This is a genomic window from Pseudomonas sp. NIBRBAC000502773, from assembly GCF_006517195.1.
Classification (GTDB): Bacteria; Pseudomonadota; Gammaproteobacteria; order Pseudomonadales; family Pseudomonadaceae; genus Aquipseudomonas; species Aquipseudomonas marginalis.
Genome location: NZ_CP041189.1, coordinates 6,344,311 through 6,459,653, shown reverse-complemented (window position 1 = coordinate 6,459,653; position 115,343 = coordinate 6,344,311). Strand labels below are relative to the sequence as shown.

The following is a 115,343-nucleotide window of genomic DNA, read 5'->3' as shown; positions in this document are numbered from 1 at the left end:
GGCGCCGGCTGCCAGGGCGTGGTGACCGAGCGTGATTTTGGCGGGAACACCTGCACCCTGACCGTGGCGCTGCAGCCTGACGATGGCGCACCGGGGCGCGCGATCCTGGTACGCAGTTCGGGCCTGCAGGCGCCCTTGACCGGCAGCACGGTGCAGCTGACGACAATCGGCGTGGCGCATGTATTTTCCGCATAGGTCGCCGGCCCTCAGTCCCGGCTAAGTTTCGTGCCGTACCTTCTCCCCTGCGCCACCACCGCGCACAGGAGAGGTAAACCCGATGAATGCCACAGCAGCCCGCTGGCTGAACAAAGTACCCGAGGTGACCCTGTCATTCTGGGTGATCAAGATCCTGTCCACCACCGTGGGCGAAACCGGCGCGGACTATCTCGCCGTCGATGCGGGCCTGGGTGCCGGCTGGACCAGCATCGGCATGGCCGCCCTGTTGGCCATCGCGCTGTTTTTCCAGCTGCGCACCAAAGCCTACACCCCCTGGATCTACTGGCTGACCGTGGTGCTGGTGAGCATTGTCGGGACGCAGATCACCGACATCCTCACCGATAAACTCGACGTCAGCCTGTATACCAGCACGGTGATCTTCTCGGTCCTGCTCGCCCTCAACTTCCTGGTCTGGTACCGCACCGAACGCAGCCTGTCGATCCGGGCCATCGTGACCCCACGGCGCGAGGTGTTCTACTGGGCCACCGTGTTGTGCACCTTCGCGCTCGGCACCGCCGCCGGCGACCTGGCCACCGAAGCGCTGGGCCTGGGCTTCACCCTGGGCGCGGTGATTTTTGCGCTGATGATCGGCGCAACCCTGCTCGCCTGGCGCCTGGGTGCCAATGTGGTCCTGACCTTCTGGATCACTTACATCCTGACTCGCCCCTTCGGTGCCTCCCTCGGCGACTTGCTGACCCAGGCCAAGACCTACGGCGGCCTGGGCATGGGCGCCAGCTGGACCAGCGCGATCTTCCTCTGCGTGATTGTCCTGTTGGTGGCCGTCGCACAAATCGGCGTCGGCAACCGCAGAACCCTGCGCCCATAACTCAATTACCCTCAAGGACCTCATCATGCGCCCTGTTCAAAACCTTATTCGCCGCGCCGCAATCGCCGCTTCGATCCTGTTGTTGGGTATCGCTGCCGGCTGCTCGAAACCTGCCGATAAACCCCAGGCCCCCGTCACGCCAGGTTCGACCAACAGCCAGGGCAAGGCCGCCTCGAAACTGGGCGACCTGTCCGAGTTCCGCAGCATCGCCGTCGAAGTGGCCGGCCTGGTCGACAAAAACGACCTGCCTGGCGCGAAAGCCCGGATCAAAGACCTGGAGTCCACCTGGGACTCGGCCGAAGCCGGCATCAAGCCGCGCGCGGCCAGTGACTGGCATGTACTGGACAAAGCCATCGACCGTGCCCTGTCGGCACTGCGTGACAGCAGCCCGAAACAGGCTGATTGCAAGGCTGCTATGGACGACCTGCTCAAGGCATTCGACGCGATGAAAGGCTGATACCGTCCGGTGCGGACAAATACCCGCGCAGGTGCTTCAATACAGGCGCGACAGTCAGCCCTGCCGCGCCTGTTTTTTTGCGGAGAGGGACATGCGGATACTGTTGGTCGAAGACGATTCGATGATTGGCGATGCTATCCAGCGCGCACTCAGCGACGCCAGCTATGCCGCGGACTGGGTCAAGAACGGCCTCAGCGGCCTGGCCGCACTCGACACCCATCACTATGACCTGGTGCTGCTGGACCTTGGCCTGCCCGGCAAGGACGGCCTCGACGTGCTGGCGACCATCCGCGAGCGTAACAACCCGGTGCCCTTGCTGATCATTACCGCCCGAGACAGCCTGGATGATCGCCTGCGCGGCCTGGATGGCGGCGCCGACGACTTCCTGCTCAAGCCGTTCAACATGGCGGAATTGCTCGCGCGCATGCGTGCCGTGCTGCGCCGCAAGGGCGGCAATGCATTACCCGTGCTCAGTAATGGCGTGGTCTCGCTGGACTTGCTGTCCAAGCAAGCGACAACCGTCGAACTCAGCGATATAGCGCTATCCAGCCGCGAGTTCGCGCTGCTGCAAGCCCTGTTGATCCGTCCCGGTGCGATCCTCTCGCGCAGCGAACTGGAAGAGCGCCTGTATGGTTGGGGCAATGAAGTTGAAAGCAACGCCATCGAGTTCCTGATTCACGCCTTGCGGCGCAAGTTGGGCAGTCATGTGATCAAGAACGTCAGGGGCATGGGATGGATGGTGTCAAGAAACGCTTGAGTGAATCGGTACAACTGCGGCTTTCGGTGGCCCTGTCGCTGGCCATTTTGCTGGTCGCCTTGATTGCCAGCGGGTTTGCATTCGTCTCAGCCTTCGAAGAAGCCCACGAACAGCAGGACGACACCCTGCGCCAGGTGGCGATCCTGTTTGATCGCCAGCACATGACCCTGCAGTACCCGCAAGGCACCACCATCGACGGCGACGACGAAGAGTCCCGGTTGATCATTCAACACCTTGGCGACGGTATCGATCCCTCGGGTCTCACCGATGAGGTCATTCCACTGCCATTCCCGGCCAACTTGGCCGAAGGGTTGTCCACGGTCGAGGTGGCGGGCGAGGCTTTCCGTGTACTGGTCAGGACCACCGCCAACGGCGAGCGTATTGCGGTGGCCCAGGAGTCCGACGCCCGCGACAACGATGCACGAGAAAGCGCCTGGCGCAGCCTGCTGCCGTTCCTGATCCTGTTTCCCGTGCTGTTGCTGGTCGTCGGCGACCTGGTGCGCAAGCTGTTTCGCCCCATCGCCAGCCTGTCGGCGGAAATAGATCAGCGCGCCGAACAGGAACTGCACCCGATACATGAACAGCATCTGCCCACCGAAATCCGCCCGTTTGTGGTGGCCATCAATCGCTTGCTGGCACGGGTTGCCCGGTCCATGGACAACCAACGCCGTTTCGTTGCCGACGCGGCCCATGAATTGCGCTCGCCCATGACCGCCCTGTCCCTGCAGGCCGAACGACTGGCCGCCACGCACATGTCATCCCAGACCCGCGAGCGCTTGCTGCCTCTTTCACGGGGTATCGAGCGCGGACGCCAATTGATCGACCAACTGCTGAGCCTGGCCGCGGCGCAATCGGAGGCAGCCCGGGATCAAAGCGTGGTGTCAGTGCATGAAATCTACCGACAGGTCCTGGAAGACCTGTTGCCATTGGCTGAATGCAAACAGCTCGATATTGGCGTCGAAAGCACCCAGGATGTGCACCTCACCTTCAACCGGATGGACCTGTTTACCCTGGTCAAGAACCTGGTGGATAACGCGATCCGCTATACCCCAGCGGGCGGCCGCGTCGATCTGTCGGTGGCGTCGGCGCCCGGTGCGGTCAAGCTGCTGATCCAGGACTCAGGGCCTGGAATCCCCCTCGAGGAACAGGCACGGGTATTCGATCCGTTCTATCGCGGCCTGGGCACCGATGAGGCGGGCTCGGGGCTCGGTTTGTCCATCGTCAAGGCGATCACCGAGCGCACCGGGGCACGCGTCCAATTGTCGTTTACCGATACCGCGCAACAACGCGGACTGAGTGTCACGGTCTGGCTCGATTCAACCCGTACATGAACGGTTGGGGCGTCGACATCAGCGAGGCGATTACCCGGGAAGCCGGCGACATCCTCGTGGAGGGCAAGCGCGGGCTGGACGGTTTTGCTACCACAGGCCTGGACCTGGTGCTGCGCAACAACGGCATCCAGACCCTGGTGGTGGCGGGCTTCCTGACCAATTGCTGTGTCGAAGGCACGGTTCGATCGGGTTATGAGAAGGGCTATAACGTGGTGACCCTGATCGATTGCACCGCGACCTTCACCGACAAACAACAACAGGCCGCAGAACGCTTCACGCTGCCGATGTTTTCCAGGACGTTGCAACACACAAAGTTTCTCGACGGGCTGAACGCCCAGTAGCCATAAAGCAGGAGGCGGCTTTACCGTCGCCTTCAGATTCGCAGTCACCCGCGCGTTACCCGTCGCCCCTCAATAGTTTAGAAATCTCTGAACTATCTATTTGCACTTCCCTATTCTTTCCGCCAAGCGCCTCTCCCTACTATTGGCGGCAACAAAGGAGCCTTTCCACAGAGATGCGGCCCGAAGATTGCCTTTTCTGATTGTCACTGCCGTTTTTGTGCGTTTCGGTCCGCGCCGAAACGCCGCTGTGTCAATCATGCGAAGGCACCTTTGGAGCAGATCGATGAAGTTGGAAGTATTCCGAACGTTATGGGGCTACACCGCGAGCAAGGCACAAGCGCTCGAAGAGTTGCTTGACGCCGGGTTCGATGGCATGGAAGCCCGCCTGCCCATGACCGCCAGCGAACGCGCCGAGTTCGCAGCCTTTCTACGCGCCAACCATGTCAGCTATATCAGTACCGTCTTCAGCGCCTACGATGTTCTGCCGGAACAATCGGCGAACGTCGACGAACACCTGCTGGACCTCGATAAAAAACTCGCTTGGGCGGCTGAGTTGTCGCCGCGCTTCATCAACCTGCTGGCTGGCAACGACCGCTGGCCACTGGCACAGCAAGTCGACTTCTTTGGCCGCGCAATGGACGTCGCGCGCAAGCACGGCCAGGTGTGCGCCTTTGAAACCCATCGTGCGCGCTCGTTGTTCAACCCCTGGGTCACCCTCGAGCTGATTCGCCAACTGCCGGACCTGCGCTTCACCAGCGACATCAGTCATTGGGTCGTCACCTGCGAGCGCCTGCTCAACGATCCGGAAGATGACCTCAGCGCTTTCGTCGAGCGCGTTCACCACATTCAAGCCCGGGTCGGTTATGACCAGGGGCCCCAGGTTCCCCACCCCGCCGCTCCCGAGTACACCCAAGCGCTGGCCTTCCATCAGCAGCATTGGGAGGCCATCTGGCGATCCCAGGAAAGTCGCGGCTATCAGGTCAGCACGCTGACACCGGAGTTCGGTGCCGACGGCTACCTGCATCACCTGCCCTTCACCAATGTGCCGGTGGCCGACCTGTGGTCGCTGAACGTATGGATGGCAACTACCGAGCGCGAGCATTTCCGGCGTTTCAGCGGTGCCTCAACCCGATAAGGAGCGTTATTTCATGCCTGACCAAACGCCAAAGGCCGCCAACTTCAATCGCATTCCGCTGGTGGACATCGCCGGGCTGTACAGCGACGACATCGCACAGCGCCAGGCAGTGGCCGAAGAACTCGGTAACGCCGCCCGCGCAGTGGGTTTTCTGTACATCAAGAACCACGGCATCGAGTCGTCGCTGATCGACGGCTTGCGTCACGCGGCGAAGGACCTGTTTGCGCAATCTCTTGAGTACAAGATGCAGCATTACATCGGCACCTCCCGCAGCCACAAGGGGTTTGTGCCTGAAGGCGAAGAGGTCTATGCCAAAGGCAAACCGGACCACAAGGAGGCGTTCGATATCGGTTTTGAAGTGGGCGAAGACGACCCGCTGGTCAGGGCCGGAACCCCCTTGATCGGGGCCAATGAATGGCCGGACCTGCCGGGTTTCCGTCCCGCCGTCGAAGCGTACTACGCTGCGGTGTTTGCGCTGGGGCGTCGCCTGTTCAAGGGCTTCGCGCTCGCATTGGGCCTTGAAGAGGACTATTTCGAGGCACTGGTTACCCGCCCACCGTCGAAACTGCGCCTGATTCACTACCCCTTTGACCTGGCCGCCCAAGATTCACCCGGCATTGGTGCGCATACCGACTACGAGTGCTTCACCATTTTGCTTGCCGACAAGCCAGGCCTCGAGGTGATGAACGATCAAGGGCAATGGATTGATGCGCCGCCCGTGGACGGTGCCTTTGTGGTCAACATCGGCGACATGCTGGAGGTCATGACCGCGGGTGCGTTCGTCGCTACGGCTCACCGAGTGCGAACCGTCAGCGAAGAGCGCTACGCCTTCCCACTCTTCTACGCGTGCGACTTCCATACGCAGATCAAGCCACTGCCACAGTTTCTTGAAGGCGCTAAGGATTACGAGGAAATCACCATCGGTGAGCACATGTTCGGCCAAGCGTTGCAGACCTATCAGTACCTGCGCCGCAAAGTCGAACGGGGCGAACTCAAGCTGTACGAGAAAGCACGCAAGCCGTCGAGCTTCGGTCACTTGAAGAGCCAGGCGCAGGACGCGTCCTGATGCAACCCTCAGCCTGGTCACACCGCCCTGTTTAACCACCCGCCCAGCCCTACTTTACCGACGTGGAGTCATCGATGATGCGCAATCCAATCAATCATGCTGTCCGCTTGACCCTGCTGGCCGTCGCACTCCTTGGTGCGGCCGGCGCCCATGCAGCAACGACGGTGACACCCGGCGTACTCAAGGTCGGCATGGAAATCACCTATCCGCCCTTCGAGTCATACGACGAACATAAAAACGTCGTCGGTTCCGACCCCGAGCTGGCGCACCTGCTCGCCAAGCACCTGGACCTCAAGGCCGACTTCGTCGACACCAAGTTTTCCAACCTGATCCTCAGCCTGAACGCCGGCCACTACGACGCGATCATCTCCGGCATGTACATCACGCCCCAGCGGCAGACGCAAGCGCAAACCATCCCGTACGCCAAGACCGGCGCAGCGATCATGGTGCTGAAGGACAGCCCGCTGAAACCGAAGGTACCGGAAGACCTCTGCGGCCTGAAAGTCGGCCTGGAAAAAGGCACCACGTGGGTGACGCAGTTCAACACGCTCTCGACCGACTACTGCACCCCGAATAACAAGGGCGCGATTATGGTCAGCGAGTTCCCGTCCGCACCGGAGGTAACCCAGGCGCTGCTCTCCGGCAATGTGCAGGCTCAGGTGGAGATCGACGGCGCCGCCGGCATGATCGCAGAACGCACCAAGGGCCGCGTCGTGGTGAGCACCGAGCACTCGATCTACCAGCAAACGCTGGGTATTTACGTCAAGAAAGGCAACGACGCGCTCTATCAGGCACTGCTCAAGGCCTTTGAGGCGAGCAAGGCCTCCGGTGAATACACCGCCCTGTTGAAGAAATACAACCTCGAAGAACCGACTAACTGACCCGGTGCAGCCCTGTGGGAGCGCAGCCGCTCCCACAGTCGGCGGCTTTCGCTTGACTGCCCGGCCCAGGTAAAGCCTGTGTCGACGCCAGCAGTTGGAGAGACACATGCAATTTGAATGGCCTTACTTTTTTTCACTGTTTTCGCTCTCGGACTTCTGGAAAGCCTGCATTACGGTGGTGGAGCTCAGCACGCTGGCCTGGTTCATCGGCATGCTGCTGGGCTTCCTGCTGGCTTCGGCCAAGCTTTCGGCCGCGCGTTGGATCAGCGTGCCGGCGTCGATTTATATCTGGTTCTTTCGCAGCGTGCCGCTGCTGGTACTGGTGGTGTTCGTCTATAACCTGCCGCAGATGTTCCCGGTCACCCGTGGCGTCCTGTCCAACCCGTTCTATTCCGGCCTGTTGGCCCTGGTGGTCACCGAAGCGGCCTATATGGCGGAAATCCACCGTGGTGGCTTGATATCCGTGGCCAAAGGTCAAAAAGAGGCCGGCCGCGCGCTGGGCATCGGCCTGATCGGTTTGCAGCGCCTGATCGTGATCCCCCAGGCGTTCCGCATTTCCCTGCCGACGCTGATCAACGAATACATCACCGTGGTGAAACTGACCTCGCTGGTCTCGGTGATTTCCTTGACCGAACTGTTGACCGTGGGCCAGCGCCTTTACGCGAAAAACTTCCTGGTGATGGAAACCCTGTCGGCTGTGGCGGTGTATTACGTGCTGATCGTGACCGTGCTCGGCTGGCTGTTTCATTGGCTGGAGCACCACCTGGAACTCAACAACCGCACACCCCGGACGCTGGATGACACCAGCATGGGACGCCTACGCGCCTCACAACCCGCCCCTCCTTCGGCAAGCGCTCGGAAAGCCTCCGGGCCTGGCTCGGCACCCGCCCTGCAACTGGTCGACATTCACAAGCGCTACGGCCAGCACGCTGTGCTCAAAGGCATCAACCTTGATGTAAATGTGGGTCAGGTGGTTTCCATCATCGGCCCGTCCGGCTCGGGGAAAACCTCGCTGATTCGCACCGTCAACGCCCTGGAAAGCATCGACCAAGGCGAGATCATTCTGTTCGGCGAAAGCTATATCCACGCCGGTGACAACACCAACACGCTACAAGTACGCCGTGGGGTACAGCACATCGGCATGGTGTTCCAGGGCTTCAACCTGTTTCCCCATCGCACCATTCTCGACAACGTCACCCTCGCGCCGCGCTATCACGGCCGCGACAAGCTCATCAGCGAGCAGCGCGCCTACGCCCTGCTGGACAAGGTCGGACTGCTGGCTCACGCGCACAAGTATCCGCATCAGTTGTCTGGGGGGCAGCAACAACGCGTGGCAATCGCCCGCGCATTGGCCATGGATCCACATATCATGCTGTTTGATGAGCCGACGTCAGCCCTCGACCCGGAACTGGTAGGCGACGTGCTCAAGGTCATCGGCGACCTGGCCAAAGAAGGCATGACCATGCTGATCGTGACCCACGAGATGGACTTCGCCCTGTCCATTTCCGACCGGGTGATTTTCATGGAGGACGGCCTGGTTGCGCTGGATGCGGCGCCTGGGATGATTCGTGCCGATCAGTGCGGCGAGAGAATCAAGGCGTTCATGCGGGTTTGAAGCCAGCGTGAGTGGGGCCTGAAATTCGAAACGCAAGCATCGCTGATCAGCGCCACTCAACCTACTCTCAGCGCCTGGCCTTGAGCCGGACACTGGCAAAGGTCGACTCCCCTCGCGCCTGCTCCAGGGCACTCATTGGCATCGGCACAGGTACGGCGCGAATTTTCGGCCTCAACATGCCAACTCGCTCGCCCGCCGTCACCTGTCGCTCGTCACTGGGCGGCACGCCAAAGTACTCGCGGTAGCATTTGGAGAAGTGCGGCGTGGACACAAACCCGCAGAGCAAGGCCAGCTCCACGATCGAAATGGGGGTTTGCTTGAGCAACTGGCGTGCGCGGATCAGCCGCAACCGTAGGTAGTAGCGCGAGGGCGAACAGTGCAGGTACTTCTGGAACATGCGTTCAAGCTGCCGACGTGACAGGGCCACGTACTCGGCCAATTCATCCAGGTCGATCGGTTCTTCCAGGTTGGCCTCCATCAGCGCGACGATTTCCTGCAGCTTCGGTTGCTGGGTGCCGAGCATATGCTTGAGCGGCACGCGCTGATGATCCTGCTCGTTGCGCATGCGCTCGTACACGAACATGTCCGAAATCGCCGCCGACAACTCATGCCCATGCTCACGCCCGATCAGGTGCAGCATCATATCCATGGGCGCGGTGCCGCCCGAGCTGGTCAGGCGATCGCGGTCGAGGGTGAACACGCTGGCGCTGAGGCTCACCCGTGGAAAGGCTTCCTGCATGGCCGCCAGCCACTCCCAATGCACGCTGCATTCAAACCCGTCGAGCAGCCCCGCCCGGGCCAATACCCAACTGCCGGTACAAATACCGCCCAGGCGCTTGGAATAACGCGCCTGGGTCCGCAGCCACTTCATCAGTTCGTCGCTCAGGGTATGTTGAATACCCGTGCCGCCGCACACCACGACGATATCCGCAGAGGGCGCACCGACGATGGAACAGTCCGGCGTGATGGGCATGCCGTCGCTGGCCCACACGGGGTGGCCGTCAACACTGGCGGTGTGCCAACGATAAAGCTCCTGGCCGGACAGTTGGTTGGCCATGCGCAGCGGCTCTACCGCCGACGCCAACGAGATCAGGGTGAACTGATCCAGCAGCACGAATACCAAACAGGTGACCGACCGGGGGGTCATGGGCGCGAAGCCAGGGGGATCGGTTTTTGGGTGCCTTCAGGCTGTCGCGCCGTGATCACGCCGACCAGGGAAATCAGCAAGGCTAGGCCGATGGTCGACGACACCTCAAAGCGGTGCTCGGGCGTCAACAGCATCACCGCCAATGCGCAACAGATGAAGACGATGACCACCCAGGTCAGCCAGGGAAACAGCCACATCTTGAACGTCAGGGTGACATTACGGCGTTGCAGGACCTTGCGCATGCGCAGTTGCGACACGGCGATCACCAGGTACACCAGCAAGGCGATGGCGCCCGAGCTGGCCAGCAGAAACTGGAACAATCCGGCGGGCATGAAGTAACTGAGCAAGGTCACGCCAGCCCCGAGGATCGTGCTGGCGATCACGGCGGCCCTCGGCACACTCGCGGCGGAGGTCTTTTTCATCAGCGTGGGCGCATCCCCGCGCTTGCCCAAGGAATACAGCATGCGTGAAGCAATGTAGATGGACGAGTTCATGCAGCTCGCCACGGCAATCAACACCACCACGTCCACCAGTAACTTGGCGTGGGGAATGTTCATCAGCTCCAGGGCACGCTGATAAGAGCCTACCGACGCCAACAGCGGGTCATTCCACGGCACCACGGAAATCACCACGAAGATCGACAACACGTAGAACACGCCGATGCGCCACATCACCGAGCGGGTGGCCCGGGCGATATTCTGCGCCGGGTTATTGGACTCGGCAGCCGCGATGGTGACGGCTTCCGTGCCGATAAAGCTGAACATGATGGTGATGAATGCCCCGACCACCGCCGACAAACCGTTAGGCGCGAAACCGCCGTGCTCTTCCATCAGGCGACTCAAGCCGCTGGCCTCCCGCTCGGGAATCCAGCCCATCAGCACCGCGCCTCCCAGGCCGATAAAGCCGATGATCGCCACCACCTTGGCCATGGCAAACCAGAACTCGAATTCACCGTACTTGGAGACGCTGAACAAATTGGTGACCACCAACAAAAAGATCGACAACAAGGCGAACAGCCAAGCGTCGATCTGCGGGAACCACTGGTTGAGGATATGCCCGGCGGCCAGGGCTTCGATGGGAATCACCAGCACCCAGAACCACCAGTACAGCCAGCCGATCGTAAACCCGGCCCAGCGCCCGATGGCCTGGTCGGCGTAGGTCGAGAATGAGCCGGTGTCGGGGTTGGCCACCGCCATCTCCCCCAGCATGCGCATGACCAGCACCACTAACAGGCCGGAAAACAGATACGCCAGCATCACGGCCGGCCCCGCCGCCGCAATGGCGTGCCCGGAGCCGACAAACAGCCCCGCGCCGATAATGCCTGCAATGGAGAGCATGGTGACATGACGCGGCTTGAAGCCCTGCGCCAGCTGGCCGTTGGAATCCTTGGAAGTCAGGCTATTCATCGTTGTTTTTTATTCTCTGTGATCGACGTTAAGACGTACTGACTGGAAGGTCAGGCGATCATCGTTTCTTAATGACGGGTCACAGTACGCGGCATCCCTGCCGCGAAAATAGCCTGATAACGGCACTCAGTCGCCTGATATCGACATCGAGCCAGGGCTGGTTAGCCGCTTTTCAGAGCCTCGCCAGCTACGTATGTCCTCAGATCAGGGCACGGGTATCTACACACCGATGCATATCGAGGGGAGCACCAACGCATGGAAACCCAACGGTCCCGCACCGCACAGGCGCCCCACAAAGAGGGCATCGCCCTCGCCTACACCCGCGCCCCAATCAACACCAGCACGCCACCCCACTGCGTCACCCTGATCGGCAAGCTTTGCTCCAAGGCCTCCAGGGTCTGGCGCGCATCATCCAGCGGGAACCGGCCACTCACGCGCAGCTGCGCCACCGCGGCATCCAGGCGCACGATGCCCTTGCGGTAGGGCCGGATCGCTTCCACCACGCTGGCCAGTGTCTGGTTGCGCACCACCAGCCAGCCGTCGAGCCAGGCGGTTTCGGTGGTGGCCATGGGTACTTGGGTGAGGATGCGCTGGTGGTCGAACAGCGTGCTCTGGTGCATGGCCACCCGTTGCTGCGCGCCGCCGTCGAAGTGCAGCACCGCGTCGGCATCCAGGGTGACCAGGCGCATCGCGCCGTCCTGTTCACTCAGCATCAGGCGGCCCGTGGTGGCACTGATATGGGCGGCGCGGGTCTTGACCTGCAGCGGACGCAGCAGGTTCACCAGCATTTCGCCGGTGCGCAGTTCAAGGCTGTGCGCGTCCCCGGCCTGCGTCGAGACCACCTCGCTGCGGGCATTGAGCTTGAGGGTGCTGCCATCGGCCAGTTGCCAGGTGCGACGCTCGGCGGTGCCGGTGGCGTAGGTCTGCCCCGCGTCTTCAAAACGCCAGCCCCACCCCGCGCCCGCCGCCAATCCCAGCGCACACAGGCTGGTACGCAGGAATGCGCGACGGCTGTTGGGTTGCTCCAGGCTACGCAGCAACTGCGCGCTGGAGCGCCCACGCCAGGGTGAGGCCTTGAGCTGATCGAGGCCGGCGAGCAGTTGCGCGTATACCTGGCGATGATGGGCCGAGGTGCCCCGCCATTCATCCAGCGCCTGCTGCTGGGCGGGGCTGAAGTCGCCGGACTGGATCTGCACCAGCCAGCCGATGGCCTCCTCGGCCACCGGGTCGTTCAAAGGCTGTTTGCTCACTCGCTCAACCCCAGATAACAGGCGCGCAGGGCCTGGGTCATCAATTGGTGGATGCGCCCCAGGGACAGGCCCAGGCGTTCACTGATCTGCGTGTAGGTCATGCCGTCCAACTGGCTGTGCACGAACACCGCCTTGGCTTGTCCCGACAGGCCGTCCAGCAGCCGGTCGATGGCCAACAGGCTCTCGATCAGAATCAGCTGTTCCTGGGGCGATGGGTGCACGTGTTCGGGCACGTCGGCGAGGATCTGCAAGTAGGCTTTTTCCAGGTCGCGCCGGCGCCAGCTCTCGTACATCAGCCGCTGGGCGATGGTGGTCAGCAGCGCGCGCGGTTCGCGAATGGCCGTGGGGTCGGGCAGCATCCACACCTTGAGGAAGGTCTCGGCGGCGATGTCCTCGGCGCTGTGGCTGCAACCGGTGCGGTACGACAAACGCGCGCACAACCAGCTGTAGTGCTGCTGGAAAATCTGGCCGATAAGGCGGGTCTTGAGCAAAGCATTCGGGTCCATAGGTCCATAATCTTCATGGACTGCACACGCCAGCGGACAAGTGGTGGTGGGCCTGTCGGTTTGAGGTAGACCTGCGTCCGGGCAGGTGAGTCCAGTTTGCCCCAGGGGGCATCACCAGATAAAAGAATAAAAAAAGCCATCAAGCTGCATTTTTTGCATAACCTTCGGCGCTTTTACGGGCACGCCAAAGCACCGCCTGCAGCTGTCGCAGGCGGTATGGCGCGTGGCTCAGTGCGTGGCCAGTTGCGCCTCGCTGCGTTCCTGTTCGCGCAATGGGCGTACCAGCCAGGTGACCACCACGGTCAGCACCAGCAGGATCACCGCCAGCGCCCAGAGCACACCATGGAAGGCGCTGTCATAGCCGCCGATAAACAGGCTGTGCACCGTCGCCGCCTGCTCCGCGCCCAGGGTTTGCAGGGAAGCGGTGAGGTTGCCGGCCGCGACGTCGTCGATCCAGCGTTGCAGGGTCGCCGGGTCGGGCGCCAGGCGGCTCAACGTGCCGCGCAACTGGCTGTCGAGCAAGGTCGCCAGCAGCGAGCCATACAAGGCCACCGCAATCGCCTCACTGCCCAGGCGGAAGGTGTTGAGCAGGCCCGCCGCCATCCCGGCCTTCTGCTCCGGCACGGTCTTGAGCGCCAGGCCATCCACCAGCCCGGCCGACAGGCCCATGCCAATGCCGACCAGCAACAGCGGCACTGCCAGTTGCCACAGCGCCACACCGACCTGGCTGACCAGCGCCAACGCCACCACACCGACCAGCAACGCAATCAGGCTGGCCTTGAGAATGCCGATCGCCGACACCCCGCGTGCCGCCCACTTGCCCGCCAGGATCGGGCAAAACAGCATCGGCACCGTCAGCAGCAACATCGCCAGGCCCGCATGGGTCGCGCTCAATTGCAGCACGCCGAACAGGTAGCTCGGCAGGTACGTGAGCAAGGTCACAAAACCGAACGACGCCGCCACGGTGACCAGCGCCAGGCCGACGAAGGGCCCGCGCGCCAGCAGCGACAGGTCGAGCATCGGCTGCAGGTGGCGACGCTCCTGCCAGGTAAACACTGCCAACAGCACCACGGCGACCGCCACCAGGCCCAGTACACCGCGGCTGGTCCAGCCCCATTGCGAGCCCTGCACAATCGCCACCATCAGCGCCAGCAAGGCCAGCACAAACAGCGTCGCCCCCGGCACATCGAAGCGCGCGGTGCGCTCAGCCAACACGCCATCGCGGGTAATCAACGGGCTGCCCAGCAGCACGATCACCAGGGTCACCCCATGGGCCCAGAAAATCGCGCGCCAGCCGACGCTGTCCAGCAGCAGGCCGGACAAGGTCGGGCCCAGGCTCACGCCCAGGCCGGCAACGGTGCCGAACAGGGCAAACGCGCGCAGCCGCGCCGGGCCGCTGAAGTGGGTGGACAAAATCGCGATGCCGCAGGAAAAGATTGCCGCCGCCCCGATGCCCGCCAGCCCCCGCGCCGCGTCCAGCAGCCAGGCGCTCTCGGCCACGGCGGACAGCACCGAGGCCACCACGTACAGCGAAGCGCCGGCGACAAAACAGCGTTTGCGCCCGAGCCGATCCGCCAGCGCGCCCCACGCCAGGGTGAAGCAGGCAAACGCCAGGTTGAACGCATTGACCACCCATTGCAGGCTGGTCAGCGGCGCCTGGATGTCGGCGCCGATGGCCGGCAACGCGAGCGCCGTACCCGAGATGGAACTGGGCACGACGAAGATCGCCAGCAGGATGATGGTCAGTAAAGCCGTATCGGCAAAGGTCGTTTTCATGGGTCCTTCCAAGGTCAGGTTGAAGTGAAGCCGTGCACCGGCAAGCGGGCAGGACGGCGCAGGATGATGCCATCGACCCAGGGCACCTGGTCCGCCGGCACCGCCAGGCGCAGGTTCGGGAAGCGCTGCACGAGAATCTGCAGCACCGTGGTGATTTCCAGGCGCGCCAGGGCGGCGCCCATGCAGTTGTGCATGCCGTAGCCGAACTGCAAATGCCGCGCGCCCTTGCGGTCCAGGCGAATCGCCAGGGGCTCGGGGAACGCCGCCGGATCACGGTTGGCGGCAAACGCATCGGCGTAAATGATGCTGCCTGCGGGAATCAGCCCCCACGGCCCTTCCAGGTCGACGCTGGCCAGGCGCGGGAAGGTCGAGATGGTGCCCAGGGGAATCAGGCGCAGCAGCTCCTCGACCGCCTCCGGGATCAGCCCCGGATCGTCGACCAATTGCTGCCACAGCTCGGGGGCCGCCAACAGGGTGTACACCGATTTGGTCAGCACCGTGAGGATGTTCTGGTCGCCGCCGATCAATACCCCCAGGAGGATGCCCACCAGCTCCTTGTCGTTGAGCGGCGGCTCGCTGTCGGCGCGGGTCGCGACGAAGCGCTGGATCAGTCCATCGGGATCGGTGGGCCGCGCACCGGTGACCAGGTCCGTCAGGTAGTTGTACACGCCCCAGAACTGGTTCAGCAGTTCCGGCACATCCGCGTCCGACGCCACCTGCACGGTATGGCTGAGGGGCCGGTAATACTCACGGTCACTCAAGGGGATACCGAGCAACTGGCAATCCACCGTGGCGGGGATGTGGTCAAGCACCTGGGCAAACAGATCGGCACCGGGCGCCTGGCGCTGCAATACATCGAGGCGTTCATGGGTGGCGCGCTCCACCTTGTCGCGCAGCAACGCCACGCCACTGGGGCTGAAGTCCCGGGCCACCACCTTGCGCAGGCGACCGTGGTCGGGGATGTCGTTGTTGAGCAGCAGTTCAGGCGGCGTGATGGTCGGCAAAAAGCTCGCACCGTCTTCTTCGTTACACGGGGCGCGTATCGCGCGGTTATCCAGCAGCAACGCCTGCACGTGTTCGTAACGGGTCAGGTGAAAGGCCAGGTGGCCGCTGGGCAGCAGAATCCTCGGCAGGCCATTGGCGGGGCTGGCGGTTTGATAGGCCGGCGGTGCATCCAACTGCGGGATGCGCGCCACGGTGACCTCGGGTCTGGCGATCACGGCGATATTCATCAGGCAGGCTCCACGGCAGGTTGCAACAGGCTGACACCGGTGAGGCGCTGCAGCTGGGCGAGCGCCTGGTGGTTGTCGATAAAGTGCAGCACTTGCCAGCCAAGCGCGGCGGCGGCTTCGATGTTTTCCGCGACGTCGTCGATCAACAGGCTGTGCTGCGGTGCGACGCCCGAGCGCGCAGTCGCCACCTGGAAGAACGCCGGCTCCGGCTTGCGGCTGCGCTCCCGGCTGGAATCGACAATCAGGTCCACCACCTCATCCAGGCCTACCATCGCCCGCCAATGCCTTTCCCACTCCACCACGTTGTTGGTGAGGATGCCAACACGAAAACCGGCACGCTTGAGTGCGCGCACGGCGGCCACCAGCGGCGCATTGGCCGGCACCCCCGCGAACCATTGCGCGCCGAAGGTGTGCAGGTGAGCGCGGGATAAATCGACCTGCGGGTCACGGCGGCGCAGGGCCTGCGCCAGGCGCTCGCCCCACTCGCGCTCGGTGAGCAAGGCACTCTCCACCGGCGCGAGCATGGGCACGCCCAACTCATCGGCCACATCGCCCATGGCCTGTTGCAGCACGTGCGGGGCCAGGCCGGTCTTGACCTGGTATTGCTCGAACAGCGCCGGAATCGGCGGCGACAGCACCCCACCGAAATCGAACCAGATAAATTGCAGGTCGCTCATCGCACACCTCCCGCCACCAGGGCCAAGGGTTGGCTGGCGACCAGCGGCAGCAACTCGAGCTCAGCGGTGGCAATCACCGCACCGCCCTGCTCGACCTCCAGCGCCAAGGTGATGCGACCGTGTTCGTCACGGGCCAGGGAGGTCAGGTCCGCACGCACCTGGGTTGGCAAACCAAACTCACCGAAGCGGGTGAACACCACATGGCAGCGGGATAACAGCAACTGCTCGGGCCCGACCTGCAACTGCCGGTCAGCCGCCACCAGCGCCACTTGGCGGAAGCCTTCGAGCAACAGCATGCCGGGGATATGGTCGAGGGGGTGGTCGAAGATCGCCGGGTTGTTCAGGTCGACGATCAGCGGCGCCACCAGCGTCGCGGCGCCCTGCTCCAGTTCACGGCCGAGCACCACATTGTTCAGCCAGTGACGCCCTACGGCGGATGGACTCAAAGGTGGCGGCAACTGTGCCAATGGGTCGGCGTTGGCGGGAATCGCCGCCAGGCCACGGGCACGCATCTTGTTCCAGGCCGCGCCGCTCATCCAGCGAATGCTCATGCGTTCGTGGCGTGCAGCCACTTCGCCATTGATGCTCAGGGACATGTTCAGGGTCACGCCATTGCGCTCGCCGTGGCGCAGGTATTCATCCACCACGTAGACATCGATCTCGGCGGATGCCGGACGATCCCCCACCACCAATAAACTCCGGTCGGTCACGCGGGTCACACTGTCCAGGTAGATAAACTTGTCCTGGGCGCTGACGTCGAGGAACGCATGTGAGATATAAATTGACGCCTGGCGGAATACTTCCAGCAATAACAGCATGTCGTAGTGTGCGGCGCGGTGGGTATGTTCACTGAAGTAACTGTGGGTACGCGGTAGTTGAGCGCTGCAGCGAAAGTGTCCTTCCTTTACCAGTTCCGCGCCGGTCAGGAACACTTCGCTGACGGCGGCACGGTGCACCATGCTGCGCGGCACGGTGTTTTCGCAACGAATAGCCAGGGCTTCAGACATAGCAATCTCCTCCTTTGATTACCGCGAGAAGGCTAAGCTGAAACGTTTTTTCGCCACAACTGACCGAACGGCTAGGTCGTTGGACATGAACCTGTAGAACTTGCACTTCAGACATGGGCATCTGTCTCCTGATGAGCTTCTCCGTAAGCGTGCAGACCGCCGTACACGTTCATCGCGGTGAACGTTGTATGCTTTGCGCGGACAACCCGTTCTGGCTGTCAGTACCCTTGTGCAGATAGTCCCTTATATTTTCACTGCGCACTTAGACCCATTTGATCGAAGCTTATAAGCGCAACTAAATCATCTAGACACCCAACTAATCGTTCTAACTTAGTAGTGAAAATCCACACGCGAAGTTGCTCAAGGTCGTAAAGAACATCACGACCCGGAGCAGATTGGCATGTTGAAAACAGGATTCACCCTGGCGCCTTTGGCGTGTGCATTGGCCATGGGCGGGCTGACGCTGCCGAGCCTGGCGTTGGCGCAAAACGACGCGGCGACGGTACAACGGGTGATTGACTTCAATATCCCCGCAGGCCCCCTGGATGAGGTGCTGCTGAGCATCTCCCAGCAAAGCGGCCACCCTATCGCCTTCGACCCGCCGCTGGTGGAAGGCCGTGGGAGCCGCGCGATCCAGGGCCGACTGAGCCAGGAGCAGGCGCTGGGCATTGCCTTGGGCGGCTCCCCGTTGGGCTTCAGCCAGACGGCCAGCGGTGCAGTGTTGATCCATCGACTGGCCAGCCCGGCAGCGGCAGCCAACAGCGAACCGCTGGCGCCACGCCTGAAATCCGTGGAGGTGATCGGCACCCGGCGCAGCGACGTCACCGCGCTGCAAAGCGCGGCACCCGTGGATGTGATCAGCAGCGAGCAGTTGCAGCGCGCCGGCACCGATAACCTGGCCAAGGCCCTGGAAACCCTGGTGCCGTCGGTGAACTACCCGCAGGTCAACGGCACCGATGGCGTGTCGTCGCAGCGGCCGGTGTCGTTACGTGGGTTGGCGGCCGACCAGGTGCTGGTGCTGGTCAATGGCAAGCGTCGGCATGCCTCGGCCTTCGTCAACACCAAGGCCACTCTGGGGCGTGGCTCACAGGCGGTGGACTTGTCGACGATTCCCGTCAGCGCCGTCGACCATATCGAAGTGCTGCGCGATGGCGCCTCGGCCCAATACGGGTCGGATGCAATTGCCGGGGTGGTCAATATCGTGCTCAAGGAGCAGGACCACGGCGGCGCCGTGCAAAGCACCTTCGGCCAGTACACCAAGGGCGATGGATTTCGCCGGTCGGTGGGGGCTGGAGCGGTTTCACCTTGCCCGGCGATGGCTTTCTCACCCTCAGCGGCGAAGGCCTGCGCAGCGAACGCACCTCCACCGGCGGCACCGATGGCCGGCAGTTCTACCCCAGCGGCGACGCCCGTGAAGCGGATGCCGACCGCCATTGGCGCTACGGCTCGCCGGGCCTCGAGGACTGGAACCTGGCGCTGAACAGCGGCCTGTCCCTGAGCGACACGGTCGACCTGTACGGCTTCGCCACCTACCAGGACCGTACCGGCGAATCCCAGGCAACCTTTCGCCGGCCCATCGACCCCAACAACCTGGTGGCCGTGTACCCCAACGGTTTCCTGCCACTGCTCGACGTGCGCTCGCGGGATGCCTCGGTCACCAGCGGCGTGAAGATTCGCGATGAGCAACTTGGCAGCTTTGACCTCAGTGCCAACTACGGGCGCAACCGCATCGACTATCACCTCAGCGATTCGCTCAACGCCAGCCTCGGCGCCGCCAGCCCGACGAGCTTCAATGCCGGGGCGCTGGTCAATGAGCAAACCAACGTCGGCCTCGACCACATCAAGGAACTCAAGGTCGGCTGGGGCGCAGGCCCGCTGGTGTTCTCCAGCGGCCTGGCGTGGCGCAACGAAGCCTATGAAGTGATCGCCGGCGACCTCGCCTCCTGGACCCACGGCAGCGCCCTGCCCGCCCGTGCCGGCGGCGCCCAGGGCTTCCCCGGCACCCAGGACAGCGACGAAGGCCGTTATGCCCGCCACGTGTTCGGAGGCTACCTGGGCCTGGAGCAGCAAGTCACCGACAAACTGCAACTGGGCCTGGCCGGGCGCAGCGAGCACTACGACGATTTCGGCACCACCAGCACCGGCAAGTTCTCCGCGCGCTACGACTTCACCCCGCAGTGGGGCCTGCGCTCGACCCTCAGCAGCGGCTACCGCGCGCCTACCCTGGGGCAGATCGGCACCTCGGCGACCCAGACCGAGTTCAAGGCCGGCGACCCCACCGCCTATCAGGTCGGCACCGTCAGCGTGAACACCCCGGTCGCCCGCGCCTTGGGCGCCAGTGACCTGAAGCCGGAAAAATCCACCAGCCTGTCCCTCGGCGTGGTCTGGCAGCCACTCGAGCGTGCAAGTGTCAGCCTCGATGCGTACCACATCCGCATCAAGGACCGCATTGCCCTGTCGGAAACCCTCAGCGGCACCCAGGTCAGCCAGATCCTCGCCAACCAAGGCTACGGCAACTACTCCGGGGTGAGTTTTTTCACCAATGCACTCGACACCAAGACCAGCGGCGTGGACCTCGCCGCCCACTATCGCCTGGACCTGGCCGACGCCAGCCAGCTGACCCTCAACGGCGCCTTCAACTACAGCAAGACCCAGGTCACCGACATCAAGGACAACCCCGGCCCACTGGCCGGTACCGGCATCACCCTGATCAATCGCGAAGCCCTGAGCTATGTGGAAAGCGCCTCGCCCAACAGCAAGCTGATCCTCGGTGCCGACTGGCGCAAGGGCGCCTGGCAGGCGAGCGTCAACACGATTCGCTACGGCACCTACACCCTCGATTCCAACCTTGGCGAAGCCCGCGACCAGACCTTTTCGGCGCAATGGGTGAGCAACGCCAGCCTGTCCTACGACATCAACCAGGCGCTCACCCTGACCCTGGGCGGCAACAATATATTCGACAGTTACCCGGACAAGATCGACGTGGCCAACCGCTTTGTCGGCGGGCGCGTGGCCTACCAGAGCATCTCCCCGGCCGGTGCCGAAGGCGCCTTCTACTACGTGAAAGCCGACTACCGCTTCTGACTCAACCAAGGAGTTCCCATGAGCTTTGATCCTGTGCGTTTTACCCAAGTGTTCGAACACGACTTTGCCCTGGCCAAGCAACTGCTGATCAAGCACCAGGTGTTGTCGAGCAATGAGGCGGGCAATATCAGCCTGCGTATTCCCGGCGAAGCACGGCTGGTGATTGCCTCGCTCAGCGGCGCCGACAGTGGCGTGGCGGCGATTGTCGACTTCGACCTGCAACACAGCCAGGGCAGCCTCACCGACAACCTCAAGGAAGTGGCGGCGCTGCACGTGGCGATCTACCGCGAGCGGCCCTCGGTGAATGCGGTGATTCACACGCACTCGCCGTACCTCACCGCCTTCGCGATTGCCGGGCGAGCGTTGCGCCCCCATGCCACGCAGTTGCTGGGGATTCTGGATGAAGACCAGGAGGTGCCGCTGACGGCGTGGGGGCCGCGGTATGCGCCGGAGCCGGTGGTGGCGGCGTTACGCGAGCATCCGCGTGCGCCGGCGGCGTTGCTGGCCAATCACGGGCCGTTTGCGTGGTCGGAGCGGGACGTGCTGGCGGCGACGCGGTTGTTGGTGAACCTGGAAGAAGCGGCCTACCTGACCTTCCTGGCGCAGCAGCTCGGTACGCCGCAGCCCTTTCCCAGCGGCGCGGCGCAGCGGTCGCGCCTGGGCTGGAGTGCGACATGAGTGCGCTCGCTCATCGCCCTGATAAAAGTAGAAGGGGCGGTGCGACGATTCGACTTGCCTCCGGCCCTTACGACAGGTCACTTTGGCAGCGGGCGCTGTTGGTTATTTTTGCATTCGGCGCACTCCACGCCCACGCCGAACCCCTGCTGGAACGGGCCCAATCCCGTGGCACCCTCAACGTCTGCACCAGCGACGAATTCCCCCCCTTCAAGACCTTCGATGCCCAAGGCAAGCCCGGCGGGTTGATCCTGGACCTGATCGTCGACCTGCAACAGCAGCTGTCTGCCAAGGTCGGCCAGCCGCTCAAGCTGCAACTTGTGCCAGTCAATCCGCTCAACCGCTTGCTGTTTCTCGAACAGGGCCGTTGCGAGGTGCTGGTCACGTCCCTGCTCGACACCCCCGCACGGCGGCGCGAAGTGGATTTCGCCAGCCCCGGTTTCTACAGCTCGGCCGCCACCGTGTTTGCGCCGAAAAGCACCGCCGTGCCGGACTGGCAAAGCCTGCGCGGCAAGACCCTGTGTGCGCCCGCCACCAGTGTGTGGGTGCGCCCGTTTGAAACGCGCTACGGCGTGCAGTTCGCCTCGTTCAACGGCACGGCCGAAGTGCGCAAGGCGGTGGCCGACAGCCGTTGCCTGGGGGCGATGGGTGACGATGCGTTGTACAGCGCCCTGGCGCGCCAGCCGGAATGGGCCGACTACGAGGTCAAACTGCCGGCCCAGGACCCGGCGCCGTGGGGCATTGCCTTGCGCAAGGGCCAGCCGGCGTTGTTGGCGGCGGTGTCGAGTATTGTCGAAGGCTGGCATGCCCAGGGCGTGATCATCGGCCTGGAACAGCGCTACGGCCTGGCGCCGAATGCCTGGGTAGCGCAGCAGCATGCGCGAGCCAGCCATGAGTGAGATCAACCTGCGCCTGTGGCTGGAACAGCATGGCCTGTCGCTGAGCATCCTGTGGGACCCGATAGACCGCCAGCGCTTCCTGCTCGGCCTGGGCCTGACACTGTTGCTGTCGGTGGCAAGTATTGCGCTGTCCCTGGTGATCGGTGTGTGGGGCGCTGCCGGCCTGGGTTCGCGCCGCTCGCTGTGGCGCCGGTTGAGCGCGGGGTACGTCGCGTTGTTTCGCAACACGCCGCTGTTGGTGCAGCTGTTCTTTTTCTACTTCGGCGTCGGCGCCTGGCTGCCGCTGGCGGACGACACCAGCGTGCGGCTGCTCAACGGCACGCAATGGGCAATCATCGTGCTCGCCCTGCACAGCGGCGCGTTCCAGGCCGAAAACCTGCGCGCCGGGATCGATGCCGTGCCCCGCGCCACCCTCGACGCGGCTGCGGCCCTGGGCATGCAGGGGGTCACGGTACTGCGCCATATCGTGCTGCCGCTGGCGCTGCGCAACAGCCTGCCGGCCATGGGCAATACGGTGGTGCAAACCATCAAGTCGACCTCGATTGCCTACGCGATTGCGGTGCCGGAATTGCTCTATGCGAGCAATCGGATCTGGTCGGACAACTTTAACGTCGCCGAGATGATGCAGGTGCTGTTGCTGGTCTGGTTGCTGCTGATCGGCGCCAGCAGTTGGCTGCTGCGCCGCCTGGAAGACCACCTGCGCCTGCCAGGCCAGGAGTTGCCCGATGCTGCCTGAACCGTCCTGGCCTGCGCTGTTGTGGCAGTGGGCGCCGGCGCTGCTGCAAGGTTTCGGCCTGAATATCCTCATGGGCGTCACCGCGATGCTGGTGGCCACGCTGGCCGGTGTCGTGCTCGGCAGCCTGCAGGTCAGCGCCCGGCCGCGCCTGCGCCGTGGTGCCGGGCAGCTGAGCCGCCTGCTGCGCAACCTGCCGTGGCTGGTGGTGATGTTCTACGTGGCCTACCTGTTGCCCTATGAAGTGCACTGGGCCGGGCGCTGGTGGCAATTGCCGGATTGGCTCAAGGTCGCGCTGGGCCTGGCCTTGCCCGCTGTGGGCTATGTCTCGGAGATCGTGCGCGGCGCCGTACGCGCGGTGCCGATGGGGCAATGGGAAGCCGCCCAGGCCCTGGGCATGCATCACGGCCAGGCGCTGCGCCACGTGATCATCCCGCAGACCCTGCCGAGCCTGGTGGCGCCGTGGATGAACCTGTATTGCGCGGTGACCATGTCCACCTCCCTGGCCAACCTGCTGGGGGTGGAAGAGCTGATGACCACCGTGCAATCGCACCTGTCCACGCAACTGCGCAACGACCTGCTGCTGCCCGCCTACGGCTTGGTGTTCATCGCCTTCTTTGTCTACATCTACCCCCTCTCCCGCCTGGCCAAACGGCTGGAGCGCACATGAGCATTGACCCTATGCATGACGATACCCTGCTGACCCAGTTGGGACGCGACCCCGCCAGCCACGAAGGCAGCGTCAACACTCCGGTGTATCGCAGCTCGACCTTTATCTGGCCCGACACCGGCACCCTCGAAAACCACCTGCAACAGGCCGCCGACCCGCATTATCGCGGGCATATCTACGGCCGTAACGGCAACCCCACCACCGCCGCCTTCGAAGACGCCGTGGCGCAGCTGGAAGGCGGCTTTCGCGGGCTGATCATGCCCAGCGGCCTGGCGGCGATTGTCGGCGCGGTGCTGGCCGTGGCGCGGGCCGGCGACCATATCCTGGTGACCGACAATTGCTATTGGCATGCGCGCCAGGTGTTCGACCAGATCCTGCCGCGCTATGGCATTGAGGCCACGTACTTCGCGCCGATGCTCGGCGCCGACATCGCCGGTTTGCTGCGCCCGAATACGCGCCTGGTGTACGCCGAAGCACCCGGTTCCAGCACCTTCGAGGTCCAGGACATTCCCGCCCTGGCCGCTGCCGCCCATGCCCACGGCGCACTGCTGATGCTCGACAACACCTGGGCCACGCCGCTGTTCTTCAAGGCGTTCGCCCATGGTGTGGACATCTCGATTCATGCCGCCACCAAGTACCTGGTGGGCCATAGCGACGCCATGCTCGGCGTGATCGTCACCACTGAAACCCTGTATTCGACGGCGCGCGAGACCGTCCGCCAACTGGGCTATATCGCCAGCGCCGACGACGCCTACCTGGGCCTGCGTGGCCTGCGCACCCTGGGTGTACGCCTGCGCCAGCACCAGCGCTCGGCGCTCACCGTCGCGCAGTGGCTGCAACAGCGTCCCGAAGTGGCCCAGGTGCTGCACCCGGCGCTGCCGGGGGCCATCGGGCACGCGCTGTTCAAGCGTGACTTCCTCGGTTCCACCGGGCTGTTCGGCGTGGTCCTCAAGCCGCATTTCGAGCCCCAAACCAAGGCCTTCCTGGAAAGCCTGCAGTTGTTCGCCATGGGCGCCAGCTGGGGCGGTTTCGAGAGCCTGATTCGCCAACAGCAACGCCACCCTTCGGCACAGATTGAAGCGGGCGTGCTGCTGCGCCTGCACGTGGGCCTTGAAGCGGTCGAGGACCTGCTCGCCGACCTGCAACAAGGCCTCGAACGCCTGAGCGCCCCCCCCATTCCCCAAGGAGTCTGCCATGAGCCAAACACTGCCCACCCACTACAGCATTTGCCCGCTGCTGGTCGCGTCCAATATTGCCGTTGAACTCGGTTGGCTGGACGAGGAATACCAACGCGTCGGCGCCGACGCGATCTACCTGCGCTCACTGCCCGACAACCTCGGTTGGCTGCCGCACTTCACCCATGGCGAAGCCCGCTTGATTCGCGATGGCGGCGCGGTGCCGGCCTTGTGGGCGCGCGCCGACCAGGCCGATACGTTGCTGGTGGCCAGCACCGCCACCCAACGCGCCGGGCAGATCCTGGTGCGTGCCGAGGGGCGTATCCGCCAGGTCGCCGACCTGTTCGGCAAGCGCATCGGCGTGCCGGTGAGCCGCAACACGGCGCGGGTCGATGTGCTCAAGGCGCTGGCCGAGCATGGCCTGTTCAATGCCCTGCAACTGGCCGGGCTGGAGCCGTCGCAAGTGCGCCTGATCGAGCTGGAGGATGAAGGCGACCCGCAGACCTTGCTGCCGGCCGTGCGGCCTTCGGCGTTCTGGTCGCAACTGCATGGGCTGCATGGCAAACCGGGGCATGAGGTGCAGGCCCTGGCCGAAGGCCGTGTGGATGCGCTGCATGTCGCGGCCGGGCATGTGCCGGCGCTGCTCGCCAGCGGTGAATTCACGGTAATCGAAGACCTGGAACGCTACCCGGACTGGACCCTGAAAAACCACAACGGCCCCTACGCCACCACCGTCAACCGCGCCTTTGCCGAAGAACACCCCCAGGTGGTGGTGGCGTTCCTGCGCGCCGCGATCCGCGCCGGGCACTGGATCAACCAGCACCGCGACGCCGCCGCCGAGCTGTTCACCCGCGTGACCTTCCTGCCGGACGCCGGGTTTATCCGCCGCGCCATTGCCGAGCTGGATTTTGTGCCGAACCTGGCGCCGCAGAACCTGGCGGCCCTGGAGCTGAAGAAGGACTTCTTGGTGCAACGCGGCTTCCTGCAGAACGACTTCAGCGTGCACGAGTGGGCCCAGCCCGGGTTTCTCGCCCAAGCCCACGCCGGGCTTTAACGCCACACCTTTGCCAAGGACAGACAATGATTGCTCAGTACCGCAAGACCCTGCTGGCCAGCCTGCTGGTCGCCGATTCAAGCTGGGCGGCGCAGGCCGCCGATTCCACCGAACCGCAACTGAGCAAAGTCGAGGTGGTCGGTGCCCGCGTGACCGAAGCCAGCGCCGCCATCGGCGAAGACAGAATCAGCAATACCCTGAGCATCTCGCACCAGGCGTTGCTGTCGGCGCCGGCCGGCACTTCGGGGCTGAAAATGCTCGAGGCGCTGCCCGGCTTCAACGTGCAGGTCAACGATGCGCTGGGCCTGTATGAGTTCGGCAACTCGGTATTCGTGCGCGCCTTCAACCTGCAGCAGATCGGCTTTTCCATCGACGGTGTGCCACTGGGCCGTACCGATCAGTTCGGCGGCAGCCCGATCTATCGCTACGTCGACAATGAAAACACCGAGCGGGTCACCGCCTCCACCGGCGCGGGCGACGTGTCGCAATCGGGCTATGCGTCCCTGGGCCCGTATGTGGATTACCAGACCAGCAACCCCACCCTCGAACCGGGCGCCAGCCTGTCCTACACCCTCGGCAGCGACAGCCTGCGGCGCAGTTTCGTCAAGCTGCAAAGCGGCGAGTACCAGGGCCTGTCGGCGTATTTCAGCCGCTCGAAAATCGACGGCGACCTGTGGCGCGGCCCCGGCACCATCGACCGTGAACACCTGGAAGCCAAGGTGCGCTATCGCTTCGGTGAACGTGACGAGGTGTGGCTGCGCGCCGTGCACAACGCGTTCTACGACTACGACTCGCCCTACGTGAGCAGCGCCCAGTACGACGGCAGCGCCAATGACCCGTTCGGTCGCTCGGGCCGTTACTTCGCCTACCTCGGCAGCCTGCCCGACTTACCCGAGAGCGTGCCCGGCGTGCGCTACAGCAACACCAACTACAACCAGTTCTACAAACAGGCGGTGAACCAGCGCCGCGACACCTTGTACAGCCTGGGCGGCCAGTTCGAGATCCGCCCGGACCTGCTCAACTACACCACCCTCTACTACGAGGCCAAGAAAGGCTTTGGCGTGTCCCCCGAGGCCTACGCCACTTCCCTGGCGCTGCACAACGCCGAAAGCAACGTGGATGGCCTGTTTGCCCCACGGGGCGTGCAATACGGTTTGTCGTCCCTCAGCGGCCACCGCTTCGGCGGGCGCACCGGGCTGCAATGGGACATCGGCCAGCACCAGATCGACACCGGTGTGTGGGCCGAGACCGATGTGTTCAACCGCCAGCAGGCGCGCTACAACCTCACCGACGGCAGCCCGGCCGGCGAGCCGCTGTTCAATGAACCGGTGCACCTGCAAGGGGATTTCAGCTCTACGCGCAATTCGTTGCAGTACCACCTCAAGGACACTTGGACCCTGCTCGACGACCGCCTGCGCCTGCAGTTCGGTTTCAAGAGCCTGCACCTCAAGTACCGCATCGAGGGCTATCGCAACGCCGGCGACTACATCAACGACCGCCAGCCGCGCCTGGCCACCCAGTGGAACGACGCCTTCCTGCCCCAGGCCGGGCTGGTCTACAACCTCACCGATGACACCCAGGTATTTGCTTCCTATTCGGAAAACATGGCCCTGCCCCGTGGCGCCGACGACATCTTCCGCGCGGCCAGCCCCAGCGCGCCGCCACCGGAAGCGGAACGGGCGAAGAACTACGAGGTGGGCTATCGCATCAACCGCCCGACCTTCAACGCGGCCTGGGCGCTGTACCGCACCGACTTCGACAACCGCCTACAAGCCTTCGCCTCAGCCGTGCCCGGCAGCAGCCAAGTGGAAACCTACTACCAGAATGTCGGCAAGGTGCAGGCCTACGGCAGCGAGCTGAGCGGGCAATGGAAACCCCCGGTCCTGGCCGACAAGGTGGTGCTCAACGGCAACCTGACCTACAACACATCCACGTTCCGGAACGACGCCGGCGGCCTTTCGATCAAAGGCAACGAGGTGCCCGACAGCCCGCGCTGGCTGGCCCAGGCCGGGGTTACCTATGAACTGGCGCCATGGGCACTGCTGAACTTTTCGGCACGCTATATCGGCGAGCGCTACAGCAACTTCACCAACAGTGAATCGGTGCCCGGCTACACCCTTTACAACGCCTACCTGGATCTGGGGGCGAGCGCCTGCACTACGGCCCGCTGAAGAATGTGAAGGTGCGCTTCAATGTCGACAACCTGTTCGACAAGGATTACCTCGGCTACATCCTCACCAGCACCAGTGGCCCCGCCGTGTTCCGCCCGGGTTCGCCGCGCACCTTCCAAAGCACCTTGAGCATGGAGTTCTGAGCATGAACAAGCGCCTGCTGCTGCTCGCCCTGCTGCCACTGCTGGCCCACGCCGACACCGCCGTCAGCCCCGCCACCCTGGCCTTGCACCAGCGCTTGCTGGTGCTGGACAGCCACTTGGACACGCCGCTGACCCTGACCCGTCCCGGCTGGAACATCCTCGAGCGCCACGACTACCGCCAGGACGGCAGCCAGGTCGACCTGCCGCGCATGCGCGAAGGCGGCCTGGATGGGGGTTCTTTGCCGTCTACACCCCCCAGGGCCCACGCACCGAGGAGGGCCGCGCCTACGCCAGCGCCTATGGCCTGGCCACCCTCACCCGCATCCGCGATGTGATCGACCGCAACCCCGACAGCTTCGCCCTGGCCCTGACCGCCGCCGACGCCCGGCGTATTGCGGCCCAGGGCAAGCGCGTGGTGTTTATCAGCATGGAAAACGCCGACCCGCTCAGCTCCGATCCCGAGTTGCTCGACACTTACTACCGCCAAGGCCTGCGCATGCTCGGCCTGGTGCATTTCATGAACAACGACCTGGCCGACTCGGCCACCGCACTGCCGGAATGGAAAGGCCTGAGCCCCAAGGGCCGCGACCTGGTGCAACGGGCCAACCGCCTGGGCATCCTGCTCGACGTGTCCCACGCCAGCGACGCGGTGTTCGACCAGATGCTGGCGCTGTCCAGCGCCCCGCTCATCGCCTCCCATTCCAGCAGCCGCGCAGTCAACCCGCACCCGCGCAACCTCGACGACACCCGCGTGCGCCAACTGGCGGCCAAGGGCGGGGTGATCCAGGTCAACGCCTACAGCGACTACCTGATCCCCCTCACGCCCAACCCGGACCGCAACAAAGCCATGGCCGCGCTCGGCGCACGCTTCCACAACCTCGCCGCCCTCAGCCCGGAACAGGTCAAGGCGCTCTATCAGGAACGCGACAGCCTCAACCAACGCTTCGCCCAACCCAAGGCCAGCCTCGATGTGTTCATGAAGCACCTGCTGCACCTGCTGGAAGTGGCCGGCCCGGACCACGTCGGCATCGGTGCCGACTGGGACGGCGGCGGTGGCGTGAGCGGGCTGGAAGATGTGAGCCAATTGCCGGTGATTACCCAGCGGTTGCTGGATGCCGGGTATAGCGAGCAGCAGGTGGCCAATATCTGGAGCGGGAATTTGCTGCGGGTGTTGCAGACGGCGCAGGATCAGCGGCGGCCCTGAGGCGTTTAACAACGTTTCATTTGCTCCGTAAAGCTTAAGGCGCCTGGAGCGTAGCCCAATGGCAACGGCCATTGGACTCACCAACAGCCCCACTAGCGAACTCCACACAATCAGTGGCAATATGCCACCCAGTACTCCGAAGGGACTGACTCAACGCAACATCAAGGATAGATAATGAAGGTCGACGAATCTGTAATAAGAGACAAACTGGCTGAGAACCTCGACATTCTTGAAGAGGGCCTCACATTGGAAAAAACTGAAAAGTTTTTACCAAACCCAGAAGGCACACGAAGTTTTGTGGATATTTTGGCCCGCGATAAAAATGGAAAGTATGTACTGATTGAGTTAAAAAAAACCAATGCCGCAGCACGCCAAGCCATTCATGAAATATTAAAGTACATCGAAGGCATCAAACTAAATCTCGGACTAAAAGAAGACGAACTCAGAATCTTGATTGTCTCAACAGAATGGAAGGAGCTGCTGATACCCTTCTCCTCACTAGTAGCCCGAGTAAACTTCAGACTTTCCGGAATCCAGTTGACCGTTGATACATCTGGGAACCCAACGCATGCTAAACCTGTCACCCCAGCGCCGGTGCGGTCAGACAGATTATTCAGCTCGCAACACCATTTAATTCGCTATCAGTCTTTAGAGAACCTGAGGATTGGGACTGAGCAATACATCGCTTCCTGCGCAGCAAAAGGCATCAAAGACTATGTGCTTATTCAACTCAGCGCCGCCCAAGGTAGACCAGAATTAGACCGCCGCAAGAAATACGAAAAACTCACTAAACTGTTCGAGCAGCTAGGACCTGCTCGAACCTATGACGACTACATAAAACGCGTACCGTTGATGCCATACATGTTGTACTTTGCGATGGTGGAGCTTGATTTAGAGTACTGCCTGATGCAACTCGAAACGCTTCTTGAGGGTGACGCCCTGGAAGAATGGCGCGACACCTTGAAATACACCGAGAATAACGAACAGCTGCTGCATGACGCCCATGAGCAAATTATGGCAGCGCCTCCTGAAGTTCCCTACGATGACCACGAAATGGGTTATCCGGCGAAGTTCGCCGAGAAGCGCTTCCATGATGAATGGGAGATTATGGATGTTTTGAAATTCGGCGCCCTCGCGCACAACGATCTTCTGGTTAAAGAAACCCTCGTCAGCGAATTATGCGGCGACCAGGGGAACACGCGACAGCATTACAAGAAGACGTTGAGCGGAGAAGACACTCGCTATCTCGCCACTACCCGCGAAGAAATAAGGAAATGCTTGATCCACAACCCTCAATGGACCGAGCAGATCAACAGGACGTTTGCCGAGATAGAAAAACAAAATAATATAAATAAAATCAGCATTTACATATTCAACCCCAACCACATTCTATTATCTCTATATAAAACACTCACTCCAGAAGATGAAGCCAATTTTCTACCACACTTCTCCATACAGGTCGACACACAAACCACAACAACCGAATATATCGGAAGACTGACCGATACGCATAAAACCCCCTCAATGAAAAGCATCGTAAACAATCACTTTGAGGGAAAAATAGTAAATCTACTAGCGCCTTTGAACTGGGGTGGGCTCGACGAGAATGACGCCTTTATCGTCCGAAGCTCGGGTCTTTCATATGAAACCTACTCCCGCACTATTGAAGCCGGTACCGAGCGGTGCAAAAAGCTAACATCTCTCGGCTTTGAGGAATGTGATCCTGAGGAATATAAAGATACGCTAAGTGAATACTCCAGTAGAAATGCGGATTTCCTTAGAGACATTATCGGCATCTACTCAAAACATTGGGATGGCACTATCGTCACTTATGATCAAAACGACGAATACCATTTTCTTAGCTGACCCCTAGAACGGCTATTGAGTGAAGAACATTAACTATTTAACGTGGGTGTTAAGCGTTACTGCTGCTTAACACTCCATTGTCAGACCCAATCATCACGCTCAAAGCGACTGCCACCCTCCCCCATCACCTTATACAAACTCACCCGATTACTCTGCTCCGCCAGGCGCAGGGTGATCAGGTCCTGCTGGGCGCTGTACAGCGAGCGTTGGGAATCCAGGGCTTCGAGGTAGCTTTGCGAGCCGGCGCGGTAGAGCGCGTCGGACAGGTCGTAGCTCTTTTGGCTCGCCTCGGTCAGCGCTTGCTGGGCGGTGAGGCGCTGGTCCAGGGTGCTGCGCACGGCCAGGGCGTCGGCGACTTCCTTGAATGCGGTTTGCAGGGTTTGCTGGTAGGTCTGCACCTGGATCTCTTTCTCGACCTTGGCCGCATCCAGGGTCGCGCGGTTGCTGCCGGCATCGAAGATCGGCAGGCTGATGCTCGGGGCGAAGGTCCACGCGCCGCTGCCGGTCTTGAACAGGCTGGACAGTGATGCACTGGCGGAGCCCGCATTCGCGGTGAGGCTGATGCTGGGGAAAAACGCCGCGCGGGCCGCGCCAATGTCGATGTTCGCGGACTTGAGGCTGTGCTCCGCCGCCAGTACGTCGGGGCGCCGCTGCAACAGGCTCGACGGCAGCTCGGCCGGCACCTGCACCAACGCCGCTGATGATCGCAGGTGGGCGTCGGGCAGCAAGGCGTCGGGGATGTCGCTGCCGACCAGCAGGCGCAGGGCGTTACGGTCTTGGAGGATCTGGCTCTGATACTCGGCCACATCGACCCGTGCCGATTCGACGGTGGTTTGCGCCTGGGCCACGGCCAACGCCGTGGAGCCACCCAGGGTGTGGCTGCGCTGGGTCAGTTCGTAGGTGGATTGCTGGCTGGCCAGGGTCTCTTCGGCCAGTTGCAGGTGCTCGTTGTCGGCGGCCAGGGTCAGCCAGGCGGTGGCCACTTCGGCCACCAGGCTGATTTGCGTGCTGCGCCGGGTTTCGGTCAGCGCCAGGTAGTCTTCCAGCGCTTCGTCCTGCAGGTTCTGCACGCGGCCGAACACGTCGACCTCATAGCTGCTCAGGCCCAATTGCGCGCTGTAGTCGTGGCTGGTGACGGCCGTACCGCTGCTGGACAGCGAGCCCGGCGTGCGGCTGTGGGTACCGCTGACGCTGGCGTCGAGGGTCGGGAACGCCGCTGCGCGCTGGATGCGATATTGCGCCTGGGCCTTCTCGATATTCAGGCTGGCCAGGCGCAGGTCGCGGTTATTGGCCAGGGCCAGGGTTTGCAGGTGTGCCAGGCGGCGGTCGGTAAAGAACTGCTGCCACTGGATGTCGGCCGGCACCTCACCCTGCACACCCGCTTGCCATTCGCCAGGCACCGGTGCCTCGGGTTGCTGGTAGTGTGGCGCCAGGTTGATGCAGCCACTCAAGACCACTGCGGCCACTAACGGGAAGAGAAAGCGGGTCATGCGTCACCTTTTTCGACAATGGGCGTCGTGCTGACACGGCCAAAGCGGCGACGGATCAACACAAAAAACAGCGGTACAAAGAAGATCCCCAGCACTGTGGCGCTGAACATGCCGCCCAGCACACCGGTGCCGATGGCCCGGCGCCCGGCGGAACCTGCGCCACTGCTCACGGCCAGGGGCAGCACGCCGAACATGAAGGCCAGGGACGTCATCAGGATCGGCCGCAGGCGCTGGCGCACGGCGATCAGCGTCGCCTCGCGCAGGCTGTTGCCCTGCTCCTGCAGGTGCTTGGCAAACTCGACGATCAGGATCGCGTTCTTCGCTGCCAGCCCTACGGTGGTCAGCAGGCCGACCTGGAAGTACACGTCATTGCTCAACCCCGTAAAGCGTGTGGCCCACACCGCGCCGACGATACCCAGGGGCACTACCAGGATCACCGAGAACGGCACCGACCAGCTCTCGTACAACGCGGCCAGGCACAGGAACACAAACAGGATGGACACCGCATACAGCAACGGCGCCTGGGACCCGGAAAGACGCAACTGGTACGACTGGCCGGTCCACTCGTAGCCGATGCCATCGGGCAGTTGCCGGGCAATCGCCTCCACCGCGTCCATCGCCGCGCCGGAGCTCACACCGGGTGCCGGGTCGCCGACCACTTCCAGGGAGGATGTGCCGTTGTAGCGCTCCAGCAACGGCGAGCCATAGCTCCAGGCACTGCTGGCAAATGACGAAAACGGCACCATTTCATCGTTGCTGTTGCGCACGAACCAGTGGTCCAGATCGGCCGCTTGCATCCGCGTGCGGGCTTCGCCCTGCACGTAGACCTTCTTCACGCGGCCCTGGTTGAGGAAGTCGTTCACATAGGTACCGCCCAACGCCGTGGACAAGGTGCTGTTGATGTCGCTGGTGCTCAGGCTCAGGGCCCCCGCCTTGCGGTCATCGATGCTGATTTTGAGTTGCGGTGCATCGTCCAGGCCATTGCTTCGTACGCCCAGCAGGCGCGGGTCTTGCCTGGCCAGCGCGATGAACTGCTCGCGCGCCGCCACCAATGCGTCGTGGCCAAGGCCGGCGAGGTCCTTGAGCTGCAAATCAAACCCCGAACTCTGGCCGAGGCCGCGCACGGCGGGCGGTTGCATCACGAACACATCGGCGTCCCCAATACTCGCCAGGGCCAACGTGGCACGTTGGGCAATCGTGGCGGCATCGTTCGAGCGCTCACTCCAGTCCTTCAAGCGAATAAACGCCCGTGCGGTGTTCTGGCTGTTGCCGCCCATGCCCAGGCCGCTGATGCTGATCATCGCCTCGACTTCCGGCTGCTTGAGCATGTACGCCTCGAACTGCTGCAACACCGCCTGGGTGCGGCTGTCGGTAGCGCCCACCGGCAGCTGGATTTGCGCCATGAGAATGCCCTGGTCCTCATCCGGCAGAAACGAAGTAGGCAAGCTGGCATAACCCGCCGCCATGGCTGCGGCGATCAGCACATACACCACCAGGCTGCGCCATGAGCGTTGCAGGACAGCGCCGACCAACGCTTCATAGGCGCTGGAACAGCGTTCGAAGGAGCGGTTGAACCAACCGAAGAAGCCCCGTTGAACCGTATGCCCCGGCTTGAGCAGCGTGGCGCACAGTGCCGGCGTGAGGGTCATCGCCACCACCACCGACAGCACCATGGCCGAGACGATGGTCACCGAGAACTGCCGATAGATGATCCCGGTGGAACCGCCAAAAAACGCCATGGGAATAAACACCGCGCTCAGCACCAGGGCGATGCCGACCAGTGCACTGGTGATTTCATCCATCGATTGACGCGTGGCCGCCAGGGCCGACAAGCCCTGCTCGGCCATCACTCGTTCGACGTTTTCCACCACCACAATGGCATCGTCGACCAGCAAGCCAATGGCCAGGACTATGGCAAACATGGTCAGGGTATTGATCGAGTAACCGAACAATGCCAACACGCCAAACGTGCCCAGCAACACCACCGGCACGGTGATCGCCGGGATCAGCGTGGCCCGCAGGTTTTGCAGGAACAGGAACATGATCAGCACCACCAGCACGATGGCCTCGCCCAGGGACTTGACCACTTCCTCGATGGACAGGCTCACAAAGGGCGTGGTGTCGTAGGCGATCACGTTCTTCAATTGCATTTCGGTGGGGTAAAACGGCGCCAGTTCCTTGAGCTTGGCCTTGACCGCCTCGCCCACCTCCAGCGCATTGGCGCCCGCCGCCAGTTGCACCCCCATGGCGGCGGCCGGCTTGCCGTTGAGGGCCGAGTTGATGTCATAGCTCTCGCTGCCCAACTCCACGCTCGCCACATCACCGAGCAGCACGACCGCGCCGTCGCTGCCGGACTTGACCACCACATTGCGGAACTCCTCGGCCGTCTGCAGTTTGCTGCGCGCGCTGATGGTGGCATTGAGTTGCTGGCCCTTCACCGCCGGCAATGCGCCGAGTTGGCCGGCTGAGACCTCGGTGTTTTGCGCCTCCAGCGCAGTGCTCACATCCGACGGCATCAGCGCGTATTTTTCCAGCAGCGCCGGGTCCAGCCAGATGCGCATGGCGTAGCCCGAACCGAGGGTCTGCACGTCGCCCACGCCGTCGATACGGCTGATGGAGTCGAGCAAGGTGCTGGAGATATAGTCACCGATCTGGGTGCCGGTGACGCTGGGATTATCCGAGGCCAGGGCGGCAATCATCAGGAAGTCCGAGCCGCCCTTGGTCACGGTCAGGCCTTCGCTCTGCACCGACTGCGGCAAACGTGATTCGGCCTGTTGCAGCTTGTTCTGCACCTGCATCTGCGCCACATCGGGGTCGGTGCCGGCGCCAAAGGTCAGGCTGATACTGGCGCTGCCCGCCGAACTGCTGGAGGCCGACATATAGGTCAGGTTGTCCAGGCCTTTCATCTGTTGCTCGATGACCTGGGTCACCGAGTCTTCGACGGTCTTGGCCGAAGCGCCGGTGTAGGTGGCGGAAATACGCACGGTGGGCGGCGCGATGTCCGGGTACTGCTCCAGCGGCAACTGGCTGATGGATAACGCGCCGCCGAGCATGATCACGATGGCGATGACCCAGGCGAAAATCGGTCGATCGATAAAGAAACGCGCCATGTTCAACCCTCCTGCGCCAGGGCGCCGGCATCGGCGGCCTGGGTCTGGACCACGGCGCCGATGCGGACTTTCTGGCCACCTTCGACGATCACCTGGTCACCGGCCTGCAAACCCGCCGTCACCCACCACTGGTTGCCCACGGCGCGGTTAACGCTGAGTACGCGTTGCTCGACCTTGCCGTCAACCACCAGCAACACCGAGGTCACGCCGCTGGCGCTGCGGCTTACGGCTTTTTGCGGGATCAGGATCGCCTGGTCATCCCGGGCCTGCTCCAACACGCCACGCACGTACATGCCGGGCAGCAGCACATGCTCGGGGTTGTCGAACACCGCACGCAAGGTCACGGTGCCGGTGCCCTGGTTGACGCTGACCCCGCTGAACTTGAGGCGGCCGTCGTGGTTGTAGGTGCTGCCGTCGTCCAGTTTGAGGCTGATGCGCGCCTCGCCGTCGCCGTTGGCCTGCAACACGCCACGGGCCAGGTCGCGCTTGAGGGCGAGCAATTCAGTGGTGGACTGGGTCACATCCACATAGATCGGGTCGAGTTGCTGCACGGTAGTGAGAGCGGTGTCCTGGTTGGCCACCACCAGTGCGCCGGGAGTGACCGTGGACGTCTCGATACGCCCGGCCACCGGCGAGCTGATGCGGGTGTAGGCCAGGTTGATGCGGGCAGTGTCGAGGTCGGCCTGGGCCACCTGGACGTCAGCGGCGGCGGTCAGCAGGGTGGCCTGGGAATCTTCGTTGGTTTGCTGGCTGATGGCGTCGATCTTCACCAACCGGGCGTTACGCGCGGCGGTGGTCTGTGCCGACTTCAAGGTGGCGCGCGCCTTGGCCAGGCTCGCCTGGGCCTCAGCCAATGCCGCCTTGTAGGGTGCCGCATCCAGTTGGTACAGCGCCTGCCCGACCTTGACCTCGGCGCCTTCGACAAACAGGCGCTGCTGCACGATACCGCCGACCTGCGGGCGAATCTCGGCGACCATAAACGCCTGGGTGCGCCCGGCCAGTTCAGTGGTCATGACCTGGCGCTTGGGCTGCACAGTGATCACCGAGACCTTGGGGGTGGCGACTGCGGGCGCGGGGTCGCCGGCCGAGCAGCCGCCGAGCAGCACCAGAATGACGAACGACAGGAGAACCGCGGCGGTTACCAGGTATTTGGCGAAAAGTTTGGTCGACATAGTTGCCTCTGCAAGACGGGGTGGTGCAAGCCTTACCGTCATGCTGCTGGGCAAATGTGCAGGAAAATTGAAGATTGCCCGCCTGGGTTGAATCTTTCCTCCCTGGGGCCCTAAATGGGCGGGTCCACTCTTTTACGGCCCTTGTTCATGAAGTTGAGTATCTCCACCAAACTGTTTGTCGCCGTATCGGCTGGTGTGCTGCTGGTCATCCTCAGCATGGGCCTGGCCACCGGCTGGAGTTTTGGCCGCGGGTTTCTTGGCTATATCAATGAACAGGCGCTGGAGCGCATGGCCACGGTGGTGCCGCGCCTGGCCAGTGCTTATGCGCGTGAAGGCAATTGGGCGTTCATGCGCAACCGCCCGGATCGCTGGTTCGACATCATGCGCCCAGACCCCGACGAAGAACGGGTCACCCATGACCTGCGTACACCGCTGGCCTCGGACTTGACCGGTGCGCTGTTTCGCATCGCCCTGCTCGACAAGGACCGCAAGCGCGTCACCGGCTACACCGCGATTGGTGAGGATGCGCTGGTGAGCCCCATTGTGGTCGCGGGCGAAACCGTGGGCTGGCTGGCCGTGACCCCGTTCCAGAGCGTGACCGAGGCCGGTGGCGAACGCTTCCAGCAATACCAGCTGCGCACCAGCCTGGTGATGGGCGTGTTCTCGTTGCTGCTGGCGATGCTGATTGCCTGGTGGATCGCCCGCACGCTGCTGGAGCCGGTCAAGCGCGTGGCCGCCGCCACCCACCGCCTGGCCAGCGGCGACTACAGCAGCCGCGTGGCCGTGGCCTCCCACGACGAAGTCGGCCAACTGGCCCGCGACTTCAACCAGTTGGCCTATACCCTGGAGCGCAACGAAAAAATGCGCCGGGAGTTCATGGCTGATGTCTCCCACGAACTGCGCACGCCGCTGTCGGTGCTGCGCGGCGAGCTGGAGGCGATCGAGGACGGTGTGCGCAGCCTGGACCCGAATACGATGAAATCCCTGCTCGGCGAAGTCGGCATGCTCAGCAAGCTGGTGGATGACCTGTATGAGTTGTCCCTGGCGGACATCGGCGCACTGACCTACCGCAAGGCCCCATGCATGCTCAACGACGTGCTCGAAAACAGCCTGGCGATCTACCGGGAGCGTTTCACCGCCCGCCAGTTGCAGCTCGACCTGGAGCTGCCGCGCGAGCCCGTGGAGCTGCTGGCGGATGCCAGTCGGCTGCAGCAATTGTTTTCCAACCTGCTGGAAAATTCGCTGCGCTACACCGACGTCAATGGCTGGTTGCGCATCAGTGTGGGGGTCGACCGCGACACGGTGCGTATCGACTTTCTCGACTCCGGGCCGGGCGTGTCCGCAAGCCAGTTGCCACGCTTGTTCGAGCGGTTCTACCGCGGCGAGTCATCGCGCAACCGCGAGCATGGCGGCGCCGGCCTGGGCCTGGCAATCTGCCGCAGCATCGCCAACGCCCACGATGGCAGCCTGGTTGCCGACCACTCGCCCTACGGCGGCCTGTGGCTGACCCTGCGCCTGCCCCGGAGCCTGTGAACCATGCACGATGAATCGCCGATCCTGATCGTCGAAGACGAACCCAAGCTCGCCGCCCTGATGCGCGACTACCTGGAGGCCGCCGGCTATACCACCCGGTGCCTGGACAATGGCCTGCACGTGGTGCCCGCCGTGCGCGCCCACGAGCCCAGGTTGATCCTGCTCGACCTGATGCTGCCCGGCCGTGACGGCATGCAGTTGTGCCAGGACCTGCGGGGTTTCAGCGCGGTGCCGATCATCATGATCACCGCCCGCGTCGAAGAAGTGGACCGCCTGCTCGGCCTGGAACTGGGTGCCGACGACTACATCTGCAAACCCTTCAGCCCCCGTGAAGTGGTGGCCCGGGTCAAGGCCATTCTGCGCCGCAGCCCGCAGCTGCTGGGCAGCGGGGCGCCGCGCCTGCTGATCGACGAAGCCCGCTACCAGGCCTCGCTGGACGGCATCGCGCTGGACCTCACGCCCCTAGAACTGCGCCTGCTCAACACCTTCGCCCGCGCCGCCGGCCGCGTGTTTTCCCGCGACCAGTTGCTGGATCACCTCTACTCCGACCACCGGGTGGTCACCGACCGCACGGTGGACAGCCATATCCGCAACCTGCGGCGCAAGCTGGAACAGGTGTGTCCTGGGGAAACGCCGATTGAGTCGTTGTATGGGGTGGGGTATCGGTTTCAGTTGGCTGAAAAGCAGCCACAGGCCTGACAACACCCCTTCCCACATTGGGTTCTTCGGTGCTTGGAAGATTGAGGTTACATCGGCGTGCTGCTGATAACCCGCAGCGCCAACCCCTCGTACGCATCCAGGGTAATGGTGAACTCGCCCTCCGCCGTCAGGTCGCCCTCCACCCGTTCGTTGATGATGTCCACCACCATCCCCGCCGCGATATCCGGCAGGTTCAGGGTTTCGGTGATCGGCGTGGCGCCGAAGTTCAGCGCGGTGATTTGCGTGCCTCTGCCGGCCGGCAATTCGTGGACCATGATCAACAGGCCGGGGTTCTGCACGTCGGGCACCAGTATCTGGCGGCTGGCGGCGATGTCGTAGGCGCGGCGCACGGCGAGGATCTTTTGCAGTTGCGAGGCGAACGATTCCGGGTCCTGCAACTGGCTGTTGAGGCTGCCGTAGAGGCTTTTCGAGCGCGGCATCTGGCCGGCCGACAATTCTGCGTCCGGGTTCAGGTCCACCAGGTCGTAGGCGCCGCGATGAATCCAGCGGGTATCGCCATCCTGCATCAAGTGCGCGACTTCCTCGGCGGCCAACGGCAGCGCGCCTACCAGGTCCCAGCCGGATAAGGCGAACACCCCGGGCTGCATGGCGTTGTACATCACCAGCAGTAAATGGATCTGGCGAATCTGTTGGATGTCGGCGGCACTGATCGCCTCCAGGTCGCGAATGCCCAGCGCCGCCGTGATGATGCTGGCGGTGGTGCAGGACACGCCATTGGTCACGAACTTGAGGTTATACGGCGCGTGCTCGCCGGCCAGGCGTTCGTACATCTGCTCACGGATGTGCTCGCGCAGGATATTGCCGGGGAATGTCTGCCCCTGGTAAAGGAAGGTGTCGTGGGCATGCAGGGTCCAGAAGTGCACCAGCTCCAGGGTCAGCTCATCGTGGTTCTGCAACGCGTGGATCAGCGAGCCGGGGTCGATGCCCTGGCGGTGCATTTCGCGCAGCATCAGGCGCAGGAATTCGGCATCGCCCATCAACAGCGCGTGCTGGTACGCCGGACGGGTGATGAAGTCATAGGACAGGTCGGCGCCGCCATGGGACATTGACGCAATGTCATCCACCGTGAGGTTCAACTCCTGGAAGCTGAAACCACCGGCCTTGCGAATCGCCCCGCCGAGCAGCTGGTTGCCGGTGATCGACAGCGGATGGCTCTCGGACCAGGCCGTGCCATCGAGGGTGCGTTCCACGCCGAGGAAACCATTGGCGTCCAGGCGCAGGATTTTCGCGCCCATCACGTCGATGGCGTGCAAGGCGTCACCGATGATCATCTGCTGCGCGGCGAAGGTCGGGTCGAGCCAGTTCAGCGACGGCTGGCCTTCCTTGAAGTAATGCAGGTACACCCAGCGACGCGGCTTGCCATCCACGCCAATGACCACCGGCGTGGTGCTCCAGTCGGTTTCCTTGACGCCGGGCTCGAAGAAGATCACCCGCTGTAACTGGCCGACGATATAGTGCTTGTCGCGCAGGGCGTCCACCTGGGCCGGGCTGAGGTTCTGCGCGTCGCGGCCCTCGGCTACCTCGGGCAGCAGCGGCCAGTCTTCCTCGCGGATCTCCACCATATGGTAAAGGCCGGGGTAATCCTCGTAGGCCATCTCCGCCAGGCGAAAGTCCGCGCCCTTGCCGGTGTGGGACGGAATCACGTCGTCGATGATCACCGCATTGTGCGCCGCCGCCATGCGCGTCAACGCCTGCAACTGCGCCTCGGTGCCCAACTGCGGGTCGATCTCGAAGCTGATGCGGTCGAAATTGCCGTCGATGGTCGGCGTGTGCCGGGTGCCGGTCAGGCCACCGGATTTCTTCAGCGGGCCGTTATGGATGCCCTGGATACCGATTTTCGACAGTGCATGCCACAGCGTCTCATCCCCCAACGCCTCCAGCACCGTACCGCCCTCGCGCGTCACAATCGACGCCGGGTAGGCGGTAAACCACACCGACGACAAGGCCGAGGCATCACGGGGCCGGGTCTGCGCGTACGGCTGCTGCCACAACCGGCCCTGGCCCGAATAGAGCTTGGCGCGCTGGCGTGCCGCGTGCAGCATCGATTGTTCCACCAGCCAGTTCACATGGTTGTTTTCAGCCGCGGTCATAAGCTTGGTACCTGTCGTCGTGAATGGTTCCACCGCGGCGGTATCAAGGGTCGATAACACCGGGTGTAGTCATATGAGGCGTGGTGGGGCTATTCGTTGCATTGAATATGGGGTTGCGTTGCTCGAAACGATCAGCGTCATGTTGACTGGCGTTATCTTTAACAATGTTGTTGATCTCGTCCGTGTACGGCAGGAAGTCGGAAACTATGAGCAGCTCCCAGCGGTTTTCCGGAACGTTATCCAAGACATCAATCGATTTGAGGCGGGTCGTCGACAATAACCGTGCAAGCGTGTCATTCGAGATCGCCTTCTGGCGCAGCAAATACTGTTGCAGCTCACCATGCTCGTCGGGATGCAGCGTCCACAGCGTGTCAGCCAGGACGTCCACGTGACGCTCAAGAAACCCGTTCAATATCTCGTTTTTTGGCTTGCGGCCCAATGCGTTGCCCTTTCCGAAAGGAAGCGGGCGACCGTCCCTTCTAGGAATAGATCGAAAATACGTCCAGACCGCCTGAGCCGTCTCACTGACTCTATCAGCGTCCAGCAGGCGTCCCCAGGTTGCAACAGGAGCGCTCTCAAGTACGGCCAGGGAACAATCGGTTCGTTCGAGTAATGACGCCACCCATTCAGGTTCACCCTCAATTGCCGCCAGTAAAGCACTCAACGACTCTGCGGACTCATCCAGCATCCCCTGCTGCCCCAGCAATGCCTTAACCAGCGTCTTCGGGGAGTGAACCAGCAACTTGTCGATGCCATCCAGTTGCAACGCCAATAGCCGACGGTAGGTCACGAGCGCTTCATGGCCTGTTTTAACGTCAAACGTTGAACAAATCAGGCTGAGCATATTCAGTTGAGGCTCGACAAACCCCAAGCTCACCAGTTGCCTGAGGTCATCTGCACGCGTGGTATCGCTCAGGTTATGAAATTGCACGGGCTGTTCATGCAACCACGTCCACGCGCCCTTACCCTGCGCCAGCAGTGGGACCAGGTCTGAAACATCCGGCAGTCCCTGAACGCTGTACAGAACACCGCTGTCGCCCCCGTCCAGCACGGCGGCTTGCTCATGGGTCAGACTGCTGAAGATCGCGCAAAGCAACGCCTGCCTTGGATCGCTTGGCACATATAACACCAGCGTCTCCAAGAGCATGGGATCAACGTGATAGATGGCCTGAATCAAGGCGGCCGCATGTGGGCTCGGCAGAATGGAGCCGACCGTCTCGGCAAAGCGCTCCATGAATTGAGGGGCCGTGTTAAGGATCGTAGACAGTTTCCCTGCGCTGGGCCCATCATCGGCAGCGCTGTATTGACTGCACAGGTATTCGACCAACCCGCAGATCAAGCCGCGGCCCTCCTCCAGGGTTTCATGCTCAAGTTTGCCAAGCACCCTTGCTGGATCGTTGACGACGGTCATCACCGGCGGGGACTCACCTCGGCGCAACGCCAAGATAAGGTTCTTGTCATCCTGCGTCAGTGCCCCTTCGTAGAAGAAGCTCAGGTAATCGTTGTAATCGGTATCGATAAAGCCGGCACGCATCAGGTCGGCCACGGCGTCAAGGCCCGCGAGCTTGCCGGCCAGAACCTCGCCGTACGCTTGCTTTGCGCCGACTCTGAAGGTCATTCGCCTGGTATGCATGAGCTCGGTTTTGAGTCGTGCGATTTCTTGCTCAAAACGCGCAGACTCCGTCTTTTCCTCATGGTCCGGTAGAAGCCTGATCTGAAGTTCGACCTCTTTTTCCTGCAGACGCCGCCACGCACCGAACTCGTTGAAGATAGAATAGATCGTGCCGCGCCGCTTGGTCAGATCGGCAAACGCTTCCGGGTACAGGTTGCGCACCACCACCATCGCGAACAGCTTATTCGCGTCCAGCACCACACCGTGACTGCCCAGCAGGCTGGAGAACATGTCGAACTCATTGACGATATTCTTGATCAACCTCATCTCATCGATGTAGTAGCACACCGTCTCGATCATCCCCGGATCCAGGTGCCCTATCACCGCTTTAAAGCGCTCTGCCCTCAGCAGGCCCATCATTTTCCCCCCTGAGTTCTCCAAGTTCACGACGGGAATCACGGGAATGATCAGGTCGAAGAACTTGGTCTTTTCACCCACGGAAAACAGCTCATCACGGATGGCATAGATGAAATGAACGGGACGTTTGATTTGACGAGATTGCCTGATGGTGAAATTGATCTCGCGCAACCGGAAGAACACGTCCTGAATGCCGAACCTGTCGAGGTCCTCAATCACCACCACGTCGATATCACTGCGTTCGAAGCAGTAAATGATTTCGTCGAGGTACTTGTGCAGTACGGACCCATGATGGGTCGCTTCCAGCTTTCCGCCCTTCAGCGTCAGCCCATCGATGCTGAAGAGCGAGAGGTACTTCAACACGCAATGGAGTATGTACAGGATCGATGCACCGGCAAAAACCACAGCGCACCAATCCGGCAGGCGCATCAGCCCGGGAATCAGCCACGCGGGATCGATCTTCGGGAGCATATTGACGGAGGGGAGATATATGCGCAGAACGCTGACAATCAGCAGTGCGAAGAACACCGTGTGCAGCGCAATGCTGGAAGCGGGGGCTTGTACGATGCGCTTCAATCGCGTTTTCGGCAGTCGCTTGGCGGGCACTGCGTACAACAGTTGCTGGACGATGGTCTCCTCGATGCGCGACATCAGATCGGCTTCTGCCTCGGACCCTTTCGGCGTGTCCTTGCTGAAGGTCGCCAGTGAAACCAATACGTGCTCGTACTCCGGGTGACGCTCAAAAAAAGTTCTGATCACACTGCTCTTACCGGCACCGTAGCCGCCGGTTATCGCAATATTGCGAACCTGCTCGTTTTCGAGCGCGTGCAACAACTCACTTTCATAACGATCCGCTTGCTTGCCCTCGAGTAAAACAGGCGTCAGAGGTTCGAACGCCCCCTCACTCCTGGAGCCAGCCTTGGAAGCCCTCCATGCCTTTAGAAAAGCCTTAAGACTCCGTTTAAACCTGAGCACTATTCCTTGAGTCACTGAATCGTCCTGTCTTGCAATCTGGAAGGGCACGCGAAGGCGCAAGCCATGATAGCTCATTGCCATTTGCCCCGTACTGCCACCTGACTCAAGCCCTCACATTTCTGCCCCTCCCGTCGCCTGCCGATACTGCCTCGGCGTAAACCCCGTCGATGCCTTGAACTGCCGGGTGAACGCGCTGTGGTCGGTATAGCCGCACTGCAGCGCAACCTCGGTGATCGGCATGTCGCTGTGCAACAACCGATGGGCGTGTTCCAAGCGTACTTTCTGGATCATCTGCCGGGGTGTCAGGTGGAACACGCGCTTGCAGTAGCGCTCCAGTTGCGCCACGGAAATCCCGGCGATGCGCGTCAGTTCGCCGAGGGTGACGCGGCGGTTGAAGTGCGTGCGGATGTGCTCGTCCACAGCGGCCAGGCGTTGGTAGGCCGGGTGGGTCTGGCTGGCCGATTGCAGGTCGACCGAGATCCCGGCCAGGCCGATGATGCGGCCTTCGTGGTTGTACAGCGGCCATTTGTGGGTCAGGCACCAGCCGGGTTCGCGACTGCCGTAGAGGTGCAGTTCGAGTTGGTCTTCCAGCACAAAACCCTGCTGCAGCACGCGCCGGTCCTGCTCGGTGTAGCCCGGCCCCAATGGTGCGGGAAAAACGTCGGCGCTGGTCTTGCCCAGCAATGGTTGCAACTGCTTGAGGCCGCAGCGCTGCACCAGGGTGCGGTTGGCAAGCACGTAACGAGCGTCCAAGTCCTTGATGAAGATGGCGGCATTGGGGATCACATCCAGCATCGGCAGCAGCTGCCCCACACCGGCCAGTAGCTGCTCGATGCTGTGGGGAGGACTGGCCCCTTGGCAAAGGCTCGCAAACGCGCGTTGAAGCATGAGTGTCTCTCCCCGGCTTTCGCCCTGATGGCAAGCAGATTGCCCCATGCCCGGAGTGCTGTCGAGCAGGGCGAACTGTGCTGATTTCGTCATCGATGCCGGCAAAAAACATCAATCGCCGCCCAGCCTGCGCGTTCACGATAGGGCCACTGCATGCCTATCCCTACACTCACAAGAAGGCAGCCCACAGCTCTTATTGATGGAGCGCGTTATGAAGCGACTGCATGTGATCGACTCCCACACCGGCGGCGAACCCACGCGCCTGGTGATGACCGGCTTCCCCGCGCTCAAGGGCGCGAGCATCGCCGACCAGTTGGAAAACCTGCGCACGGAGCACGACCCGTGGCGCCGCGCGTGCCTGCTGGAACCCCGTGGCAATGACGTACTGGTGGGCGCGCTGTACTGCGCGCCCGTCACCCCGGGCGCCACCTGCGGGGTGATCTTCTTCAATAACGCCGGTTACCTGGGCATGTGCGGCCACGGCACCATCGGCCTGGTGGCGTCCCTGCGCCACTTGGGGCGCATCCAGCCGGGCGTGCACACCCTCGACACCCCGGTGGGGCCGGTGGCCGCGACCTTGCACGACGACGGCGCCGTGACCCTGCGCAACGTGCCTGCCTATCGCTATCGCCAGCAGGTGACGGTAGATGTACCGGGGCATGGCGCAGTCCAGGGCGATATTGCCTGGGGCGGCAACTGGTTCTTCCTGGTCTGCGAGCATGGCATGGCGTTGGAGATGAGCAACGTCGACGCCCTCACCGACTACACCTGGGCGATGCTCAAGGCCCTCGAGGCCCAGGGCATCCACGGTGCAGACGGCGCCCTGATCGACCATGTCGAACTGTTCGCCGACGATGCCCACGCCGACAGCCGCAACTTCGTCATGTGCCCCGGCAAAGCCTACGATCGCTCCCCCTGCGGCACCGGTACCAGCGCCAAGCTGGCGTGCCTGGCCGCCGATGGGAAACTCAACCCCGGTGAAACCTGGGTACAAGCCAGCATCACCGGCAGCCGCTTCGAAGGCCGATATGAATGGGACGGCACACGTGTCATCCCCTTCATCACCGGCCGCGCCTACATGACCGCCGACAGCACCTTGCTGATCGACGAGCAAGACCCGTTTGCCTGGGGCATCTGAGCCCAACCCCTTTGATTGAACGCTGCAAGGAGCCAGAACAATGAGCGACAACATCTTCACCGGTTGCATCCCTGCGCTGATGACCCCATGCACCGCCGTGCGCAAGCCGGACTTCGACGCGCTGGCCGCCAAGGGCCGCGAGTTGATCGATATCGGCATGAGCGCCGTGGTGTATTGCGGGTCCATGGGCGACTGGCCGTTGCTCACCGAAGCCGAGCGCCAGGAAGGCGTGGCGCGCCTGGTGGCGGCCGGGGTGCCGACCATTGTCGGTACCGGTGCGGTGAACAGCCGCGAGGCGGTGGCCCACGCCGCCCACGCGGCCAAGGTCGGCGCCCAGGGCTTGATGGTGATTCCGCGCGTGCTGTCCCGAGGTGCGTCCGCCACCGCGCAAAAGGCGCATTTCTCGGCAATCCTCGAGGCCGCGCCCAACCTGCCGGCGGTGATCTACAACAGCCCTTACTACGGCTTTGCCACCCGCGCGGAGTTGTTCTTCGAACTGCGCCGCGAACACCCAAACCTGATCGGCTTCAAGGAGTTCGGTGGCGCTGCCGACCTGCGCTACGCCGCCGAGCACATCACCTCCCAGGACGACAGCGTGACCCTGATGGTCGGCGTCGATACCCAGGTGGTGCACGGTTTCGTCAACTGCAACGCCACGGGCGCGATCACCGGCGTCGGCAATGCCTTGCCCCGCGAAGTGCTGCACCTGGTGGCCCTGAGCAAGCAAGCCGCCAAGGGCGATGCCAAGGCCCGGCGCCTGGCGCGGGAACTGGAAGCGGCATTGGCGGTGTTGTCGTCCTTCGATGAAGGCTGCGACCTGGTGCTGTATTACAAGCACCTGATGGTGCTTAACGGCGACACGGGCTACGCCCTGCACTTCAACGAGACCGATGTGCTCAGCGATGCCCAGCGGCGTTACGCCGAAACCCAGTACGCGCTGTTTCGCCAGTGGTATGCCAACTGGTCGAGAGAGGCGTAGCGGATGCACGACCCTGACCCTGCGGATATCGCCGTAATCGGAGCCGGCATCATTGGCGTTGCCTGCGCCCTGCAACTGGCGCGCCAGGGGCGGAAAGTGCGGGTGATCGACCAGCTGGCGCCCGGCATGGGCGCCTCCTACGGCAACGCCGGGCACCTGGCGACCGAGCAAGTGTTCCCGATCGCCGACCTGTCGATCCTCAAGCGCTTGCCCGCCATGCTCATGGACCCCATGGGCCCGCTGCGCCTGGACTGGAAATACCTGCCGCGCGCCCTGCCCTGGTTCATCCGCCTGCTGCTGAACCTGCGCCCGGCGAGTTACCAGGGCACGGTGACGGGTCTGCGCGCGCTCAATGAAGCGAGCCTTGGCGCCTGGCAGCGTTTGCTGGTCAGCCTCCAGCGCACGCAATTGTTGCGTGAAGACGGCTCGCTGCTGGTGTTCGAACGTATCGATTCCCGCGCGACCATCGATGGGTTGCAACGGCGCATGCACGCGCAAAACGTGCCGGTGGAGTTCTGGTCGGGGGATGCCATACGTGAAGCTATCCCGCAATTGAGCGCGCAGATCCAGGGTGGTCTGTTTTTCCCGGGGACAGGGCACTTCCTCGACCCTTACCGGTTGGTCTGCGAATTGGTGGAGGCGGCCAGGGCCAGTGGCGTGCAGTTCCTCCAACGCCAGGTGCTGGATGCGCGGGTTGAAGGCGATGGCGTCACCGTGAGCACCGATCAAGGCACCTTTGCCGCCCGCCAGATCCTGATCGCATGTGGCGCCCACTCGGCCAGACTCACCGCCGCCCTGACCGGCAAAAAAGTCCCGCTGGACACCGAACGGGGCTATCACCTGATGCTGCCCCATGAACAGCAGCGCCTGCCGTTTGCCGTCACGTCCCTGGAGCGCAAGTTCATCATGACACCCATGACAGGCGGCCTGCGCCTGGCCGGCACCGTGGAATTCGCCGGCCTCGACCGCCCGCCGAACATGGCCCGGGCGTGGCAGTTGCATCGGTTGAGCCAGGGGTTGTTTCGTGAGGATCTGAGTGCAGAGGACGCGACGCCGTGGATGGGCTTCAGACCATCGCTGCCGGATTCGCTGCCGATTATTGATCGGGTGTGTGACGGGAAGGTGCTGCTTGCGTTTGGGCATCAGCATTTGGGATTGACCCAGGCGGCGGTGACGGCGGAGATGGTGGGGCAAATGGCGTCGGGAGCGCCTGAGTTTTCGGGGTTGCCGGCGCTAGGGCCGTATCGACTGGGGCGGTTTTGAGAAGAACCGCCACGTCCAAGCACAGCAACTTGCATACGCTATTTCATGTGGTGAGCGGGCTTGCCCCGCGTGGGGGGCGAAGCGCCCCTGATCAAGACGAATGCGGAGTCTCAGGCACTCCTCTGCGCCTGGTTTTGGGGCTGCTGCGCAGCCCAACGCGGGACAAGCCCGCTCACCACAAGAATGCGCTCGCCTGAAATTATTTATGCAGGGCTCAAGACTTCAGTGTGAAAATTTAACCCTTTAAAATCAGTAATTTATTTTAATTTTTATAAGAGTTTGCTCCCGCTGGACTGCGCAGCAGTCCCCTTTTTTGGGCCGCTTCGCGGCCCAACGGGAGCAAGCTCCCTCGCCACGGGGGTTACCGTTTGCTGTGCGACAGCGCTAAGCCGAAGATTCAGCGGGACCTCCCGTATTTGTGCCGACTTCACTGAACGAGACTACCGGTCGAGGCCGCCTACAGGGCATCCGCCATGCCTTGGATTTCCTCGCACCTTACTTGACCAACCGCTTCTCCTTGGAGGGGCGATATCCGAAATACGAGCTGTAGCATTTGCTGAAATGGCTCGGCGAGACAAACCCGCACGCCACCAGCACCTCCACCTGTGACAGTTCGGTGTGCTGCAACAGCCGGCGTGCTTCGGTGACGCGCAGTTCCATGTAGTAGCGCTGCGGCGTGGTGCCCAGTTGCTCCTTGAACAGGCGCTCCAATTGGCGGCGCGAGCGGCCTGCGTAGACGGCGAGCTGGTCGAGTTCCAGCGGTTCTTCGAGGTTGGCGTCCATCAGCTTGACCACTTCGCGCAGGGGCGCGCTGACGCTGACGTTTTCGCTGGGTTTGATGCGCCGGTAACGCGACTCTTCAAAGGCCAGGATGTCTTCGACACCTTCGACCAGGGCTTTGTCGTGCAAGCTTTTGATCCAGTCCAGGGCCATGTGGAAAGCGCCGGAGGGGCTCGACGCGGTGAGGCGGTCGCGGTCGATCACGTAGGGCTCGCTGGTAACGTGGGTGGCCTTGGACACTTCCGCCAGGGCCGGGCGGTGTTCGGGGTGGATGGCGCAGCGGTAGCCCTGCAGCAGGCCGGCGCGGCCGAGGAACCATGCGCCGTTCCACAACCCCGCGAGGCTCACGCCCTGCTCGGCGGCACTACGCAGCAGTTGGATCAGTTGGTCGTCAGCCTTGAGTTCGGTGCGAAAGCCGCCGCAGATCACCAGCAGATCCAGTCCTTGCAGCGCGGACGCATCGAGACGCGCGTCGGGGCGGATCACCAGGCCCAGGTCGCTGATGACTTCCCCGTCGTCACAACCGAAGGTGCGCGTGGCGAACAGATCAGGTCGCAACAGGTTGGCGGTGACCACGGTGTCGAGGGTCTGGGTGAATGCCGGCAGGGAGAAGTGTTCGAGCAGCAGGAAGCCGACGCGGGTGACCGATGCCGGCTGGGAGGTTTCATTGAGGTAGCGCAGGTTCTTGCCTTTCATGCCACCGCTGAACTGGCGTCTTTCCATCGAGGGTTGGCCCACTTTTATTGTTGATGCAATGGGCGCCATCTTAGGGGGAAAAACGCTGCCTGTCTCAGGCACTGATCTTGAAAAAACCACAGGCACCAAAAGCCCGTGGCAGAACCCTCGCCGGCGCATCTGATACGGTTTTTTCTTTGCTATCTGCGCCTGTATTGAAACGCCGCCTGGGCGGACAATGGCCCCCATCCTCACCCCCTTCCCTTCGGAGGCCTTATGACCAAGATGGCGATTTTCCTGTTCGGTTTTTTAGTGCTGACCATCGGCATCGGGCTGCTGGCGACCATCTCGCCGGTTTAGCGCCTAGCCGGCAAACAGCATCGGGTACAGCGACAGCACCAGCAACCCGGCCATTGACCAGTTGAACAGCCTTACCCAGCGCGGTTCGCGCAGTACATTGCGCAAGCCGCTGCCACATCCGACCCACACGCACACGCTGGGCAGGTTGACCACGGCAAAGACCAGCGCGATCACCAGCACGTTGGTGACATAACCCTCGGCGGGCGTGTAAGTAGTGATGGCCCCCAGCGCCATGATCCACGCCTTGGGGTTGACCCATTGGAACGCCGCCGCGCCGAGGAAGGTCATGGGCTTGCCGTGTTCCTCATTGCTATCGGACATGCCGCCCGCCGTGGCGATCTTCCAGGCCAGGTACAGCAAGTACGCCGCGCCCACATAGCGCAACACCGTGTAGGCCCACGGGAATGCCTTGAACACTTCACCCAGGCCCAGGCCGACCGAAATCACCAGCAGCATGAAGCCGATACTGATCCCCAACGCATGGGGCATCGAGCGGCGAAACCCGAAGTTCACCCCCGAGGCAAGCAACATGGTGTTGTTCGGCCCTGGGGTGATCGAGGACACGAAGGCGAACAGCACAAAGGCTGACAGCAGGCTGGTAGACATGGACATGGTGCGGCATCCGAGCGGTGTGGTAGGCCTGCGACAGTAGTGGGTTATGCCGCCCGGCGCCCCGTACAGCCAGGCACGGATCGAGGCATACACTTCAGGTCCAAATGGGCCGGACGCTTTCACAAAGCTTTCACAGACGCCCCCTTATGGTGAACCCAGCTCCTAATGAACATCCCTTTTAGCCCGTGCTCCCCATCGCGGGCTTTTCTTTGCCTGGGATTTATCCGGGGTAAAAAAGAGGCAGGCCATTGTTCATGGCCTGCCTCCCGTTCACTGACTGTCAGCGCGGACCGCCACCAGGGCCGCCGCCTTGACCATGACCACCACCGCCATGGCCACCACCCCCGCCACCGCCCGGCGGCATGAATATCCAGCAGCCCGACAAGGTCGACAACAGCGCGACAACAACAGCCGCCTTGGTTAGGTAATTCAACTTCATGACAACGCTCTCTGCTTTACAAGGTTGGGTGTACGTCAAGTAAGACCGCGTTAAATGAAGTCCGTCATGGGTTTCGTGTAACGTCTTGGTAGGGTTTGTGTTTGGGTGGATACACGTCAATTCATTGGGTACGCGTTAACCGGGGGGAAGAACATGCTCAACATTCGCTCAGCGACCAAGGCCGATCTCGATAGCCTGCGTGCAGTCGGCTGCGAGACCTATCAAGTGCATTTCTCGACACTCTGGTCTCCCGCAGGTATGCAGGACTTTCTCGAACAGGATTTCTCACGGGATTCGCTCAGCCGCTCACTTGACCTGCCCGACCGTCATTCGTGGCTTATCGCCTCAGACGAACGTGGTAACCCCTTGGGTTTTTCCAAGGTCAACTGGTCAACCCCGGCGCCGATCACCGGCGAATTGGGTGCAGAGCTGCAGAAAATCTATTTCCTCAAGTCCGCCGCCGGGCTTGGCTATGGCAGGCAACTTTTGCAGGTTATCTGCGATCAGGCGGTGCAGCGCGGGGAACGCTTGCTGTGGCTGGACGTGCTCAAGAGCAATTCAAATGCCCAGCGGTTTTACGCGGGGTTTGGGTTTCGCCGAATCGGTGAAATCCCCTACAGCACCGACTTGGCAGAAATCGGCATGGTGGTCATGGGCCTTGAACTGAATCAGCACCAGGCGGAGAAGTAGATGAAAGAGTTGATACAGGGCCTCGATGGACCCAGGACCGCCCAGCAGGAATTGTTTTATGACCTGGAAGATGCAACTGCAGTCATTGGCTGGTCCGTGGTTGAACTGACAGCCCTGGCAAACAGCAGCAGGACGCCGTGTGAGGCGTTGGCGCTAATGAAGATCTGCACGTTGCTGGCCACTCAGCGGGATAAAATCGCCAGGTACGCGGGTGAAGTGAAGGCGCAGCGCATCAGCAGGTCAGAGACTGAGTGCTGAAGATTGAGGTCAGTACGCTCAAGAATGAGGGCCTCGACTCGGAAATCGTAGCCAGCCCTCGATCTTTACGTTAGTGAATAGTGCGAGCCAGCGGAAGCCAACTCGATCAGCTCATTCGACAGCAGCGTCAGGTTGAGCGTTTCTCGTCGAGATCATGTAGTTTTTTAACACCCTTCCCCGTCTTCCGCTCGTATTGATGATGAAAAAACCAAACGACCAAAAGTAGCATCGCCAGACCAAAAATGAATAGCAACAGCTCTATTGCGGGACCTTCGTGTGAAAACATTTTCGTTCCTCATCCTGAAGTAGCGTGACTTGAAAACAGCCACAACCGAAATTATTCGTAACAATACGAACATTTTCAGGGTAGTCGCCAACACGGGCCATGACAACCTTAAAAGCCTCCTGACCCTTGATCTAGACACGTCACTCGTCGAAAACACCTTCGAGCGCGGGAGGGACACGGCACAACGCCATACACAACGGGAAGGGAATGGCGCCTGCACAGGCGGATGCGGAGGGAGGTGGATCGGCCTGCTCGAGAGGTTGGTACCCGGGCCTTTTCTTTCGCCCAATAAAAAACCCCGTAGACGTTAATCTACGGGGTTTTCAAGAGTGGAGGCCGAGGTCGGAATCGAACCGGCGTAGGCGGATTTGCAATCCGCTGCATAACCATTTTGCTACTCGGCCTCAAACGATCAATGCCCTTGTCGCTGGCATTCACCGCATAAAAACTTGAGTGGGCCATAGAGCCCTGCCTCTACTCTAACTCATTGAATACATTGAAGTTTTTAATGCTTCGTTGCGTTCGATGGGCGCCATTATGTACTCATTTGCTTTTGCCTGCAACCCCTTGATTTCAAAAATATTTCGTATTGGCATCAAGGGGTTGCGCGTCTGCCCTACTCCTTGATGAGCTGCTGCTGGTACTGCGGATCGGCCTTGATCTGGGCGTCGGTGAACGGCAGTGAGCGGAGTTTTTTCTGCGCGAAGGCTTGGGTCTGGTCCTTGGCGTAGGGGGATGCCGGGTTGCTGGACAGGGAAAACGCGAGCACGCCCTGGGCGTGGGGGCCCTGGTCGTCGAAGGTGACGATCTGCAGGTAGCTGCTGCCGCTGACCACTTCGCGCTTGCCGTCGGCCCGGGGCACGGTTTGCATGGCGTTGTAGATCCCCAGCGCTTGCGGGCCGCCGTGGATCGGGGTTTGGCCGCTGACCTGGATATCGCCCCATTTGCTGTCGACGTTGAGGCCGAGTTTGGCCACGGCTGCGCTGGAGGCCAGCATGGCTTCGCGCAGGGCCTTGGCCACGGGGGCACGCTCGATGGCCAGGCCCCGTGGGGTGGTCAGGGGTTGGGCCGGGTCGAACGCGACACGCCAGGCATCGGGGAGTTGCTGCAGGTCTTCAACCAAATTGATGAAGTGCACCAGGCCCAGACCGCTGTCGAGGTTGGCGCGTCGGTCCCAATCGGTGAGGTTGGTGCACAGTGGCTTGAGCGCAGCCGCGTCGGTGCCGAGGTGTTTGGCGCAGAATTCCAACAGGTCGGGCATGACCTGGCCGGCCAGGTACACCTCGTTGTCCATGACCATGTTTTGCAGGTCGGTGACGCTGATCGGTTGCGCCTCCAGGGATTGCAGGCGTTGCAGGGCGAAGCGTGCGCGCGGGCCGAGGCCGATGTGGTCCTGGCTGATCACCGGGGAGAAGCCGGTCAACGGTGCCTTGGGGTTGGCCAGCCACGCCGAATCGTTAGAGTGCTGCACGTAGTCGCTACGCTCCAACTGCGGCAACTGGTCGGCGGGGAAGATGCCGGCCTGGGCGGCGCGCGGGTCGACGTCCCAGGCGCAGGCACTGCGGGCGCCGTCGAGCATGATCATCTGCAGGCCGGCACGTGGGTCGCTGCATTGCGCCAGTTTGGCCGCGCTGACGTTGGGCACCACCGACAGGTTCATGTACAGGCTCCGGCCCTGGTCATCGGCGGCCAGGGTATTGACCCACGGGATGCCTTGCAGGGTGTGCACCGAGGTTTGCAGGTCCTTGAGGCTCGTGGCACGGTTCATGGCGTACCACTGTTGCAGGACGCGGTCGTTGCCCAGGTTGGCATCGCGCAGGCTGAAGGCGTGGTGAGTGTCCCAATCCAGCTTGCCGGGCCATTGCACCACGGGGCCGAACTGCGAGCTGTAGACCGGATGGGTCACCGGCTTCACGCTGCCGTCCGCTTGCCTGGCCTGGACCGTCACCGAGGTTTTTTCCAGGGGGATGGATTTTCCATCCAGCATATAGCGCGTGGAGTCCTTGGGATCCAACGTCAGACGATACAGGGTGAAGTGCTTGGACGTATCCACCGTGTGCGTCCACGCCACATGCTGGTTGAAGCCGATATTGATCACCGGCAGGCCGGGCAGCGCGGCGCCCATCACATCCAACTGGCCGGGGATGGTCAGGTGCATTTCATAAAAGCGCATGCCGCCCACCCACGGGAAATGCGGGTTGGCCAGCAACATGCCACGGCCATTGAACGAGCGTTCGCGCCCCACCGCCACGGCATTGCTGCCGCGATCCAGGCTGAAGCGCTGTTGATTGGCGGCGGCCAATTCGAATGCCTTGGCGCTGGGTTGCACACTCGCGGTTGCCTGGGGCGGCGCGGCGCCGACCAGGGCTTCGGCGAACTGGCCGACACCGCCCTCCACCAACAACCTGCGGGTCAATTTCACCAGGTCTTCAACCACCAGCGGCCGCACCCAGGCCGCCTGGCACTGGGCGGGTGCGCCCTGCTCTTTCAGGTAACGGTTGTAGCCGGCCACGTAGCCTTGCATGCGCTGTTGGATCTGCGGGCTTTGCGCCTTCCAGAAAGCAGCCACCGCGCTCGGTGTATTCAGCCAGGTGAAAAACACGTCGCTGGCCAGGTTGTTGCGCTCTTCCAGGGTCGACTGCTCGGGGCCGAAGTACCGGGCCCGCTCGCCGTTCACGGTAACCACTTCATTGGCCAGCAGGCACAGGTTGTCCTGGGCATAGGCATAACCGATCCCGAAGCCCAGGCCGCGTTCGTCATTGGCGCGAATATGCGGCACGCCGAAACTGGTGCGGCGGATATCCGCCGACGCCTGCGTCATCGACTCCCGTGCCGTTGCAGCCAGGCTCACCCCCAGCAACAGCCCCGTCACGCACACCCTGGCCAACCCGTTGGAAATAATCACACAGACTCCGCAGTCAAATTGAACACCCTCACAGGGGTAACCACCCCACCGTAAGGACGCAAAAAACCGGGAAAAATTTAACCCTGGAGCGGGTTTATTCGAGGCGTTGCAGATGTGACAAAACCGATACCGACAAATTTTCTACATCACGCCCTTCATGATTTCGCACGCTCGTTCGTCTTATTGACTAAGAGCGCCATCATTTTCCTGATCAGGCTCTGATAAGGAGTTTTTGCATGTACAACCCGCAAGTGCCCACGGACGGACATTCACCCGCAGCCGACAGCCAATTTGGCAACGGCGCCCAAGCGTTCGGCAAAACCCCCGAACAGCAAGGCAACCAGCGTATTCGCCACCTGCTCAAGTGTTTCGGCCTGCGCACCAGCCTGATCCGGCTGAAGGTCATCGACGCCCTGCTCACCGCCGCCGACAACCAGCGCACCCTGGGGGTACGTGGCGTGCACAGCCATTTGCTGGAGCTGGGGATCCCGCTGTCGTTCCTGAGTGTGCGCGAAGTGCTCAAGCGCCTGTGCAGCGAAGGCGTGATCACCCTCAACGCGGATAAAAGCTACAGCCTCCATGAAGAGGCTGCCAAGGTACTCGACGCTCGAAGCTGAGGCTGACCTTAAAGCTTGACCTTGCGGCGCATGATGCCGTTGATCACCACCACGACGACCGCGACGGCGATGGCGATGGTCTGGAATGTCTTCTCACTGATAAACCCGATGTTCTGCAGGTAGGACAGGCCAAACATCGTCGCCAATACCGCCAGGGCGATCAGGATCGAGTATTTCAAGCGTTGCTTTTGGGTCATGACGGGTTCCTGAACCGGAAGAATGTAATCACTGTGTATCGCCGAACACACCAGGCACATACCCGGCGACGGGATGCACAGGCTCGACGGGATCTTATGTTACAGGTGATGAAAAGCTTTCGCTCGTCCGGTGTCCCCCTCACCCCGAGGCGGCGGGCTTCACCTTTGAATGGACGAGGGCATCGTAACCTTTCACGCAAGCATCTACATGCAGCCTTACACACTGCATGCCTTCGAGGAGGAACCCCGGCGGGTGTTTTCCGCACCCAAAGGGGCGCCTGGGGAACAGGGAACCTCCTACTGACAGGCGCCTTTGTTGATACGTCAAAAAAGGTACCCACCGATGCAAAGTATCCTCCCCGTATCCATTCAACAGCCTCAGCATTTTCTACCTGCAACCCCAGGTGACAGCCAAAACCAGCCATCGTCCGGCTCCCAATACGCCACGCCTGCACAGACACCCCGCCACAATGCCGCCAATACAGAATTGGCGCGGGTGATAGCATACAAACAGAACCTGCGGACCCTGGGCCAAGCACTCACCGAAATCGCCACGCGCCTGGGCACGAGCGCAACGCCCCAGGCTATCCAGGGCGCGCTGAAAACCACGACCATCGATGTTCATCCCGAGTCCTTCTCATCCGACGCCCATACAACCGTCACGCTTGAGGCTTACATCAGGTCGTCCGGCCTGAGCGTACCCTCCAGCCACTTTGCCCTGACCGTCCTGTCGGAATCGGCGCTAGGCAAAGCCCAGGAACACCCTCTGGGCAACTTTGGCGGCGCACTGTCCTGGCCGCTGCCCTTGAGTGCCGATGGGCAACGCTCATTGGTGAATGCCGCCAGGCGCTTTGTGGACCAACATCCAAACCCATCACACATCGGTAGCCAGACTGTGCTGGAGTACCTGAACAGCAACCAGCCACTGCCCAGTGAGGCCGCGCGGGACCCGGTCAAGGCGTTGGAAACGCTCCTTGCCACGCCGCGTGCGCAGGCGTTTGGCCAAGCCTTGCAGACTGAGTTGAACGGTATTGCTACAAACTCCAGCGTGAACGACTACACCTTGGCCGCCATGAACCTGTTGCTGGACCCGCAATCCACGCCTCCTCACGCAAACAGGGTGGCGGGCTTCGATCTGGCCCAGCAAAGCCACTGGGGCAAACCCGCTTCAGCGGTGTTCGGCCACCTCAGCGAGTATTTGAGTCGCACCCACCGCACCGCGCCCGAAATGGCCAAGGTCCGCGCTTACCTGTTACTGGCCAGGAAGGCGCCGGAGTTGCTGATCAAAGACCTCCCCGCCAATTTGACCTATGGCAGCCCGGCCTGGGTAAGCCTCTCCATCGCGGCAGCGACGATAGAAGCGCAGACACCAGGCAAAGTACCCAACATGACCTTTGCCCAAGTCATGCTGAAAGCCAAGGATGCCGACCAGGAAGACATGGCCGTGACCCAGCAGGCACAGGCCGCCGCGTTGCGGACCTGGGGGGTCGTCAACGGCGTGCTCTCTGAAGATGAAGCCGCTCGGTACAACACCAGCGACATCGAAAAGGTCAGGAACGCCTTCAACCTGCAGGCCGATGCGCGGGTCGAGGCCAGCGACCAGATCGAAACCACACTCCCCAGCCGCAAGGAAATTGCCCTGGCCAAGCTAAAGGAAAGGTTTGGCGAGAACTTGCCGTTTGAAGAGAAACTCCTGACTGTCAAGGACAACAGACAGCCCTTCGCCCAACCGCTCTATGACCCCAATAGGGCGCCCGCCGGCCGACACTCGTTACTGGATATTGCGATGAGCGGGCTGCACCTGTATGAATGGGAAACACAACATCCCAAGATCAAAACGGCCATACAAGGCAAGTCCCTCAAATTTGACGTAAACACCGTATTCAATAACGACCTCAAGCAGGCCATAGAAGATCGCAAAGAGGGCATCGCCACGGCCGTCAAGCAAATGATCAGCCAACTCCCGATTGACGATCGGCAGAAGCTGGAATATGGGAAGCTTGAGTTCTATCAGAACCATACCTACACCCTGGGTATGGGTTTTACCGGCCGAACCCTGACGGAAAAAAATAGCACGTTATTGATCAAGTCCACGGGGGTGAATGGCCAAAGGGTTTATCAAGTGGATTTACAGCAAGGCACTGTCAAGCCCGTTCCCGACACTGTCTTGACCCAAGAGCGCGGGCGCAACGCCAACCGGGTCTACCCCATAGAGGCGTTCACACCCACAGGCATGGCTAAAACAGCGTTTGAACAAAACACGCCAGCCCAAAAACCACTGCCCGTTCCCAACAGTTTCTCCAGTCCCCGAACGCAAGCCATCGCCGACGCGTTTATCCAACACTTGGACATCGATAACGAAGATGTAATCAAACAGGCCAAGGGCGTAACCACCTTCGACCGGCAAATGGAAAACCAGTCGAAACTCGCCGAGTTTTTCCTTGACCTGATTCCATTGAAATCGGCGATCCAGAACTTTGTGAATGGCAACTACCTGGATGGCGCAGTCGACCTGGGCATGGATATTTTCGGTTTCGTCACCGCAGGGGTGGGAGCGACAGCGAAAGTGGCCAGAGTCGGCGCCAAATCGGCCAGCGCGGCGACCAAGGCCCTCAAGGTCGCCAGAATCCTTGGCACCACCCTCATTGGCGAACTCAATCCTGTCAGTGGAGTGGGCAATTTCATCGAGGGTAGCGTCCAGGTGATCGGCAAGGGCGTGGATAAGGTCAAGGCCGCCAGCGGCACGTTGATCCAGGCCGTCAGCCACGAGCATGGGCCCATCACACGCGGCACGTTCAAGGTCGCGGACCAGACCTATGAGGCAGACACGATCCTGTCCAACGGGCAACGGTATGCCTACGATCCGGTCAAGAAGAAGCCTTACGGTACACCGCTGGAAGGGTTCTCCCCATTGAATGTGTTAATGCCGCCATCGCCCCGCCCGCGTGATGGACTTCGTTACGATCCACTCGACAGGACTCATCGCCCCGCTCATAGGGTGATCCAGCCCAGGGTTCCGTTACCCATGGATGAATATGCAACCAGCCGCCATACCAATGGCGCTTTGATCGAAGACCACTTCACACCCAATAGAATCCAATTCACCCGGGAAAAATTCACACTTGAAAAAAATGGCTATTTTCGAGACGTAGCGGCGGGCAACATTCCTCCACGTCCGGCGCTTCCTGATATCACCGAAAAGATGACACCCAACGAACTTATCGCTGAAGCGTTGAAAAAAACCAATGTACTGGTGTTTGGGGAAAGCCATAGTGAAGTTGCAAGCCTGATCGCAATGCGCGACGCCATGAAAACCTTCCACGAAGGAGGCGTCAACACCATCTTCCTGGAAGGTGCCACACTCGATGCATACGGTTTGATCGCAGATACAACGCTGGCGCATACCATTTCAAAAAGGAAGGGCGGCGCCACACTTTATGATGAACTCAAAAAAACAGCGGAAGAGTTTGGCATAGAGATAATGCCGCTCGAACATCGCTACCTGACGCGCCACTCAGACTCTCCAGGTTATTTCTCCGGGTTGGGTACCCTCGACAAAACTTCACCGGAATATATAGCGCTATCCAAACAGCGCCTTGAGGAAGTCAACTACTACGGCGCCAAGCAAGTCATGAAAAATGAACTTGGCGGCAAGTCGGTCGTTTGGGTGGGCAGAGCACATATGAACACGGCCGAAGGTGTTCCTGGCATTGCCGAGTTAACCGGGGGAATCGGCATAGGGGTCTATCAAAAAGCAGATATCGTCGAGAGTGTGGCCAGGAAGGCTGACAAACAAAGAGATACCTCGGCAGCGCTGTCCAAAACGGATGACACGGTTGGAGATATGCAAATCGACATAAAAGTCTAGTCACTGGGAAAGGTAAGCTCCAAGGCGATTTACCCTGGGGCTTACCTTTTGCTGTTTACTCCCCATGCACCCACCGCTGATGAACCCCGCGTGCAAGCGCATCCAGGGCAAACCCCAGCAGCCCGATCAGCAACACCATCGCCATCAGTTCCGAATAGGCCAGGCGATCACGGGTATCCAGGATGTAGTAGCCAAGCCCCGCGCTGACCCCAAGCATTTCGCAGGGCACCAGCACGATCCACAGGATCCCGATGGCCAGGCGCACGCCGGTCAGTACGTGGCCCACCACGCCGGGGATGATCACCCGGCGCAAGGTTTCCCAGCGCGTGGCGCTCAGGCTGTTGCTCAACTGCAGCCAGCGCGGGTCGAGCTGGCGCACGCCGGCGGCGGTGTTGAGCATGATCGGCCACACCGCGGCAAACGCCAGCAGGAAGTAGATCGGCTGGTCCCCTACCCCCATCAGCATCACCACGATGGGCATCCAGGACAGCGGTGAGATCATCCGCAGAAACTGGAAGGCCGGCGTGGTCGCCGCTTCCAGGTTGCGCGAACTGCCCACCAGCAGCCCCAGCGGCACCCCCACCAGCAAGGCCAGGAACAGCCCGACGAAGATGCGCTTGAGGCTCACGACGATATGCAGATACAGCTCACCGCGCCCCAGCAATTCCCACAGGCTGCTGAAGGTGGCCGCCAGCGAAAAGCGCGCCGCCAGGCCGCCCCCATCGCCCCACACCTTCACCCCCAGCCACCACAGCAACAACAGGCCGGCCAGGCCACTCAGCCCGAGCAGCCAGCCCGGGACTCTGCGGTTGTTCAAACGCCAATCTCCTCGGTCCGCTCAAAGCCCTCGGGCAAGCCGAAGGTGCCCATGCCGCCCACCGCTTCGATGGCATTGCGCACGAAGCGGTCATCCACCAGATCCTTGGCGACAAAGGCCGGGTCCAGACCGGCGAGGAATTTCTTGTCCCCCTCGATCAGCGTGTCCTTCAAGCGTCGCACCAATTCCTCGGTGTAGCTGGGGAATGGATAGGGCTGGAAGTCGATGCGGTGCTCGTCCCAGTCGGCATGCCGGATCGCGCCATCGGCCAGGTAGGCCGCGCGGTCGGCGGCGGCCGGCGCCAGGACTTTGCTCAACACCGGCTCGGCATGTGGCGTGTAGCGGTTCGGGCCGTCCTTGGACAGCAGTTTCACCGCCTCTGCGCGGTTATCACGGGTCCACACCTGGGCCTTGACGATCGCATTCACGACTTTCTGCGACCACTCCGGGCGATTGTTCAGGTCGTGTTCGTGCATGAACACCACGCAGCACGCGTGATTGCGCCACACGTCGCCGGTAAACCGCTGCACACGCCCGACCTTGAGGTTCTCCGCCAGGGCGTTGAACGGCTCGGCGACGATATAACCGTCGATGCGCTGGCTGGCCAGGGCCGGCGGCATGTCCGAAGGCGGCAGCACGATCAGGTTGACTTCATTGGCGCCAATCGCACTGCCGGCGGCACGTGCCACCGGGGTCAGGCCGTTGTCGCGGAACAGTTGCTGCACCACCACGTTATGGATCGAATACCAGAACGGGATCGCCACGGACTTGCCGCCCAGTTGCTTCACCTCGGTAATGCCCGGTGCCACGGTGAGCCCCGAACCGCCCACATGGTTCCACGCCACCACCTTGGCCGGCACCTGGCTGCCATAGCGTGCCCACACGGTCATCGGCGACAGCAGGTGAATCACGTTGACCTGCCCGGAGATAAACGCCTCGATCACCTGCGCCCAACTGCGCAGCAACACCGGACGCTCGGCCTTGATGCCTTCGGCTTCGAACAGGCCGTTGTTATGCGCCACCAGCAAGGGCGTCGCGTCGGTGATCGGCAGGTAGCCGATGCGCACCGGCGCATCCGGCTCGCTGGCGGCACGGGCCTGCAGGCTGCTCAGCAGCGGCAAGGCGCCGGCGGCACTGAGTACCGCGGAAAGTTTGAGAAAGTCACGGCGCGAGTGGGTCAGGTCATCCAGGCACATGGCTGGGCTCCAGCAGGTCAAGGGGTTGGGGTTGAGGGCGGCTCGCCTGCCGTAGGGTTTTAAGAATCTCGATGCGCAGCGCGCCGATGGCTTCCACCTGTTCTTCCCGCGGTTGCGGCAGGTCGATGCGCCATTCGCCCAGCGTCCGCGCCGGGCGGTTGCCCAGCAGCAGGATGCGGTCGGACAACAGCAGTGCTTCGTCGATGTCATGGGTGATCAACACCGCCGCCGAACCCTGCTCACGGTTGACCTTGAGCAACAGGTGCTGCATATCGGCACGGGTCACTTCATCCAGCGCACCGAAAGGCTCATCCAGCAACAGCACCTGGGGCTGGCGTGCCAGGCAACGGGCCAACGCAGTACGCTGGGCCATGCCGCCGGACAGCTGCGCCGGAAATTGCTGGCGGGCGTGCTCCAGGCCAACCGCCGCGATGGCGTGGTCGACACGCCGGCGGCGCTCATCAGCGCCCAGGTGCGGCTGGCGGGCGAAATCCAGGCCGAACGCGACGTTCTTTTCCAGGCTCAACCAGGGCAACAGGCTGGGGTCCTGGAACGCCACGGCAACACGTGGATGGGGGCCGCTCAACGGCTCGCCCAACACCTGCACCTTGCCATCCTGGGGCGCCTGCAAACCGGCGAGCACCCGCAACAGGCTGGACTTGCCGACCCCGCTGGGCCCCAGGATCGACACCACTTCACCGCGCTGCAATTGCAGGTCGAAGCCTTGCAGCACCGGGCCGCCGGCGTACCCCAGGCCAATGCCCCGGGCACTCAATACCACCGGGCTCACAGGTTGGCCTGGCGTTGCAACTCGGTGCGCAATTGCACCAGGCTAGGCGTGACGATCGGCACAAACGCCGACTCCCGCCAGCGCCGCGCAAACCCACTGCCATGGGCCGTGAGGTAAGCCTTGCCGCCACTGGCCTGCAGTTCCAGCTGCACCGCGCTGGCGGCGGTTTCGGCCAGGCCGATGCGCAACTTGAACAACGCCACCGGCTCAGCGGCGAAGCGCCCGGCGAGCAGGCCATTCTGCAGCTCGGTCACCAGGTGATCCAAGGTCCCACGCAACCCTTCGAGTTCTTCGCGCAGCACCGTGCGGGCCGCGCCCAGGTGATGGGCGACTTCCGCCAGCGAGCGCCGGGCCAGGCCGATCGACATACCGCACTGCAAGCCAAGGAACGCCGGGCGCACGGCCGGCAGGAACTTGCGAGCATCCTCGTGCAGCAACCACTCGCGACTCAGCTCGACACCTTCCAGGCCCAGGGCTGCGGTGTTGCTCGATTGCAGGCCGAGCAGCTCCAGGTCGCCGGAACGTTGCAGGCCCGCCACCGAATCCGGAATCGCCAGGATAAACGGCGCGCCGCCGCCGGCATGCTCGATCGCCGCCGCCGCGACAAAGCCGTTCTTGCGCAGATTGGTCACCCAGTGCAAGCGACCGTTGAGGGTCCAGCCGTGATCATTCGGCTCGGCGCTGATCTGCAGCGTCTCGATGCCCGACAGGAACTTCATCGCATTCGACAAACCGGTGGCCCCCGCCAACCTGCCGCTGAGCAGGTCCGGCAGCAATTGCTCGCGCAGCCGCTCATTCGGGCTCTGCAGCAAATACTCGATAAACGAGCGCTGGCCCCAGCAGACAAACGCCGCCGCCAAGGAATGGCTGGCGACATTGGCGATGGCCTCGACGGCGCCGGCCACATCGCCGCCCAGGCCGCCGAAGGCTTTTGGCACACCGATACGCAGTATGTTGGCCTCTGCCAGCCGTGGCAGCACTTCCTGGGGATCGCAACTGCCCACATCCAGGGCCTGCGCTTGAACATCGAGCCAACGGCTCAAGATCGGGTCAAGCATTCATGTTTCTCCTTGTCAAAGCAGCAGGGCCACCCGCCCTTCAGCTGGCCGGTTTTTCCCAACGGTATTGCGCCAGCTCCGGGTTCAGCGGGGTACGGGCAAACACGTTAGCGAAGTTGCACAGGGTTGCCAGGCTCACCCCCAAAATAACTTCCAGGGCCTGGCCTTCGGTGTAACCGGCGGCGCGGAACGCCTCGAAACCGGCATCGCTGACATCGCCACGGGTGGCAATGACTTCCCGGGTAAAGGCAGCGAGTGTCTCATAACGGGCATTGGGCAATTCGCCGCGCTGGCGCAGGGCGTCGATCACCTCTTCCGGCAGCTTGGCCTTGTTGCGCGCCACGGCGGTGTGGCCGGCGACGCAGAAATCGCAGCCGTGGGTGGTGGCGGCAATCAACTGCACCACTTCGCGATCGGCCAGGCTCAGCTCGGCCTTGGCGTTCAGGCCCGAGACGGTGATGTAGGTTTCCAGCGCCGCCGGGGCATTGGCCAACACGGCCAGCAGATTGGGGATGAAGCCCGAGGCTTTCAGCGCATTTTCCAGCAATGGCTTGGCGGCGGGTGGCGCGGTTTGCGGGGTGAGCAGCGGTACACGGGACATGGAGCGGTCTCCTGAAGGTTCGTGTATCCAGTCTGTTGGTTATAAGAAATCCTCTCAATAGGCTAAAGTAGCGATTACTTGCTCTTGAGTCTTTCCATTAGATGAATTCTTCCAGTGCCCTTGTCGATTGGTTATTAGACAGCCTCGAACTCAACACCAGCCTGTTCCATGTCGGGCGCTATTGCGGCGATTGGCATGCCAGCACCCACGGCCTGGCGCGCGCGAGTTTCCACCTGATCGTGCAAGGCGAGTGCTGGCTGCATATCGCCGGCGAACCCACCGCCGTAGCGTTGAACAACGGCGACGCGGTGTTCCTGCTACGTGACCTGGAATACCGGTTGTCCGGAGCAGCCACGGCGGCCGGCGCACAGGAATGTCCGCGACGCCCGATGCTGCCCCTGGACAGCGGCGCCAGCGACGGCGTGGGGCTGGTGTGCGGGTTCTTTCACTTCCAGTCGGGCTTGTCGGCGATGATCGTCGATACCCTGCCCGCGTGGATCGTCCTGCGGGCCGGCGACCCCTCGCTGACGGCCGCCCGCAACCTGTTCGAGCTGATCCTGCAAGAGTGCCAGCGCGACCCAGCGCCTTCCGCGGCCTTGCTCGAGCGCCTGTGCCACCTGTTGTTTCTGTATGTACTGCGCCAGCAAGTGCTGGATAACCACGCACTCGGAGGCCTCGCCGCACTGGGGCGCCAGCCGGCGTTCGCGAACCTGCTGGAACAATTGATTGCTCGCCCGGCAGACGCCTGGACCCTGGAAAGCATGGCGGCCTGCACCGGCTTGTCGCGCTCGGCGTTCTTCAAGCGCTTCACTGAATTGTGCGGGCAGTCGCCCGGCCAGGTGCTGCTGATGATGCGCATGCGCCACGCCTGCCAATTGTTCAAGCAGGACCAGACCGTCGCGGATGTCGCAGTGGCGGTGGGTTATCAGTCCGTGGCGGCGTTTACCCGCGCCTTCCACAAAGTGACCGGGCAGCAACCCGGCGCTTATCGCAAGGCCCAGGCCTAGCGTTGCAAACCGGTGCCCGGCTGGCCGCACAGTTCGACCAGCCAGTCCACAAACACCCTGACCCGCTGTGACAACTGGCGATGGGGCGGATACAGCGCCGTCAGCGCCATTTTCGGCACCGGCAACTGCGCCAGCACGGGCACCAGGCGGCCCTCGGCCAGTTGCCGCATCGCATGATAGTGCGGCGCCTGAATCAGGCCGTAGCCGGCTTCGCACGCGGTGAAATAACCATCGGAACTGTTGACCGCCACACGCTTGGGCAACTGGATCGGGTGCACGGCGTTGTCGACCAGGAACTCCAGGCCGAACCGCTTGCCGCTGGCCGTGGAGACATACTCGACCATCTGGTGATTGGCCAGATCGTCGAGGCCCGCCGGTATGCCCATGCGTTCCAGATACCCAGGGCTCGCCAGGGTCAACTGGTCCATCATCGCCAAGGGCCTGGCCACCAGCGACTCATCCAGCGCCGGACCGCCGCGCAGCACGCAATCCACACCTTCGCGGATCAGGTCCACCGGGCGGTCGTTCAGGCCGATGTCCAATTCGATTTGCGGATAGCGCGCGGTGAACGCCGGCAATGCGGGAATCACAATCAAACGCCCGATCCCCGAGGGCATATCCACGCTCAGGGTGCCGCGTGGGTTCTGGCGGCGAGTGGAGAACACCGCCTCGGTTTCCTCCAGGTCGGTGAGCAGCTGTACGCAGCGCTGGTAATACGCCGCGCCGTCCAGGGTCGGGCTGACCTGGCGCGTGGTGCGCTGCAGCAACTGCACGCCCAGGTGCGCCTCCAGTTGCTTGATCAGGATGGTCACCGACGCGCGCGGCAGTTGCAGGCTGTCGGCGGCCTTGGCAAATCCGCCCAACTCGACAATCCGGGTAAACACCCGCATGGCGTTAAAACGATCCAAGGGCCGGCTCCAGGAGGATTATTTAGAAATTACCAATAGTGATAGTGCTTTTAGCCGGTTTATCCCGGTTTTGTCGAGGGTAACAATGGCGTCCTACCTCATCAGGAGCTGCACCCATGCACACTCGTCAACTCGGTAAGAACGGTCCCCACGTCAGTGCCATCGGCCTCGGCTGCATGGGCATGAGTGACTTCTACACCTCGGGCAGCGACACCCGGGAGGCCATCGCCACCCTGCACCGTGCCGTGGAATTGGGCGTCACCTTGCTCGACACCGCCGACATGTACGGCCCCCATACCAACGAAGAATTGATTGGCAAAGCCATTGCCGGCAAACGCGACCGGGTGTTCCTGGCCAGTAAGTTCGGCTTTGTGCGTGACCCATCGAACCCAGAGGTGCGCGGCGTGAATGGCCGGCCCGAATATATTCGCCAGGCCATCGACGGCACCTTGAAGCGCCTCGGCGTGGAGACCCTCGACCTGTATTACCAGCACCGTATCGACCCCGAGGTGGCCGTCGAAGAAAGCGTAGGCGCCATGGCCGAGCTGGTCGCCCAAGGCAAGGTGCGTTACCTGGGGCTGAGCGAGGTCAGCGCCACCACCTTGGAGCGTGCGCACAAGGTGCATCCGATCAGCGCCCTGCAAAGCGAATACTCCCTGTGGAGCCGTGACCAGGAAGACAACGGCTGCCTGGCTGCCTGCGCACGCCTGGGTGTCGCGTTCGTACCTTACAGCCCGCTGGGGCGTGGCTTTCTCACCGGGGCCCTGAAAAGCCCGGATGACTTCGCCGAAGACGATTACCGCCGCTCCAGCCCGCGCTTCCAGGGCGAGAACTTTGCACACAACCTGCGACTGGTGGAGCGGGTCCAGGCCCTCGCCGCCGAAAAAGGCGTAACCGCCGGGCAACTGGCATTGGCCTGGGTACTGGCACAGGGTGATTACCTGATCCCCATTCCGGGCACCAAGCAGCGCAAGTATCTGGAAGAAAACGTCGCCGCCCTGGACATCACATTGAACCCGGCCGAGCTGGCGGCACTGGCATCTGTGTTCCCGTCGGGCGCTGTGGCGGGGCCACGCTACCCCGAGACGTCCATGGGGCTGGTGCACCAATAACGCTCAACCCGGGCGCAGCTGTCGAGGCTGCGCCCAGGAAATATCCTGCACCATGACCGGTTCCGGCAGCGGGAACGTTTCGACGCGTGCCTCCACGGAATGGAAAGGCCTGATAGGCAATCAGGATTATCTGACAACCCTCGTGAAGGACTCGCTGATGCTCTCTGCAACCACCTCCCCAACCTTTCCCACTGCCCAGTCCGCCCTTCCTGCGGCTCACGACAAGCCTGAACCTTCGCCCTATGACCCGCCCACCGACCTGACGCCAGGCCTCTACAATGAGCGTTCCCACACCCTGCATATCGACGGCGATATCAAGTTCGGCCGGTTAATCGTATGGGATGCATCAGATCCCGAAAACCCGAAGATCGAGTTGAATCTGCTGACGGTGGAAACCGGTGACGGCGCGGATTGCGTGCACGTACGCAACTGGCCGGGCAACCGGCTGCAGGTGTGTATCAACGGTAAGTCATATGTTTTCGACAATCACGTCAAACAAGGCCCGCAACAGGGCCTTTGGATCGAGACCAGAGGCGGCAATGACACGGTGATCATCGACGATGACGTCAAGCTGCGGGTGGACATTGAAGGCGGCGATGGCCATGACTACATCCAGGCCGGAGGCGGCAGGAGCAGAGTGTACGGCGGCAATGGTAACGATGTGCTGCGACTGGGCAGCGGCCTGGGCTTTGCAGCCGGCAATGACGGTGACGACACGATCATCGGCGGAAGCGGCAATGCCGTGATGTACGGTAATAACGGCAAGGATCGTCTCTATGCCGGATTTGGCCTCTCGACCAAACAGAGCTACCTGGATGGGGGTGATGGCAATGACCAACTCTACGCCGGCAGCGGGCACACCGTTGCCCATGGCGGCAACGGCAATGATGATCTTATCGGGCATGACCGCACGACCTTCTACACCGGCAAAGGCTGCGACCGTATCTGGAATAACCGGCGCAAGGATCTGATTTACGCCAATGCCCATGACCGATTCGACCGCAGCAAAGGCTCGACTTTCACCGAGGTCAAACCCAGCAACGCCGGCAAGCAAGCGTTTACCGTGGCCGAAGGAACGCTGGGATTCAACCAGCAAGTGAGCGATGACCTGGAGTTTCTACGCAGTTCACCGCTTGGCCAGCAGGCCCTGGCCAAAATGGACGAGCTGGCCGCGATCAATGGCGCAACGGTCGAAATCCGGCAGGTGACCTTGGGCGACACCAGTTACGATTTTGGCAGCGTTGAGCTGGAGAACCAGACACCCGAGGAAGAGGAAAACATAGATGAGACACGATACGGCACCCTCAAGAACGGCGTTCCCGGCGCCCGCGCCAAGAATGCCTCGATCGCCTACGACCCCTACGCAGTCCTTGAGAGTACTGACCGCACTAACGTCATAGCGCCCGTCACCACCCTGTTCCATGAAAACGGCCATGCGTTCAATGGCGCCAACGGCACTTTCCTTGAGGGTGAAGACCAGGAGCAGCTGCAATCCGGAGCATGGGTGCCGGTTCGAAATGCAGAACGCCAGGTCATTGGCATTCCCGGCAACGCAACACCCGCAGACCTCGACAACGACCCGTCTACGCCGCCGAGCACGGTCAATCCGCGACCTTTCATGGAGAACGCCTTGAATCAGGAGATGGGTAAACCGCTAAGAAAAACTCACAAATTCGAGCACAGTGATCAGGGCGACGGCATCTGATGAGCCGGGCGTAGCGAGCCGGCGGCCGGCCTCGCTATGTGCCCGCCCAACAAACTTTGCACCATGGTACCTAAAGACGTGCCACTCCCCGCCGATAGCCCTACGAAGCTCCAAAACAGCCGCGCCGACAATAAACGCTTCGTAAGGACGACCCCCATGCCCCCACTGCGCTCCATTCAAGCCCGCTATACCCTGTTCCTGGTGCTGTTCGTCCTGGTGTTGTTCGTGTTGACGGTCGTCGGCATCGGCCAACTGGTCGCGCCCACGCTGCGCCATACCGAGGAACAGGTGGTGCTCAACCGCATCAGTGAGGTGGCCGAGCAGATCCAGGGCGAACTCAACAAGGTTCAGTCCCAGCAACGCACCATCACCCAGACCATTCCCCTGCTCGACAGCGATGCCATCGACAAGGTCCTGCCGGGCCTGGTCGATCAATATGGTGAGCTGAAGGTCTTCGGCGGCGGTATCTGGCCGCTGCCCAACCAGCGCACGCCGGGGCGCAACAAGCACAGCACCTTCTGGCACCGCGATGCCTCGGGCAAGCTGGCAGTGAACACCTTCTGGAACAGCGACCCCGCCCCCAACTATTACGACCAGAGCTGGTACAAGGGTGGCCTCGCGTCGCCACGTGGCCAATGTGCCTGGGCCGCGGCCTACAAGGACGACGCCAGCCAGGAGCCGCGCACCAACTGCGCCATGGCGATCCAGCGTGACGGCGCGGCGTACGGCGTCGCCACCATCGACGTGACCCTGGGCTTCTTCAACGAACTGGTAGCCAGCAAGGAAAAGGACATCGGCGGGCAGATGCTGATCGTCGAAGGCGACGGCAAGATCATCAGCAACAGCACGCGCCTGAGCAGCCCGGTGGTGTTGAAGAACATCAGTGAATTGACCGGCACCTCGGCCTTTGCCGCCCAGGTCAGCAAGGCCCTGGCCCATCGCGACCAGGCCTTGCAGCGCAACGAGTTCGACAACCAGGGCGTGGCCAGCACCTTCTACATGCGCCCCATCGAAGGCACGCCGTGGTTCCTCGCCACCGCCCTGCCCACCTCGCTGATCACCGCCCAGCGCGATGACGTACTCGGCAGCCTGGCCCTGTTGCAGATCCCCATGGTGTTGCTGCTGGTGCTGCTGGCGGTGTATGCAATTCGCCAATTGGTGCAGCGCATGAAAATCCTGAAGGCCAACATCGATGCACTGTCCACCGGCGATGCCGACCTGACGCGGCGCATTACCATCCGCGCCGAAGACGAACTGGGCGCCATCGGCCATTCGGTGAACCGCTTTATCGTCTACCTGCAAGACATGATCGGCGAAGTAACCCAGGCCACTGGCGCCATGTCATCGGGCCTTGAGCAATTGCAGCAAACCTCGGCGCACACCAACAGCATCCTGGTGCGCCACGCCTCGGAGACCGACCAGACCGTTACCGCCATCACCGAGATGAGCTCCACCGCCGATACGGTGGCGCAGAACGCGGCGCAAACCGCTTCGTTCACCCAGCGCGCCAACGAACACGCCGACCGCTCCCGCGTGGTGGTGGGTGAAGCGTCCACCAGCGTCAGTGCGCTGATCGGCGAAGTCGCCAGTGCCACCCACACCGTCGAGAACATGCGCCAGGACGCCGCGCGCATCACCGAAACCCTCGGCGTGATCGGCGCGATTGCCGGCCAGACCAACCTGCTGGCCCTCAACGCCGCGATTGAAGCCGCGCGGGCCGGCGAGCAGGGTCGTGGTTTTGCGGTGGTGGCCGACGAAGTCCGCGCCCTGGCGGCGCGTACCCAGGCCAGCACTTCGCAGATCAATGAAATGCTTGCGCGCTTGACCACCGGTGTCAGTTCTTCGGTGGCGGCCATGGAGAACACCCAGGCCAGTTGCCAGTCGGCGGCGGATGCCACGGCACGGGTGAACACCGGCCTCGACGAGATGGCCGGTTCGGTCAGCCATATCAATGACCTCAGCACCCAGATCGCCACCGCTGCCGAGCAGCAAAGCGCGGTGACCGAGGAGATCAACCGCAGCATGGTGCATATCCGACATATGGTCGAAGAGCTGGTGCAGAGCGGCCATGCCACGCAAACCAATACACAAAGCCTGCTGGACGCCAATGGCCGGGTGATTGCGTTGATGGGCCGGTTCAAGGTGCGCTGATAAATGGCTGAAACACTCCCGTGCAATGTGCGGGAGTGGGACTATTCTGACAGTTCACAGCCACACAGGAGGTGTGCCATGCGCGCTGTCGAGCATTCGGTCCGCTTGGATCGGATCAGTCAGGAACGTTTTATCCAGGCCCCTATCGATGCCGTCTACGACTATGTGACCCAACCGGATCGCTGGCACGAATGGCACCCCACTTCCCTCGGTGCCGACACCGGCACCACCGGTCCCCTCCCCGCCGGCGCACGCTTTACCGAAATGATCGACCTGCTCGGAGTGCGCGTGCCCATGAGCTACCGCGTGCAGATCGCCCGGCGTCCCGACGAGTTCAAGACGGTGTTCACCTCACTGGCCGTCGACGGCTCGATCCACTACTTTTTGCAACCCTTTCGCGACGGCACCCTGTTCAAGCGCGTGCTGACCTATGAAACCGAATTGCAGCTGGCCAGCCTCCATGAACGCATGATCGAGCTGTCGGCGATTGCACTGGACCGGCTCAAGCAACGGATGGAAAACTCGCTCTCCGTATAATTTTGAAACATTAACCCGACGCCCCACGGATAAAAGCAGGGAGAATGCCCGGCTTACTGCCCGGTATTGGACGAGACCTCCATGAAAATCCCATTGCGATTGGCCCTGCTTTCAGTGCTGTTCACCACCACCCTGGCCCAGGCCGCCGACCTGATCCCCATCGATGTGCATCGCGACGCCAACTGTGGCTGCTGCAAAAAGTGGATCAGCCACCTGGAAAGCAACGGCTTCAAGGTCAATGACCATGTCGAAGCCGATATGAGTGCGGTCAAGCAGCGGCTGGGCGTGGCCCCGCGCCTGGGCTCGTGCCATACCGCCGTGATCGACGGCAAGTTCGTCGAAGGCCATGTGCCTGCCGAGCAGGTACTGGCCTTGCGCAAGCGCGACGACCTGCTGGGTATCGCCGCACCGGGCATGCCCATGGGTTCGCCCGGTATGGAAATGGACGGCCATGCCGAGGCCTATCAAGTCATCGGCCTGACCCGCGACGGCCAGGATGTGGTGGTGGCGGACTACCCGGCGCACTGATCGGTGCCGATGGGTTACCTGGGGCTGTTTCTCGCCGCCTTTGGCGCGGCGACGTTACTGCCCCTGCAATCGGAGGCGGTGCTGGTCGGCCTGTTGATCAGCGGGCATTACAGCCTGTGGCTGCTGCTGGGTATCGCCACCCTGGGCAACGTCCTCGGCTCGCTGGTCAATTGGTGGCTGGGGCGCTGGGTGGAGCACTTCAAGCAGCGTCGCTGGTTTCCGGTCAGCGACAAGCAACTGGAAAAGGCCCGCCATCAGTACCAGCGCTGGGGGCATTGGACACTGCTGCTCAGTTGGCTGCCGGTCATTGGCGACCCGTTGACGTTGGTGGCCGGGGTGATGCGTGAGCCGTTGTGGCGGTTCCTGCTGCTGGTGACCTTGGCCAAGGGCCTGCGTTACGCGGTGCTCGCCGCCGTGACCCTGCAGTGGGTGTTAATCCCCCGTTAATCCCGCGCAAAGAGCATCCGAGCACCCTGTACGGAGCCCCGCCCATGCCTCTATCCCGTGTCTTTTGCATCGCCGGTCTGCTGACGGCCGGCGCCGCCCCGGCGTTCGCCGCCAGCTATGGCCCTGAGCTGCAAGGTTTCCAATACCCTTATCCCCTCGAACATTTCCAATTCCAATCCCAAGGCAAAGCCCTGCAAATGGGCTATATGGACGTACCGGCCAAGGGCCAGCCGAACGGGCGCAACGTGGTGCTGATGCACGGCAAGAACTTTTGCGGCGCCACCTGGGAAGGCACGATCAAGGCCCTGAGCGACGCCGGATATCGGGTGATCGCACCGGACCAGATCGGTTTCTGCAGCGCCAGCAAGCCCGACCACTACCAGTACAGCTTCCAGCAATTGGCCCTCAACACCCATCAACTGCTGGAAAAGCTCGGCATCCAAAAGGCCACGCTCATTGGCCATTCCACCGGCGGCATGCTCGCCACCCGCTACGCGCTGATGTACCCCGAGCAGACCGAGCAGCTTGGGCTAGTCAATCCGATTGGCCTGGAAGATTGGAAAGCCTTGGGCGTGCCCACGCTGAGCGTCGACCAGTGGTATGCGCGAGAGCAGAAAGTCAGTGCCGAGGGGATTCGCAAGTACCAACTCAATACCTATTACGTCGGACGCTGGAAGCCCGAGTACGAGCGCTGGGTCGACATGTACGCCGGCCTGAGCAATGGCCCAGGGCATACGCTGGTCGCATGGAACTCGGCATTGATTTACGACATGATCTTCACCCAGCCGGTGTACTACGAGTTCAAGCATCTGCAGATGCCTACCCTGTTGCTGATCGGGACCGCCGACACCACCGCCATTGGCAAAGACATTGCGCCGCCGGCGGTCAAGGCCAGGATTGGCAACTACGCGGTATTGGGCAAGCAAGCGGCCAAGCTGATTCCCCACGCAACGTTGGTGGAATTCCCAGGCCTGGGCCATGCTCCGCAGATGGAAGAGCCCACGAAGTTTCACCAGGCACTGTTGCAGGGGTTGAACGCCCTTTAATCCAACTATTTTCGAGGCACGCGTGCATGTCGGTACAGATCGCAGTCATTGATGATTGGCAGAATGTCGCCCGTGGTGTGGTGGATTGGTCGGCGCTGGAGGCCGTGGGGCGGGTGCACTTCCTGCACGATTACCCGGCAGATACCGCCACGATGATTGAGCGCTTGAAGGGGTTCGCGGTCATTTGCGTCATGCGTGAACGCTCGACCTTCGACAAAGCCCTGTTGCAGGGTTTGCCCAACCTCAAGTTGCTGGTAACCGGTGGCATGCGCAATGCCGCCATCGACCTTGCCGCCGCCAAGGCCCTGGGTATCCAGGTGTGCGGCACCGACAGCTACAAGCAGGCGGCGCCGGAACTGACCTGGGCGCTGATCATGGCCTCCACCCGAAACCTGTTGGCCGAAGCCAATTCCCTGCGCGCGGGTGGTTGGCAGGTCGGCCTGGGCGGCGACCTGCATGGCAAGACCCTGGGCATACTCGGCCTTGGCAGCATTGGCCAGAAGGTCGCGCAGTTCGCCCAGGTGTTTGGCATGCGGGTGATTGCCTGGAGTGAAAACCTCACGCCGCAACGCGCAGCCGACGCCGGAGTGACCTGGGTCAGCAAGCGCGAACTGTTTGAGCAGGCCGACATTCTCAGCGTTCATTTGGTGCTCAGCGACCGCAGCCGCGGCCTGGTCGACGCCGAGGCCTTGGGCTGGATGAAACCGACGGCACGCCTCGTGAACACGGCACGCGGGCCAATCGTGGATGAGCAGGCGCTGGTGCAGGCATTGACCACTGGTCGCCTGGCGGGCGCGGCGCTGGATGTGTACGCCGAAGAGCCGCTGCCGGTGGATCACCCGTTTCGACACTTGCCCAACGTACTTGCCACGCCCCATGTGGGGTACGTGAGTGAGCAGAACTACCGGCAGTTCTATGAGCAGATGATCGAAGATATCCAGGCCTGGGCCGAGGGCGCGCCCATTCGGGTGCTGGGCTGACGCACCAATAAGGTGCGCCCCGCACTAATGGTGTGAGCGTAATCTTCGTGGTGAGCAGGCTTGCCCTGCGCTGGGGCGCGAAGCGGCCCTGAAAACCGGCAACGGGTTGGCAGGCCGCCAAATTGTTTGGGAGCGCTTCGCACTCCAGCGCAGGGCAAGCCTGCTCACTACAACCTCTCGCCTTCGTCAATTGCATATGGTTACAAGTTTTTTGTCCTACAAAATTCCCGTACAAACCCTACAGGCTCTGGAATCTGTCCTAGACTGATGACCGATGGGTCCCTTCCAAAACAAAAACCCCGCAAAAAATCTAAACTTTCGAACTCTGCCGTAGGTCCAGTTTTAAGGTAAGGCGAGTGCACGCGGTTCACACCCGATGCCCGTCCATCCACTCTATTTAAGCCGACCGTGCAACTGGCATAAGCCTTGCCAGCTTGTATAGCGCTTGTGCGCCTGGCCGCAGGATGCGGTCTTCGGAGCTAGTGGCAGCGGGCCATTAGCCAACCAACATTGGGAGAGAACTATGATCAGTGCCGCTGTAGATACTCAGGGAGAGCGTTTTAGTAAGGCGGTAGAGGGGCCGACGTCATTGGCCGACCTGCCCAACACTGTGCGGCCGATCGTGAGTAATAATCCCAATCGCAAGAAGGTATTGTTCGTCACCTCCGAGTTCGCCGACCTGGTGAAAACCGGTGGCCTGGGCGATGTGTCCGCGGCCCTGCCCCGCGCCATGGCCCATTTGCACGATGTGCGCGTCCTCATCCCCGGTTACCCGCAGGTGATGGAAAGCGACAACCCGATCCATATCATCGGTGAGCTGGGTGGCCACGCCGCGCTGCCGCCGTGCAAAATCGGGCGCATGGACCTCAAGGACGGCCTGGTCATCTATGTGCTGATCTGCCCCGAGCTCTACGAGCGCGAAGGCACGCCCTACGGCGCCAACAACGGCCGCGACTGGCCGGACAACCATATTCGCTTCGCCCGCCTGGGCCTGGCCGCTGCCGACATGGCCGCCAACCTCGCCCAGATCCACTGGTGCCCGGACCTGGTGCACGCCCATGACTGGCCCGCCGGCCTGGCACCCGCCTATATGCACTGGCGTGGGTCACGCACGCCGACCTTGTTCACCATCCATAACCTCGCCTATCAAGGCGTGGTCAGCCTGGCCTCGACGCCGGAGTTGGGTATCCCACCCCACGCGTTGCAGCAGGAAGGCATGGAGTTCTACGGCAAGATGTCGTTCCTCAAGGCCGGCATGGCGTACTCCAGCCATATCACCACGGTGAGCGCGACCTACGCCCAGGAAATCACCACCCCGGAATTCGGCTGCGGCCTCGACGGTTTCCTCGCCGCCAAGACCCAGCAAGGCCTGCTCAGCGGCATCCCCAACGGCATCGATGAAAGCTGGGAAACCTCCACCGACACGCACCTGACCCACAACTTCAATATCGGTGACTGGGAAGGCAAGGCCATCAACGCCGACCACGTGCGCGAGCTGTTCGGCCTGCATGTCTCCACCGGCCCACTGTTCGCGGTGGTTTCGCGCCTGGTCTACCAGAAAGGCCTGGACCTCACCGAAGCGGTGGCGAGCTTTATCGTCGAGAACGGCGGGCAGATCGCCATTATCGGGCGCGGCGAGCCGGAAGAAGAACAGGCCATGCGTGAACTGGCGCTGCGCTTCCCGGGCCAGGTCGGTGTGCGCATCGGCTTCAACGAGACCGACGCGCGGCGCATGTTCGCCGGCAGTGACTTCCTGCTGATGCCATCGCGCTACGAGCCCTGCGGCCTCAGCCAGATGTATGCCCAGCGCTTCGGCTCGCTGCCCGTGGCTCGCAACACCGGCGGGCTGGCAGACACCATCGAGAATGGCGTCACCGGCTTCCTGTTCAATGAATCCACCGTAGAAAGCTACGAAGAAGCCCTGAGCCGCGCGTTCCGGGTCTTCGCCAATAAAGGCCTGCTCAACGCCATGCGCAGCCGCGCCATGACCCAACCCTTCAACTGGTGCCAGGCGGTGGAACCCTACGCCGAGCTGTATGAACAACTGGTGGCCAAGGCCTTGGGGAAATCGACTAAATAATCAAGGGAGGTCTTCATAGATGCCGTTACGGACTTTGGAAACCTGGCCCCACGGCGCAATCATGCTGGACGCGCAACACACGCGTTTTGCCTTGTGGGCGCCAGACGCGTTTTATGTCAGCGTTGAATTGGAAAACGGTAAATCCATCGCCATGCTGCCCCAGGCAGATGGCTGGTTCGAGACTGAAGTGAAGTGCCCGGCGGGCACGCGCTATCGCTACAACATCGATGGGGAAATGGATGTTCCCGACCCCGCGTCCCGGGCCCAGGCCTCGGACGTGCATGGCTGGAGCCTGGTGGTAGACCCGCTCGCCTACACCTGGCGTCACGCCAACTGGCAAGGCCGCCCCTGGCACGAAGCGGTGATCTACGAAGTGCACGTCGGCGCGATGGGCGGTTACGCCGAAGTCGAAAAGCACCTGCCACGCTTGGCCGAGCTGGGCGTCACCGCGATTGAATTGATGCCACTGGCGCAATTTCCCGGTGAGCGCAATTGGGGTTACGACGGTGTACTGCCCTACGCACCGCACTCCTCCTACGGCTCGCCCGAGCAACTCAAGCACCTCGTCGACAGCGCCCACGAGCACGGCCTCGCCGTTATTCTCGACGTGGTCTACAACCACTTCGGCCCCGACGGCAATTACCTCGGCCAATACGCCAAAGGCTTCTTCCAGGAAGATGTGCACACCCCATGGGGTGCCGGGATCGACTTCGAGCGCCGCGAAGTGCGGAATTTCTTCCTCGATAACGCGCTGATGTGGCTGCTCGAATACCGCTTCGACGGCCTGCGCCTGGACGCCGTACACGCCATCGACAACCCCGGCTTCCTCCAGGAACTCGCGCATCGGGTACGCCAGCAGGTGGATACCGGTCGGCAGGTGTGGCTGGTCCTGGAAAACGAGCTGAACCAGGCCAGCCTGCTCAAGGAGGATTTCGACGCGCAATGGAATGATGACTTCCATAACGTGCTGCACGTGTTGCTGACCGGCGAAACCGATGCCTATTACAGCGACTTTGCCCAGGATCCCACCACCAAACTCGCCCGTTGCCTGGGCGAAGGGTTCATCTACCAGGGCCACACCACTCGCCATGGCCACGAGCGCGGCGAACCGAGCGCTGACTTGCCGCCCACGGCCTTCGTCGCGTTCCTGCAGAACCATGACCAGATCGGCAACCGCGCCCTGGGCGAACGCCTGCACCAGCTCTGCTCGCCCCAGGCGCTCAAGGCTGCAACCGCCCTGCTGCTGTTGTCGCCGATGATTCCGCTGATGTTCATGGGGGATGAGGCGAACGCGAGCGAGCCGTTCCTGTTTTTTACCGACCACCACGGTGAACTGGCTGAAGCGGTACGCGAAGGCCGACGCAATGAATTTGCCGACTTCGCCGCGTTCCATGACCCCGAGCGCCGTGAACGCATCCCCGATCCCAACGCGCTGTCGACATTCGCGCAATCGGCCCCGGTGATCGCCGACACCCCACACGCCGAGCTCTACCGCCACCTGCTGGGCCTGCGCCATCGCCATATCGTGCCGCACCTGCCTGGCGCCGTGGCATTGGGCGCGCAGGTGCTGGCCTACGCCGCCGTCAGTGCGCGCTGGCGCCTGGGCAACGGCAGCCTGTTGCAGATCGACCTGAACCTGAGCGCCACGCCGCTGGATCACCCGGCCACCGCACCGGTCCTGTTTGAAACGCCGGCCCTGCAAGGTGCGCAACTGCCGCCCTTCAGCGCCCGCGTCACCTTATCCCCTGTTGGAGAGCACCCTTGAGCGAAGCGAACTTGGAAATCCTCGCCAGCCGCGCGGGCCTGGCCGTCGATTGGATCGACGCAAACGGTCGCCCGCAACGAGTGACACCCGACGCCCTGCGCGCGGTTCTCAAAGGCCTGGGCCACCCGGCCGACAGCGATGCCGACATCAACGCCAGCCTGCTTGAATTGGAGCGGGTGCAACAAGACAAGCACCTGCCGCCCCTGATGACCGTCGACAGCGGTGAAGGCCTCGACCTGGCGCGCTACTTCGAACCCGACACCCTGTGCCGGGTCAACCTTGAAGACGGCGAGACCCTGGAGCTGCGCCTCGACGGCGATGCCGTGCTGCCCGGGGTTATCGCCTTGGGCTACCACCAGGTGCAGATCGACAACCAGAGCTTTACCCTGGCGGTCGCGCCCACCCATTGCTACAGCGTGGCCGAAGCGGTGGACAACCGCCCCGCCCGCGCCTGGGGCCTGAGCGCGCAGCTGTATTCACTGCGCCGCTTGGGCGATGGCGGTTTCGGCGACACCCTGGCCCTGGAACACCTGGTCCGTTCCGCCGCCGAACGCGGCGCCGATGCCCTGGCGATCAGCCCGATGCACGCGATGTTCAGCGCCGACACCGAGCGCTACAGCCCGTACTCGCCGTCCAGCCGCCTGTTCCTCAACAGCCTGTACGCCTCGCCTGCCTGCATTCTCGGTGAACGTGAGGTGCGCAATGCGATTGAAGCCCTTGGCCTGGAAGAAGAGCTGCACGCGCTGGAACAGCACAGCCTGATCGACTGGCCGGCCGCTGCGCGGGCCAAACAACGCCTGTTGCGCGTTCTGTATGAAGACTTCCGTCACGGCCATCACCCGCAGCATGCCGACTTCCTGAGCTTTCGCCAGGCCGGTGGCGAGGCGCTGGAAAACCATTGTCGCTTCGAAGCCGTGCAAGCAGTGCGCGCCGCTGCAGGCGAGGACCTTGACTGGCGCCACTGGCCTGAAGAGTGGCGCTCGCCGCAAAGCCCGGCGCTGGTGGCGTTCGCCGAGGAGCACCACGCAGAGATCGGCTTCTACGCCTTCGGCCAATGGCTGATCGCCCGTTGCCTGGAGCGCGCACAACAAGCCGCCAAAGGCAGCGGCATGGGTGTGGGCTTGATCGCCGACCTGGCCGTCGGCGCCGACGGCGGTGGCAGCCAGGCCTGGAGCCGCCAGGATGAGTTGCTGGCCGACCTGACCGTGGGCGCACCACCCGACATCCTGAACCGCGCCGGCCAGGGTTGGGGCATTTCCGCGTTTTCACCCGAAGGTCTCAAGCGCAACGGTTTCCGCGCGTTTATCGAGATGCTGCGGGCCAACTTCGCCCATGCCGGCGGCTTGCGCATCGACCATGTAATGGGCCTGCAACGCCTTTGGGTGATCCCCATGGACGCCTCGCCGCGCGAGGGCGCTTACCTGTATTACCCGGTGGACGACCTGCTGCGCCTGCTGGCGCTGGAATCCCACCGCCACCAGGCCATCGTGCTCGGTGAAGACCTCGGCACGGTGCCCGATGGGCTGCGCGAGAAACTCATTGCACGTTCGATCCTCGGCATGCGCGTGCTGTTGTTCGAACAGGGCCACGATGGCCAGTTCAAGCCGATCCTCGACTGGCCGGACAACGCCCTGGCCACCACCAGCACCCACGACTTGCCGACCCTCAACGGTTGGTGGCACAGCCGTGATATCGACTGGAACGTCCAGTTGGGCCTGATCGATGCCCCCACCGTGGAGCAATGGAGCGAGCACCGCCTGCGTGAACGCCAGGCGCTGCGCCAGGCCTTGAGCCAGGACCCGCAGAACTTCGTCGATGAGATCCGCAATGAAACCGACCACATGATCGACGCCAGCGTGCGCTACCTCGGCCACACCCGAGCACCGCTGGTGCTGTTGCCGCTGGAAGACGCCCTGGGCCTGGAAGAACAGGCCAACCTGCCCGGCACCACCGACACCCACCCCAATTGGCGCCGCCGTCTGCCGGGCGAGGCCTCCAGCCTGCTCGACAACGCCGGTGCCGCGCGCCGCCTTGAACTGCTGGCCGTCGCGCGTAACCAAGCCTATGAGCGTGACCGATGAAAGCCCTGCCCCTGCGCGCTACCCAGCGCCTGCAATTCCACAAAGGTTTTACCCTGGACGATGCGGTGCCACTGGTGCCGTACTTCGCCCAGCTCGGCATCAGCCATCTATATGCCTCGCCCTTGCTGAGTGCGCGTGCCGGTTCCATGCACGGCTACGATGTGGTCGACCCCACCAGCGTCAATCCCGAACTGGGTGGCGAAGCCGCCTTGCGCCGGTTGGTCGCGGCCCTGCGCGAGCACGATATGGGGCTGATCCTCGATATCGTCTCCAACCATATGGCCGTGGGCGGCGCCGACAACCCTTGGTGGCTGGACCTGTTGGAATGGGGCCGGCTGAGCCCCTACAGCGAATTCTTCGATATCCAGTGGCACTCCCCCGACCCGCTGCTCAAGGGCCAACTGCTCATGCCCTTCCTCGGCAGCGACTACGGCGAAGCCTTGCAGAGCGGCACGCTGACGCTGCATTTCGATGCCGCCCACGGCGCGTTTCATGTTGAGCATTACGAACACCGCTTCCCGATCTGCCCACGGGATTACGCGGCGATCCTCGGCACCGACGAGCTGCTCAAACCCCTGGCCGACCGCTTCAGCGCCCTGGCCTATCAGGATGACGCCTACACCGAAGCCGCCTGGCTCAAGCAGGCATTGGCCGAGCGTGCCACCGAAGTCCTCGAGCTTATCGAACGCCGGCTGACCGAGTTCGACGGACGCACGCCCGAGGGCTTCAAGCGCCTGCACCAGCTGCTCGAGCAACAGGCCTACCGCCTGGCCAGCTGGCGCACGGCGGCGGACGATATCAACTGGCGGCGCTTCTTCGACGTCAACGAACTGGGCGGGCTGCGCGTGGAGCGCACCGCAGTGTTCGAAGCCACCCACGGCAAGATCTTCGAATTGATCAGCGAAGGCCTGGTGGATGGCCTGCGCATCGACCACATCGACGGTCTGGCCGACCCGCGCGGTTACTGCCGCAAGCTGCGTCGTCGGGTGGATTCGCTGTCGCCCGAACGGCACTTGCCGATCTTCGTCGAAAAAATCCTCGGCGAGGGTGAAACCCTTCGCGAAGACTGGCAAGTGGACGGCACCACCGGCTACGAATTCATGAACCAACTGTCGCTGCTGCAACACCATCCCGAGGGGTTTGCGCCGCTGGCCGAGTTGTGGACACGCCACAGCGAACGGCCCTCGGCGTTTATCGAAGAGGCGCGGCTGGCCCGCCAGCAAATCCTCAACGGCTCCCTGGGCGGCGACTTTGAAAGCGTGGCCCAGGCCCTGTTGCAAGTGGCCCGCGACGACGTGATGACCCGCGACCTGACCCTCGGCGCGATCCGTCGCGCATTGCAGGAACTGATCGTGCACTTCCCGGTGTACCGCACCTATATCAGTGCCCGTGGTCGCAGCGCAGATGACGACAAGGTGTTCCAGCAGGCCATGGACGGCGCCCGCACGACCCTTGGCGAGGGCGACTGGCCGGTGCTCGAGCATCTGGAAAATTGGCTCGGCGGCCAACCCTGGCGCAATCGCCCGGTGGGCCGCGAACGCAAGATGCTCAAGCATGCCTGTGTGCGCTTCCAGCAACTGACCTCGCCGGCAGCGGCCAAGGCCGTGGAAGACACCGCGTTCTACCGCTCGGCCGTGCTGCTGTCGCGCAACGATGTGGGCTTCAGTACCGAGCAGTTCAGCGCGCCGTTGGCCGAGTTTCATGCCATCAACCAACAGCGCTTGCAGGCCTTCCCCGACAACCTGCTGGCCACCGCCACCCATGACCATAAGCGCGGCGAAGATACTCGCGCGCGCCTGGCCGTGCTCAGCGAGTGTGCGCCGTGGTACGTCGAGCAGGTGGAGCATTGGCGTACCCTGGCGGCGCCGTTGCGCGACGACGCGACCACACCGTCGGCCGGCGATGAACTGATCCTGTACCAGGTGTTGCTGGGCAGCTGGCCGCTGGACCAGGCCGAGGACTTCGAGGGCTATCACCAGCGCCTGTGGCAGTGGCAACAAAAAGCCCTGCGCGAAGCCAAGTTGCAGAGCAGCTGGAGCGCGCCCAATGAGGCCTATGAACAGGGTGTCGAGGCTTTTCTTACCCGCCTGCTGCTCACGGAGGAAGGTCGGCCCCTGCGCAGTGCGATCAATAACGCCGCCCAGGCCATCGCCCCCGCCGGCGCACTGAATGGGCTGGCGCAAACCTTGCTTCGCCTTACCGTGCCGGGTGTGCCGGACCTGTACCAGGGCGATGAGTTCTGGGACTTCAGCCTGGTGGACCCGGACAACCGTCGCCCGGTGGATTTCACCGCGCGTCAACAGGCACTCAATACCCCGCCGGACATCGGCGAACTGTTGTTCAACTGGCGTGATGGGCGTATCAAGCAAACCTTGATTGCCCACGTACTCGCCTTGCGCAAGGCCCATCCGCAGGTGTTCCGCAGCGGCCGCTATACAGCGCTGGAAGTGGTCGGCCAACACGCCGAGCGGGTGGTCGCATTCTGCCGCGAACACCAGGGCAAACGCGTGCTGGTGGTGGTGCCACGCTGGTCCCATGAGCTGCTTGAAAACGGTGTGCGTCCCCAGATCAATGCGCGGGTTTGGGGCGATACACGGGTGAAATTACCGTTCGCCGCACCAACGCAAAACTGGAAGGGACTTTTTCATACAGGCGCAGTCACACCAGACAAGGAGCTGTTGATCAGCACTGCCCTGGGGGATTTCCCGGTCAATGTCTTTATCAATCCTGATGATCAAGAAAGCTGAAAATTTTCTGTGAGGAGCATTGTGATGAGTACTGAAGACAAACGCATACGCGAACTGGCGCATCAGATCTGGGAGTCTGAAGGCAAACCCCACGGGGAAGACGCGCGCCACTGGGAGATGGCGCGCAAGCTGGCCGAAGCCGAAGCGCTGACGCCGAGCAAACCCAAGCCCGCCGCCAAGCCCAAGACCGCCCCCAAGCCTGCGGCGAAAGCCAAGCCAGCGGCGCCAGCCGCGAGCAAGCCGGCGCCGCCGGCGGCCAAGAAGCCACCCGCGCCGAAAAAGCCCAAGGCTTAACGCGCACAGCGCCATCGACCTTTTGCCGGCGCGGTCGGCAAAAGGTGATTTCACTCTTCTTATCATCCGCTGAAAACTCGTCAGCACGGCCGCGTTCGGCCCGAAAAAATAGCCTTGCAGGAGCAACTCAATGAGCAAACCCCATAAGACCCCTTCGACGCCGGGCAGCGAGCCGTCGCGGATTCGTGAAGGTTTGCCCTTCCCCCTCGGCGCGACCTGGGATGGCCTGGGTGTCAACTTTGCGCTGTTCTCGGCCAACGCCGAGAAAGTCGAACTGTGCCTGTTCGACGACACCGGCGAAGTGGAACTCGAGCGCATCGAACTGCCCGAATACACCGACGAAATTTTTCACGGTTACTTGCCCGACGCCCACCCCGGCCTGATCTACGGCTACCGCGTGTACGGGCCTTATGATCCGGCCAATGGTCATCGCTTCAACCACCACAAATTGCTGATCGACCCCTACGCCAAGCAGCTGGTGGGCGAACTCAAATGGTCCGAAGCGCTGTTCGGCTACACCATAGGCCATCCGGACGACGACCTCAGTTTCGACGAGCGTGACAGCGCGCCCTTCGTGCCCAAGTGCAAGGTCATCGACCCGGCGCACACCTGGGGCAACGACCAGCCGGTGCGGGTGCCGTGGGACCGTACGATCATCTACGAAACCCACCTGCGCGGCATCAGCATGCGCCACCCTTCGGTGGGCGAAGACGTGCGCGGCACCTGTGCCGGGTTGATGGAAGATGATGTGCTCAAGCACATCCGCCAGTTGGGCATCTCCTCGGTGGAATTGCTGCCGGTGCACGCCTTCGTCAACGACCAGCACCTGCTGGAAAAAGGCATGACCAACTACTGGGGCTACAACAGCATTGCGTTCTTCGCCCCCGACCCGCGCTACCTGGCCAGCGGCAAGATCGCCGAGTTCAAGGAGATGGTCGCGCACCTGCACGAGCAGAAGCTGGAAGTGATCCTCGACGTGGTCTACAACCACACCGCCGAAGGCAACGAGCGCGGCCCGACCCTGTCCATGCGCGGCATCGACAACGCCTCGTACTACCGGCTGATGCCAGACGACAAGCGCTTCTATATCAACGATTCGGGCACCGGTAATACCCTGGACCTGAGCCACCCGTGCGTGCTGCAAATGGTCACCGACTCCCTGCGTTACTGGGCCAACGAGATGCACGTCGACGGCTTCCGCTTCGACCTGGCGACCATCCTCGGCCGCTACCGCGATGGCTTCGATGAACGCCACAGCTTCCTCGTGGCCTGCCGCCAGGACCCGGTGCTGCGCCAGCTGAAGTTGATCGCAGAACCCTGGGACTGCGGCCCAGGTGGCTACCAGGTGGGCAACTTCCCGCCAGGCTGGGTCGAGTGGAACGACCGGTTCCGCGACACCGTACGCGCGTTCTGGAAAGGCGATGACGGCCAACTGGCAGACTTCGCCGGGCGCATGACCGCCTCGGGTGAGATGTTCAACCACCGTGGCCGCCGCCCGTACAGTTCGGTGAACTTCATCACCGCCCATGACGGTTTCACCCTGCATGACCTGGTGTCGTACAACGACAAGCACAACGAAGCCAACGACGAAAACAACCAGGACGGCAGCAATAACAACCTGTCCTGGAACCACGGCGTCGAGGGCCCCACCGACGACCCGGAAATCAACGCACTGCGCCTGCGCCAGATGCGCAATTTCTTCGCCACGCTGCTGCTGGCCCAAGGCACGCCGATGATCGTGGCCGGTGACGAGTTCGCGCGGACCCAGCACGGCAACAACAATGCCTATTGCCAGGACAGCGAGATCGGCTGGGTCAACTGGGACCTGGACGAGGACGGCAAGGCGTTGCTCAAGTTCGTCAAGCGCCTGATCAAGCTGCGCCTGGCCTACCCGATCCTGCGTCGTGGGCGCTTCCTGGTGGGCGACTACAACGAGGACATCGGCGTCAAGGACGTCACCTGGCTGTCGCCGGCTGGCGACGAGATGACCACCGAGCAGTGGGAAGACAGCCACGGCCGTTGCCTGGGCATGCTGATGGATGGCCGCGCCCAGGAAACCGGGATTCGCCGCGCCGGTGCCGACGCCACCCTGTTGCTGGTGGTAAACGCCCACCACGACGTGGTCAATTTCCGCCTGCCGCCGGTGCCACAGGGTGAGTTCTGGACCTGCATGCTCGACACCAACGAGCCGGCGGTGCGTGGCCAGGAACGCTTCGAGTTCGACCACGAGTACGGCGTGACCGGTCGCTCGCTGCTGCTGTTCGAACTGCAGCGTGACGACGAGGTGTGACATGGCACTGCATGGATTCCTTCAAGGCTTCCAGGGCTATGCGGACACGCAGGACCTGGCCAAGGCCCTGAGGGCACTTCAGGAGGAAGGCCTCGATCAGTTGCCGCTGCCTGGCAGCGGCGACACCCTGGGGCGGTTCAGCCGCCTGGCGCAGGTGGCTGGCCATGACCTGCGCCTGTGCAAGCTGTTCGAAGGCCACACCGATGCGTTGGCGATCATTGCCGAGCTGCGTAGCCCGGCGCCGCCTTTGAGCAGCCTGTGGGGCATGTGGGCTGCAGAACCGCCGAATGCCAAGGTGCAGGTGCGCTGCGAGGGCCATCGCCTGCGTCTGGACGGGCGTAAAGCCTGGTGTTCCGGGGCGGCGGTGCTCAGCCATGGTTTGTTGACGGCATGGGATGAACAAGGCGGCCAGCAATTGGTGGCGGTGCAGATGGACCAACCGGGGATCACGGTCACCCACGACGGTTGGAATGCCGTGGGCATGGCCGCCACCGGCAGCGTCGAGGTCGTCTTTGACGGTGCCCATGGCCTTGCCGTGGGCGGCCCCGGCGACTACCTCGCGCGCCCCGGGTTCTGGCAAGGCGGCATCGGTATCGCCGCCTGCTGGTACGGTGCCGCACAACGCCTGGCCGAAGTGTTGCGCGATCACTGCAGCAGGCGCTCGGAGCCCCACGCCCTCGCCCACCTGGGCGCGGTCGACAGCGCCTTGAACAGCGCGGCCTGTGTGCTGCGGGCCAGCGCTGAACAGATCGATCGCTACCCCAGGGCCAATGCCCGGCACCTGGCCCAGCAAGTGCGCGCGAGCATCGAGGACACCGTCGAGCAGGTCATGCGCCATGTGGGCAGAGCCGTGGGCGCGGGTCCGTACTGCAAGGATCCGCACTTCGCCCAGTTGATGGCGGACCTGCCGGTGTATGTCCGCCAGAGCCATGCCGAACGCGACCTGGCCGGCCTCGGCGAACTGGTCGCCGGCGAACCCACAGGGAGGTGGCAGTTATGAAACCCAACCCTATCGTCGGCCAGGGCACGCCCCTGCAGCGCTGGCAGGACTCGCCGCTGATGGCCGAACTGCCGCAGATCAGCGTCGAACAATTGGTACCCGAGGGCCACCGCGCGGTGATCATCGCCCCACACCCGGATGACGAGGTGCTGGGCTGTGGCGGCCTGTTGCAAGGCTTGGCCGAACTGGGCCGGCCCATTCAATTGATTTCGGTCACCGATGGCAGCGCCAGTCACCCCGGTTCCACCCACTGGTCGGTGGAGCGCTTGAGCGTGGTGCGCCCCCAGGAGTCGGCCCAGGCCCTGCATCGCCTCGGTGTGCCGCTGCACAGCCTTAAATGGTTGCGGGCCGGCTTCAGCGACAGCCAGGTGGCGGCGCGGGAGGAGCAGCTCAGCGCCTTTATCCAGCGTCACCTCAAGCCCACGGATGTGGTGTTTACCACCTGGCGCGAAGACGGCCATTGCGACCACGAGGCCGTCGGCCGCGCGAGCGCCAGGGCGGCGCACGCGGTGGGTGCGACCCTCTATGAGCTGCCGGTGTGGACCTGGCACTGGGCGTCCCCCGAGAACAGCCAAGTGCCGTGGCACCGTGCCCGCAAAATCCCCCTGACCTGTGAAGCCGTCGCGCGCAAGCGCCACGCCATCCATGCGTTCGCCAGCCAGCTGGAGGGTGACCCGCAGATCGGCCTGCCGCCGGTGCTGGCGCCCTATGTGGTGGAGCGTCTGCTACAACCTTTTGAAGTGGTATTCGTATGAGTGTGGCGACACCGTATTTCGATCAACTGTTTGCCGGTAACGACGACCCCTGGGCCTTTCGCCAACGCTGGTACGAGAGTCGCAAACGGGCGCTGACCCTGGCGCTGTTGACCCGGCCGCGCTACGCCTCGGTGTTCGAGCCCGGTTGCGCCAATGGCGAATTGAGCTTCGAGCTCGCCCCGCGCTGTGATCACCTTTTGTGTTGCGACACCGCCTCGGCCGCCGTCGCCCTGGCACGCAGCCGCTTGCTGGGCTTTGCCCATGCCCGGGTGGAGCAGAGCCGCCTGCCCGGGCAATGGCCGACCGGCGAATTCGATCTGATCGTCTTGAGCGAGCTGTGCTACTACCTCGACCGCGATGACCTGTGCCGCTTGATCGATCGCGCCCTCGGCAGCCTCACCGCCAGCGGCCAGGTGTTGGCCTGCCACTGGCGCCCGACGATCGACGGGTGCCCGCAGACCGCCGAACAGGTGCATGCCCTGCTCCATGAGCGGCTGGGGATGCCCCTGGTCGCCACCCACCACGAACCCGACTTTCTACTCGACCTGTGGAGCCGTGACGGCACTTCGGTTGCCACCCTTGAGGGCCTGCGATGATCGGCATTCTGATCCCGGTACATAACGAAGAGGCGCTGCTCGGCGAGTGTCTGGAGGCCGCATTGGTGGCTGCCAGTCACCCAGGCCTGCTGGGTGAAGCGGTGCAGATCCTGGTGCTGCTCGACAGTTGCAGCGACGCCAGTGCGGCGATTGCCGAAGGGTTCCCGGTGCAGCGCCTGGAGGTGCAGGCGCGCAACGTGGGCCATGTGCGCGGGGTGGGTGCGCGACACCTGCTCAACCAGGGTGCGCGCTGGATCTCATGCACCGACGCCGACAGCCGCGTGGCCCCCGATTGGCTGGTGGCCCAGTTGGCGCTGGGCGCCGACGCAGTGTGCGGCACCGTGACCGTCGACGCCTGGAGCGAAGGGTTCGACCCGGCGGCACAGATCCGTTACCAGGCGGCATACCACGCCCGTGACGGCCACCGGCATATCCATGGCGCCAACCTGGGCATCAGTGCCGGGGCCTATGTGCGGGCCGGAGGGTTCGAACCGCTGGCCTGTCACGAAGATGTGCAATTGGTGCGCGACCTCGAACGCTGCGGGGCGTCCATCGCCTGGAGCCACGCCCCGCAAGTCATCACCAGCGCGCGCCTGGAGGCCCGTGCCCAGGGCGGGTTCGGCGATTATTTGAAGAGCCTGATGTGCGCGTCTTGAAAAAAACGACATTGCAAAATGTAAAAGCGACCAATCCTTGTCTATGCTGATGACGCCTTGCTGGTAATTCAGGGTTGGATTACCACGCGTGCACCACGGCGGAGTCTGTGGTGAATAAATAGAGTCGTCCCGTCAACGGGGCACGACCCAGCATCAACCGACAAGGACGTAACGCCCATGAAGCCTGCCTCCCTCAGTGAAGGCCGTCGCGGCCCCGCGCAAATCTGGAACAGCGCACCGCAGTTGGCGCAAATCCCGCCTATCTCTGCCGCCTCCCTGGTGCCCGCTGGCGCGCGCGTGGTGATCATCGCGCCGCATCCCGGCGACGAGGTGGTGGCCTGCGGCGGTCTACTGCAATTGCTCAGCACCCTGGAACACCCCCTGCAAATGATCTCCATCACGGACGGCAGTGCCAGCCACCCGGGTTCCCACGTATGGCCGGCCAGCCGCCTGAGTGTGGTGCGGCCCCAGGAAAGCGCCGAGGCGCTGCGCCGCCTGGGCATGCCCTTGCACAGCCTGAAGTGGATTCGCGGCGGTTTCTGCGATAACGCCCTCGCCGCTCGCGAACCGCAACTGAGCCAATTCATCGCGCGCTACCTGCAACCGGGCGATGTGGTGTTTTCCACCTGGCGCAACGACGGCAATGACGACCATGAGGCCGTTGGCCGTGCCAGCGCCAACGCCTGCAGCCTGGTGGGCGCGCAGCTCTATGAACTGCCGATCTGGGCCTGGCACTGCCCCGCCCGCGAGGGTGCGATGATCCCCTGGCAACGGGCGCGCAAGGTACGCCTGGACACCTGGACCGTGGCGCGCAAGCTCCACGCCGTCCATGCGTATGCCAGCCAGTTGGCAGGCGATCCGCAGATCGGCCTGGCGCCGATATTGGCCCAGGTGCTGCTGGAGCGTATGCGCGAGCCTTACGAGATTGTGTTTGCGTAATCCTCCACTCGTCTATACCTGTTATTTCTGACAGTGGCGGCCCGCAGGATGGGTGGCTATGGTGCAAAAAGCGCTGCACAGCTTGAGGTGCAGTCGAGAAAGCCATGCCAACCCCTTGCATTGGCCGGTGTTTTCGAACAGGTAACCCGTCGTCCCTGATCCGTATCGCGTCACGTTGTCATGGTCTGGCCTGCACCGGCCTTTGCCGGTGCCGGGGCAACTTTCCCCTCGCACGAGGATGGATCATGCGCTCACGGACTCTGACCCTGCTGTACCTGATTGCCTTGGCGACGTTGCCGCCCGCGTCTTACGGGGCGTGCACCATCAGCAACACCGCCGGCGATGACCTTTCTTCCTGCGACAGCGGCACGGCACCGGGCTTTACCGACAACGCGGGCAACAACACCCTGAACCTCAGCGCCACGGGGCGGATTACCGGGAATGTCACCTACGGCGCCGGCAACGACTTGGTGGATGTGAACGGGCCGAGCGCCGGGATCGACGGTAACCTCAACCAGGGCGATGGCAGTAATATTTTCCGGCTCAACCTGGGTAGCATCACCGGCAGCGTCAGCCAGGGCTCGGGGGCAGATGTGGCGCAGATCAGCGGCGGCCAGGCCGGCGCCGTCAGCCAGGGCGCAGGCGTCGACAGCTTTGCCATGAGCGGAGGCAGGATTGCCTCACTGGCCCAGGGTGATGGCCTGGACACCTTCAACATGAGTGGCGGCACCATCACCGGAGCCTTCGAGGATGGCGACCAGGCCAAGATGAGCGGCGGCACCATCGGCCGGGTCGACATGAAGCTCGACAACAACCTGTTCGATATGGTGGGTGGCAGCATCATCGGCAACCTGGTGACCGGCTTCGGCAACGACACCATCCTGATCTCGGGCACGGCCTTTGTCGGCGGCAACATCAGTGTCAGCGGGGGCAACGATCATGTGGCGGTGTCCGGTGGCGACGTCAACGGCCAGATACTCCTCAGCTTTGGCAACGATCACTTCGAATGGACCGGTGGCAACCTGCATTCGTTCGTACTGCTGGGCGCCGGTGACGACACGGCGGTGCTGCAGAACCTGGTCAACACCCAACTGGCCGCGGCGCAGTTGATCGACGGTGGCCTGGGTATCGACACGCTCACACTGGACAATACCAAGGCCGGCGATCCGGGCCTGTTTCCCAACTGGGAAAACATCCGCCTGGACAACCAGTCACAGCTGACCCTGGGCGGAACGCTGAAACTGGGTGGCAGCGATACCGGTACCGGGAGCCTGAGCATAGACGGGACCAGTGAACTGTTGATCGCCACCGGGGTGATCGACCCGTTTACGGCCGGCCAACGGGTGAACGTCACCAACAGCGGCACCCTCAACATGACCACCGGCAACACCCGGACCAGCGACACCTTGACCATCAATGGCAATTACACCGGCGACAACGGGCGGCTTGCGCTGCAAAGCGCCTTGGGCGCGGACGATTCCCCCAGCGACAAACTGATCATCAACCAGGGCACCCTCGCCGGGACCACGGCCATCAGTGTCACCAACCTCGGCGGCGCGGGTGCGGCCACCCTGCAGGACGGCATCCAGGTGGTGCAGGCCCTCAACGGCGCGTCTGGCAGTGGCAGCGCGTTTACACTGGCGGGCCCGGTGTCTGCCGGCGCCTTCGACTATCGCCTGTTCAAGGGCGGCGTAACGGCCGGCACGGCAGAGAACTACTACCTGCGCTCGACGATCCCCGTGGTGCCGCCTGACCCGGTGATTATCGTGCCGTTACCCACTCCGGTTCCCGGTGAACCACCGCTGCCGCCCAATCCCGGGACAGAACCAATCCCCATTTACCGTCCGGAAGTGCCTATCTACGCCGCGCTGTTTCCCGCCGCGCAGCAACTCGTGCAGGGCATGCTCGGCACCTTTCACCAGCGCATGGGTGACCAGAGCCAGCAACTGCACAGCGGTGCATTCACCTCAGGTTGGGGGCGGTTCTACGGCAGCAGCTCGCGTCAGAGCTTCACCGGGACGGTCAGCCCGTCGCTCGACAGTTCGGTGACCGGCTTCCAGGTGGGTACCGACCTGTATGCCAGCACCTACGACAATGGCCTGACCCAACGCAGCGGGTTCTTTGTCGGCCACAGCACCCTCAAAGGTAACGTCAAAGGCTTCAACGGCGGCTGGCAGGACAAGGACGCCGGCAAGACCACCTTGCGCGGCGACAGCCTGGGGGTCTACTGGACGCTGATCGGCGCCAACCAGGCCTACCTCGACCTGGTATTGATGGGCACCCGCTTCGACGGCAATAACGAGTCGGATCGTGGCGTGAAGATGGACACCCATGGGCACAACGTCACTGCCTCCGCCGAGGTCGGCTGGCCGTTTGCATGGGTGGCTGACTGGGTGGTTGAACCCCAGGCACAACTGATCATCGGCAAGACCAGACTGGATAAGCAAAACGACGGGATCTCCGACGTCGCCTATGACGCCGACACCAACGTCACCAGCCGCCTCGGGGTGCGCCTGCGTGGCGACTACCGGGTGCGTGGCATGCCGCTGCAGCCCTACGTCCGTACCAACGTCTGGCACAGCAGCGCCGGGCAGAACACCGTCACCTTCAACGGTGTGACGGCCATCGACACCGAGCAGAAGTCCACCACCCTGGACCTGAGCGCCGGCGCCACGCTGAAGGTGGCCACGGGCATCAGCCTGTACGGCGAGGTGGGCTACAACCGCAACCTGGGCAGCAACACCTTCAACGGCCGCCAGGGCACATTTGGCCTGAGAATGGAGTTCTGAGCACCCCGTGAATCACCTGTGGTCGGGGTTGACCACACCGGCCGCCTTGAAGCGTGAAAACTGAAAGGCAATGCCCAGCCAGATAAACCAGGCCGGCATCACGCACAGCGCCAGGCGTGTATCCGGCCGCAACGCCAGCAGGCACAACACGAAGACTAGGAATGCCAGGGAAAACCACGCCATCGGCACACCGCCGGGCATCTTGTAGAGAGATCTGGCGTGCAGGTCCGGGCGCTTTTTACGGTAGGCGATGTAGGACGCGAGGATGGTCGACCAGGTGAAAATCACCAGGATCGCCGACACCGTCGACACAATCGTGAAGGCGGTCATCACTTCCGGCACCACAAACAGCAACACCAGGCCCAGCAGCATCAGCAAGGTGGTGAAGGCCAGGCTGATAAACGGCACGCTGCTTTTCGACAAGCGCCCAAAGATACCCGGCGCGTCCCCCAGGTCGGCCAGGCCGAACAACATCCGGCTGGCGGAGAACACCCCACTGTTGGCCGACGATGCCGCCGAGGTCAGCACCACGAAATTGACGATCCCCGCCGCAGCTGGAAAGCCCGCCACCAGGAACAGTTCCACGAACGGGCTCTTGCTCGGCGACACCTGTTGCCACGAAGTGACCGCGATGATGCACGCCAGGGCCAGCACGTAGAACAGGATGATGCGCAGCGGAATCGAGTTGATCGCCTTGGGCAAGGTCTTCTCCGGTGCTCGGGTTTCGGCGGCTGCGGTGCCGATCAGTTCGGTGCCGGCAAAGGAAAAGATCGCCATCTGGAAGCCGGCGAAAAAACCGAACAGGCCATTGGGAAACGCCGCCTGTTTGTCCAGCAAGTGGCTCACGGAGGCCGTGACCCCGGTGGGCGAGACAAACGAACTGGCAATCAGCACCACGCTGACACCGATCAGGGTCAGCACCGCGATGATCTTGATGATCGCGAACCAGAATTCCACTTCACCGAACAGCCTGACCGTCAGCACGTTCAACGCGAACAGCGTCAACAGCATGCCCACCGCCGGTATCCACGCCGGCACATGGGGGAACCAGTACTGGAAAAACCCGCCGACCACCACCGCGTCCCCCACCACCGCCACGCTCCAGCTCAGCCAGTACGACCAGCCGAGAAAGAACGCCGCACGCGGGCCCAGGTACGCGCCGGCAAAGTCGGCAAAGCTCTTGAAGTTGAGGTTGGACAGCAGCAGCTCACCCATGGCGCGCATCACGAAGTACACGAACAGCCCGATGATCATGTAGATCAGGATGATCGAGGTGCCGGACAACGCGATGATCTTGCCGGAGCCCATGAACAGGCCGGTGCCGATCGCACCGCCCATGGCCATCAGCTGGATGTGGCGGTTGTTCAGGGTGCGTTGCAACGCAGGCTTTTCACACAGCCCGGACGTGGTTGTTTTCATCACAAAACCTCTTGTTATGTTTTTGAGTTTTGGCAGAAAAAAGGAATCGAGCGCTTGTTGTTATGGAGGTCAGGCGGTCTTGCTTTCGAAGCCGTGCAGGACGTTGACGGCGTTGATGCCGATCTCGTCGACCATGTAGCCGCCTTCCATCACGAACAGCGTCGGCACGCCCACGCCGGCGATGATCTCGCCCATGCTGAGGAAGTCCTGGCTGTCGAGGAGGAAGTGGCTGATGGGGTCGTCCTTGAAGGTGTCGACGCCGAGGGAGATCACCAGCACCTCGGGGGCGAAGTGTTTTAGCTGCTGGCGGGCGTGGATCAGCGCGGTTTTGTACTGGCCCCACGTGGTGTTTTTCGGCAAGGGGTAGTTCAGGTTGAAGCCCTCCCCGGCACCTGCACCGCGTTCGCTGCCGGCGCCGGAAAAATACGGATAGGACACCGACGGGTCGCCGTGCAGGGAGATGAACAGCACATCCGCGCGGTCGTAGAAAATATTCTGCGTACCGTTACCGTGGTGGAAATCCACATCCAGTACCGCCACGCGCTTGGCACCTTGGGTGATGGCCTGTTGCGCGGCAATCGCGGCGTTGTTGAGGTAGCAATAACCGCCCATGTATTCGCGGGCCGCGTGGTGCCCCGGTGGGCGGCACAGGGCGAAGGCGCTGTGATGGCCCTCGTCGATCAGCGCCAGACCGGTGAGGGCGATGTCCGCGCTGGTCTTGACCGCCTGCCAGGTGGTGGCGGTGATCGGCGAGCCGGCGTCCATGGCGAAGAAACCCAGCTTGCCGTCGATGAAGTCCGGCACCTGCTCATTGGCCAGGTCGCGTACCGGCCATACCAGCGGCAGCGCGTCATGGCTGCGGCCGATGGCGGTCCATTCGGCCCAGGCGGTTTCGAGGAAGCTGACGTAGCGCTCGCTGTGGGCATTGACGTAGCAGGCGCGCTCGAAGCTGCGCGGCACAATGATATCGCCCAGCCCGACGTGCCGGACGCGGTCACGCACGGTGTCGGCGCGGCTGGGTTGTTCGAACGAGGGCTTGAGCACGCCGTCCTTGAGTTCGGTGCCGTGGTGCAAACGGTGGTCATCACTAAAAACAGTCAGCATTTGGATACATCCGCCAGAAAAAGACAGGGTCTATTTTGTTCTGGCTGAGCAGGGCTTTCTTTGCTTTTACTTCTGACACTGATAGCTTTATCGGGTGTTTTTACCCTGGTTACAGCCAAATATGAAAAATAAAACCAAGCAGGTCGTTCTGGACGACACCGATCTCGCCATCCTCGCCCTGCTGCAGGAAGACGCGAGTATTTCCAACGCCCAACTGAGCGAGCGCCTGGCCCTGAGCCTTACCCCCTGCTGGCGTCGGCGCAAACGCCTGGAGGAAGAAGGCGTGATCAAGGACTACCAGGCCAACCTCGATCGCAAGTTGCTCGGCCTGGACATCATGGCGTTTGTGCATGTGCGTTTTGCGATCCACACCGACCATGCGCCGGATGCGTTCGAGGCGGTGGTCAAAGGGCTGCCTCAGGTGCTGGCGTGCCACAAGATCACCGGCGACGCGGATTACCTCTTGCAGGTGCTGGCGGAGGATCTGGACAGCTACAGCGAATTTGTCGAAAGCGTGCTGCGACGGCAGCTGGGGATTGCGTCGATCCAGTCGAGCCTGGCGCTGCGCGAGGTGAAGGCGACGAGTCGGATGGCGATTCCGAAGCGCGATTGAACACGCAAAAAAATCACTCGCCGACGGCAGGTAATGGCCAAAAGCCTGCCCTGCAGATGTGAAAAATTCGTTAACTAATTCTCCCCAAAGGCTTTTTCCGACAGATTTAATCTGCCAAACTAATGCGAATAATTATCAACAGATTTATTATTCGCCACGGACGGCACTTAGGGGAGAGTCCGTTCCATGTCTGTGCAACAACACGGCGGTAAAGGTTTTACACCCAGTCTGATCGCTTTGGCGGTGTGCCTCGCCACCTCGCACGCGGCCTTCGCCGCCGACGCTGAAACGCCTGCAACCACGTTGGAGCTTGGGGCCACCCGGATCTCCGGCGAGCAACAACTGGGCGAAACCACCGAGGGCACGCAGTCGTACACCACCGGCGCGATGAAAACCGCGACCAAACTGCCCCTCACCCTGCGTGAAACCCCACAGGCCGTCACCGTCATCACGCGCCAGCGCATGGATGACCAGGGGATGACCAGCATCAACGACGTGGTCAATGCCACGCCTGGGCTATTCCTCAACTATTCCAGCGGCCCAGGCCGGCAGTCCTACACCTCACGCGGCTTCGACATCGACAACCTGATGTACGACGGCATCCCCAGCGGCTACAACGGCGTTTCCGTAGGCGCCCAGCCGAACCTGGCGATGTTCGACCGTGTCGAGGTCGTGCGTGGCGCCACCGGCCTGGTGACCGGTGCGGGCAACCCGTCGGCGGCCATCAACCTGGTCCGCAAGCGGCCGCTGGACGAACAGAAAGTCACCCTCACCGGCGCCGCCGGCAGCTGGGACGACTACCGTGGCGAGCTCGACGCCTCCAGCCCGCTCAATGACAGCGGCACCTGGCGCGGCCGGGTGGTCACCTCCTACCGCGACGCCAACAGCTTCATCGACAACGCCGAGTCCTATCACGGCCTGTTCTATGCCGTCACCGAGGCCGACCTGAGCGAAGACACCACACTGACCCTCGGCTTCTCGAACCAGAAGGACAAGACCAACTACTTCTGGGGCTCGTCGATGATCGGCCAGGACGGCCATCACCTGGACCTGCCGCGCTCCTACAATCCCGGTACCGACTGGGAGAACAAGGACCAGGAAATCAACACGGTCTTCGCCGAACTGCGCCAGCGCCTGGCCAATGACTGGAAGCTTCAGGTCAACGCCAACTACGCCGAACAGAACGCGTTGTTTTCCGGTTCCTACCAGTCGCGCTGGGTCAACAACACCCTGGCGCGCACGGTCTACCAGGCCGCCTACGATGAAAACCAGGCCGGTGTCGACGCCTTTGCCAGCGGCCCGTTCCAGGCATTCGGGCGCACCCATGAACTGGTGGTGGGCGCCAGCCGACGCATCTACGACATGACCACCCACAACTACAGCCCCTACGACACCAACTGGCCCCTCACCGCGGGCAAACCGGACTTCGTCCACACCACCAACGACCGTGAAGTCACCACCCAGGACGGTGTCTACGTGACCACGCGCCTGAGCCTGGCGGACCCGTTGAAGCTGATACTCGGCGGGCGCCTGGACTGGTATGACTACGATGCCCACGGCAGCAACGACGGCGACTATCACGTCACCCGCAACCTCACCCGCTACGCGGGGCTGATCTACGAGCTGGACGATCACCACTCGGTGTACGTCAGCTACAGCGACATCTTTACGCCGCAGAGCGCCAAGGACACCTCCGGCACTCCGGTCAAGCCGATTGTCGGCAAGAACTACGAGGTCGGCATCAAGGGCGAATACCTGGGTGGCGCGCTGAATGCGAGCGTGGCGCTGTTCCGTGTCGACCAGGAAAATCGCGCCACCCAGGTGACCGTGCAAAACTGCCCACAGACGGAGTGCTATGAGGCCTCCGGCGAGATTCGCAGCCAGGGGATCGACTTCGAACTGCAAGGCGCGCTGACCGAGAACTGGCAGGTCGGCGGTGGCTACACCTACGCGCGTACCCACACCATCAAGGATGAAGCCAACCCGCAGAAGGTCAACAAGCAGTACGACACGGACGTTCCGGAGCACCTGTTCAAGCTGACCACCCGCTACAACTTCCAGGGCCCGCTGGAGAAACTGCGCGTGGGCGGCAACATCTCCTGGCAAAGCCGCCTGTACAACGACGTCAAGCTGGCTGACGGCAGCACCTACCGCCTCCAACAGGGGGCCTACGCCGTCACCGACCTGATGGCCGGCTACAAGGTCAACGACCACCTCGACCTGCAGCTCAACGCCAACAACATCTTCGACCGCCGCTATTACTCCAGCATCGCCAACTCCGTGAGCTATGGCGGTGATGCCTACGGCACCCCACGCAACATGATGCTGACGGCCAAGTACAGCTTCTGATCCACCTGGCAAAAGGGGGTCCTAATGTGGGAGGGGGCTTGCTCCCGATAGCGGTGGGTCAGTCAAGAATGCTGTGACTGTGCTACCGCTATCGGGAGCAAGCCCCCTCCCACATTGACCCCGCTTGCCACCAGGAATGTATTCTGCCCCCTCCAAACGCGTTCGCGCTTAAAGTCCCCTCCCCCAATGCCGATAAGCTTTTTGGTTCCCTGCACCTGCAAAGTGCCTGATACCGGCTTTGCTCTGTACCCGCGGGCCGTAGTGGCACGCCGCATGCTTTGATCCTTGCCAGACCACATGGAGTAAGAGTGAATGCCCGCACGCGTACGTTTCCTGGAGCACTACCGCAAGGCAGACCGCATCATGCTGGCATTGATCTGGCTGATGACGCTGTTCTCCGTCGGGCTTGCGTTCTGGCACGATACCCTGACCCAGGCGATTGTCGTCGGGGGCGGTACCAGCACGGTGCTCACCGCGCTCTACCGCGCCATCGGCGGCACACGGGTGATGCGTTGCGCACTGGGCGCGGGCTTGATGGTCATGGCGGCGCTGCACATCAACCAGGCCCAGGGCGTGATCGAAGCGCACTTCGGGATTTTCGCGCTGCTGGCGGTGCTGACGTTCTATCGAGACTGGCTGCCGATCCTGGTGGCCGCCCTGACGATTGCCGTGCACCACTTGGTGTTCCATGCGTTGCAGCATCAAGGCTTCCCGGTGTTCGTGATGGCGCATCACGGCGGTTGGACCATGGTGTTTGTCCACGCCTTCTACGTCGTGATGGAAACCATCGCCCTGCTCTACCTCGCGGTGAACAGCCAGGCCGAGGCGGTGGAAAGCGAGGAAATGCTGGAAAAAATGCTCGCCGTCACCACCCAATTCACCGTGGAAAGCGCCAAAGGTGAAGGCAAGGTGCACGTCTCCCTTGCCAAGCGCTTTGACCATTTCCTGCAACAAATCACCCACCTCATCGACGGCGTCGCCCGCGACTCCCACGGCCTCGGCCAACTCGGCCAGGAACTGGCCCACGCCAGCGGTACCCTGGAAAAAGGCGCTCGCCACCAACTGGCCGAAATCGCGCAAATGACCGACTCCATGCAGCGCATGGAAGACGCCATGGGCCACATTACGGTGCACGTCGAAGAAGCGGTTGAACACGCGGGCGTCGCCAGCCAACAAATCCTGCGTGGCCAGGAAAGCGTCGGCCGCGCCCAACACGAAATCACCCAACTGGCCACACGCCTGGAAGGCACCCACCACACCGTCCAAGGCCTGGCGGTCCAGGCCGAACAAATCGGCTCGGTACTGGAAGTCATCAGCAGCATCGCTAACCAGACCAACCTCCTCGCCCTCAACGCCGCCATCGAAGCCGCCCGCGCCGGCGAACAAGGCCGCGGCTTCGCCGTCGTCGCCGACGAAGTGCGCAGCCTGGCGCAACGCACCGCCGTCTCCACCCAGGAAATCAAAACCATCATCGAAGGCCTGCAGCAAGGCAGCCGCCAGGCCGTGGAAGCCATGCACGACAGCCGCCAGGGCGTGGAACGGTGTGTGGAGGACAGCCAGCTGGCAGTGGAAATGCTGCGAGCGGTGGGCAATGACATTACTCAGATCGATGCGCTGAATGGGCGGATTGTCTCCACCACACGCGAACAGACTTCGGCGAATCAGGCGATTGTCGGGCGCTTGCAATCGGTGCAGAGCATTGCGCAAAACACCGCTGACGACGTGGAGATGCTGGCCAGGAGCAGCGAGCAGCTGCCGCCGATTGCGGTGCGGTTGGATGCGTTGGGGAGGCGGTTTCACCCGTGATAGTTTGGGGCTCGCCATCGGCCGGAAGCCATCACGGGTCTCGTCTTGACGGCCCGGGCCGCCCCTGGTCCTGAGCGTTCGCTTAGTCTTGCTTGACCAGCTCGACCCTGCGGTTTTCAGCTTTGCCTGCCTCGGTGGCGTTGTCGGCCACCGGGTCAGCCTCGCCAAATCCGGCCGCAGATAACCTCGCTGCGTCGATGCCCTTGGCGGTGATGGCGGCCTCGACGGCCTTGGCGCGGCCGTATGACAGTGTCTTGTTGTGCGCGGGATCACCGGTGTGATCGGTGTAGCCGTTAATGGCCAGTTTCAACGACGTATTTTGCTTGAGTAACAACAACACTTGTTCGATCTGTGGCTGTGAACCCGGAAGGATGCGGGTCTGGTCAGTCGCAAAGTTGATGTGCAATGCCACCTTGCCGGTTTTATCTATCTGCGCTTTCAGTTCACTGGCCGGCAACAGGCTGGCCGTTATTTGCAGCGGTTTGGTTTCGGCAATCAGCAGGCCGCCGCCGAACGCGTAGCTGCACAAATGAATCCAGATATCGCGGTCGGCGCGATGGATAACAAACACCTGCGCGGCGTTATTCCAAATGTCCCCCAGGCCACTGTTGTATTTAAGCGCAAAGTCCCGCGGCCATTCTTTGATCTTCTGGCCAGGGTCTTCCGGAATCCTGCCATCGAAGATCTTGCTGCCGCCCAACGAGGACACTACGGACTCGAGGTTGCGCTGCAATTCCAGGTCGGAGAACGCCTTGCCCTGCTCGGCGTCGATATGGGCTGACCAGACCTTGCCTTCTACCACTGCCAGGCGATCCCCGGTCCAGAAGGGTACCTGATCAAAGTCGGAGACATCGGGCGCGGTGGCGATGACATATCCGTCGGGAAGGGCGATGTAGGGAAAGGCGCCCAACGGCACGTTCGACACGTTAAGGCTCGCGGCATCGAATACCGTGTTGTCTGCTCCGCTCTCGAATGACGAGGCTTGAATGCTCAGCCCCAGGGTGACGATTAAAACCAGGGTAGTCGCTGCTGTTTTTTTCACTAACGTCATGTTATTCCCGCAAATCCTTAGCACCCAGGGTGATGGTCGAGCGGATAAAGGGTGCTGCTGTCGTTGGCTGCTTATAAAACCGGGGCTATCGAGATAACTCAATAGCACAGCTGCCCTATTGCATCGCGCTTTGGCGCTGGATCACAGTTGTTCGCGCTCTAACAGGTCTTTTCTACGCTATTCGACGCTGCCGATCGTATTGAACAGGGATGCTTTTTTTGAAACCTATAACCACCAGAAAAATTGAAATGAACGCTGCGCTGGCGATGACCTTGATCTCGCTGTTAACCACCAGCGCTACCTGGACCGAGGCGGCCGTTGCTGCTACGGCCTCATCGGCGCCGTGTACCAATGAAGCGGATTTCCAGGCCGGCACCGTTGTGGAGTCTGAAAGTCGCGACAACACCTCTGCGGTAACCAATCGTAGTAAAACCGAAACGCTGGGCCCTGAAGACTTCGCCGGGGCCAACCCGGTGGCGTCATTACACACCACGTTCATAAGCAATTCGCCGGTGTATTTAACGACCACCTTTGCGCAAATCAAGGACGGCCAGCTGATTCGCTATGGTGATCGGCACGGTGCCGGGCCTTCGTTGACCACGACCCTTTACACCCCGCCTCCCACCACGCCGCTGGATTTACAACCTGGGCAGACAGTCGCCGTCAGTTACAAGAACCAGGTCGTCAGCGGCGGCACCACGCTTGAGTTTGAGGTATCAGAAAAGCTGACCTACCACGGCCGCGAGACGATCAAGACAGCACTCGGGACGTTCGAGACCTGTCGCTTCACCAATGAAATTTCCACTGGATCAACGTCCGGTCAACAACCGACCCAGAAGGTCGTGGTGCAGAATTGGTTTGCTGCCGAAGGGCCCTACCGTGGGCAATCAATCAGGTCGGCCAGCCTCTCCGGAACCAATGGAGGACAGGAGCGGCTCGTTGAAGTGGTCAAGATGCGATATGAGACGCGAGCCAACTAGGTAGCTTTATGCCCAGGCGATGAGAAGGAGGATAGCACTGCCCTTCCTGGCAACGGGTTCAAGCACGCTGTTTGTGCCGCAGTTGCATCGAGCAAAATGTACTTAATTGCTTAATGGCCTTTAGTAACTAGTACAGGTGTACTAGTTCAGCTGTTCTATATCATAAGTTGTATGAGTCGGACATGATCAAAGCGTGTTTTCATTGATCTGGACGGGTTGTGCTTGCTGATATGAGTTGCCGAATTGTGGTGGCGGACGAACACCCACTTTATCGAGAGGGCATGACAGGACTACTGGAGTGCTTAATACCTGGAGCAAAAATAAAACAGGCAGGAAACCTGGAGGAAGTCTGGGCTCTCCTGAATCGCTGGCAACCTGTCGCCATGCTGTTTATCGAAGTATATTTGCCAGGGCTTTGCTCCTTGAAAGAGCTTGCAAAACTGTGCGAGGAAAGAGGCACTACTGCAGTCGTTGTTGTTTCGACAGTCGATGACAGCGTGGTCATTACCCGAGTGATGGAAGCCGGCGCCAATGGTTTTATTGGCAAGAACATTTCAGCCGAAGAGGTACGTAACGCCATCAACGATATTCGTAACGGCCAAGTAGTGGTCAAATACGAACCGGCCGAATCGCCATCATTTGAAAGTGATCACGCGATGGGCAAACTGACGTCGCGGCAGCGGGAAGTCTGGCATTTGATCGCACAAGGTAAAACCAACAAGGAAATTGCCGCTGAACTGGAAATCTCTCCCTATACCGTGCGTATTCACGTGTCTTCGCTGATACGTGCCTTGAACGTACCCAATAGAGCAGTAGCCGCCGCGCGTTTCGCGGGGCGCTACACCTGCTAGTCCCTTGATGGATCTACGGGTAACTCACACTTCATTGACTTGACCTGTTCAAGCAACACGTTACGCAGTTCCGGCGGTCGCACGGGTTTGGCCAGTACCGAGATATTGAATGCGTGCAGTGATTGACGGATGCGCTCGATTTCGTGCCCGGTGATGACCAATGCCGGTATCTCTTGACCCCGGGACTCGCGTATTGCCGCGATACATTCGGCCCCCGAGACCTTTGTGCCCAGGTCGAAGTCGGCAATGATGATGTCGCAATCGCTGGCCAGGGTATCCGCATCACTGTGGGTCTCGACGACGCAGCCCCATTTCTCCAGCAGGGCCTTGGTGGCCAGCAACACATTGGCGTCGTCTTCAATCAGGCATATCCGTAGTCCGTTCAGGCGTTCATGGGCGCTTTTCATCCGAGGCGCGACGACCTTTGGGGCTGCGTGTTTCAACCCGCTGATTGCCACCTGGGTGCCGCGCCCGGGCGTGGAGCGAATATGTACATCGACATTGAGCAACTGGCTGATGCGCTTGACGATGGACAAGCCCAATCCCAGGCCCTCGACATCCTTGTCGCGTGCGTGGCGTACCCGGTAAAACTCTTTGAATACGTCCGGCAGATGTTCGGCGGCGATACCGCAGCCCTTATCGTAAACCACCACGGCCAAGCCCTTTGCCTGGCGTCTGACACCGATCAGCACGGGCTCTCCCGATGCGTACTTGATCGCATTGGACACCAGGTTCTGCACCATGGTGGTCAACAGCCCCCCATTGACATTCACCCAGTGCTCGCAAGGGCGCAGGCGCAGTTCAATCCCGGCCCAGCGTGCGGCCTCGGTGTTCTGTTTGACGACCTCCTGCAGCAGTGCGCCCAGGTTCACCGGTTCCGCTTGCGGCTCCAGCTTCCCGTTGTCGAGGGTGTAGATATCCAGGATCGAACGGAACAGCTGAGAGACGGTGTGCAGCGAGCGGTCGATGTTGTCCACCAGGCGCAGTTCTTCGCCGCCCAGATTCGCGTCACGCAGGCACGCGGTGAACAGGCCGATGGAGTGGATGGGCTGGCGCAGGTCGTGGCTGGCCTGGGCGAGAAAGCGTGATTTCTCCTGATTGGCGGCGATTGCCTCTTCCGACGCGATACGCGTGCGTTTGAGCAGAATGTGCGCATAGGTCGGCACGACGATGGTGGTCACGATCAGCATTAGGAACATGTAGGGCTGTGCGCGCCAGAAGGGGTTGAACAAGAAAATAACGATAAGGGTAGACAACGCGATCACGGTTGCCAGGGCCAGATAGTGTGAGCCGAAACGCATGCCATTACCCAGGGTTACCCAGAGCAGCGCGGCATAGATAGGCAATGCACCTTCGCCTCCCAGCACCATGGCGAAAGCGATACCGGTGTAGTCATGAAGCATTGAGAGCAAGCGCCGCCAAAAAAAGTGCCCTGGCCAGCGCTTGATCACCATGCGCAGGAATATCGACACCACGATGAATGTCGAGATATACACGATGATGGGCGTGTAGGCTGCGGTATCGCTGGGGCGCAGCCCGCTCAGTACGATGATGTACAGCAGCGCACAGGCGCTGACGGTCAGGCGTAACGTGGCCTGATTGAGTTCGCTGTTCTTTTCCACGCGTTCAACCTCATGGACCATGGGGGATGCATCGCTGGATGCCGCCCCCTTGAGAACAATAAGGCGTAGGTTGGCGTGTTAAGGCATCAAACGACACGGCGTGTCGTATCAGAAGTGGAACGTGTCAGTAAAGCCTGTAGTAATCCACCACGTCATCCACGAAGTAAATTATCAACCTCGTTCCCTTGGTCTGGCTTTGAGCTTTTTTCGTGCCCGTCACACTGCCGACATCATTGGCGACACCTTGAGCCTTGGACACTTGCGACGAGGCGTCGTACATCTTCAGGCTTGTCTCGGTCGAGACATATTTATGGGCCAGGGTCATGTACTTTTCCAGGCCCTCCTGATTTTTATCATAGGTCCAGTTGGACCCGTTGCTTCTGCTCGTTGAATCAAGTTCCTCTTCGGCTGGAGCGCCGAACAATTGCGTCACCTGAGTCTTGGTAGTTTTTCCCGGGATGATGGTTTTCTTCAGGTAAGCAACATCGTACTTTTGTGCTCCAGGATTTAAGGAATTCATCAAATCCCCAGTGTTAGCACAGCCTCCCAGGCCTGCGGTCAGTATGCACAGCGTGAATCCGATTCTAAGTAGTTTTCCATATTTCAAGCACATAGACTTACCTTGAGTTGTGATTAATACCATTCCATTTCGACCGGGTGCACGGTGAAGTTGACACAACGTAGTGCAACTAATCGAGCCTTTGGATTCACAGGCGGGCAAACACACTGGAACACTTCAACGCTGAAGTTAAAGTGCATTCCGGTGTGCGCTCGGGCTCAAAGCCTTTAAGACTTTTTCGAGCGTGTACAGCTTATGAGGGCGCGTGAGCTGACGCTATAGTACAAGTGTGCTATAGGCGGCCAACAGGGACTTGTCTAGCATAGCCAGATGGACATTAATGGCTTGAATTAATGTAATAAATTGCTCGCCAGTTGATGTAATGCCCGATTATTGAAGCCGCATGAATGGAGTCGAAATATGAAATCATGGATCACCGTCTTATCCATTCTGATGCTGTCCGGGTGTGCGGGTTCTCCCTTGAGTAATCTGGTCATGAACCAGCGTTATCAAACGACATCGGACATTACTGCTTCATGGGTAGGTGCATCCGAAGATGAGTTGGTGACGTCATGGGGAGCGCCAAAAAACAGCCATGGCCTCAGTGATGGCAACTCGAAAATCATCGGCTACGACTACGTATGGCTTACAAACGGCAGCCATTCGATGGAATGGGGTTATGTGCCTGATTACGCCCGTTGCGAACAGCGGTTCATGATTGAAAAGGGCGTGGTGACCCGCTGGTATTCATCTGGCGACTGTCCAAAAAGGCCTAAAGGCGCCAAGTTGATCCCCGGTAACACCCCCGTGCCCCAACCCACGCTCTAATGGTCATTGCACCGTCTTGATTCAAGTATCGAGCTTGCCCGGCCACCCACTGGCACCGGGAAAGTTACTGAATTGAGCCGCCGCCGCCGCACGGGTGGGCACACCCAGGGATTTAAGCAGAGTGGAAACATGGATGCGTACGGTGAACGGGGAGATCCCCAGTTGCTTGGCTATTTCCTTATTGGTCTTGCCCGCCGCAACCAGGCCGAGCACTTGCCGTTGGCGGGCGGTGAGTGAGGCAAGGCTTGGGTCCAGCAGGGGATTTTCGGGGTTGTACTTCACCACGACTTCCCCTTCCCGAATCGCCAGGATGGCTTCGGCAATGCCTGCCGGATCAACGTTTTTGCCGATAAAGCCATCAGCGCCTTGGGCGATGACCTGGGAAATAATGTCCAGGTCATCGACCATCGACACCACAATGATCGAGGTGCGCTTGAACTCGTTGCGCAGCTGGCCTATGACCTGCATAGACGTGATACCGGGAAAGCGCAGGTCCAGAATCAACGAATCAACTTCTGCGCCCGCACGCGCCAGCGCCAGTACTTCATCCAGATTGCCCGCCTGCTCTATCATCGCTGTCGGCATAAGCCGTTCTATGGTTCTCAGCATACCTTCGCGAAACAGAGGATGGTCATCTGCCACTATGATTCTGTGCGTCATGTCAAGGTCCATCTCACCTCCGGTTCGGCGCATCGTAACGCAAACTGTAACGCCAGGTTTCAAATTTTAAGCGACTTCTTACCCTGGAGAATCGCAATGAACATGACGGAAAAGAACAGTGAGCTGGACCAGGCCACGTTGCGGTTGACGGTCAGCACCTGTGCTTCGCTGTACATCTTTGTGGTGGCCTTCCTTCCTTCAAGTGACTTCGCCACCTATGTACCGATCATGTGGTATATGGCGTTTTTCATCAGCGTGGCAGTCCCCCTGCGCATGGCGATCAAGCGCTGGCCAGGGCACTTTTTCTGGCGCCGATTGTTCGCCATGGCCCATGACTATACCGGCATCGCTTTCGCCATGATCGTAGGTGGAGAAGGCGCGTTGCCGGTTTATGCCGCGTTGCTCTGGGTCACATTGGGCAATGGCATGCGCTTTGGCTCGCGCTACTTGACCGCCGCGACACTCATCGCGCTGAGCATGCTGGTCATGATCTTCATGCTCACCCCCTTCTGGCGCGCACAGCCCTACATGTTCCTGATGCTGATCGTGACTACCATCGTCGTGCCGGCCTATGCGCACATTCTGCTCAAGCGCACGCGTATCGCATCGGAAGAGGCGATCGCCGCCAATCAGGAGAAATCACGCTTTCTCGCCCAGGCCAGCCACGACCTGCGCCAGCCCATCCACTCCATCGGCCTGTTCACCGCGTGCCTGCGTGACGCGAATCTGGGCGGCGAAGAACTGCGCCTGGTGGACAACATCGACCGCTCGCTGCATACCGTCTCTCAATTGTTCCGTTCGATCCTGGATATCTACACCCTCGACAACGGAAAGCTGGAGCCGCAAGCGGAGCCGGTGAACCTGGGCGCGCTGCTGCGGGACGTCGTCAAACAGAACACCGAGGCCGCGCGCTGGGCCGGGGTTCAACTGCGCCTGCGCCCTTGCGAGCACTGGGTGAATGTCAATGCGGGGCTGTTGACCACCATGGTGCAGAACCTGGTGTCAAATACACTCAAATACGCGTCCGGCCAACCGGTCTTGATCGGTGTGCGTCCCAGAGGCAAGGGCTTGGCCATTGTCATCTACGACAAGGGACGCGGCATCGCCGCTGAACATCTGCCGGACGTATTCAAGGAGTTTTACCGGGTGCGCCACGCACGCGACAAGGATGTCGAGGGCCTGGGGTTGGGCTTGTCCATCGTCAAGCGCATCAGCCAGTTGCTCAATCTGGATATCCAGTTGGACTCCCGACTCGGCCAAGGCACCCGCGCCACTATCCAACGCCTGGAAAGCGTCGCGCCAGGCACTGAGACACAACGGCCAGCGCCCACGCAAAGCCGTCTGCAGGGTCTGCGGGTATGCCTGGTGGAAGACGATTCAAACGTACTGATGGCGACCTCGGCCTTACTGGAAAAATGGGGATGCGAGGTAGAAAGTCATAGCGATGGACTGAACGTGACCACGGAATGCGACATCATCATTGCCGACTTCGACCTGGGCCCTAGGATTTCAGGCGCCGAGTGTATCGCCGCGATTCGCGAACAGCGTGGCTGGGAAGTACCGGCCATGATCATGACCGGCCATGAAATCGAGCGTATCCGCAGCACATTGATCCATATGAATATCTCCATCCTGTCCAAGCCCGTGCGTCCGCCTGAATTGCGAACGACCTTGCTCGAACTGACCAAGCATTTCGCCAGGGAAATGGGTTAGCTGGAGGATGTCCATGCCCGGACATATCCGGGTGCGGCGGTGTGTGGAATGCACGCCTATCATTAGCGCGGCTTGCCATTCGCCTGTCGGTTTGCGGCGAGGTAATAGGTCACTTGTCGTATTGATGTCGCTGGCTCCCCGTTATCCAATGCGCCTGGGGAACGTGCTGCGCTGAATCAACGTTGTTTCAGCGCCGGCCGATCCTCCGCTGCCTTGATTCAGATACCGTTCAATTAAGCGTAAGGAGTGTCCCAGCCGAAAGACGGGCGGTTGGTTTTGACAATCGCGCCACCTTGACCGACTCGGGCCACACAGCGATCAAGTGATAGAGGGAGTTTTTATGAAAGACAATATGAAGAAGGTACGTTCGACCATCGCATTAGCATTGGCTCTCTCAGCAGGCCTTGCGTTCAGCGGCACGGCCAGCGCCTTTACTTTTGAACATGGATGGAGTTGCCAGAATAAGTGGTACCAAATGGGACTTATTGAACTGATTGCTTGCGGAGGTGGAGGCGACGGTTGATCTGCCTGGGTCTTTTTCAGGCATATGAAGGAGCGGCAGTTCATTACCGCTTCACACACACAAACAACGCATTCCCGGTCACGCCCGCCCAGGGCGTGATCCGCTCATAGTCATGCTCGAACACCTGCACCTCGAAGTACGGCTGTAACAGCCCCTGCAACTCCGTGAAACTCAGCGCCACCATGGTGTGCTCATCCTGCCAGGCCTGGGTCACCCCCGCCGTGGTCTTCTCGATACTCAGGCGCAGTGCCTGTTGCTCCCCTTCTCCGCGGTAATGCCAGCCGGAGCCGAAGGTGAAATGACTGCCTTCAAACTCCACGCTATGGCGTACCAGCAAGCGGTTGTCGATATGCAGTTTGTCCACCGCGTTGAAGCAGAACACGCCGTTGTCGGCGAGTGCGCCGTGCACGCTGGCGAGGCAGGCACGCAGTTGGGCCAGCCCGGGGTTGTAGTGGGTCGAGTACAGGAAGCAGGTGATCAGGTCTTGCGGTTCGTCCACCTGGAAACCGGCCATGTCCTGGCGGCTGAACCGTGCCTCGGGGCAACGCAGTTGGGCGAGGTCCAGCATCGGTTGGCTGATGTCCAGGCCGGTGCTGCGGTAGCCGAAGTCAAGGAAGTGGCGCACATGGGGCCCGGTGCCGCAGGCAAGGTCCAGATGGCGGCGCCCGTCATTGCCGAACAACTGGTGCAGGCGGCGCACGCTGTGGCTCTGCGCGCGGTAGTCGATGTCGGCGCACATCAGGTCGTAGTAGATGGACAGGTCGGTGTACAGCGCGTTGGAGGACATAAGTGGCCAGAGGGTTCGGCGGGAATTTCGCGCCGGCATGGTAACCCAGTCCTGGGTGTAAACCGCTACACTCGCCCCTCAACCGTCCGCCAAGGAGGCAACCATGAGCGTTCGCGGTCAAGACCGACAGATCGACAATATCGAGTTCAACGTGGGCGACATCGCCCGCAGCAAAGCTTTCTACGGCGCGGTGTTCGGCTGGACATTCGTCGACTACGGCCCCACCTACACCGAGTTCAGCGATGGCAGGCTGACCGGCGGGTTCACGACCGGAGAGCCCGTTCGACCGGGTGGCCCGCTGGTGATCCTGTACGCGGATGATCTTGAAGCCACGCAGCAGCGGCTCAAATCCGCAGGCGCCGTTATCAGCCGCGAGACCTTTTCGTTCCCCGGTGGCAGCAGGTTTCACTTCATTGACCCGGATGGTTATGAACTGGCGGTGTGGACCGCTCAGCCGTAGCTGGCCGCAACACCAGGCGTGGAAGCGCAGTCGCGCTCCCACAGGCTGGCGAGCGCCGCTATTGCAACGGCACATAAATATCGGTCTGCCATTGATCCTGCGGTGTCTCGGGGAAAATGCTCAGGTATTCGAAAAACAACGGCTGGTCCCGAAGCTCCTCGCCGCTGCCAGGCAGCCAGTCGCGGTAGATCGGATAGATCGACTCTGCGATGTGATCCGGCGAACCCACGTGACGCACCACCACACAGCGCCCACCGGGGATGACGCGTTCAGTGACGCCGAACTCATTCGCGGCCAGCGCCTGGTGAATCTCGCCGCAAATGGCAAACCGGAACTCATCGGCCGGGGTCGTATCAGGATTGTCGAAGGGAATACCGAAGCTGCGACTTGAAGCCACCGGCGACTGCCCGCTGTGCATGCGCCACGCAATGAATGTCTGCACGCTTTCATTCACGCGCCCTGGGGCGCCGCGGTGCTCGAATGCGGCCACCTTGACCGCAGGAAACTCCACAATTCGTACCTGCATGATGATGCTCCTGGAAAAGTAAGGGACGCTGAATACCCCGCGCCAGAGCTGCCAATCCGGTCGTTTCCGAAATGTGCTCGGCGCCATGCCGAACGCTCGCCTGAACGCCCTGGCAAAGGCTTCAGGACTTTCGAAGCCGGCCCCCAGCGCCGCCTCCAGCACCGAATAATCAGCGCGGGAAGACAAGTCATGTGCCGCGCGGCGCAGGCGCATCAGTTGCACATAGCGCGCAACCGGCATGCCCACGAACGCGGTGAATTGCCGATGGAAGTGAAACACCGAAAAATGCGCCACCTCGCTCAGCGTCTTCACCGACAAGTCACCTTCAAGATTCGCGTCGATATAAGCGAGTACGGCGTCGAAGCGCTGTGTGTAGGCGGCGTTGCCTGGCAAGTCAGACACGGGTTGCAAGCTCCGGGATAGGCGTTGGACGATAGGATCAACTATACCGACAGCCTGCGCCTAGCCGTGCTTGCTGAGGTGGATGTGCCAGCACGGATTCACAAAGGAAGCCTGGCAATCACCTTGATCTCGAACTGGTACCCATACAGCCACGTAACCCCCACGCCAGTCAGCGTCGGGTGCGGCGCCTCGCCCCAGAACTCCGGCACCACCTTCCAGATCGTCTCGAACCTGGATTCGGGATCGACGATAAACACCGTCACGTCGATCACATCGTCAAAGGTGCAGCCGGCAGACCCCAGGATCGCATTCAGGTTGTTGAACGCCAGGCGGACCTGATCCTCCAGATCGGGCTCGGGCGAGCCGTCTGCATGGCTGCCGACCTGCCCCGACACGAATAAAAAGCCATTGGACTTAATGGCCGGTGAATAGCGATTGCGCTCATACAGCGCCTGGCGTCCAGGCGGAAAAACCACATTACGCTGCGTCATGAATGCCTCTCTCAAAGGGTCGAGGTGACCCGTAATTAGCGGTAGGCAGACTCTAGGGGCTTGTGCCAGGACGATAAACCAGCAACTTTAGCCAGCACTGTTTGTGAAACCCAAACAATCGATCGCCGAGGCCTTAATGGACCGTTTTGATGCAATGCAGGCATTTGCTCGCGTGGTGGAGGCCGGCAGCTTCACCAAGGCCGCCGAGACCCTGCACATGAGCAAGACCACCGTGACGCAACTGGTGCAGCAGTTGGAGGCACGTCTGCGGGTCAAATTGCTTAACCGCACCACGCGCAAAGTCAACGTCACGGCCGACGGTGCCGTGTACTACGAACGCGTGCTGCAACTGCTGGCCGATATGGACGACGCCGAGACCAGCCTGTCCGGCGCGGCAACCCTGCCCAGAGGCCGCCTGCGCGTGGATGTGCCGAGCCCACTGGCCAGCATGATCCTCGTCCCCGCGTTGCCTGGGTTTTACGCGCGCTACCCGGACATCCAGATCGACATGGGCGTCAGCGACCGTATCGTCGATATGATCGATGAGAACGTCGATTGCGTGGTGCGCGGCGGTGAACTCACCGACCAATCCCTGATGGCCCGGCGGGTAGGCGACCTGGCGCTCGGCGTGTTTGCCGCCCCGAGCTACCTGGCACGCTTAGGTACGCCCGCCCACCCACGGGAACTGGAAGATGCCAACCATCGTATCGTCGGCTTCCTGTGGGCCCGCACCGGCAAACCCCTGCCCTATGCCATGCGCAAGCACCAGGAAAGTCTTCAGATCAAGGGCCGCTATGCTCTGGCGGTCGATGATGGCAATGCCTACCTCGCCGCCGGCCTGGCGGGACTTGGCGTGCTGTGGTTGCCCAGCTACATGTCGAAAGCCTTCGAGGACCGGGGCGAATTAGTGCCCTTGTTCAAGGACTGGCACCTTGATCCGATGCCGCTTTACGTGGCCTTTCCGCCGAACCGGCATATCAGCCTCAAGCTGCGCGTGTTTATCGAATGGGTGGTTGAGTTGCTGGCCGTGCATGCGCCTGTCAGTGGGCGACAGGATGGATGCTGATGGACGCGTGTAGGGTTCGCTGATCGACCGGAACAACCAACCTCTACTGCCTTTCAAGGCTTCTCTTCAGTCGGCGCAGATGACTACTGACGATCACTTTATGGGCGAGCCCTACCGGTAACATGTAGATGCGTCCATAGAGGTTATGCGTGACGACCGATGATGTGATGGTGAGCACACGATCTGTTATCGAAAGGCAGATCATGACATCCAGATGCCTGTCACGCTCGGTAAGAACCAGGATATCGGAGGCGCTGTGCTCCACCAGAAAGAAATCCAGGTGTTCGCCTGCGTGTACCGTTTTTCGCGCAACGCCGGAGAACCCGCGGATTCGCTTCACACCGAATAACGAAGAAATTGCGTCCCTTATTCGGAAAGCCAGCCGCATGGCCAGCCCCGGCTCAGCGGTTGTGATGTTCCACGCGTCAAGCATGGTGATTTCAACGGGGAGCTGAACCGACCTAATGTGGTAGTAATCGAGCTCCGACAGTGCGCGCAACGTGTGAGCTGGTGATGTGATAGGCAATTTTCATCCCGTCCAGTGGGCCAATTTTCATTCCCGATAACATCCGAGGCTGAGTGTTATGCGGCTATGTTACGTCAATGTACAGCCGCCATGAACGTCCCCTCCCTGTCCCTTCCCCTGTGTATCGCAAGTGGGCGAACATATCCCCGCCATAGTATGGTTGCGGCCCCCAACCCTCACAGGATATGAAGGTTACCCATGCGTTTACTGTTTCCCCTGGCCGTCAGCTTGACGCTGATCGGCTGCGCCACCACCAAGACCGACGTTCGCAACGAAGCACACATCAGCCGATATGACCCGACCACTACCGCGCGTGTCCGCCTGATCACCGGTGACACCACCCACGCCGGCTTTATCAGTGGCCAGACCTGCGAGATGTTCTACAACGAGTCCCTGCTGACCAAAACCCCCGAAGAAGCCGGATGGCAAACAGCCCATGTCGACTCGGCGGGGCTCTACCCTTTCCGGGCGACAGACCGCCAGAACAGCGTGATTGGCATGCCCGCCAGCAAGGCGAGCAAAGCCATCAATCAATCGCCCAAGGTGTTTGACGAACATGTCATCCCGGCCGGCAAACCCTTTATTGCCGGGTTCGCCATGGGGGGATCGCAGCTATCCTGCTTTCCAACGCCCGTCACGCTTATCCCCGAGCCCGGTAAAGACTATGAAATGGAACTTCAAATGATGAAAATCAGCACGTTCAAGGCCGGCTGCGTGATTGCCGTCCGCCAGCTCTCCACCCAGGCCGACACCACCGTAGAAACGCCGCTGAGACCGCAGGTGTGTGCCAAAACGCCGTCGGGCTGGTACACCGTGACCCCAGCGTCCTTGCCTTGATCGTCCCGGGACAGTTGTTGAACGGCAGTTGCACTTGACTCAATGGTTTTCCTCACACTCATACAGGGACAGACATGGGCATTTTGGATCGATTGTTTGGTGGACGCTTTACTATGCCTCCTCCCGAGGAAACCAACCTCTTTGATCAGTGGCTCGCCCGGTTCGGTAAACGGTTTCTTCACCTGGACTCCGGAGGTGAAAATTACGACGGTTTCATTGTTGACACGGATCGGCTGGAAGACGTTATCGAGCTGGCTGAACGAGCGGGAATCCACGTGCGTCTTGAGAGCTTCTGACTCTGCGGCGGGGTGAGGGGCTTCTGCAAAACCTGCTCAATCAAACCCTCGCCCGATGAATGTCCCTGCCCCGGTCGCTATCCGATCAGGCTTTCCCTTTCCCGGTCATTGCGGCCTTGGACCTCGAGCCCTGATCCCCCCTCGGGCGTTCAGCCTGCTGTTTTTGCTCCTGCTTGAATTGCTGCTGCCAGCGCGCCAGCGCCTCAGCCCCCTCCGATGCCTGCACGGCCCATGGCGTCGACGCGATCATGCCGAAAAGCGTCCAGATAAGGAGTTGCTTCATTTCATCTCACCTTGGTTGTTTGAACTGGAACGGATGCGGATATCCGCGTTGGTAATGCTTGAATAGGTGTCGAGCAGCCCGGCTAAATCCTGGTAGCCAGCCGCCAGAGCGTGAGCCCCCAGCCGGGTCAATGATCTCGACGTCCGACGTGCCTGAGCCGCGCTGATCGCGGGATTGGAGGCATACCGTGAAATACGCCGCTCGCCCCTTTGCGCACATTTGGCGATTGCCGAGTCAGGTTCCAGCTCCCGTGTCTGGCGTTGCAAAGTCAGCAGCCGGCGACTCAATTGAAGGGACACAGAGCCGGCGCCGCCCGCCGGTTGGTGACCAGCGCCCAAGAGT

Annotated in this window: 101 protein-coding genes and 1 tRNA gene (2 of these 102 only partly in view); 64 read left to right on the top strand and 38 right to left on the bottom strand. The window is 61.7% G+C overall.

Translation table 11 applies throughout. The annotated features are described in order from the left end of the window. The 10 genes from NIBR502773_RS29500 to NIBR502773_RS29455 form a co-directional block, all read left to right on the top strand. Positions 1 to 195 carry the final stretch of an ABC transporter ATP-binding protein gene (locus NIBR502773_RS29500; RefSeq protein ID WP_141157672.1) on the top strand. The gene continues 852 nt to the left of window position 1, outside the view, so the window shows 195 of its 1,047 coding nt (coding positions 853-1,047); the start codon falls outside the window, past its left edge; the stop codon is at positions 193 to 195. A gap of 82 nt (positions 196 to 277) precedes the next feature. Beyond that, positions 278 to 1,042: a hypothetical protein gene (locus NIBR502773_RS29495; RefSeq protein WP_115487379.1), complete on the top strand. Its 765-nt coding sequence runs from the start codon at positions 278 to 280 to the stop codon at positions 1,040 to 1,042. Between the two features lie 25 nt (positions 1,043 to 1,067). Further along, entirely contained in the window at positions 1,068 to 1,499 is a 432-nt protein-coding gene (locus tag NIBR502773_RS29490) for a hypothetical protein (RefSeq protein WP_027606657.1), read from the top strand. A 91-nt stretch (positions 1,500 to 1,590) separates the two neighbouring features. Continuing rightward, entirely contained in the window at positions 1,591 to 2,256 is a 666-nt protein-coding gene (locus NIBR502773_RS29485) for a response regulator (protein WP_115487380.1), read from the top strand. Further along, positions 2,232 to 3,587, top strand: a complete 1,356-nt coding sequence (locus NIBR502773_RS29480; protein WP_115487381.1) for an ATP-binding protein — start codon at positions 2,232 to 2,234, stop codon at positions 3,585 to 3,587. The genes NIBR502773_RS29485 and NIBR502773_RS29480 overlap by 25 nt, the downstream gene beginning before the upstream one ends. Then, entirely contained in the window at positions 3,584 to 3,928 is a 345-nt protein-coding gene (locus NIBR502773_RS29475) for a cysteine hydrolase family protein (RefSeq protein WP_257228086.1), read from the top strand. Before NIBR502773_RS29480 ends, NIBR502773_RS29475 begins: the two co-directional genes overlap by 4 nt. 283 nt (positions 3,929 to 4,211) lie before the next feature. Next, complete coding sequence (locus tag NIBR502773_RS29470; RefSeq protein ID WP_115487382.1) at positions 4,212 to 5,063, top strand: sugar phosphate isomerase/epimerase; 852 nt, start codon at positions 4,212 to 4,214, stop codon at positions 5,061 to 5,063. A gap of 13 nt (positions 5,064 to 5,076) precedes the next feature. Continuing rightward, positions 5,077 to 6,129 (top strand): isopenicillin N synthase family oxygenase, encoded by a 1,053-nt coding sequence (locus tag NIBR502773_RS29465; RefSeq protein WP_141157671.1) that lies wholly within the window; start codon positions 5,077 to 5,079, stop codon positions 6,127 to 6,129. 77 nt (positions 6,130 to 6,206) lie between these two features. Then, on the top strand, positions 6,207 to 7,010 hold the full coding sequence (locus tag NIBR502773_RS29460; RefSeq protein WP_027606662.1) for an ABC transporter substrate-binding protein: 804 nt from the start codon (positions 6,207 to 6,209) through the stop codon (positions 7,008 to 7,010). Positions 7,011 to 7,116: 106 nt separating this feature from the next. After that, on the top strand, positions 7,117 to 8,625 hold the full coding sequence (locus tag NIBR502773_RS29455) for an amino acid ABC transporter permease/ATP-binding protein (protein ID WP_141157670.1): 1,509 nt from the start codon (positions 7,117 to 7,119) through the stop codon (positions 8,623 to 8,625). A 67-nt stretch (positions 8,626 to 8,692) separates the two neighbouring features. On the opposite strand, the gene NIBR502773_RS29450 is transcribed toward NIBR502773_RS29455, so the two are convergent. The 8 genes from NIBR502773_RS29450 to NIBR502773_RS29415 all read right to left on the bottom strand — a co-directional run bounded on the left by NIBR502773_RS29450 (position 8,693) and on the right by NIBR502773_RS29415 (position 17,626). Next, positions 8,693 to 9,772, bottom strand: a complete 1,080-nt coding sequence (locus NIBR502773_RS29450; RefSeq protein ID WP_141157669.1) for a GlxA family transcriptional regulator — start codon at positions 9,770 to 9,772, stop codon at positions 8,693 to 8,695. Then, positions 9,769 to 11,178: a GABA permease gene (gabP, locus tag NIBR502773_RS29445; RefSeq protein WP_141157668.1), complete on the bottom strand. Its 1,410-nt coding sequence runs from the start codon at positions 11,176 to 11,178 to the stop codon at positions 9,769 to 9,771. The genes NIBR502773_RS29450 and gabP overlap by 4 nt, the downstream gene beginning before the upstream one ends. 314 nt (positions 11,179 to 11,492) lie before the next feature. Next, positions 11,493 to 12,428, bottom strand: a complete 936-nt coding sequence (locus tag NIBR502773_RS29440) for a FecR domain-containing protein (RefSeq protein ID WP_141157667.1) — start codon at positions 12,426 to 12,428, stop codon at positions 11,493 to 11,495. Continuing rightward, positions 12,425 to 12,934 (bottom strand): sigma-70 family RNA polymerase sigma factor, encoded by a 510-nt coding sequence (locus NIBR502773_RS29435; protein ID WP_065927404.1) that lies wholly within the window; start codon positions 12,932 to 12,934, stop codon positions 12,425 to 12,427. The genes NIBR502773_RS29440 and NIBR502773_RS29435 overlap by 4 nt, the downstream gene beginning before the upstream one ends. A 228-nt stretch (positions 12,935 to 13,162) precedes the next feature. After that, on the bottom strand, positions 13,163 to 14,710 hold the full coding sequence (locus tag NIBR502773_RS29430) for an MFS transporter (RefSeq protein ID WP_141157666.1): 1,548 nt from the start codon (positions 14,708 to 14,710) through the stop codon (positions 13,163 to 13,165). A gap of 14 nt (positions 14,711 to 14,724) precedes the next feature. Beyond that, positions 14,725 to 15,942, bottom strand: a complete 1,218-nt coding sequence (locus NIBR502773_RS29425) for a cytochrome P450 (RefSeq protein WP_141157665.1) — start codon at positions 15,940 to 15,942, stop codon at positions 14,725 to 14,727. Further along, the gene (locus NIBR502773_RS29420) at positions 15,942 to 16,619 is read right to left on the bottom strand and encodes an HAD family phosphatase (RefSeq protein WP_027606695.1); all 678 of its coding nucleotides are present in this window, start codon (positions 16,617 to 16,619) and stop codon (positions 15,942 to 15,944) included. The genes NIBR502773_RS29425 and NIBR502773_RS29420 overlap by 1 nt, the downstream gene beginning before the upstream one ends. After that, entirely contained in the window at positions 16,616 to 17,626 is a 1,011-nt protein-coding gene (locus NIBR502773_RS29415) for a ScbA/BarX family gamma-butyrolactone biosynthesis protein (protein ID WP_141157664.1), read from the bottom strand. Before NIBR502773_RS29415 ends, NIBR502773_RS29420 begins: the two co-directional genes overlap by 4 nt. Before the next feature lie 400 nt (positions 17,627 to 18,026). Here NIBR502773_RS29415 and NIBR502773_RS31100 point away from each other — a divergent pair, with 400 nt between their 5' ends. The 12 genes from NIBR502773_RS31100 (at position 18,027) to NIBR502773_RS29360 (ending at position 31,300) form a co-directional block, all read left to right on the top strand. Then, positions 18,027 to 19,106: an STN domain-containing protein gene (locus tag NIBR502773_RS31100; RefSeq protein ID WP_141157663.1), complete on the top strand. Its 1,080-nt coding sequence runs from the start codon at positions 18,027 to 18,029 to the stop codon at positions 19,104 to 19,106. After that, entirely contained in the window at positions 19,097 to 20,710 is a 1,614-nt protein-coding gene (locus NIBR502773_RS29405; RefSeq protein ID WP_257228312.1) for a TonB-dependent receptor domain-containing protein, read from the top strand. Before NIBR502773_RS31100 ends, NIBR502773_RS29405 begins: the two co-directional genes overlap by 10 nt. 18 nt (positions 20,711 to 20,728) lie before the next feature. After that, on the top strand, positions 20,729 to 21,388 hold the full coding sequence (locus NIBR502773_RS29400) for a class II aldolase/adducin family protein (protein ID WP_065927401.1): 660 nt from the start codon (positions 20,729 to 20,731) through the stop codon (positions 21,386 to 21,388). Then, entirely contained in the window at positions 21,385 to 22,284 is a 900-nt protein-coding gene (locus tag NIBR502773_RS29395) for a transporter substrate-binding domain-containing protein (RefSeq protein WP_141157661.1), read from the top strand. Before NIBR502773_RS29400 ends, NIBR502773_RS29395 begins: the two co-directional genes overlap by 4 nt. Beyond that, positions 22,277 to 23,020 (top strand): amino acid ABC transporter permease, encoded by a 744-nt coding sequence (locus tag NIBR502773_RS29390; protein ID WP_141157660.1) that lies wholly within the window; start codon positions 22,277 to 22,279, stop codon positions 23,018 to 23,020. The genes NIBR502773_RS29395 and NIBR502773_RS29390 overlap by 8 nt, the downstream gene beginning before the upstream one ends. After that, entirely contained in the window at positions 23,010 to 23,687 is a 678-nt protein-coding gene (locus NIBR502773_RS29385) for an amino acid ABC transporter permease (RefSeq protein ID WP_141157659.1), read from the top strand. Before NIBR502773_RS29390 ends, NIBR502773_RS29385 begins: the two co-directional genes overlap by 11 nt. Next, positions 23,684 to 24,949 (top strand): cystathionine beta-lyase, encoded by a 1,266-nt coding sequence (metC, locus tag NIBR502773_RS29380; protein WP_141157658.1) that lies wholly within the window; start codon positions 23,684 to 23,686, stop codon positions 24,947 to 24,949. The genes NIBR502773_RS29385 and metC overlap by 4 nt, the downstream gene beginning before the upstream one ends. Further along, positions 24,882 to 25,916, top strand: coding sequence for an ABC transporter substrate-binding protein (locus NIBR502773_RS29375; protein ID WP_141157657.1), 1,035 nt, complete (start codon positions 24,882 to 24,884; stop codon positions 25,914 to 25,916). The genes metC and NIBR502773_RS29375 overlap by 68 nt, the downstream gene beginning before the upstream one ends. Positions 25,917 to 25,942: 26 nt before the next feature. Continuing rightward, positions 25,943 to 28,087 carry a TonB-dependent receptor gene (locus NIBR502773_RS29370; protein ID WP_257228085.1) on the top strand — a complete coding sequence of 715 codons (2,145 nt, stop codon included), beginning with the start codon at positions 25,943 to 25,945 and terminating at the stop codon, positions 28,085 to 28,087. Positions 28,088 to 28,098: 11 nt separating this feature from the next. Further along, positions 28,099 to 28,230 carry a hypothetical protein gene (locus NIBR502773_RS31095; RefSeq protein WP_257228084.1) on the top strand — a complete coding sequence of 44 codons (132 nt, stop codon included), beginning with the start codon at positions 28,099 to 28,101 and terminating at the stop codon, positions 28,228 to 28,230. A gap of 148 nt (positions 28,231 to 28,378) precedes the next feature. Then, positions 28,379 to 29,434: a dipeptidase gene (locus NIBR502773_RS29365; RefSeq protein WP_257228311.1), complete on the top strand. Its 1,056-nt coding sequence runs from the start codon at positions 28,379 to 28,381 to the stop codon at positions 29,432 to 29,434. A gap of 174 nt (positions 29,435 to 29,608) precedes the next feature. Continuing rightward, a complete protein-coding gene (locus NIBR502773_RS29360; protein WP_141157656.1) occupies positions 29,609 to 31,300 on the top strand; it encodes an endonuclease NucS domain-containing protein in 1,692 nt (563 codons plus the stop codon). 80 nt (positions 31,301 to 31,380) lie between these two features. On the opposite strand, the gene NIBR502773_RS29355 is transcribed toward NIBR502773_RS29360, so the two are convergent. From NIBR502773_RS29355 to NIBR502773_RS29345, 3 genes are read right to left on the bottom strand one after another with little or no spacing between them, the layout of a single operon-like run. After that, entirely contained in the window at positions 31,381 to 32,790 is a 1,410-nt protein-coding gene (locus tag NIBR502773_RS29355) for an efflux transporter outer membrane subunit (protein WP_141157655.1), read from the bottom strand. After that, entirely contained in the window at positions 32,787 to 35,900 is a 3,114-nt protein-coding gene (locus NIBR502773_RS29350) for an efflux RND transporter permease subunit (RefSeq protein ID WP_141157654.1), read from the bottom strand. The genes NIBR502773_RS29355 and NIBR502773_RS29350 overlap by 4 nt, the downstream gene beginning before the upstream one ends. A 2-nt stretch (positions 35,901 to 35,902) precedes the next feature. After that, positions 35,903 to 37,072: an efflux RND transporter periplasmic adaptor subunit gene (locus NIBR502773_RS29345; RefSeq protein ID WP_141157653.1), complete on the bottom strand. Its 1,170-nt coding sequence runs from the start codon at positions 37,070 to 37,072 to the stop codon at positions 35,903 to 35,905. Between the two features lie 114 nt (positions 37,073 to 37,186). Here NIBR502773_RS29345 and NIBR502773_RS29340 point away from each other — a divergent pair, with 114 nt between their 5' ends. Then, the gene (locus NIBR502773_RS29340; RefSeq protein WP_373682369.1) at positions 37,187 to 38,605 is read left to right on the top strand and encodes an ATP-binding protein; all 1,419 of its coding nucleotides are present in this window, start codon (positions 37,187 to 37,189) and stop codon (positions 38,603 to 38,605) included. Positions 38,606 to 38,608: 3 nt separating this feature from the next. After that, the gene (locus NIBR502773_RS29335; RefSeq protein ID WP_141157651.1) at positions 38,609 to 39,304 is read left to right on the top strand and encodes a response regulator; all 696 of its coding nucleotides are present in this window, start codon (positions 38,609 to 38,611) and stop codon (positions 39,302 to 39,304) included. Positions 39,305 to 39,351: 47 nt separating this feature from the next. Here NIBR502773_RS29335 and treS read toward each other — a convergent pair whose 3' ends face one another. The 3 genes from treS to NIBR502773_RS29320 are packed head-to-tail and all read right to left on the bottom strand — an operon-like array spanning position 39,352 to position 45,307. Further along, the gene (treS, locus tag NIBR502773_RS29330; protein ID WP_141157650.1) at positions 39,352 to 41,415 is read right to left on the bottom strand and encodes a maltose alpha-D-glucosyltransferase; all 2,064 of its coding nucleotides are present in this window, start codon (positions 41,413 to 41,415) and stop codon (positions 39,352 to 39,354) included. A 43-nt stretch (positions 41,416 to 41,458) separates the two neighbouring features. Next, entirely contained in the window at positions 41,459 to 44,494 is a 3,036-nt protein-coding gene (locus NIBR502773_RS29325; RefSeq protein ID WP_141157649.1) for a hypothetical protein, read from the bottom strand. Positions 44,495 to 44,530: 36 nt separating this feature from the next. After that, positions 44,531 to 45,307, bottom strand: coding sequence for an AraC family transcriptional regulator (locus NIBR502773_RS29320; RefSeq protein ID WP_141157648.1), 777 nt, complete (start codon positions 45,305 to 45,307; stop codon positions 44,531 to 44,533). Positions 45,308 to 45,518: 211 nt separating this feature from the next. On the opposite strand from NIBR502773_RS29320, the gene NIBR502773_RS29315 reads away from it, so the two are divergent. Genes NIBR502773_RS29315 through NIBR502773_RS29305 form a run of 3 tightly spaced genes read left to right on the top strand, consistent with a single transcriptional unit; the run spans position 45,519 to position 48,687 of the window. Continuing rightward, positions 45,519 to 46,445: a 4-hydroxyproline epimerase gene (locus NIBR502773_RS29315; protein ID WP_141157647.1), complete on the top strand. Its 927-nt coding sequence runs from the start codon at positions 45,519 to 45,521 to the stop codon at positions 46,443 to 46,445. 40 nt (positions 46,446 to 46,485) lie between these two features. Then, entirely contained in the window at positions 46,486 to 47,424 is a 939-nt protein-coding gene (locus tag NIBR502773_RS29310; protein WP_141157646.1) for a dihydrodipicolinate synthase family protein, read from the top strand. A gap of 3 nt (positions 47,425 to 47,427) precedes the next feature. Further along, a complete protein-coding gene (locus NIBR502773_RS29305) occupies positions 47,428 to 48,687 on the top strand; it encodes an FAD-binding oxidoreductase (RefSeq protein ID WP_141157645.1) in 1,260 nt (419 codons plus the stop codon). Positions 48,688 to 49,182: 495 nt separating this feature from the next. On the opposite strand, the gene NIBR502773_RS29300 is transcribed toward NIBR502773_RS29305, so the two are convergent. From NIBR502773_RS29300 to NIBR502773_RS30695, 3 genes are all read right to left on the bottom strand, one after another. Beyond that, the gene (locus NIBR502773_RS29300) at positions 49,183 to 50,190 is read right to left on the bottom strand and encodes a GlxA family transcriptional regulator (protein WP_141157644.1); all 1,008 of its coding nucleotides are present in this window, start codon (positions 50,188 to 50,190) and stop codon (positions 49,183 to 49,185) included. 315 nt (positions 50,191 to 50,505) lie between these two features. Then, positions 50,506 to 51,114, bottom strand: a complete 609-nt coding sequence (locus NIBR502773_RS29295) for a LysE family translocator (protein ID WP_141157643.1) — start codon at positions 51,112 to 51,114, stop codon at positions 50,506 to 50,508. Between the two features lie 280 nt (positions 51,115 to 51,394). Continuing rightward, positions 51,395 to 51,553, bottom strand: coding sequence for a hypothetical protein (locus tag NIBR502773_RS30695; protein WP_167361111.1), 159 nt, complete (start codon positions 51,551 to 51,553; stop codon positions 51,395 to 51,397). A gap of 153 nt (positions 51,554 to 51,706) precedes the next feature. On the opposite strand from NIBR502773_RS30695, the gene NIBR502773_RS29290 reads away from it, so the two are divergent. Then, positions 51,707 to 52,243, top strand: a complete 537-nt coding sequence (locus NIBR502773_RS29290; protein ID WP_141157642.1) for a GNAT family N-acetyltransferase — start codon at positions 51,707 to 51,709, stop codon at positions 52,241 to 52,243. Next, positions 52,244 to 52,501, top strand: coding sequence for a hypothetical protein (locus NIBR502773_RS29285; RefSeq protein WP_115487412.1), 258 nt, complete (start codon positions 52,244 to 52,246; stop codon positions 52,499 to 52,501). Between the two features lie 616 nt (positions 52,502 to 53,117). Here NIBR502773_RS29285 and NIBR502773_RS29280 read toward each other — a convergent pair. Together NIBR502773_RS29280 and NIBR502773_RS29275 are read right to left on the bottom strand one after the other, a co-directional pair. Beyond that, a tRNA-Cys gene (locus NIBR502773_RS29280) sits at positions 53,118 to 53,191 on the bottom strand. 212 nt (positions 53,192 to 53,403) lie between these two features. Next, complete coding sequence (locus NIBR502773_RS29275; RefSeq protein WP_141157641.1) at positions 53,404 to 55,692, bottom strand: acylase; 2,289 nt, start codon at positions 55,690 to 55,692, stop codon at positions 53,404 to 53,406. 236 nt (positions 55,693 to 55,928) lie between these two features. Between NIBR502773_RS29275 and NIBR502773_RS29270 the strand changes: the two genes are divergently transcribed. Next, on the top strand, positions 55,929 to 56,309 hold the full coding sequence (locus NIBR502773_RS29270; RefSeq protein ID WP_065927339.1) for a fe2+ zn2+ uptake regulation protein: 381 nt from the start codon (positions 55,929 to 55,931) through the stop codon (positions 56,307 to 56,309). Positions 56,310 to 56,317: 8 nt separating this feature from the next. Here NIBR502773_RS29270 and NIBR502773_RS29265 read toward each other — a convergent pair whose 3' ends face one another. Further along, complete coding sequence (locus NIBR502773_RS29265; protein ID WP_027606724.1) at positions 56,318 to 56,506, bottom strand: hypothetical protein; 189 nt, start codon at positions 56,504 to 56,506, stop codon at positions 56,318 to 56,320. A 343-nt stretch (positions 56,507 to 56,849) separates the two neighbouring features. Between NIBR502773_RS29265 and NIBR502773_RS29260 the strand changes: the two genes are divergently transcribed. Beyond that, complete coding sequence (locus tag NIBR502773_RS29260) at positions 56,850 to 60,374, top strand: hypothetical protein (protein ID WP_141157640.1); 3,525 nt, start codon at positions 56,850 to 56,852, stop codon at positions 60,372 to 60,374. A 55-nt stretch (positions 60,375 to 60,429) separates the two neighbouring features. On the opposite strand, the gene NIBR502773_RS29255 is transcribed toward NIBR502773_RS29260, so the two are convergent. The 5 genes from NIBR502773_RS29255 to NIBR502773_RS29235 are packed head-to-tail and all read right to left on the bottom strand — an operon-like array spanning position 60,430 to position 64,836. Continuing rightward, positions 60,430 to 61,191, bottom strand: coding sequence for an ABC transporter permease (locus NIBR502773_RS29255; RefSeq protein WP_141157639.1), 762 nt, complete (start codon positions 61,189 to 61,191; stop codon positions 60,430 to 60,432). Then, on the bottom strand, positions 61,188 to 62,387 hold the full coding sequence (locus NIBR502773_RS29250; RefSeq protein ID WP_141157638.1) for an ABC transporter substrate-binding protein: 1,200 nt from the start codon (positions 62,385 to 62,387) through the stop codon (positions 61,188 to 61,190). The genes NIBR502773_RS29255 and NIBR502773_RS29250 overlap by 4 nt, the downstream gene beginning before the upstream one ends. After that, the gene (locus tag NIBR502773_RS29245; RefSeq protein WP_065927336.1) at positions 62,374 to 63,177 is read right to left on the bottom strand and encodes an ABC transporter ATP-binding protein; all 804 of its coding nucleotides are present in this window, start codon (positions 63,175 to 63,177) and stop codon (positions 62,374 to 62,376) included. The genes NIBR502773_RS29250 and NIBR502773_RS29245 overlap by 14 nt, the downstream gene beginning before the upstream one ends. Beyond that, positions 63,174 to 64,235 carry an acyl-CoA dehydrogenase family protein gene (locus tag NIBR502773_RS29240; protein WP_141157637.1) on the bottom strand — a complete coding sequence of 354 codons (1,062 nt, stop codon included), beginning with the start codon at positions 64,233 to 64,235 and terminating at the stop codon, positions 63,174 to 63,176. Before NIBR502773_RS29240 ends, NIBR502773_RS29245 begins: the two co-directional genes overlap by 4 nt. Positions 64,236 to 64,275: 40 nt before the next feature. Further along, positions 64,276 to 64,836: a carboxymuconolactone decarboxylase family protein gene (locus tag NIBR502773_RS29235; protein WP_065927334.1), complete on the bottom strand. Its 561-nt coding sequence runs from the start codon at positions 64,834 to 64,836 to the stop codon at positions 64,276 to 64,278. A gap of 101 nt (positions 64,837 to 64,937) precedes the next feature. Here NIBR502773_RS29235 and NIBR502773_RS29230 point away from each other — a divergent pair, with 101 nt between their 5' ends. After that, positions 64,938 to 65,843, top strand: a complete 906-nt coding sequence (locus NIBR502773_RS29230) for an AraC family transcriptional regulator (RefSeq protein WP_065941683.1) — start codon at positions 64,938 to 64,940, stop codon at positions 65,841 to 65,843. Here the strand turns inward: NIBR502773_RS29230 and NIBR502773_RS29225 are convergent. Further along, positions 65,840 to 66,751, bottom strand: a complete 912-nt coding sequence (locus NIBR502773_RS29225) for a LysR family transcriptional regulator (protein ID WP_141157636.1) — start codon at positions 66,749 to 66,751, stop codon at positions 65,840 to 65,842. The genes NIBR502773_RS29230 and NIBR502773_RS29225 overlap by 4 nt on opposite strands. Positions 66,752 to 66,867: 116 nt before the next feature. Here NIBR502773_RS29225 and NIBR502773_RS29220 point away from each other — a divergent pair, with 116 nt between their 5' ends. The 20 genes from NIBR502773_RS29220 to NIBR502773_RS29125 all read left to right on the top strand — a co-directional run bounded on the left by NIBR502773_RS29220 (position 66,868) and on the right by NIBR502773_RS29125 (position 93,249). Beyond that, positions 66,868 to 67,863, top strand: coding sequence for an aldo/keto reductase (locus NIBR502773_RS29220; RefSeq protein ID WP_065941685.1), 996 nt, complete (start codon positions 66,868 to 66,870; stop codon positions 67,861 to 67,863). 52 nt (positions 67,864 to 67,915) lie between these two features. Then, a complete protein-coding gene (locus tag NIBR502773_RS29215) occupies positions 67,916 to 69,568 on the top strand; it encodes a M91 family zinc metallopeptidase (RefSeq protein ID WP_257228083.1) in 1,653 nt (550 codons plus the stop codon). 156 nt (positions 69,569 to 69,724) lie between these two features. Next, entirely contained in the window at positions 69,725 to 71,719 is a 1,995-nt protein-coding gene (locus tag NIBR502773_RS29210; protein WP_092484838.1) for a methyl-accepting chemotaxis protein, read from the top strand. 78 nt (positions 71,720 to 71,797) lie between these two features. Beyond that, complete coding sequence (locus tag NIBR502773_RS29205) at positions 71,798 to 72,256, top strand: SRPBCC family protein (protein ID WP_141157635.1); 459 nt, start codon at positions 71,798 to 71,800, stop codon at positions 72,254 to 72,256. Positions 72,257 to 72,337: 81 nt separating this feature from the next. Then, positions 72,338 to 72,784, top strand: coding sequence for a DUF411 domain-containing protein (locus NIBR502773_RS29200; RefSeq protein WP_141157634.1), 447 nt, complete (start codon positions 72,338 to 72,340; stop codon positions 72,782 to 72,784). 9 nt (positions 72,785 to 72,793) lie between these two features. Further along, on the top strand, positions 72,794 to 73,231 hold the full coding sequence (locus tag NIBR502773_RS29195; RefSeq protein WP_141157890.1) for a YqaA family protein: 438 nt from the start codon (positions 72,794 to 72,796) through the stop codon (positions 73,229 to 73,231). Between the two features lie 44 nt (positions 73,232 to 73,275). Further along, entirely contained in the window at positions 73,276 to 74,277 is a 1,002-nt protein-coding gene (locus tag NIBR502773_RS29190) for an alpha/beta fold hydrolase (RefSeq protein ID WP_141157633.1), read from the top strand. A gap of 26 nt (positions 74,278 to 74,303) precedes the next feature. Continuing rightward, complete coding sequence (locus NIBR502773_RS29185) at positions 74,304 to 75,257, top strand: D-2-hydroxyacid dehydrogenase family protein (RefSeq protein ID WP_141157632.1); 954 nt, start codon at positions 74,304 to 74,306, stop codon at positions 75,255 to 75,257. Positions 75,258 to 75,780: 523 nt separating this feature from the next. Beyond that, positions 75,781 to 77,337 (top strand): glycogen synthase GlgA, encoded by a 1,557-nt coding sequence (gene glgA / locus NIBR502773_RS29180; RefSeq protein WP_141157631.1) that lies wholly within the window; start codon positions 75,781 to 75,783, stop codon positions 77,335 to 77,337. A gap of 19 nt (positions 77,338 to 77,356) precedes the next feature. Beyond that, positions 77,357 to 79,102: a malto-oligosyltrehalose trehalohydrolase gene (gene treZ, locus NIBR502773_RS29175; RefSeq protein ID WP_141157630.1), complete on the top strand. Its 1,746-nt coding sequence runs from the start codon at positions 77,357 to 77,359 to the stop codon at positions 79,100 to 79,102. Then, entirely contained in the window at positions 79,099 to 81,183 is a 2,085-nt protein-coding gene (gene malQ, locus NIBR502773_RS29170; protein ID WP_141157629.1) for a 4-alpha-glucanotransferase, read from the top strand. Before treZ ends, malQ begins: the two co-directional genes overlap by 4 nt. Continuing rightward, entirely contained in the window at positions 81,180 to 83,930 is a 2,751-nt protein-coding gene (locus NIBR502773_RS29165; RefSeq protein ID WP_141157628.1) for a malto-oligosyltrehalose synthase, read from the top strand. The genes malQ and NIBR502773_RS29165 overlap by 4 nt, the downstream gene beginning before the upstream one ends. Positions 83,931 to 83,954: 24 nt before the next feature. Further along, entirely contained in the window at positions 83,955 to 84,224 is a 270-nt protein-coding gene (locus NIBR502773_RS29160) for a DUF2934 domain-containing protein (protein WP_065941695.1), read from the top strand. Between the two features lie 130 nt (positions 84,225 to 84,354). Continuing rightward, positions 84,355 to 86,514 carry a glycogen debranching protein GlgX gene (glgX, locus tag NIBR502773_RS29155; RefSeq protein ID WP_141157627.1) on the top strand — a complete coding sequence of 720 codons (2,160 nt, stop codon included), beginning with the start codon at positions 84,355 to 84,357 and terminating at the stop codon, positions 86,512 to 86,514. A gap of 1 nt (position 86,515) precedes the next feature. Beyond that, entirely contained in the window at positions 86,516 to 87,514 is a 999-nt protein-coding gene (locus NIBR502773_RS29150; RefSeq protein WP_141157626.1) for an acyl-CoA dehydrogenase family protein, read from the top strand. Further along, positions 87,511 to 88,269, top strand: a complete 759-nt coding sequence (locus NIBR502773_RS29145; RefSeq protein ID WP_141157625.1) for a PIG-L deacetylase family protein — start codon at positions 87,511 to 87,513, stop codon at positions 88,267 to 88,269. Before NIBR502773_RS29150 ends, NIBR502773_RS29145 begins: the two co-directional genes overlap by 4 nt. Then, a complete protein-coding gene (locus NIBR502773_RS29140; RefSeq protein WP_141157624.1) occupies positions 88,266 to 88,865 on the top strand; it encodes an SAM-dependent methyltransferase in 600 nt (199 codons plus the stop codon). Before NIBR502773_RS29145 ends, NIBR502773_RS29140 begins: the two co-directional genes overlap by 4 nt. Then, the gene (locus NIBR502773_RS29135; RefSeq protein ID WP_141157623.1) at positions 88,862 to 89,521 is read left to right on the top strand and encodes a glycosyltransferase family 2 protein; all 660 of its coding nucleotides are present in this window, start codon (positions 88,862 to 88,864) and stop codon (positions 89,519 to 89,521) included. The genes NIBR502773_RS29140 and NIBR502773_RS29135 overlap by 4 nt, the downstream gene beginning before the upstream one ends. Positions 89,522 to 89,698: 177 nt before the next feature. After that, positions 89,699 to 90,460: a PIG-L deacetylase family protein gene (locus NIBR502773_RS29130; RefSeq protein WP_141157622.1), complete on the top strand. Its 762-nt coding sequence runs from the start codon at positions 89,699 to 89,701 to the stop codon at positions 90,458 to 90,460. A gap of 245 nt (positions 90,461 to 90,705) precedes the next feature. Then, a complete protein-coding gene (locus NIBR502773_RS29125) occupies positions 90,706 to 93,249 on the top strand; it encodes an autotransporter outer membrane beta-barrel domain-containing protein (RefSeq protein ID WP_141157621.1) in 2,544 nt (847 codons plus the stop codon). A gap of 12 nt (positions 93,250 to 93,261) precedes the next feature. On the opposite strand, the gene NIBR502773_RS29120 is transcribed toward NIBR502773_RS29125, so the two are convergent. Next, a complete protein-coding gene (locus NIBR502773_RS29120) occupies positions 93,262 to 94,668 on the bottom strand; it encodes an amino acid permease (RefSeq protein WP_141157620.1) in 1,407 nt (468 codons plus the stop codon). A gap of 69 nt (positions 94,669 to 94,737) precedes the next feature. Then, positions 94,738 to 95,772 carry a histone deacetylase family protein gene (locus NIBR502773_RS29115; protein WP_141157619.1) on the bottom strand — a complete coding sequence of 345 codons (1,035 nt, stop codon included), beginning with the start codon at positions 95,770 to 95,772 and terminating at the stop codon, positions 94,738 to 94,740. 121 nt (positions 95,773 to 95,893) lie between these two features. On the opposite strand from NIBR502773_RS29115, the gene NIBR502773_RS29110 reads away from it, so the two are divergent. The 3 genes from NIBR502773_RS29110 to NIBR502773_RS29100 all read left to right on the top strand — a co-directional run bounded on the left by NIBR502773_RS29110 (position 95,894) and on the right by NIBR502773_RS29100 (position 100,540). After that, positions 95,894 to 96,385, top strand: a complete 492-nt coding sequence (locus NIBR502773_RS29110) for an Lrp/AsnC family transcriptional regulator (RefSeq protein WP_141157618.1) — start codon at positions 95,894 to 95,896, stop codon at positions 96,383 to 96,385. A 186-nt stretch (positions 96,386 to 96,571) separates the two neighbouring features. Next, complete coding sequence (locus NIBR502773_RS29105) at positions 96,572 to 98,734, top strand: TonB-dependent siderophore receptor (protein WP_141157617.1); 2,163 nt, start codon at positions 96,572 to 96,574, stop codon at positions 98,732 to 98,734. A 312-nt stretch (positions 98,735 to 99,046) separates the two neighbouring features. Next, positions 99,047 to 100,540, top strand: a complete 1,494-nt coding sequence (locus NIBR502773_RS29100; RefSeq protein WP_141157616.1) for a methyl-accepting chemotaxis protein — start codon at positions 99,047 to 99,049, stop codon at positions 100,538 to 100,540. An 82-nt stretch (positions 100,541 to 100,622) separates the two neighbouring features. On the opposite strand, the gene NIBR502773_RS29095 is transcribed toward NIBR502773_RS29100, so the two are convergent. Beyond that, positions 100,623 to 101,591 carry an OmpA family protein gene (locus NIBR502773_RS29095; RefSeq protein ID WP_141157615.1) on the bottom strand — a complete coding sequence of 323 codons (969 nt, stop codon included), beginning with the start codon at positions 101,589 to 101,591 and terminating at the stop codon, positions 100,623 to 100,625. A 266-nt stretch (positions 101,592 to 101,857) separates the two neighbouring features. Here NIBR502773_RS29095 and NIBR502773_RS29090 point away from each other — a divergent pair, with 266 nt between their 5' ends. Together NIBR502773_RS29090 and NIBR502773_RS29085 are read left to right on the top strand one after the other, a co-directional pair. Continuing rightward, complete coding sequence (locus tag NIBR502773_RS29090; RefSeq protein ID WP_141157889.1) at positions 101,858 to 102,571, top strand: DUF3108 domain-containing protein; 714 nt, start codon at positions 101,858 to 101,860, stop codon at positions 102,569 to 102,571. A 230-nt stretch (positions 102,572 to 102,801) separates the two neighbouring features. Further along, positions 102,802 to 103,422 carry a response regulator transcription factor gene (locus NIBR502773_RS29085; RefSeq protein WP_027606758.1) on the top strand — a complete coding sequence of 207 codons (621 nt, stop codon included), beginning with the start codon at positions 102,802 to 102,804 and terminating at the stop codon, positions 103,420 to 103,422. Here NIBR502773_RS29085 and NIBR502773_RS29080 read toward each other — a convergent pair. Further along, positions 103,419 to 105,065 carry a hybrid sensor histidine kinase/response regulator gene (locus NIBR502773_RS29080; RefSeq protein ID WP_168209023.1) on the bottom strand — a complete coding sequence of 549 codons (1,647 nt, stop codon included), beginning with the start codon at positions 105,063 to 105,065 and terminating at the stop codon, positions 103,419 to 103,421. The two genes, NIBR502773_RS29085 and NIBR502773_RS29080, sit on opposite strands and share 4 nt — an antisense overlap. Positions 105,066 to 105,168: 103 nt before the next feature. Beyond that, entirely contained in the window at positions 105,169 to 105,564 is a 396-nt protein-coding gene (locus NIBR502773_RS29075) for a hypothetical protein (RefSeq protein ID WP_027608113.1), read from the bottom strand. Between the two features lie 459 nt (positions 105,565 to 106,023). On the opposite strand from NIBR502773_RS29075, the gene NIBR502773_RS29070 reads away from it, so the two are divergent. After that, complete coding sequence (locus tag NIBR502773_RS29070) at positions 106,024 to 106,431, top strand: hypothetical protein (RefSeq protein ID WP_027608114.1); 408 nt, start codon at positions 106,024 to 106,026, stop codon at positions 106,429 to 106,431. 21 nt (positions 106,432 to 106,452) lie between these two features. Here the strand turns inward: NIBR502773_RS29070 and NIBR502773_RS29065 are convergent, their stop codons facing one another. Continuing rightward, positions 106,453 to 107,091: a response regulator transcription factor gene (locus NIBR502773_RS29065; protein WP_027608115.1), complete on the bottom strand. Its 639-nt coding sequence runs from the start codon at positions 107,089 to 107,091 to the stop codon at positions 106,453 to 106,455. A 96-nt stretch (positions 107,092 to 107,187) separates the two neighbouring features. Here NIBR502773_RS29065 and NIBR502773_RS29060 point away from each other — a divergent pair, with 96 nt between their 5' ends. Next, entirely contained in the window at positions 107,188 to 108,804 is a 1,617-nt protein-coding gene (locus NIBR502773_RS29060) for a hybrid sensor histidine kinase/response regulator (RefSeq protein WP_373682368.1), read from the top strand. Positions 108,805 to 109,144: 340 nt separating this feature from the next. After that, complete coding sequence (locus NIBR502773_RS29055; RefSeq protein ID WP_081744500.1) at positions 109,145 to 109,327, top strand: hypothetical protein; 183 nt, start codon at positions 109,145 to 109,147, stop codon at positions 109,325 to 109,327. Between the two features lie 43 nt (positions 109,328 to 109,370). Here NIBR502773_RS29055 and NIBR502773_RS29050 read toward each other — a convergent pair whose 3' ends face one another. Then, a complete protein-coding gene (locus NIBR502773_RS29050; RefSeq protein ID WP_065941714.1) occupies positions 109,371 to 110,114 on the bottom strand; it encodes a class I SAM-dependent methyltransferase in 744 nt (247 codons plus the stop codon). A gap of 103 nt (positions 110,115 to 110,217) precedes the next feature. Between NIBR502773_RS29050 and NIBR502773_RS29045 the strand changes: the two genes are divergently transcribed. Then, the gene (locus NIBR502773_RS29045) at positions 110,218 to 110,574 is read left to right on the top strand and encodes a VOC family protein (RefSeq protein ID WP_141157613.1); all 357 of its coding nucleotides are present in this window, start codon (positions 110,218 to 110,220) and stop codon (positions 110,572 to 110,574) included. A 58-nt stretch (positions 110,575 to 110,632) separates the two neighbouring features. Here NIBR502773_RS29045 and NIBR502773_RS29040 read toward each other — a convergent pair whose 3' ends face one another. Beyond that, entirely contained in the window at positions 110,633 to 111,502 is an 870-nt protein-coding gene (locus NIBR502773_RS29040) for a GyrI-like domain-containing protein (protein WP_141157612.1), read from the bottom strand. Between the two features lie 98 nt (positions 111,503 to 111,600). Further along, positions 111,601 to 111,993 (bottom strand): RidA family protein, encoded by a 393-nt coding sequence (locus NIBR502773_RS29035; protein WP_065941717.1) that lies wholly within the window; start codon positions 111,991 to 111,993, stop codon positions 111,601 to 111,603. Between the two features lie 136 nt (positions 111,994 to 112,129). Between NIBR502773_RS29035 and NIBR502773_RS29030 the strand changes: the two genes are divergently transcribed. Next, positions 112,130 to 113,059 (top strand): LysR family transcriptional regulator, encoded by a 930-nt coding sequence (locus NIBR502773_RS29030; RefSeq protein ID WP_141157611.1) that lies wholly within the window; start codon positions 112,130 to 112,132, stop codon positions 113,057 to 113,059. A 43-nt stretch (positions 113,060 to 113,102) separates the two neighbouring features. Here NIBR502773_RS29030 and NIBR502773_RS29025 read toward each other — a convergent pair whose 3' ends face one another. Beyond that, complete coding sequence (locus tag NIBR502773_RS29025; RefSeq protein ID WP_141157610.1) at positions 113,103 to 113,585, bottom strand: DUF2867 domain-containing protein; 483 nt, start codon at positions 113,583 to 113,585, stop codon at positions 113,103 to 113,105. A gap of 198 nt (positions 113,586 to 113,783) precedes the next feature. On the opposite strand from NIBR502773_RS29025, the gene NIBR502773_RS29020 reads away from it, so the two are divergent. Continuing rightward, complete coding sequence (locus NIBR502773_RS29020; RefSeq protein WP_141157609.1) at positions 113,784 to 114,422, top strand: hypothetical protein; 639 nt, start codon at positions 113,784 to 113,786, stop codon at positions 114,420 to 114,422. Positions 114,423 to 114,496: 74 nt separating this feature from the next. Then, the gene (locus NIBR502773_RS29015) at positions 114,497 to 114,718 is read left to right on the top strand and encodes a hypothetical protein (RefSeq protein WP_141157608.1); all 222 of its coding nucleotides are present in this window, start codon (positions 114,497 to 114,499) and stop codon (positions 114,716 to 114,718) included. An 85-nt stretch (positions 114,719 to 114,803) separates the two neighbouring features. Here NIBR502773_RS29015 and NIBR502773_RS29010 read toward each other — a convergent pair whose 3' ends face one another. Both NIBR502773_RS29010 and NIBR502773_RS29005 read right to left on the bottom strand, forming a co-directional pair. Continuing rightward, positions 114,804 to 115,001, bottom strand: coding sequence for a hypothetical protein (locus NIBR502773_RS29010; protein WP_141157607.1), 198 nt, complete (start codon positions 114,999 to 115,001; stop codon positions 114,804 to 114,806). Further along, a protein-coding gene (locus NIBR502773_RS29005) for an FUSC family protein (RefSeq protein WP_141157606.1) crosses the window boundary here: on the bottom strand, positions 114,998 to 115,343 show its 3' end. 1,610 nt of this gene lie beyond the right edge of the window; the window shows 346 of its 1,956 coding nt (coding positions 1,611-1,956); its start codon lies off the right edge, out of view; the stop codon is at positions 114,998 to 115,000. The genes NIBR502773_RS29010 and NIBR502773_RS29005 overlap by 4 nt, the downstream gene beginning before the upstream one ends.

Bases quoted from the DNA above. Each gene is read 5' to 3' on its own strand.
- NIBR502773_RS29495 (WP_115487379.1), top strand. From the start codon at position 278: ATGAATGCCACAGCAGCCCGCTGGCTGAACAAAGTACCCGAGGTGACC.
- NIBR502773_RS29490 (WP_027606657.1), top strand. From the start codon at position 1,068: ATGCGCCCTGTTCAAAACCTTATTCGCCGCGCCGCAATCGCCGCTTCG.
- NIBR502773_RS29485 (WP_115487380.1), top strand. From the start codon at position 1,591: ATGCGGATACTGTTGGTCGAAGACGATTCGATGATTGGCGATGCTATC.
- NIBR502773_RS29480 (WP_115487381.1), top strand. From the start codon at position 2,232: ATGGATGGTGTCAAGAAACGCTTGAGTGAATCGGTACAACTGCGGCTT.
- NIBR502773_RS29475 (WP_257228086.1), top strand. From the start codon at position 3,584: ATGAACGGTTGGGGCGTCGACATCAGCGAGGCGATTACCCGGGAAGCC.
- NIBR502773_RS29470 (WP_115487382.1), top strand. From the start codon at position 4,212: ATGAAGTTGGAAGTATTCCGAACGTTATGGGGCTACACCGCGAGCAAG.
- NIBR502773_RS29465 (WP_141157671.1), top strand. From the start codon at position 5,077: ATGCCTGACCAAACGCCAAAGGCCGCCAACTTCAATCGCATTCCGCTG.
- NIBR502773_RS29460 (WP_027606662.1), top strand. From the start codon at position 6,207: ATGCGCAATCCAATCAATCATGCTGTCCGCTTGACCCTGCTGGCCGTC.
- NIBR502773_RS29455 (WP_141157670.1), top strand. From the start codon at position 7,117: ATGCAATTTGAATGGCCTTACTTTTTTTCACTGTTTTCGCTCTCGGAC.
- NIBR502773_RS29450 (WP_141157669.1), bottom strand. From the start codon at position 9,772: ATGACCCCCCGGTCGGTCACCTGTTTGGTATTCGTGCTGCTGGATCAG.
- gabP (WP_141157668.1), bottom strand. From the start codon at position 11,178: ATGAATAGCCTGACTTCCAAGGATTCCAACGGCCAGCTGGCGCAGGGC.
- NIBR502773_RS29435 (WP_065927404.1), bottom strand. From the start codon at position 12,934: ATGGACCCGAATGCTTTGCTCAAGACCCGCCTTATCGGCCAGATTTTC.
- NIBR502773_RS29430 (WP_141157666.1), bottom strand. From the start codon at position 14,710: ATGAAAACGACCTTTGCCGATACGGCTTTACTGACCATCATCCTGCTG.
- NIBR502773_RS29425 (WP_141157665.1), bottom strand. From the start codon at position 15,942: ATGAATATCGCCGTGATCGCCAGACCCGAGGTCACCGTGGCGCGCATC.
- NIBR502773_RS29420 (WP_027606695.1), bottom strand. From the start codon at position 16,619: ATGAGCGACCTGCAATTTATCTGGTTCGATTTCGGTGGGGTGCTGTCG.
- NIBR502773_RS29415 (WP_141157664.1), bottom strand. From the start codon at position 17,626: ATGTCTGAAGCCCTGGCTATTCGTTGCGAAAACACCGTGCCGCGCAGC.
- NIBR502773_RS31100 (WP_141157663.1), top strand. From the start codon at position 18,027: ATGTTGAAAACAGGATTCACCCTGGCGCCTTTGGCGTGTGCATTGGCC.
- NIBR502773_RS29400 (WP_065927401.1), top strand. From the start codon at position 20,729: ATGAGCTTTGATCCTGTGCGTTTTACCCAAGTGTTCGAACACGACTTT.
- NIBR502773_RS29395 (WP_141157661.1), top strand. From the start codon at position 21,385: ATGAGTGCGCTCGCTCATCGCCCTGATAAAAGTAGAAGGGGCGGTGCG.
- NIBR502773_RS29390 (WP_141157660.1), top strand. From the start codon at position 22,277: ATGAGTGAGATCAACCTGCGCCTGTGGCTGGAACAGCATGGCCTGTCG.
- NIBR502773_RS29385 (WP_141157659.1), top strand. From the start codon at position 23,010: ATGCTGCCTGAACCGTCCTGGCCTGCGCTGTTGTGGCAGTGGGCGCCG.
- metC (WP_141157658.1), top strand. From the start codon at position 23,684: ATGAGCATTGACCCTATGCATGACGATACCCTGCTGACCCAGTTGGGA.
- NIBR502773_RS29375 (WP_141157657.1), top strand. From the start codon at position 24,882: ATGAGCCAAACACTGCCCACCCACTACAGCATTTGCCCGCTGCTGGTC.
- NIBR502773_RS29370 (WP_257228085.1), top strand. From the start codon at position 25,943: ATGATTGCTCAGTACCGCAAGACCCTGCTGGCCAGCCTGCTGGTCGCC.
- NIBR502773_RS29360 (WP_141157656.1), top strand. From the start codon at position 29,609: ATGAAGGTCGACGAATCTGTAATAAGAGACAAACTGGCTGAGAACCTC.
- NIBR502773_RS29355 (WP_141157655.1), bottom strand. From the start codon at position 32,790: ATGACCCGCTTTCTCTTCCCGTTAGTGGCCGCAGTGGTCTTGAGTGGC.
- NIBR502773_RS29350 (WP_141157654.1), bottom strand. From the start codon at position 35,900: ATGGCGCGTTTCTTTATCGATCGACCGATTTTCGCCTGGGTCATCGCC.
- NIBR502773_RS29345 (WP_141157653.1), bottom strand. From the start codon at position 37,072: ATGTCGACCAAACTTTTCGCCAAATACCTGGTAACCGCCGCGGTTCTC.
- NIBR502773_RS29340 (WP_373682369.1), top strand. From the start codon at position 37,187: ATGGGCGGGTCCACTCTTTTACGGCCCTTGTTCATGAAGTTGAGTATC.
- NIBR502773_RS29335 (WP_141157651.1), top strand. From the start codon at position 38,609: ATGCACGATGAATCGCCGATCCTGATCGTCGAAGACGAACCCAAGCTC.
- treS (WP_141157650.1), bottom strand. From the start codon at position 41,415: ATGACCGCGGCTGAAAACAACCATGTGAACTGGCTGGTGGAACAATCG.
- NIBR502773_RS29325 (WP_141157649.1), bottom strand. From the start codon at position 44,494: ATGAGCTATCATGGCTTGCGCCTTCGCGTGCCCTTCCAGATTGCAAGA.
- NIBR502773_RS29320 (WP_141157648.1), bottom strand. From the start codon at position 45,307: ATGCTTCAACGCGCGTTTGCGAGCCTTTGCCAAGGGGCCAGTCCTCCC.
- NIBR502773_RS29315 (WP_141157647.1), top strand. From the start codon at position 45,519: ATGAAGCGACTGCATGTGATCGACTCCCACACCGGCGGCGAACCCACG.
- NIBR502773_RS29310 (WP_141157646.1), top strand. From the start codon at position 46,486: ATGAGCGACAACATCTTCACCGGTTGCATCCCTGCGCTGATGACCCCA.
- NIBR502773_RS29305 (WP_141157645.1), top strand. From the start codon at position 47,428: ATGCACGACCCTGACCCTGCGGATATCGCCGTAATCGGAGCCGGCATC.
- NIBR502773_RS29300 (WP_141157644.1), bottom strand. From the start codon at position 50,190: ATGGAAAGACGCCAGTTCAGCGGTGGCATGAAAGGCAAGAACCTGCGC.
- NIBR502773_RS29295 (WP_141157643.1), bottom strand. From the start codon at position 51,114: ATGTCCATGTCTACCAGCCTGCTGTCAGCCTTTGTGCTGTTCGCCTTC.
- NIBR502773_RS30695 (WP_167361111.1), bottom strand. From the start codon at position 51,553: ATGAAGTTGAATTACCTAACCAAGGCGGCTGTTGTTGTCGCGCTGTTG.
- NIBR502773_RS29290 (WP_141157642.1), top strand. From the start codon at position 51,707: ATGCTCAACATTCGCTCAGCGACCAAGGCCGATCTCGATAGCCTGCGT.
- NIBR502773_RS29285 (WP_115487412.1), top strand. From the start codon at position 52,244: ATGAAAGAGTTGATACAGGGCCTCGATGGACCCAGGACCGCCCAGCAG.
- NIBR502773_RS29270 (WP_065927339.1), top strand. From the start codon at position 55,929: ATGTACAACCCGCAAGTGCCCACGGACGGACATTCACCCGCAGCCGAC.
- NIBR502773_RS29265 (WP_027606724.1), bottom strand. From the start codon at position 56,506: ATGACCCAAAAGCAACGCTTGAAATACTCGATCCTGATCGCCCTGGCG.
- NIBR502773_RS29260 (WP_141157640.1), top strand. From the start codon at position 56,850: ATGCAAAGTATCCTCCCCGTATCCATTCAACAGCCTCAGCATTTTCTA.
- NIBR502773_RS29250 (WP_141157638.1), bottom strand. From the start codon at position 62,387: ATGTGCCTGGATGACCTGACCCACTCGCGCCGTGACTTTCTCAAACTT.
- NIBR502773_RS29240 (WP_141157637.1), bottom strand. From the start codon at position 64,235: ATGCTTGACCCGATCTTGAGCCGTTGGCTCGATGTTCAAGCGCAGGCC.
- NIBR502773_RS29235 (WP_065927334.1), bottom strand. From the start codon at position 64,836: ATGTCCCGTGTACCGCTGCTCACCCCGCAAACCGCGCCACCCGCCGCC.
- NIBR502773_RS29230 (WP_065941683.1), top strand. From the start codon at position 64,938: ATGAATTCTTCCAGTGCCCTTGTCGATTGGTTATTAGACAGCCTCGAA.
- NIBR502773_RS29220 (WP_065941685.1), top strand. From the start codon at position 66,868: ATGCACACTCGTCAACTCGGTAAGAACGGTCCCCACGTCAGTGCCATC.
- NIBR502773_RS29215 (WP_257228083.1), top strand. From the start codon at position 67,916: ATGACCGGTTCCGGCAGCGGGAACGTTTCGACGCGTGCCTCCACGGAA.
- NIBR502773_RS29210 (WP_092484838.1), top strand. From the start codon at position 69,725: ATGCCCCCACTGCGCTCCATTCAAGCCCGCTATACCCTGTTCCTGGTG.
- NIBR502773_RS29205 (WP_141157635.1), top strand. From the start codon at position 71,798: ATGCGCGCTGTCGAGCATTCGGTCCGCTTGGATCGGATCAGTCAGGAA.
- NIBR502773_RS29200 (WP_141157634.1), top strand. From the start codon at position 72,338: ATGAAAATCCCATTGCGATTGGCCCTGCTTTCAGTGCTGTTCACCACC.
- NIBR502773_RS29195 (WP_141157890.1), top strand. From the start codon at position 72,794: ATGGGTTACCTGGGGCTGTTTCTCGCCGCCTTTGGCGCGGCGACGTTA.
- NIBR502773_RS29190 (WP_141157633.1), top strand. From the start codon at position 73,276: ATGCCTCTATCCCGTGTCTTTTGCATCGCCGGTCTGCTGACGGCCGGC.
- NIBR502773_RS29185 (WP_141157632.1), top strand. From the start codon at position 74,304: ATGTCGGTACAGATCGCAGTCATTGATGATTGGCAGAATGTCGCCCGT.
- glgA (WP_141157631.1), top strand. From the start codon at position 75,781: ATGATCAGTGCCGCTGTAGATACTCAGGGAGAGCGTTTTAGTAAGGCG.
- treZ (WP_141157630.1), top strand. From the start codon at position 77,357: ATGCCGTTACGGACTTTGGAAACCTGGCCCCACGGCGCAATCATGCTG.
- NIBR502773_RS29165 (WP_141157628.1), top strand. From the start codon at position 81,180: ATGAAAGCCCTGCCCCTGCGCGCTACCCAGCGCCTGCAATTCCACAAA.
- NIBR502773_RS29160 (WP_065941695.1), top strand. From the start codon at position 83,955: ATGAGTACTGAAGACAAACGCATACGCGAACTGGCGCATCAGATCTGG.
- glgX (WP_141157627.1), top strand. From the start codon at position 84,355: ATGAGCAAACCCCATAAGACCCCTTCGACGCCGGGCAGCGAGCCGTCG.
- NIBR502773_RS29150 (WP_141157626.1), top strand. From the start codon at position 86,516: ATGGCACTGCATGGATTCCTTCAAGGCTTCCAGGGCTATGCGGACACG.
- NIBR502773_RS29145 (WP_141157625.1), top strand. From the start codon at position 87,511: ATGAAACCCAACCCTATCGTCGGCCAGGGCACGCCCCTGCAGCGCTGG.
- NIBR502773_RS29140 (WP_141157624.1), top strand. From the start codon at position 88,266: ATGAGTGTGGCGACACCGTATTTCGATCAACTGTTTGCCGGTAACGAC.
- NIBR502773_RS29135 (WP_141157623.1), top strand. From the start codon at position 88,862: ATGATCGGCATTCTGATCCCGGTACATAACGAAGAGGCGCTGCTCGGC.
- NIBR502773_RS29130 (WP_141157622.1), top strand. From the start codon at position 89,699: ATGAAGCCTGCCTCCCTCAGTGAAGGCCGTCGCGGCCCCGCGCAAATC.
- NIBR502773_RS29125 (WP_141157621.1), top strand. From the start codon at position 90,706: ATGCGCTCACGGACTCTGACCCTGCTGTACCTGATTGCCTTGGCGACG.
- NIBR502773_RS29120 (WP_141157620.1), bottom strand. From the start codon at position 94,668: ATGAAAACAACCACGTCCGGGCTGTGTGAAAAGCCTGCGTTGCAACGC.
- NIBR502773_RS29115 (WP_141157619.1), bottom strand. From the start codon at position 95,772: ATGCTGACTGTTTTTAGTGATGACCACCGTTTGCACCACGGCACCGAA.
- NIBR502773_RS29110 (WP_141157618.1), top strand. From the start codon at position 95,894: ATGAAAAATAAAACCAAGCAGGTCGTTCTGGACGACACCGATCTCGCC.
- NIBR502773_RS29105 (WP_141157617.1), top strand. From the start codon at position 96,572: ATGTCTGTGCAACAACACGGCGGTAAAGGTTTTACACCCAGTCTGATC.
- NIBR502773_RS29100 (WP_141157616.1), top strand. From the start codon at position 99,047: ATGCCCGCACGCGTACGTTTCCTGGAGCACTACCGCAAGGCAGACCGC.
- NIBR502773_RS29095 (WP_141157615.1), bottom strand. From the start codon at position 101,591: ATGACGTTAGTGAAAAAAACAGCAGCGACTACCCTGGTTTTAATCGTC.
- NIBR502773_RS29090 (WP_141157889.1), top strand. From the start codon at position 101,858: ATGACCTTGATCTCGCTGTTAACCACCAGCGCTACCTGGACCGAGGCG.
- NIBR502773_RS29085 (WP_027606758.1), top strand. From the start codon at position 102,802: ATGAGTTGCCGAATTGTGGTGGCGGACGAACACCCACTTTATCGAGAG.
- NIBR502773_RS29080 (WP_168209023.1), bottom strand. From the start codon at position 105,065: ATGGTCCATGAGGTTGAACGCGTGGAAAAGAACAGCGAACTCAATCAG.
- NIBR502773_RS29075 (WP_027608113.1), bottom strand. From the start codon at position 105,564: ATGAATTCCTTAAATCCTGGAGCACAAAAGTACGATGTTGCTTACCTG.
- NIBR502773_RS29070 (WP_027608114.1), top strand. From the start codon at position 106,024: ATGAAATCATGGATCACCGTCTTATCCATTCTGATGCTGTCCGGGTGT.
- NIBR502773_RS29065 (WP_027608115.1), bottom strand. From the start codon at position 107,091: ATGACGCACAGAATCATAGTGGCAGATGACCATCCTCTGTTTCGCGAA.
- NIBR502773_RS29060 (WP_373682368.1), top strand. From the start codon at position 107,188: ATGAACATGACGGAAAAGAACAGTGAGCTGGACCAGGCCACGTTGCGG.
- NIBR502773_RS29055 (WP_081744500.1), top strand. From the start codon at position 109,145: ATGAAAGACAATATGAAGAAGGTACGTTCGACCATCGCATTAGCATTG.
- NIBR502773_RS29050 (WP_065941714.1), bottom strand. From the start codon at position 110,114: ATGTCCTCCAACGCGCTGTACACCGACCTGTCCATCTACTACGACCTG.
- NIBR502773_RS29045 (WP_141157613.1), top strand. From the start codon at position 110,218: ATGAGCGTTCGCGGTCAAGACCGACAGATCGACAATATCGAGTTCAAC.
- NIBR502773_RS29035 (WP_065941717.1), bottom strand. From the start codon at position 111,993: ATGACGCAGCGTAATGTGGTTTTTCCGCCTGGACGCCAGGCGCTGTAT.
- NIBR502773_RS29030 (WP_141157611.1), top strand. From the start codon at position 112,130: ATGGACCGTTTTGATGCAATGCAGGCATTTGCTCGCGTGGTGGAGGCC.
- NIBR502773_RS29020 (WP_141157609.1), top strand. From the start codon at position 113,784: ATGCGTTTACTGTTTCCCCTGGCCGTCAGCTTGACGCTGATCGGCTGC.
- NIBR502773_RS29015 (WP_141157608.1), top strand. From the start codon at position 114,497: ATGGGCATTTTGGATCGATTGTTTGGTGGACGCTTTACTATGCCTCCT.
- NIBR502773_RS29010 (WP_141157607.1), bottom strand. From the start codon at position 115,001: ATGAAGCAACTCCTTATCTGGACGCTTTTCGGCATGATCGCGTCGACG.